Source organism: Pseudomonas sp. LBUM1646, from assembly GCF_059716165.1.
The window spans coordinates 1,545,681-1,658,180 of the sequence record NZ_CP166810.1; the positions used below are offsets into that span (position 1 = coordinate 1,545,681).

110 protein-coding genes, 2 tRNA genes, 2 pseudogenes and 1 riboswitch (2 of these 115 running past the window's edge) are annotated in these 112,500 nt (G+C 59.2%); of the genes and pseudogenes, 58 read left to right on the plus strand and 56 right to left on the minus strand.

Features of this window, described 5'->3' with window-relative positions; translation table 11 throughout:
- The 3 genes from ACA071_RS06825 to ACA071_RS06835 form a co-directional block, all read left to right on the plus strand.
- Positions 1-805, plus strand: the 3' portion of a protein-coding gene (locus ACA071_RS06825) for a sensor domain-containing protein (protein WP_497643680.1). 545 nt of this gene lie to the left of the window's left edge; only the last 805 of its 1,350 coding nucleotides appear in the window; its start codon lies off the left edge, out of view; its stop codon occupies positions 803-805.
- A 117-nt stretch (positions 806-922) separates the two neighbouring features.
- Positions 923-1,081, plus strand: coding sequence for a KGG domain-containing protein (locus ACA071_RS06830; protein ID WP_149417815.1), 159 nt, complete (start codon positions 923-925; stop codon positions 1,079-1,081).
- A gap of 75 nt (positions 1,082-1,156) precedes the next feature.
- Complete coding sequence (locus ACA071_RS06835; RefSeq protein WP_497643681.1) at positions 1,157-1,660, plus strand: DUF4142 domain-containing protein; 504 nt, start codon at positions 1,157-1,159, stop codon at positions 1,658-1,660.
- 44 nt (positions 1,661-1,704) lie between these two features.
- Here ACA071_RS06835 and ACA071_RS06840 read toward each other — a convergent pair whose 3' ends face one another.
- The 3 genes from ACA071_RS06840 to ACA071_RS06850 form a co-directional block, all read right to left on the minus strand.
- Entirely contained in the window at positions 1,705-2,115 is a 411-nt protein-coding gene (locus ACA071_RS06840) for a low affinity iron permease family protein (protein ID WP_497643682.1), read from the minus strand.
- A 245-nt stretch (positions 2,116-2,360) separates the two neighbouring features.
- A complete protein-coding gene (locus ACA071_RS06845; RefSeq protein WP_497643683.1) occupies positions 2,361-2,900 on the minus strand; it encodes an AidA/PixA family protein in 540 nt (179 codons plus the stop codon).
- 124 nt (positions 2,901-3,024) lie between these two features.
- A complete protein-coding gene (locus ACA071_RS06850) occupies positions 3,025-3,528 on the minus strand; it encodes an inclusion body family protein (protein ID WP_497643684.1) in 504 nt (167 codons plus the stop codon).
- A 394-nt stretch (positions 3,529-3,922) separates the two neighbouring features.
- Here ACA071_RS06850 and tam point away from each other — a divergent pair, with 394 nt between their 5' ends.
- Positions 3,923-4,693, plus strand: coding sequence for a trans-aconitate 2-methyltransferase (tam, locus tag ACA071_RS06855; protein WP_497643685.1), 771 nt, complete (start codon positions 3,923-3,925; stop codon positions 4,691-4,693).
- Positions 4,694-4,837: 144 nt separating this feature from the next.
- Here the strand turns inward: tam and ACA071_RS06860 are convergent, their stop codons facing one another.
- The 16 genes from ACA071_RS06860 to ACA071_RS06935 form a co-directional block, all read right to left on the minus strand.
- Positions 4,838-5,566, minus strand: a complete 729-nt coding sequence (locus tag ACA071_RS06860; protein WP_497643686.1) for a class I SAM-dependent methyltransferase — start codon at positions 5,564-5,566, stop codon at positions 4,838-4,840.
- Positions 5,567-5,946: 380 nt separating this feature from the next.
- Positions 5,947-6,210, minus strand: a complete 264-nt coding sequence (locus ACA071_RS06865; RefSeq protein ID WP_054615884.1) for a hypothetical protein — start codon at positions 6,208-6,210, stop codon at positions 5,947-5,949.
- A 526-nt stretch (positions 6,211-6,736) separates the two neighbouring features.
- Positions 6,737-6,904: a hypothetical protein gene (locus ACA071_RS06870; protein ID WP_178128987.1), complete on the minus strand. Its 168-nt coding sequence runs from the start codon at positions 6,902-6,904 to the stop codon at positions 6,737-6,739.
- On the minus strand, positions 6,892-7,626 hold the full coding sequence (locus tag ACA071_RS06875) for a zeta toxin family protein (RefSeq protein WP_497645277.1): 735 nt from the start codon (positions 7,624-7,626) through the stop codon (positions 6,892-6,894). The genes ACA071_RS06870 and ACA071_RS06875 overlap by 13 nt, the downstream gene beginning before the upstream one ends.
- Before the next feature lie 611 nt (positions 7,627-8,237).
- A tRNA-Gly gene (locus tag ACA071_RS06880) sits at positions 8,238-8,311 on the minus strand.
- A gap of 182 nt (positions 8,312-8,493) precedes the next feature.
- Complete coding sequence (locus ACA071_RS06885; protein ID WP_497643687.1) at positions 8,494-9,378, minus strand: alpha/beta fold hydrolase; 885 nt, start codon at positions 9,376-9,378, stop codon at positions 8,494-8,496.
- A gap of 312 nt (positions 9,379-9,690) precedes the next feature.
- Positions 9,691-10,383 carry a pseudouridine synthase gene (locus ACA071_RS06890; RefSeq protein WP_497643688.1) on the minus strand — a complete coding sequence of 231 codons (693 nt, stop codon included), beginning with the start codon at positions 10,381-10,383 and terminating at the stop codon, positions 9,691-9,693.
- Between the two features lie 34 nt (positions 10,384-10,417).
- Positions 10,418-10,636, minus strand: coding sequence for a cysteine-rich CWC family protein (locus tag ACA071_RS06895; protein WP_497645278.1), 219 nt, complete (start codon positions 10,634-10,636; stop codon positions 10,418-10,420).
- 5 nt (positions 10,637-10,641) lie between these two features.
- Complete coding sequence (locus ACA071_RS06900) at positions 10,642-12,129, minus strand: sensor domain-containing diguanylate cyclase (protein ID WP_497643689.1); 1,488 nt, start codon at positions 12,127-12,129, stop codon at positions 10,642-10,644.
- A gap of 193 nt (positions 12,130-12,322) precedes the next feature.
- Positions 12,323-14,095, minus strand: coding sequence for an allophanate hydrolase (atzF, locus tag ACA071_RS06905; RefSeq protein ID WP_497643690.1), 1,773 nt, complete (start codon positions 14,093-14,095; stop codon positions 12,323-12,325).
- Between the two features lie 24 nt (positions 14,096-14,119).
- Positions 14,120-17,758 (minus strand): urea carboxylase, encoded by a 3,639-nt coding sequence (gene uca / locus ACA071_RS06910; RefSeq protein ID WP_497643691.1) that lies wholly within the window; start codon positions 17,756-17,758, stop codon positions 14,120-14,122.
- 329 nt (positions 17,759-18,087) lie between these two features.
- Entirely contained in the window at positions 18,088-18,729 is a 642-nt protein-coding gene (locus ACA071_RS06915; RefSeq protein WP_497643692.1) for an urea amidolyase associated protein UAAP2, read from the minus strand.
- An 11-nt stretch (positions 18,730-18,740) separates the two neighbouring features.
- On the minus strand, positions 18,741-19,466 hold the full coding sequence (locus ACA071_RS06920) for an urea amidolyase associated protein UAAP1 (RefSeq protein WP_497643693.1): 726 nt from the start codon (positions 19,464-19,466) through the stop codon (positions 18,741-18,743).
- Positions 19,467-19,479: 13 nt separating this feature from the next.
- Complete coding sequence (locus tag ACA071_RS06925; protein ID WP_497643694.1) at positions 19,480-20,268, minus strand: ABC transporter ATP-binding protein; 789 nt, start codon at positions 20,266-20,268, stop codon at positions 19,480-19,482.
- Positions 20,265-21,080, minus strand: coding sequence for an ABC transporter permease (locus ACA071_RS06930; RefSeq protein WP_497643695.1), 816 nt, complete (start codon positions 21,078-21,080; stop codon positions 20,265-20,267). The genes ACA071_RS06925 and ACA071_RS06930 overlap by 4 nt, the downstream gene beginning before the upstream one ends.
- Before the next feature lie 17 nt (positions 21,081-21,097).
- Entirely contained in the window at positions 21,098-22,165 is a 1,068-nt protein-coding gene (locus ACA071_RS06935; RefSeq protein ID WP_497643696.1) for a putative urea ABC transporter substrate-binding protein, read from the minus strand.
- 63 nt (positions 22,166-22,228) lie between these two features.
- A riboswitch (guanidine-I (ykkC/yxkD leader) is annotated at positions 22,229-22,329 on the minus strand.
- A 285-nt stretch (positions 22,330-22,614) separates the two neighbouring features.
- On the opposite strand from ACA071_RS06935, the gene ACA071_RS06940 reads away from it, so the two are divergent.
- Together ACA071_RS06940 and ACA071_RS06945 are read left to right on the plus strand one after the other, a co-directional pair.
- Positions 22,615-22,869 carry a hypothetical protein gene (locus ACA071_RS06940; protein ID WP_497643697.1) on the plus strand — a complete coding sequence of 85 codons (255 nt, stop codon included), beginning with the start codon at positions 22,615-22,617 and terminating at the stop codon, positions 22,867-22,869.
- Positions 22,870-23,066: 197 nt separating this feature from the next.
- Positions 23,067-23,477, plus strand: a complete 411-nt coding sequence (locus ACA071_RS06945; RefSeq protein ID WP_497643698.1) for a hypothetical protein — start codon at positions 23,067-23,069, stop codon at positions 23,475-23,477.
- Between the two features lie 65 nt (positions 23,478-23,542).
- On the opposite strand, the gene dspII is transcribed toward ACA071_RS06945, so the two are convergent.
- Positions 23,543-24,655, minus strand: coding sequence for an enoyl-CoA hydratase/isomerase DspII (dspII, locus tag ACA071_RS06950; protein WP_497643699.1), 1,113 nt, complete (start codon positions 24,653-24,655; stop codon positions 23,543-23,545).
- A 132-nt stretch (positions 24,656-24,787) separates the two neighbouring features.
- Here dspII and ung point away from each other — a divergent pair, with 132 nt between their 5' ends.
- The gene (ung, locus tag ACA071_RS06955) at positions 24,788-25,483 is read left to right on the plus strand and encodes a uracil-DNA glycosylase (RefSeq protein WP_497643700.1); all 696 of its coding nucleotides are present in this window, start codon (positions 24,788-24,790) and stop codon (positions 25,481-25,483) included.
- A 130-nt stretch (positions 25,484-25,613) separates the two neighbouring features.
- Here ung and ACA071_RS06960 read toward each other — a convergent pair whose 3' ends face one another.
- The 5 genes from ACA071_RS06960 to ACA071_RS06980 form a co-directional block, all read right to left on the minus strand.
- Positions 25,614-26,657, minus strand: coding sequence for an AbrB family transcriptional regulator (locus ACA071_RS06960; RefSeq protein WP_497643701.1), 1,044 nt, complete (start codon positions 26,655-26,657; stop codon positions 25,614-25,616).
- Positions 26,650-28,164 (minus strand): tripartite tricarboxylate transporter permease, encoded by a 1,515-nt coding sequence (locus tag ACA071_RS06965; RefSeq protein ID WP_497643702.1) that lies wholly within the window; start codon positions 28,162-28,164, stop codon positions 26,650-26,652. Before ACA071_RS06965 ends, ACA071_RS06960 begins: the two co-directional genes overlap by 8 nt.
- A gap of 1 nt (position 28,165) precedes the next feature.
- A complete protein-coding gene (locus ACA071_RS06970; protein ID WP_497643703.1) occupies positions 28,166-28,624 on the minus strand; it encodes a tripartite tricarboxylate transporter TctB family protein in 459 nt (152 codons plus the stop codon).
- A 59-nt stretch (positions 28,625-28,683) separates the two neighbouring features.
- The gene (locus tag ACA071_RS06975) at positions 28,684-29,661 is read right to left on the minus strand and encodes a Bug family tripartite tricarboxylate transporter substrate binding protein (protein ID WP_497643704.1); all 978 of its coding nucleotides are present in this window, start codon (positions 29,659-29,661) and stop codon (positions 28,684-28,686) included.
- Positions 29,662-29,746: 85 nt separating this feature from the next.
- Positions 29,747-31,039 (minus strand): OprD family porin, encoded by a 1,293-nt coding sequence (locus ACA071_RS06980; RefSeq protein WP_497643705.1) that lies wholly within the window; start codon positions 31,037-31,039, stop codon positions 29,747-29,749.
- Positions 31,040-31,273: 234 nt separating this feature from the next.
- Between ACA071_RS06980 and ACA071_RS06985 the strand changes: the two genes are divergently transcribed.
- A complete protein-coding gene (locus ACA071_RS06985) occupies positions 31,274-31,945 on the plus strand; it encodes a response regulator (RefSeq protein ID WP_497643706.1) in 672 nt (223 codons plus the stop codon).
- A complete protein-coding gene (locus tag ACA071_RS06990; RefSeq protein WP_497643707.1) occupies positions 31,938-33,326 on the plus strand; it encodes a sensor histidine kinase in 1,389 nt (462 codons plus the stop codon). The genes ACA071_RS06985 and ACA071_RS06990 overlap by 8 nt, the downstream gene beginning before the upstream one ends.
- A gap of 75 nt (positions 33,327-33,401) precedes the next feature.
- Here ACA071_RS06990 and ACA071_RS06995 read toward each other — a convergent pair whose 3' ends face one another.
- Complete coding sequence (locus ACA071_RS06995; protein ID WP_497643708.1) at positions 33,402-34,223, minus strand: HDOD domain-containing protein; 822 nt, start codon at positions 34,221-34,223, stop codon at positions 33,402-33,404.
- A 36-nt stretch (positions 34,224-34,259) separates the two neighbouring features.
- On the minus strand, positions 34,260-35,201 hold the full coding sequence (gene ygfZ, locus ACA071_RS07000; RefSeq protein WP_497643709.1) for a CAF17-like 4Fe-4S cluster assembly/insertion protein YgfZ: 942 nt from the start codon (positions 35,199-35,201) through the stop codon (positions 34,260-34,262).
- A gap of 148 nt (positions 35,202-35,349) precedes the next feature.
- Between ygfZ and ACA071_RS07005 the strand changes: the two genes are divergently transcribed.
- Together ACA071_RS07005 and ACA071_RS07010 are read left to right on the plus strand one after the other, a co-directional pair.
- Positions 35,350-35,604, plus strand: a complete 255-nt coding sequence (locus ACA071_RS07005; protein ID WP_007944081.1) for an FAD assembly factor SdhE — start codon at positions 35,350-35,352, stop codon at positions 35,602-35,604.
- Positions 35,588-36,040 (plus strand): protein YgfX, encoded by a 453-nt coding sequence (locus ACA071_RS07010; protein WP_497643710.1) that lies wholly within the window; start codon positions 35,588-35,590, stop codon positions 36,038-36,040. Before ACA071_RS07005 ends, ACA071_RS07010 begins: the two co-directional genes overlap by 17 nt.
- On the opposite strand, the gene nadB is transcribed toward ACA071_RS07010, so the two are convergent.
- A complete protein-coding gene (gene nadB, locus ACA071_RS07015) occupies positions 36,009-37,625 on the minus strand; it encodes an L-aspartate oxidase (protein ID WP_497643711.1) in 1,617 nt (538 codons plus the stop codon). The two genes, ACA071_RS07010 and nadB, sit on opposite strands and share 32 nt — an antisense overlap.
- 557 nt (positions 37,626-38,182) lie before the next feature.
- Here nadB and rpoE point away from each other — a divergent pair.
- The 4 genes from rpoE to ACA071_RS07035 all read left to right on the plus strand — a co-directional run bounded on the left by rpoE (position 38,183) and on the right by ACA071_RS07035 (position 42,021).
- Positions 38,183-38,764: an RNA polymerase sigma factor RpoE/AlgU gene (gene rpoE, locus ACA071_RS07020; RefSeq protein ID WP_007944079.1), complete on the plus strand. Its 582-nt coding sequence runs from the start codon at positions 38,183-38,185 to the stop codon at positions 38,762-38,764.
- Positions 38,765-38,794: 30 nt separating this feature from the next.
- The gene (locus tag ACA071_RS07025) at positions 38,795-39,382 is read left to right on the plus strand and encodes a sigma-E factor negative regulatory protein (RefSeq protein ID WP_169371186.1); all 588 of its coding nucleotides are present in this window, start codon (positions 38,795-38,797) and stop codon (positions 39,380-39,382) included.
- Between the two features lie 8 nt (positions 39,383-39,390).
- Positions 39,391-40,350: a MucB/RseB C-terminal domain-containing protein gene (locus tag ACA071_RS07030; protein ID WP_497643712.1), complete on the plus strand. Its 960-nt coding sequence runs from the start codon at positions 39,391-39,393 to the stop codon at positions 40,348-40,350.
- A gap of 246 nt (positions 40,351-40,596) precedes the next feature.
- On the plus strand, positions 40,597-42,021 hold the full coding sequence (locus ACA071_RS07035; RefSeq protein ID WP_497643713.1) for a DegQ family serine endoprotease: 1,425 nt from the start codon (positions 40,597-40,599) through the stop codon (positions 42,019-42,021).
- Positions 42,022-42,083: 62 nt separating this feature from the next.
- Here the strand turns inward: ACA071_RS07035 and ACA071_RS07040 are convergent, their stop codons facing one another.
- The gene (locus tag ACA071_RS07040) at positions 42,084-43,517 is read right to left on the minus strand and encodes a M48 family metalloprotease (protein ID WP_497643714.1); all 1,434 of its coding nucleotides are present in this window, start codon (positions 43,515-43,517) and stop codon (positions 42,084-42,086) included.
- Between the two features lie 98 nt (positions 43,518-43,615).
- Here ACA071_RS07040 and ACA071_RS07045 point away from each other — a divergent pair, with 98 nt between their 5' ends.
- Positions 43,616-43,855 (plus strand): sulfurtransferase TusA family protein, encoded by a 240-nt coding sequence (locus ACA071_RS07045; protein WP_497643715.1) that lies wholly within the window; start codon positions 43,616-43,618, stop codon positions 43,853-43,855.
- Between the two features lie 31 nt (positions 43,856-43,886).
- Positions 43,887-44,957 (plus strand): AI-2E family transporter, encoded by a 1,071-nt coding sequence (locus ACA071_RS07050; protein WP_169371181.1) that lies wholly within the window; start codon positions 43,887-43,889, stop codon positions 44,955-44,957.
- A 123-nt stretch (positions 44,958-45,080) separates the two neighbouring features.
- Here ACA071_RS07050 and ACA071_RS07055 read toward each other — a convergent pair whose 3' ends face one another.
- Positions 45,081-45,554, minus strand: coding sequence for a peroxiredoxin (locus tag ACA071_RS07055; RefSeq protein ID WP_497643716.1), 474 nt, complete (start codon positions 45,552-45,554; stop codon positions 45,081-45,083).
- A 10-nt stretch (positions 45,555-45,564) separates the two neighbouring features.
- A complete protein-coding gene (locus ACA071_RS07060) occupies positions 45,565-46,125 on the minus strand; it encodes a glycine cleavage system transcriptional repressor (protein WP_054046705.1) in 561 nt (186 codons plus the stop codon).
- Positions 46,126-46,453: 328 nt separating this feature from the next.
- Between ACA071_RS07060 and dapA the strand changes: the two genes are divergently transcribed.
- The 5 genes from dapA to ACA071_RS07085 all read left to right on the plus strand — a co-directional run bounded on the left by dapA (position 46,454) and on the right by ACA071_RS07085 (position 50,144).
- Positions 46,454-47,332, plus strand: coding sequence for a 4-hydroxy-tetrahydrodipicolinate synthase (dapA, locus tag ACA071_RS07065; RefSeq protein ID WP_169371180.1), 879 nt, complete (start codon positions 46,454-46,456; stop codon positions 47,330-47,332).
- Positions 47,333-47,349: 17 nt separating this feature from the next.
- Complete coding sequence (gene bamC, locus ACA071_RS07070) at positions 47,350-48,465, plus strand: NlpB/DapX family lipoprotein (RefSeq protein WP_497643717.1); 1,116 nt, start codon at positions 47,350-47,352, stop codon at positions 48,463-48,465.
- A gap of 4 nt (positions 48,466-48,469) precedes the next feature.
- On the plus strand, positions 48,470-49,228 hold the full coding sequence (locus tag ACA071_RS07075; protein ID WP_201195251.1) for an MBL fold metallo-hydrolase: 759 nt from the start codon (positions 48,470-48,472) through the stop codon (positions 49,226-49,228).
- Between the two features lie 28 nt (positions 49,229-49,256).
- Positions 49,257-49,970 (plus strand): phosphoribosylaminoimidazolesuccinocarboxamide synthase, encoded by a 714-nt coding sequence (purC, locus tag ACA071_RS07080; protein ID WP_123507616.1) that lies wholly within the window; start codon positions 49,257-49,259, stop codon positions 49,968-49,970.
- Positions 49,971-50,054: 84 nt separating this feature from the next.
- Positions 50,055-50,144, plus strand: a tRNA-Ser gene (locus ACA071_RS07085).
- 135 nt (positions 50,145-50,279) lie between these two features.
- Here ACA071_RS07085 and ACA071_RS07090 read toward each other — a convergent pair.
- Positions 50,280-50,411, minus strand: coding sequence for an SEC-C metal-binding domain-containing protein (locus tag ACA071_RS07090; RefSeq protein ID WP_497643718.1), 132 nt, complete (start codon positions 50,409-50,411; stop codon positions 50,280-50,282).
- Between the two features lie 399 nt (positions 50,412-50,810).
- A complete protein-coding gene (locus ACA071_RS07095; RefSeq protein ID WP_497643719.1) occupies positions 50,811-51,731 on the minus strand; it encodes a LysR family transcriptional regulator in 921 nt (306 codons plus the stop codon).
- Between the two features lie 197 nt (positions 51,732-51,928).
- Between ACA071_RS07095 and ACA071_RS07100 the strand changes: the two genes are divergently transcribed.
- The 5 genes from ACA071_RS07100 (at position 51,929) to ACA071_RS07120 (ending at position 57,922) form a co-directional block, all read left to right on the plus strand.
- Positions 51,929-52,678, plus strand: a complete 750-nt coding sequence (locus ACA071_RS07100) for a 3-oxoacyl-ACP reductase family protein (RefSeq protein WP_497643720.1) — start codon at positions 51,929-51,931, stop codon at positions 52,676-52,678.
- A gap of 93 nt (positions 52,679-52,771) precedes the next feature.
- Complete coding sequence (locus tag ACA071_RS07105) at positions 52,772-53,728, plus strand: alpha/beta fold hydrolase (protein WP_497643721.1); 957 nt, start codon at positions 52,772-52,774, stop codon at positions 53,726-53,728.
- A gap of 239 nt (positions 53,729-53,967) precedes the next feature.
- A complete protein-coding gene (gene dsbD, locus ACA071_RS07110; protein ID WP_497643722.1) occupies positions 53,968-55,704 on the plus strand; it encodes a protein-disulfide reductase DsbD in 1,737 nt (578 codons plus the stop codon).
- Entirely contained in the window at positions 55,704-56,510 is an 807-nt protein-coding gene (locus ACA071_RS07115) for a prolipoprotein diacylglyceryl transferase family protein (protein ID WP_497643723.1), read from the plus strand. Before dsbD ends, ACA071_RS07115 begins: the two co-directional genes overlap by 1 nt.
- 89 nt (positions 56,511-56,599) lie before the next feature.
- The gene (locus ACA071_RS07120) at positions 56,600-57,922 is read left to right on the plus strand and encodes a TerC family protein (RefSeq protein WP_497643724.1); all 1,323 of its coding nucleotides are present in this window, start codon (positions 56,600-56,602) and stop codon (positions 57,920-57,922) included.
- A gap of 331 nt (positions 57,923-58,253) precedes the next feature.
- On the opposite strand, the pseudogene ACA071_RS07125 reads toward ACA071_RS07120, so the two are convergent.
- A pseudogene (locus tag ACA071_RS07125) lies at positions 58,254-58,328 on the minus strand (lipid-binding SYLF domain-containing protein); the annotation flags it as partial.
- A gap of 60 nt (positions 58,329-58,388) precedes the next feature.
- Here ACA071_RS07125 and ACA071_RS07130 point away from each other — a divergent pair.
- Positions 58,389-59,551, plus strand: a protein-coding gene (locus tag ACA071_RS07130) for an IS3 family transposase (RefSeq protein ID WP_497303756.1) whose coding sequence is annotated in 2 segments (ribosomal slippage) — positions 58,389-58,644 and positions 58,644-59,551 — 1,164 coding nt in all. Because the reading frame shifts where the segments join, the coding sequence is not laid out codon by codon here.
- A gap of 9 nt (positions 59,552-59,560) precedes the next feature.
- Here ACA071_RS07130 and ACA071_RS07135 read toward each other — a convergent pair.
- Together ACA071_RS07135 and mtlD are read right to left on the minus strand one after the other, a co-directional pair.
- Positions 59,561-60,052 (minus strand): annotated as a pseudogene (locus tag ACA071_RS07135) (lipid-binding SYLF domain-containing protein); the annotation flags it as partial.
- Between the two features lie 380 nt (positions 60,053-60,432).
- On the minus strand, positions 60,433-62,571 hold the full coding sequence (gene mtlD / locus ACA071_RS07140) for a bifunctional mannitol-1-phosphate dehydrogenase/phosphatase (RefSeq protein ID WP_497643725.1): 2,139 nt from the start codon (positions 62,569-62,571) through the stop codon (positions 60,433-60,435).
- Here mtlD and ACA071_RS07145 point away from each other — a divergent pair.
- Entirely contained in the window at positions 62,525-62,935 is a 411-nt protein-coding gene (locus ACA071_RS07145) for a hypothetical protein (RefSeq protein WP_497645419.1), read from the plus strand. The two genes, mtlD and ACA071_RS07145, sit on opposite strands and share 47 nt — an antisense overlap.
- Before the next feature lie 348 nt (positions 62,936-63,283).
- Here ACA071_RS07145 and ACA071_RS07150 read toward each other — a convergent pair whose 3' ends face one another.
- Both ACA071_RS07150 and ACA071_RS07155 read right to left on the minus strand, forming a co-directional pair.
- A complete protein-coding gene (locus tag ACA071_RS07150; RefSeq protein ID WP_497643726.1) occupies positions 63,284-63,979 on the minus strand; it encodes a DUF1963 domain-containing protein in 696 nt (231 codons plus the stop codon).
- 108 nt (positions 63,980-64,087) lie between these two features.
- A complete protein-coding gene (locus ACA071_RS07155) occupies positions 64,088-64,279 on the minus strand; it encodes a YegP family protein (protein WP_007958030.1) in 192 nt (63 codons plus the stop codon).
- A 278-nt stretch (positions 64,280-64,557) separates the two neighbouring features.
- Between ACA071_RS07155 and ACA071_RS07160 the strand changes: the two genes are divergently transcribed.
- From ACA071_RS07160 to ACA071_RS07190, 7 genes are all read left to right on the plus strand, one after another.
- A complete protein-coding gene (locus ACA071_RS07160) occupies positions 64,558-65,526 on the plus strand; it encodes a glycosyltransferase family 2 protein (RefSeq protein WP_497643727.1) in 969 nt (322 codons plus the stop codon).
- 3 nt (positions 65,527-65,529) lie between these two features.
- Positions 65,530-66,240, plus strand: coding sequence for a class I SAM-dependent methyltransferase (locus tag ACA071_RS07165; RefSeq protein WP_497643728.1), 711 nt, complete (start codon positions 65,530-65,532; stop codon positions 66,238-66,240).
- Positions 66,237-66,623, plus strand: a complete 387-nt coding sequence (locus tag ACA071_RS07170) for a GtrA family protein (RefSeq protein ID WP_497643729.1) — start codon at positions 66,237-66,239, stop codon at positions 66,621-66,623. The genes ACA071_RS07165 and ACA071_RS07170 overlap by 4 nt, the downstream gene beginning before the upstream one ends.
- Positions 66,620-68,728 carry a DUF6311 domain-containing protein gene (locus ACA071_RS07175; protein ID WP_497643730.1) on the plus strand — a complete coding sequence of 703 codons (2,109 nt, stop codon included), beginning with the start codon at positions 66,620-66,622 and terminating at the stop codon, positions 68,726-68,728. The genes ACA071_RS07170 and ACA071_RS07175 overlap by 4 nt, the downstream gene beginning before the upstream one ends.
- A gap of 73 nt (positions 68,729-68,801) precedes the next feature.
- A complete protein-coding gene (locus ACA071_RS07180; protein WP_497643731.1) occupies positions 68,802-69,740 on the plus strand; it encodes a LysR substrate-binding domain-containing protein in 939 nt (312 codons plus the stop codon).
- A 16-nt stretch (positions 69,741-69,756) separates the two neighbouring features.
- Positions 69,757-70,947, plus strand: a complete 1,191-nt coding sequence (locus tag ACA071_RS07185; protein ID WP_497643732.1) for a low temperature requirement protein A — start codon at positions 69,757-69,759, stop codon at positions 70,945-70,947.
- A gap of 70 nt (positions 70,948-71,017) precedes the next feature.
- On the plus strand, positions 71,018-71,383 hold the full coding sequence (locus ACA071_RS07190; protein ID WP_497643733.1) for a 5-carboxymethyl-2-hydroxymuconate Delta-isomerase: 366 nt from the start codon (positions 71,018-71,020) through the stop codon (positions 71,381-71,383).
- 4 nt (positions 71,384-71,387) lie between these two features.
- On the opposite strand, the gene ACA071_RS07195 is transcribed toward ACA071_RS07190, so the two are convergent.
- Positions 71,388-72,323: a LysR family transcriptional regulator gene (locus tag ACA071_RS07195; protein WP_497643734.1), complete on the minus strand. Its 936-nt coding sequence runs from the start codon at positions 72,321-72,323 to the stop codon at positions 71,388-71,390.
- Positions 72,324-72,538: 215 nt separating this feature from the next.
- On the minus strand, positions 72,539-73,723 hold the full coding sequence (locus ACA071_RS07200) for a cyanate transporter (RefSeq protein WP_497643735.1): 1,185 nt from the start codon (positions 73,721-73,723) through the stop codon (positions 72,539-72,541).
- Positions 73,724-74,287: 564 nt separating this feature from the next.
- Here ACA071_RS07200 and ACA071_RS07205 point away from each other — a divergent pair.
- From ACA071_RS07205 to ACA071_RS07230, 6 genes are all read left to right on the plus strand, one after another.
- Positions 74,288-75,670, plus strand: a complete 1,383-nt coding sequence (locus ACA071_RS07205) for a glutamine synthetase family protein (protein ID WP_497643736.1) — start codon at positions 74,288-74,290, stop codon at positions 75,668-75,670.
- A 168-nt stretch (positions 75,671-75,838) separates the two neighbouring features.
- Positions 75,839-77,488, plus strand: coding sequence for a phosphoethanolamine transferase (locus tag ACA071_RS07210; protein WP_497643737.1), 1,650 nt, complete (start codon positions 75,839-75,841; stop codon positions 77,486-77,488).
- A 73-nt stretch (positions 77,489-77,561) separates the two neighbouring features.
- A complete protein-coding gene (locus ACA071_RS07215; protein ID WP_497643738.1) occupies positions 77,562-78,224 on the plus strand; it encodes a class I SAM-dependent methyltransferase in 663 nt (220 codons plus the stop codon).
- Positions 78,225-78,347: 123 nt separating this feature from the next.
- Positions 78,348-79,481, plus strand: a complete 1,134-nt coding sequence (gene rnd, locus ACA071_RS07220) for a ribonuclease D (protein WP_497643739.1) — start codon at positions 78,348-78,350, stop codon at positions 79,479-79,481.
- A complete protein-coding gene (locus tag ACA071_RS07225) occupies positions 79,478-79,771 on the plus strand; it encodes a YcgL domain-containing protein (protein WP_007898694.1) in 294 nt (97 codons plus the stop codon). Before rnd ends, ACA071_RS07225 begins: the two co-directional genes overlap by 4 nt.
- A gap of 109 nt (positions 79,772-79,880) precedes the next feature.
- Positions 79,881-80,813 (plus strand): D-2-hydroxyacid dehydrogenase, encoded by a 933-nt coding sequence (locus ACA071_RS07230; protein WP_497643740.1) that lies wholly within the window; start codon positions 79,881-79,883, stop codon positions 80,811-80,813.
- Positions 80,814-80,948: 135 nt separating this feature from the next.
- On the opposite strand, the gene ACA071_RS07235 is transcribed toward ACA071_RS07230, so the two are convergent.
- Positions 80,949-81,542: a nitroreductase family protein gene (locus ACA071_RS07235; RefSeq protein WP_497643741.1), complete on the minus strand. Its 594-nt coding sequence runs from the start codon at positions 81,540-81,542 to the stop codon at positions 80,949-80,951.
- Positions 81,543-81,823: 281 nt separating this feature from the next.
- On the opposite strand from ACA071_RS07235, the gene ACA071_RS07240 reads away from it, so the two are divergent.
- Together ACA071_RS07240 and ACA071_RS07245 are read left to right on the plus strand one after the other, a co-directional pair.
- Positions 81,824-82,273, plus strand: coding sequence for a YcgN family cysteine cluster protein (locus ACA071_RS07240; protein WP_475271639.1), 450 nt, complete (start codon positions 81,824-81,826; stop codon positions 82,271-82,273).
- 36 nt (positions 82,274-82,309) lie between these two features.
- A complete protein-coding gene (locus ACA071_RS07245) occupies positions 82,310-83,539 on the plus strand; it encodes a hypothetical protein (RefSeq protein WP_497643742.1) in 1,230 nt (409 codons plus the stop codon).
- A gap of 122 nt (positions 83,540-83,661) precedes the next feature.
- Here ACA071_RS07245 and ACA071_RS07250 read toward each other — a convergent pair whose 3' ends face one another.
- The 5 genes from ACA071_RS07250 to ACA071_RS07270 form a co-directional block, all read right to left on the minus strand.
- Positions 83,662-84,039 carry a YgaP family membrane protein gene (locus ACA071_RS07250; protein WP_497643743.1) on the minus strand — a complete coding sequence of 126 codons (378 nt, stop codon included), beginning with the start codon at positions 84,037-84,039 and terminating at the stop codon, positions 83,662-83,664.
- Positions 84,040-84,116: 77 nt separating this feature from the next.
- Positions 84,117-84,587, minus strand: coding sequence for an RNA methyltransferase (locus ACA071_RS07255; RefSeq protein ID WP_169371158.1), 471 nt, complete (start codon positions 84,585-84,587; stop codon positions 84,117-84,119).
- 237 nt (positions 84,588-84,824) lie between these two features.
- On the minus strand, positions 84,825-86,243 hold the full coding sequence (locus ACA071_RS07260) for an efflux transporter outer membrane subunit (RefSeq protein WP_497645279.1): 1,419 nt from the start codon (positions 86,241-86,243) through the stop codon (positions 84,825-84,827).
- Entirely contained in the window at positions 86,227-87,393 is a 1,167-nt protein-coding gene (locus tag ACA071_RS07265; protein ID WP_497643744.1) for an efflux RND transporter periplasmic adaptor subunit, read from the minus strand. The genes ACA071_RS07260 and ACA071_RS07265 overlap by 17 nt, the downstream gene beginning before the upstream one ends.
- The gene (locus ACA071_RS07270) at positions 87,383-90,604 is read right to left on the minus strand and encodes an efflux RND transporter permease subunit (RefSeq protein WP_497643745.1); all 3,222 of its coding nucleotides are present in this window, start codon (positions 90,602-90,604) and stop codon (positions 87,383-87,385) included. The genes ACA071_RS07265 and ACA071_RS07270 overlap by 11 nt, the downstream gene beginning before the upstream one ends.
- 227 nt (positions 90,605-90,831) lie before the next feature.
- On the opposite strand from ACA071_RS07270, the gene ACA071_RS07275 reads away from it, so the two are divergent.
- Both ACA071_RS07275 and ACA071_RS07280 read left to right on the plus strand, forming a co-directional pair.
- The gene (locus ACA071_RS07275) at positions 90,832-91,236 is read left to right on the plus strand and encodes a PA0061/PA0062 family lipoprotein (protein ID WP_497643746.1); all 405 of its coding nucleotides are present in this window, start codon (positions 90,832-90,834) and stop codon (positions 91,234-91,236) included.
- A 122-nt stretch (positions 91,237-91,358) separates the two neighbouring features.
- Positions 91,359-91,769, plus strand: coding sequence for a PA0061/PA0062 family lipoprotein (locus tag ACA071_RS07280; protein ID WP_497643747.1), 411 nt, complete (start codon positions 91,359-91,361; stop codon positions 91,767-91,769).
- 233 nt (positions 91,770-92,002) lie between these two features.
- Here ACA071_RS07280 and ACA071_RS07285 read toward each other — a convergent pair whose 3' ends face one another.
- The 4 genes from ACA071_RS07285 to ACA071_RS07300 all read right to left on the minus strand — a co-directional run bounded on the left by ACA071_RS07285 (position 92,003) and on the right by ACA071_RS07300 (position 95,117).
- Complete coding sequence (locus tag ACA071_RS07285; RefSeq protein ID WP_497643748.1) at positions 92,003-92,686, minus strand: response regulator transcription factor; 684 nt, start codon at positions 92,684-92,686, stop codon at positions 92,003-92,005.
- 204 nt (positions 92,687-92,890) lie between these two features.
- Positions 92,891-93,751 carry a hypothetical protein gene (locus ACA071_RS07290; protein WP_497643749.1) on the minus strand — a complete coding sequence of 287 codons (861 nt, stop codon included), beginning with the start codon at positions 93,749-93,751 and terminating at the stop codon, positions 92,891-92,893.
- Between the two features lie 256 nt (positions 93,752-94,007).
- Positions 94,008-94,382 carry a YajD family HNH nuclease gene (locus ACA071_RS07295; RefSeq protein ID WP_201255743.1) on the minus strand — a complete coding sequence of 125 codons (375 nt, stop codon included), beginning with the start codon at positions 94,380-94,382 and terminating at the stop codon, positions 94,008-94,010.
- A gap of 48 nt (positions 94,383-94,430) precedes the next feature.
- Positions 94,431-95,117, minus strand: coding sequence for a spermidine synthase (locus tag ACA071_RS07300; protein ID WP_123410584.1), 687 nt, complete (start codon positions 95,115-95,117; stop codon positions 94,431-94,433).
- Positions 95,118-95,205: 88 nt separating this feature from the next.
- On the opposite strand from ACA071_RS07300, the gene ACA071_RS07305 reads away from it, so the two are divergent.
- Positions 95,206-95,496, plus strand: coding sequence for a hypothetical protein (locus ACA071_RS07305; protein ID WP_497643750.1), 291 nt, complete (start codon positions 95,206-95,208; stop codon positions 95,494-95,496).
- Here the strand turns inward: ACA071_RS07305 and ACA071_RS07310 are convergent.
- Together ACA071_RS07310 and ACA071_RS07315 are read right to left on the minus strand one after the other, a co-directional pair.
- Positions 95,493-95,966 (minus strand): cyclic nucleotide-binding domain-containing protein, encoded by a 474-nt coding sequence (locus tag ACA071_RS07310; protein ID WP_497643751.1) that lies wholly within the window; start codon positions 95,964-95,966, stop codon positions 95,493-95,495. The two genes, ACA071_RS07305 and ACA071_RS07310, sit on opposite strands and share 4 nt — an antisense overlap.
- Before the next feature lie 337 nt (positions 95,967-96,303).
- Positions 96,304-98,358 (minus strand): S9 family peptidase, encoded by a 2,055-nt coding sequence (locus ACA071_RS07315; protein ID WP_497643752.1) that lies wholly within the window; start codon positions 98,356-98,358, stop codon positions 96,304-96,306.
- A gap of 100 nt (positions 98,359-98,458) precedes the next feature.
- On the opposite strand from ACA071_RS07315, the gene ACA071_RS07320 reads away from it, so the two are divergent.
- From ACA071_RS07320 to ACA071_RS07330, 3 genes are read left to right on the plus strand one after another with little or no spacing between them, the layout of a single operon-like run.
- A complete protein-coding gene (locus tag ACA071_RS07320; protein ID WP_497643753.1) occupies positions 98,459-98,956 on the plus strand; it encodes an MFS transporter in 498 nt (165 codons plus the stop codon).
- A 32-nt stretch (positions 98,957-98,988) separates the two neighbouring features.
- On the plus strand, positions 98,989-99,765 hold the full coding sequence (locus ACA071_RS07325; protein WP_054049027.1) for a class II glutamine amidotransferase: 777 nt from the start codon (positions 98,989-98,991) through the stop codon (positions 99,763-99,765).
- 11 nt (positions 99,766-99,776) lie between these two features.
- On the plus strand, positions 99,777-100,319 hold the full coding sequence (locus tag ACA071_RS07330) for a DUF2937 family protein (RefSeq protein ID WP_497643754.1): 543 nt from the start codon (positions 99,777-99,779) through the stop codon (positions 100,317-100,319).
- Positions 100,320-100,453: 134 nt separating this feature from the next.
- On the opposite strand, the gene ACA071_RS07335 is transcribed toward ACA071_RS07330, so the two are convergent.
- Entirely contained in the window at positions 100,454-101,365 is a 912-nt protein-coding gene (locus ACA071_RS07335; protein WP_497643755.1) for a LysR family transcriptional regulator, read from the minus strand.
- Between the two features lie 158 nt (positions 101,366-101,523).
- Between ACA071_RS07335 and ACA071_RS07340 the strand changes: the two genes are divergently transcribed.
- From ACA071_RS07340 to ACA071_RS07355, 4 genes are all read left to right on the plus strand, one after another.
- Positions 101,524-102,810 (plus strand): MFS transporter, encoded by a 1,287-nt coding sequence (locus ACA071_RS07340; RefSeq protein ID WP_497643756.1) that lies wholly within the window; start codon positions 101,524-101,526, stop codon positions 102,808-102,810.
- 76 nt (positions 102,811-102,886) lie between these two features.
- Entirely contained in the window at positions 102,887-103,639 is a 753-nt protein-coding gene (locus tag ACA071_RS07345) for a 5-oxoprolinase subunit PxpA (protein ID WP_497643757.1), read from the plus strand.
- The gene (locus ACA071_RS07350; protein WP_497643758.1) at positions 103,636-104,340 is read left to right on the plus strand and encodes a 5-oxoprolinase subunit B family protein; all 705 of its coding nucleotides are present in this window, start codon (positions 103,636-103,638) and stop codon (positions 104,338-104,340) included. The genes ACA071_RS07345 and ACA071_RS07350 overlap by 4 nt, the downstream gene beginning before the upstream one ends.
- Entirely contained in the window at positions 104,337-105,263 is a 927-nt protein-coding gene (locus tag ACA071_RS07355) for a 5-oxoprolinase subunit C family protein (RefSeq protein ID WP_497643759.1), read from the plus strand. The genes ACA071_RS07350 and ACA071_RS07355 overlap by 4 nt, the downstream gene beginning before the upstream one ends.
- Positions 105,264-105,371: 108 nt before the next feature.
- Here the strand turns inward: ACA071_RS07355 and ACA071_RS07360 are convergent, their stop codons facing one another.
- Both ACA071_RS07360 and ACA071_RS07365 read right to left on the minus strand, forming a co-directional pair.
- Positions 105,372-106,550: a vWA domain-containing protein gene (locus ACA071_RS07360; protein ID WP_429513949.1), complete on the minus strand. Its 1,179-nt coding sequence runs from the start codon at positions 106,548-106,550 to the stop codon at positions 105,372-105,374.
- 11 nt (positions 106,551-106,561) lie between these two features.
- Positions 106,562-107,407, minus strand: coding sequence for an AAA family ATPase (locus tag ACA071_RS07365; protein ID WP_429513950.1), 846 nt, complete (start codon positions 107,405-107,407; stop codon positions 106,562-106,564).
- Positions 107,408-107,637: 230 nt separating this feature from the next.
- Here ACA071_RS07365 and ACA071_RS07370 point away from each other — a divergent pair, with 230 nt between their 5' ends.
- Complete coding sequence (locus tag ACA071_RS07370; protein WP_497643760.1) at positions 107,638-108,138, plus strand: DUF2442 domain-containing protein; 501 nt, start codon at positions 107,638-107,640, stop codon at positions 108,136-108,138.
- On the opposite strand, the gene ACA071_RS07375 is transcribed toward ACA071_RS07370, so the two are convergent.
- Entirely contained in the window at positions 108,135-109,211 is a 1,077-nt protein-coding gene (locus ACA071_RS07375; protein WP_497643761.1) for a DUF748 domain-containing protein, read from the minus strand. The two genes, ACA071_RS07370 and ACA071_RS07375, sit on opposite strands and share 4 nt — an antisense overlap.
- Positions 109,212-109,338: 127 nt before the next feature.
- Here ACA071_RS07375 and cysK point away from each other — a divergent pair, with 127 nt between their 5' ends.
- The 3 genes from cysK to ACA071_RS07390 form a co-directional block, all read left to right on the plus strand.
- Positions 109,339-110,313, plus strand: coding sequence for a cysteine synthase A (gene cysK, locus ACA071_RS07380; RefSeq protein ID WP_497643762.1), 975 nt, complete (start codon positions 109,339-109,341; stop codon positions 110,311-110,313).
- A gap of 266 nt (positions 110,314-110,579) precedes the next feature.
- Positions 110,580-111,518 (plus strand): aspartyl/asparaginyl beta-hydroxylase domain-containing protein, encoded by a 939-nt coding sequence (locus ACA071_RS07385; protein ID WP_497643763.1) that lies wholly within the window; start codon positions 110,580-110,582, stop codon positions 111,516-111,518.
- Between the two features lie 220 nt (positions 111,519-111,738).
- A protein-coding gene (locus ACA071_RS07390; protein ID WP_497643764.1) for a TerD family protein crosses the window boundary here: on the plus strand, positions 111,739-112,500 show its 5' portion. Its footprint extends 486 nt past the window's final position; only the first 762 of its 1,248 coding nucleotides appear in the window; the start codon lies at positions 111,739-111,741; its stop codon lies off the right edge, out of view.

Consider the following 112,500-nt stretch of genomic DNA (forward strand, 5'->3'; position numbering starts at 1 on the left):
GCATCAGCCCGAACTGCCCGGCACCGTGACTGGGCGACTGTGCGCCGAGGTCATTCGCAGCGGCCAGCCGATCCTGCTGACTCCGGAACAGGGTGAACTCCCCGAAGACTTCAAGGCGCTGGTGGCGGGGCTGGATTCACCATGCTGGCTCGGCGTACCGCTGAACTCGCAAAACGGCACCATCGGCGCACTGATCGTCAAAAGCGTGGCCGGCGGCGAGCGCTACACCGAGCAGGACAAAGAATTGCTGCAATACGTCTGCGCCCAAGTCGCGACGGCCATCGAGCGCAAGCAATTGCACGCGCGGCTGCAGCATATGGCGCAATACGATCAACTGACCCAACTGCCCAACCGCGAATTACTGCGTGATCGGCTCAAGGCCTCGCTGGCGCTGGCTCGTTCCGAGGGCGGACGAATGGCGTTGCTGTATGTCGATCTGGACCGTTTCAAACAGGTCAACGACACCCACGGGCATGCGGTCGGCGACATGCTGCTGCAAGCGGTGGCCAATCGGCTCAAGGGCTGCGTGCGGGAAAGCGACACAGTGGCGCGCATCGGCGGGGATGAGTTCGTGGTGCTGCTGCACAGCATCCATGCCGCCGAAGACGCCGACAGCGTCGCCGGAAAAATCCGTCAGGTGCTGGTGCAACCGCTGCGCCTGGATGGCCACAGCCTGAACATCGAACCGAGCATCGGTGCAGCGCTCTATCCTGAGCACGGCACGGAAGAAAAGCAGCTGTTCCGCTACGCCGACGAGGCCATGTACGCCGTTAAACGCCTTCGTCACCGGCCGCTTGAAGCCTGAGTGTTCGCTGCCGTTCGTCGCAATATCCCCAGTTTTTTCTAAACCTTTGGACGGATCGGAATTCTGATCCTATGCGGGCGTGTGCTCGCCGCGATCAACACCAAGAGGAAGAGAATCATGCCTAACTCAAGAAACTCGAACTCGGGAAACTTTGCTAACGATCGAACGAAGGCGTCTGAAGCGGGTCGCAAAGGTGGGAAAACTACCACCACGACTGTCGACAAAGACCCTGTGAAACCCGATATGGGCCGCAAAGGTGGTCAGAAATCCAAGTAGTGGATGAAGGTGGTTTTGATTGAGAGGCGGGAGCGAAAGCTCCCGTTTGAATTTTTTTTCGAGGAGGGCGCGACCATGAGCCGGATGGCCACCCGTATACGCAGTGCCAGTTTTGCCACGCTTTTGGGCCTGTTTGCCAGCAGTGCCTTTGCCGAATCGCCTGCCGATTTCATCAACGATGCGTCCGCCAAAGGCATGGCCGACATCGAAGCCAGTCGCCTGGCGCACCAGAAAAGCGAATCCAAAGAGGTCAAGGACTACACCATCGTGGTCATCAATGACCGAACGACCGCCAACCAGCATCTGGCAAAAATCGCCAAGAAGCTCGACTTGCCGGTCGCACCCCGCGAAGAAGTGGTCGACAAGGCCAACGCCCTGATCCCGGAAGTAAAGGACGACGCAACCTTCGACCAGGCCTATGTCGCCCATCAGGTCGAAGCCACCCAGGAGGCCATTGCACAGATTCAGCAGGAAGCGCAAACCACCGACGTCCCGGAAATCAAAGCGTTCGCTGAAGAAACCTTGCCAAAACTGCAAAACCATCTGCAGATGGCCAAGGCCTTGCAAGCCAGCCGCTAGCCCTTATGTCGCGCGGGTGACCGAAGTCACCCGCGAATGGCGGATCAGCATTGATCCAGATTTGACTTCGGTTTGCCGTCGGTGGCGGTCACGTCCATGGCAATCGTTTCGCCTTCACCGATCTTGCGATACTGCTTTCTCAACGCTTCCAGCTGCTTCAGATCCAGCGATTCCAGCCCCAGCATCGCGTTCTGCGCCTCTTTCGTCACCCGCAGCAGCTCATCGATCTTCAAATGCAAAATATCCGTATCGCGGTTCTGGGTGTTCTGGATCAGGAACACCATCAGGAACGTAATGATGGTGGTCGAGGTGTTGATGATCAGTTGCCAAGTATCGTTGAAGTGAAAGATCGGCCCGGTTAACCCCCACACAACAATCAGAATGATCGCGATCAAAAACGTCGTGGGACTACCGGCCCATAGCGCGAGCTTCTGCGAGATTTTTGCGAATTTCATTGCCGTATTCCTTATAGGGATGCGCCTGACATTCAGACAGCGACGGCATGTTGAAAATTCTAATTACCTATCTACAAATTCGGGGCAACGCAAACCCTGTAGCAGCTGGCGAAGCCTGCGTTCGGCTGCGAAGCAGTCGTAAATCCTGAGTGCACGGTTTTCCTGAAGCACCAGATTGTCTGATTTCACGACTGCTTCGCAGCCGAACGCAGGCTTCGCCAGCTGCTACATCATGGCCAAGTGGCTTAGGCAGAAAGCGTCACCTCAACCGCCCAACTGAAATACCCCACCGCTTCACATTGCTGGTTAACCAGCATGAAGCTCAATTCGCAGGCGGCCACACCTGTGGTCAGTTGCGAGCACTCCCAATAGTGATCATCGGCCAGGTGGCTGCCGGGTTTGGTCGGGTTGGCCGGATCGGGGGCCGGCACAGTGAGGCCGGTATGAACCAGTAGATTGGCCGGGGAGAGCACAGGGGTATCGCCCACGGACATGTCGTAGAACACCACGCTGTGCTCAGCGATCAGGCTCACGGTTCTGCCGCGAATATGAAAGGTTTTTCCGTTGTTGGCGGTTAATGTCAATTTACTGTCATTTTTGACGTTTTGTCTGATGCCATTTCCACTGACAACGAAGATGAATCCATTGCTGATCGTCGTCGGTGTTCCAGCCTCAAGACTGGGTGTCGGATACTTTGCCAGCAGCGATTCTGCATCGACGATCAGCAACACATTGTTGGCCGTCGCGACACTGGAAGAAGGTGATTTGATCGGTTCGGAAGTCATCATGGATTCCTTTCATGATGTTGGCACAACACGGGCAGCCGCTTCGGTTCATGCAAGACATCCTGTTCCTGCCGAAACGGCAATGAACGGGGTTGGCCCCTCGTCGCCAAGGGGCCAGCCTTCGTCAGTTACGGATGGTGATGAACGGATCCCACGAGCAGCAGCCGACGATTTTGCAGTCGCGATCGACGATCAGAAAATGGAAGTGATAGGTCACGCTACCGCACGACAGTGTTTCCGACGACCAGTAATGGTTATCGACTTTCTGGCAGCTTGGCACCGATGGGTTGCTGGTGTTAGGGACGGCGACGCAGGCCGTAGCCTTGCGTGGCGTAGGCGTGGAGATCAACTCGCTGCCGACGTTACCAATGAACTTGTAGAAAATGACCGCGGTCTCGAAGCTCTGCGACAGGCTGGTTTCACGCCAGCGAATCAAGTCGCCCACCTGAGCTTTCAAGTTGAGTTCGCCACCGGCCTGGCCACTCACTACGTTGTTCTGGTTGGTCACCATGTACACATGATTAACGTCGATCATCGTTGGCGAAGCAGGGTTTTTGCTGATGTTCGGGTAGTTTTTCAGAATGGTTTCGGTGTCGATAGAGACCAGCACATCCGTGACTCGAGACATAGTAAAGCTCCTTGTTCATAGTGAGTGCCTGGCAATTTTCCAGGCACGACAACGCTTGCTTGCCTTGCGGCCGTTGCTGAAACACTACGGGCGGAACCCACCATGCACGAGGCACGAGTTGGCCTTGCTCCTTGCGTGCAAATTAATAGGTCGGGTTCCTTCCGACTGGCCGCGATTAGGACTATAGATGCGAAATACAGGCTGTCAAAATTGATAGGCTGTTCGCTAGACGAACGGTCGATTTGGTTATGGTTCGCTATGATTTGGCGATAAGAAAATCCCGCTTCAGATCCACCGTGTTACATATGTCGAATAGGGCTGGTGCGTGGGTCGGGGTATCGTAGCGAACCGGTTGTGGGCCCAGGCCAGGACAACCCTTCGACAGGAGAACGCAATGAGTTGGTCCGCCAAGCAATACGTCGCTTTTGAAGATGAACGCACCCGCCCAGCCCGGGATCTGCTCGCGGCGATCCCGCCCGTGGACGCGCGCTCGGTCATCGACATCGGTTGCGGCCCCGGCAATTCAACTGAGTTGCTGGTGGAGCGCTTCGACAATGCCATGGTGCAGGGTGTGGACAGTTCGACCGACATGATTGAAGCCGCCCGCAAGCGCTTGCCGCAAGTGCAGTTCGACACCGTTGACATCGGAACCTGGAACGATAGCGGCCCGTTCGACGTTATCTTCGCCAACGCGGTGTTGCAGTGGTTGCCCGATCACGCGACGTTATTGCCCTCACTGGCCGGCAGATTGACCAAGGGTGGCAGCCTGGCGATCCAAATGCCCGATAACCTCAACGAACCGTCCCATCGGCTGATGCGCGAAGTCGCCGCCAATGGCCCGTGGGCCAGCAAGTTGGCGGACGCTGCCGGGCAGCGGACGGAAATGGCCAGCGCCAGCGCTTACTACTCGATGCTGCGGCCACACTGTAAGCGCGTCGATGTGTGGCGCACGACCTATCATCATCCGCTGGCGGGTGGGGCTTCGGGCGTGGTGGAGTGGTTCAAGGGCAGTGGCTTGCGGCCGTTTCTCGATCCGCTGGATGAGGGCGAGCGGGCGGAGTATTTGAAGCAGTATCTGGCGGCGATTGAGCAGGCTTATCCGGCGTTGGAGGATGGGACGGTGTTGTTGCCGTTTCCACGGTTGTTCATTGTCGCGACGCGGTAAAAGCGGATGTCACACTGAACTTGTGGCGAGGGAGCTTGCTCCCGCTGGACTGCGCAGCAGTCCCCTTCTTTTGGGGCCGCTTCGCAGCCCAACGGGAGCAAGCTCCTTCGCCACAGAGTCATCAGTGTTCGTTCTATTTAAGTATCAACGTCCCACCGCCACCAACATCATCATCGGCCGCTCACGCTCCTCCGCCAGAGCAGGCTGCGCTGCCACCTCGGCATCACTCGGGCCCCATTCATTGACGTGCTGAATCGTGAATCCCGCCGCTATCAAAGTATTCAGCAAAGTCCCCACCGTCCGGTGCTGTTTGATCACACCCTCAGCCAACCAATTAGTCACCCGCTCACCTTCCAGCTGATAACTGTCCAGGGGCCAACGCTTGCGACCTTCGCCATCAATCAGCCAACCGGGATTACTCGGCGCCATGAAAATCGGGTGTTCGATGGAGAACACAAAGCGTGAACCGGGTTTCAGGGCTGCGTGGATATTGGCGAACAGGCCTGGCAGATCCTTGATGTAATGCAGCGCCAAAGAGCTGTAGGCAAGGTCGAAACTGCCGGTAGGCAAGTCGAGATGTTCAAGGTCGGCGCGGGCGTATTGGATGTTGATAGCGGAAGTCGTATTGCGCGCCTGTTCCAGCATCTTTTCCGATACATCGAGACCGAGCACGCTGTGGGCACCTTGCTCACTGGCCCAACGGCTGAACCAGCCATACCCGCAGCCGAGGTCCACCACCTTCAGGCCTTTCATCGGCGGCAGCATGGATTGAAGTGCCGGCCATTCCGGCGCCGCATCCAGACCGCCGATCGAACGGCCCATCTGGCTGTAGCCCTGGAAAAATTCAGGATCGTCGTAAATGTTTTGCGTCATGTTCGCGTTGCTCTATTGAGTTCGTCACGGGCGGCACCGGTGGTGCGGCCGATTGGTTTCCCTCGAAGAGTGATGGCGCGTATTCGTCGATGGCCGCGCAGGGGGAGGGTGGTTGTAGATGAGGGAGATGCTAGCGGGTTGGGCGAAGCGGGGAAATGGGATGTGCGTTATGGATGTGTAAGCGAGGAGGAACACACTCTTTGTAGCAGCTGGCGAAGCCTGCGTTCGGCTGCGCAGCAGTCGTGAAACCTGAATTCGCGGTCTTTCTGATACACCGAATCGCCTGATTTAACGACTGCTTCGCAGCCGAACGCAGGCTTCGCCAGCTGCTACAGGCACGAAAAGGGCGCCCCAAAAGGCGCCCAATCTAACCGTCAGAACTATTCCGCATCCAAGCGTCGTGCGATCACGTCCAGCACATCGCAACCGTCGCGCAAGGGCACGCAGCACAACAATGCGAAGTCGCTGAGGACCACCGAATCAGACGTGATGTCACCTCGCATCGCGAGGTTTTCGAGGAGCTGCGTCACGGCCCGAATTCTGTAACTGGCAGTGCTGAGCAGGGAGTGCAGCGGTTGGGTGGTGTTGACGAACAGGGAAGGTAGATCGTCGGCGTTGCTGGTTAGAGCCATGTATTCGTTCATAAAAATCACCATGTAGTTGAAAGACCGCTACTACTCAAGATGTCGCCAAACAAATTGGGTGGCAGCTGTACGCGGGTTGGCGAACCGGACATGGTAAAACCGGCAGATCATAGGATCTCCCACGCACAGCTACCAAAAACAGGTAGCTAAGTGCGTCCAGAAGCGCTCCGAAATTGCCCGGAAGCTTCTGCACCATGTCGCCGAGTCGCCAAACCCGACACGCCATTTTGGCGTTGGGTGACTATAGGCTTCATGGTGAAAACGCAGCAATCCGCAAGTCTACGGACAATTCCTAGAGTAGTGTAGGACGTTGCTTTTTCGAAAAAGCGCCCCTTTGGGGTTCGAAAAAAAAAGGGCTGACTGTGCTTGGTTCGACGGGCGCTGACTGGCTGTTCACGGGATCAGCGGTCTTAAGGGGTTTGCAAGGAGCAGAATTAGCGTACGTGGCGAAGCGTGAAACAACGTAAACGTCAGAAATGAAAAAGCCCGGCGTTTGGCCGGGCTTTTTCGAAATTCAGTAACGCGATCAGGCTTGCTTGGCCTGTGCTGCCAACATGATTTCATTCTGTTTCTTGGTAGCTTCCGTCAAAACCTCACTGTATACGCGTTTCTTTTCTTCAGATTTTGCGTTACGAATGAAGTCTGCGAATGGACTCGAGGATTCTTTTGTAGATCCGAATTTCATCGTAAACATGGGTTTGCTCCGTCTGGTATCCCAAGCATGGCCATCAGTTCGTGTCTCGTGTGCTTCTCGGGTATATGGTAGTCGATCTTGTCAACGCCAGCCTTGTAGAGCCTGGCAGAGTTATCAATGTGCTTCAAAAGTAGATCGACGTGAACATCTTTACCGAACTCTAGCTTAAGCGTGTTCACTACGTCACGCGCTGCGAAATACTGTTCGACGAAATGCTCGGGTCGAATCCGTCGTCCCTCGGCTTCCTCTCGGGCCTTCACGAAGGACCATGCAAGCCTAGGGTCTTGATAGACGTAAAGAATTTGCACGAATCTCCCTTTGCCCAGGCACCGCTCGACATTACTCCTGGCAATCTCGATATTTGAAAGCGTCCCGTCCAGCAGGAAAGATTGCTTTCGATCTAATGCGAGATCAATCAGCTTTCCAACAAGAATTGATACCGCTCCTTGGAAAAGCCAGGCATTGCCACCCTGGTATCCTTCAAATTCGTTTCTGAGCTCGTCCGGATCAATTCGTAGGATGGCGGTATCGCAGAAAAAGTTCAGGAGGGCTACGGATGCTTCCGTTTTGCCCGCGCCGGGCGACCCTGCCATGAAAACCGATACAGGCTCTGTTTCGGGCGGATATCTGTCCCTATCTGTGAGTCTCTTGCCGATCGTCTTCTTGTTTGATCGGGCAAACCTAATCGCCTCATCCCATAGGCCTTGCTCTTCTGCCGTCATACCAAGCTTTTTGTCTTCTAGCACTGATAGAGAACCTTTTTCAAGTAACTGGTCGCTTACCGTTTTTGCTCCTTGTTTACCGTACCGCATGCCATACACGTGAGGCGATCTCGGATATCCGCCACTCTCCTGTGAATCTCCTCACAATTCTATCCAGCTTTACATCTCATGTAAGCGGTCAGATTGGCTAATGGAGCACGGCATGGAATCTCTCCGCAAGACTACTGGAAAATTTGTCTCAAGCGCGAAGGGCCGTGGTCAGGTAAAAGCGTACTCAGAGAAAAGATGACAGATTTGTTTCTTGCGCATCCATGTACTCGAACGTGGACTCAATTCACGTTGAAAGTCGCTGTGAGGATTGCCGCTTGGCTACTAACCGAGCTTGCGACGAAAAACTGCCCTACCATTGCGGTTTTTTTGTCCACACATTTTGTCGCACATGGCGGATGACCTGTTCGATCAGCTTCAACGAATACATGAATTTGGTGAAAGCCCTGACGCGCTCACACAACTCAAATTCAAGACATAAAAAAACCGGCCACATCGGACCGGTTTTTTTCTATCTCTAAATCCCCCGTCAAAAACCCTTCAACGTGAGACCAAAATTCGATTGGAGCGGGTGAAGGGAATCGAACCCTCGTTATCAGCTTGGGAAGCTGGAGTAATGCCATTATACGACACCCGCTCAGAGCGGCTGACTTTGTACCAGATGTGCGCGCGGATTTGAAGTTTTTCTTTATGTGCGCTGCATTTAGCACGAGGTGACACGAAGGCATGGGCCGTGTGACGGCCATTCGCGGGCAAGCCTCGCTCCTACAGGAATGCGTTTAGCTCTGTAGAGCGGGGCTTGCTCGTGATGACGTTGTTTCAGATTGCCAATGCATGTTGGTCCTGGACGTAGTGGTAACGCGGTCGGCTGGCGTATTGCGCCGGTTTCAGGAAGCCCAGCAGTGCGTTTTGGCTGTCTCGGCAGGCGGCTTTGTGTTCCATGTCGAGAAAGTGCCCGGTAGCTTGCAAGGTGCTGAAGGTGGCGTGTTGCACGTGGTTGGCGAATAGCCGGGCGCCGTCGGCGGCGGTGTATTCGTCCCATTCGCCGTTCATGAACAGCACTGGCACGTTGATTTTTTCCGAGGCTTTGAGAAAGCACTCGCGATCGCTGTGCAGCAGGTCGCTGATGTGGAAGTGCATCTGCCCGTATTCGTGCTCGGCCAGGGTGCTGACGTGGCGATAGTTGAAGCGTTTGAACAGCGATGGCAGGTGTTTGCCGATGGTGCTATTCACCAGGTTGCCGACCCGGTCGCCGTCACGGCTGCCGAGGTAGTCGACACCGCGTTCCAGATAGTCGCGCATGTGCTCGTTGATCTCTGGGGAGAACGAGCTGATCACGGCTTTTTCGATGCGCCGTGGCCGTTGGGCGAGGGCGACCAGGGTGGCGGCGCCGCCCCAGGAAAACGACAGCACGTGTTCAGCGGCGAAGTGGTCGATCAGCTCCAGCAGGATCTGGCCTTCGACTTCCTTTGTCAGCAATTTCTCGTGCAGGTTGTGGGCTTTTGACTTGCCCGCGTAGGGCTGGTCGTAGCACACCACATTGAACTGCGGATGAAGGTTTTTCACGGTCTGAGCAAACGACGCAGTCGTGGCCATCGAGCCGTTGACCAGAATAATGGTCTTCTCTGCGGCGTCTGCGCGATAGAACTCCGTGTAAACCCGATACTGACCCTGTATATCCAGCACAGCGATTTCTGGCCTCATGTCATAAGACTCCTGGGCAAGCGGGTATGCGCGCAAATGAGATTGCACGAGCTTTGTGACAGGTAGGCATTCGCCTGGAATTTGGAGCCCATGTCGATCCATTGAAGGCCGGTCGACGGGTTTTATTATTGGCGGGCAGTCTGCCGGTGGAAGACGGAACCTGAGGGTTCTCTGCCGGCAAAAAGTTTCTTAGAAGTATGTTGTGACTCGTCGGTCACAATCTGGCCGACGTCCTGATTCAAGCAGGGGCAACGGCATCGCGCAAGTGTCATTCGTAAATTGTTCGACAACTTCTGCTGAGCGGTCGCCTGCTTAGATCAATTGAATCTCTTCGGTGCGCAACGCGCGGTACTCGCCCGGTTTTAGCGCGTTATCGAGCACCAGCGGGCCCATGCTTTCGCGGTGCAGGCGCAGCACCTTGTTGTCGAAATGGCCAAACATGCGCTTCACCTGGTGATAACGACCTTCGACAATGCTCAGCCGCGCGGACTTCGCCCCGAGCAGCACCAGCTCGGCAGGTTGCGTGGTGAGATCCTCAAAGGCGAAGTACAACCCCTCGTTGAAGGTGACTGCATACTCCGGGCCGATCTCCTGTTCAGTCTCGACGTAATAGACCTTCGGCAGTTTGGTCTGCGGTTGGGTCAGGCGTCGCGACCAGCTGCCATCGTTGGTGATGATCATCAGGCCAGTGGTGTTGAAGTCCAGGCGCCCGGCGATGTGCAGGTCGTCCTTGTCGGGCTCGTGGATCAGGTCCAGAACGGTCGGGTGTTGCGGATCGCGGGTGGCGCTGACGCAGCCGGGCGGCTTGTTGAGCATGAAGTAGCGCGCAGGTTTGCCGACTTGCAGCACATCTTCATCGACTTCGACGCGGCTGAATTCCAGCACTTCGCTGTGCGGATCGCTGACGACTTTTCCGTCGATGCGCACGCGTTTTTCCACCAGCAACAGACGCACCTGCTTACGGTTGAAGCGCGGCAGGTTACTGAGGAAACGGTCTACACGCATCGGTTAAAAATCGGATGGAGAAGGGCCGCGCATCTTACGTGATCGGCCAGGCGGCTGCTTGCAACTGCGCCTCGACCTGCGCGCAGCGTGGGCACAGGCAGGAGAGGTCGCGCAGCTCGGCCGGCAGCGCTTCGAGGACCGCCGGGTCGATGCTGACGCCGTAGCACCAGCAGGCGCGGTCGGCGGTTCGTGGGTCGGCCAGGCTGCAGTCGTTGGGGGCGCCGCAGGCCGGGCAGAGGTCAGGCTTTTTCATCAAGGTTATTCATAAACGGAGTGAGGCATTTCCACGCAGGTGCGGTTGCGGCCGGCTTGTTTGGCCCGGTACATCGCATGATCGGCCCGGGACAGCAGCGTATGCAAGGTTTCATCCGCTTGCAGGGTGGTCAGGCCGATGCTTACGGTCAGCTGCAGGTCCTTGCCGTTGTAGGCATATCGCTGTTTTTCTACATGCTGGCGAATTTTCTCGGCGATTTTCTGACCGGTCTCACCGTCGGTATCCTTGAGCAGCACGATAAATTCCTCACCGCCCCAGCGGCAGACGATGTCGGAATGGCGCAGGCAGCTTTCCAGGTCCCGGGCGAAACCGATCAGCACTTGATCGCCGGCGAGGTGACCGTAGGTGTCGTTTAATACCTTGAAATGGTCCAGATCGAGCAGTAAAGCGGTGAGCGGTTTCGGTTCGCGCTGGGCTTCGTGCATCGCTTGCGCCGCCAACAGGTCGAAGCCACGGCGGTTGGGCAACTCGGTCAGGCTGTCGAGGGTGGCCTGGGCCTGGATCTTGCTCTGATAGCGTTTGATCACGCGGTTGAGCAGGGCCAGCACAATCAGCGTGACGAGCAGGCAGATCAGCAGGTTGAGGTACAGCGACTGGCGGATCTCACTGAGGGCGCCGTCTTCGCGTTTATCGACGAACAGGTACCAGTTCAGCTCCGGAATGAAGCGCACGTTGAGGAAATGTCCCTGGCCGTGGACGGAATATTCGTAGCTGCCGCTGTGGGGCTTGGGCAACTGGCTGACCAGGCCTTTCATGCTGTCGAGCTCGCCCAGGCGCTGGCCGGCCCGTGCGCCTTGTGGGCCGCCCTCGGCGCCAGTGAGCACCAAGCGGCCGAAGGTGTCGACGAAGTACACGCTGCGTTGATAGCGCTGTTGGTATTTGTCGATCAGTTTGATCACCGCATCCACCGTCAGACCGACGCCGGCCGCGCCGATGAAGCGTTTGTTGTAGTCATAGACCTTGTAGTTGATGAAGACCGTCAGGTTGTCCTTGTTGGCCAGGTCCGGGTCGACGTTGATTTCGTAGGGCTCTTTCATGTCGCGAACGCGGAAGTACCAGGCGTCCCGCGGCTCGTCGACTTTGATTTGCTTGAGCACGCCTTTGGCGTGGTAGTAGGTCAGGCTGCTGTTGGAGATGAAGAATGCGGTATAGGCGCCGTAGTGGGTCATGACCTCATTGAGGTAGCGGGTCATCTGATCGGGATCGTGCTCGCCGTTGACCACCCAGTCGCGCATGAACGTGTCGCGGGACATCATCGAGGAAATCAGGATCGGTCTGACGAGGTCTTTCTGGATTTCCGAATAGACCGTGTCGGACGTCAGGGGCAACTCGGTGTTGACGATGCTGTCGCGGATCGACGCTCGCGAGGCGTAGTAGCTGAGAAAGGAGGTGGCGAGGAAACCGGCGCCCAACAACGCGATCAGCGTGAGGACCAACGAACGTTGGGAATACAGCGGCGAGCGAAGCGGCATGGTAGTTCCGTTGGCAGTAACCCGATGGCATGCATTCTAGTGGGAGTGCGCGCAAATAACTGCCCCGAATCCCACGCTCCTGCTTGATCGTTCCCACGCTCCGCGTGGGAATGCATCCGGTGACGCTCTGCGTCACGCTTGCGAAGGAACGCGGAGCGTCCCGGGCGGCATTCCCACGCGCGCGTGGGAACGATCACTTGGCGAGGTAAGCACGCCACCCACCGAGATGGCTGATTTCCACCGCGCCCTCAAGCCCATAAGCCTCACAGATAAACCCACTCTCCCAGCGCCCATCCGCCAGTTGCACCTTGCCCAACCCCAGCGGCGCCGGAATTCCGGTCAAAAATGACCCCAGCTCACTGCTCGGCAGTTCCCAAACCTCCACCGCAATCGCCACGCCCCCGTCCTTCACTCGCACCATCCCCGGACGAAACGGCGGACCACCGGCCAACGCATACAGTTGATAGTCCGGCGAACTCAACGTTGTCTCCACCAGCCGAGCCCCACGCTGCTTCAGTTGCCAGTTCAGCGCCAGTCCATCCAGGTGCGCGCCACACACCACCAGCCGTGCGCGATCATTGCGGGCAACCGCCGCTGGTGCAGGCGACGCCAAACCTTGCAGACGCTGCAAACCATCCGCCACGCTCAACAAATACTGATCGGTAAACGCCCGGCCAAACAGCGTCACGCCCCACGGCAAACCATTGCCCATAAAACCGCTGGGCACGGCGACGGCGGCGTAGTCGAGCAGGTTCATGAAGTTGGTGTAATAGCCCAATTCGGAATTGCGCAGCACCGGTTCGGCGGCCAGTTCCGCCAACGTGACGGGGCGGCCGATGGTCGGCGTGAGCACGCAATCGAGACCGTCCAGGGATTTGTCGCACAGGGCTTTCAAAGTTTGCAGTCGATACTGCGCACGGAAGGTCTGCACGCCGGTCACAGCCGGGGCCTTGGCCAGTACTGCGCGGATCACCGGCAACACCGCTTCGGGGTTTTGCTCCATCAACTCGCCGGCCACGCTGTAGCGCTCGGCGACCCACGGTCCTTCATACAGTAACTGCGCTGCTTCGAGGAACGGTGACAGGTCCAGCTCCACCGCTTCACCGCCCATGGCCTTGAGCTGGTCGATGGCATCGCCGAACAACAACGGGCCTTCCGGGCAGCCGAAAAACTCCAGGTCCTGCGCACGAGGCACGCCGAAACGGAAGGGGCGCGGCGCACCGAATGCCGAGCCGTCATTCCACAGCGGATTGCTGCGGCTATAGGTGTCCCGTGGATCGAGATGCGCCGTCAGCGCCAGCAACTGGCTGGCCTCCCGCGCGGTGGCGGTAAAGGTGGTCACACAATCGAGCGTGCGACAGGCTGGCACCACGCCGCCCGTGGAAATCAGTCCTTTGGTGGCTTTCAACCCCACCAGATTATTCAGCGCCGCTGGCACCCGGCCGGAACCTGCCGTGTCCGTCCCAAGGGAAAAACTCGCCACACCCAACGCCACCGCCAACGAAGATCCAGCACTGGACCCGCCCGACGGATACTCCGGCAACACGCTGTTCGGGCACGCGCCATAAGGCGAGCGACTGCCATTCAATCCCGTGGCGAACTGATCGAGATTGGTCTTGCCCAGCGGAATCGCCCCCAGTGCCAGCAACTGCTCGACGATGGTCGCCGAACGCTGCGGCACATAGGCAAATGCCGGGCATGCCGCCGTGGTGGGAATGCCCGCCAGGTCAATGTTGTCCTTGATCGCGAACGGCACGCCGTACAGTGGCAGGCTGTCGAGATCGCGACCGTCGAGCGCGGCGAGGTACGGTTCCAGTTCTTCGACACTGAGCAAGTGGATGAACAGGTGATAATCCGGGTTCAGCGCCGCCGCTTTGTCCCGCAGGCCGAGCAGCAGTTGCCGAGGGGTGGTCTGGCCATCGCGATAAGCGCTGCGCAGGGCGTCGAGTTGCAGATTGAAGTTCATGATTCGATCCTTTTCAAAATGAGTTCAGTCGAGGTCCAGCACCACGACCCGCTGCCCGGCGCGCACCGCCGAACCCGGTTGCACGAGAATCTTGCGCACCACCCCGGCCATCGGCGCCAGCAGCGGGATTTCCATCTTCATCGACTCCAGAATCACCAGCACATCCCCGGCCTCAACCCGTGTGCCGATTTCAACCTGAACCTGCCAGAGGTTGCCGGCAATGTGGCTGTCGACGCTCAGTTGACCACTGGCCAGCGGTGGGTCTTCGGTCGCTTCCGGGATCAATTCCTCACTGTCGAAATGCGCCTGGCCGCTGGCGATCCAGCGCTCGCGTTCGGCGTTGAATGCGCCCTTCTGCTGATCGCGAAACGCCGCGATACTCTCGGCTTCTTTCGCCAGAAACTCTTGGTAATCCGCCAGGTTCAACTGGCTGTGCTCGATGTTCAGCTCGAAGCGCCCGAGGGGGAAATCCCGGCGAATGCGCAGCAACTCATCGGCGCTCACCGGGTAGAAGCGAATCTGATCAAAGAACCTTAGCAGCCACGGTTTGCCGTCGAACGCCGCGACTTCGCGGTAGCGATTCCACATCTGCAAAGTGCGCCCGACAAACTGATAACCGCCGGGGCCTTCCATGCCGTAGACGCACATGTAGGCGCCGCCGATGCCCACCGAGTTCTCGGCGGTCCAGGTGCGAGCCGGGTTGTACTTGGTGGTCACCAGCCGATGGCGCGGGTCGAGCGGGGTGGCGACCGGGGCGCCGAGGTAGACGTCGCCGAGGCCCATCACCAGATAGCTGGCGTCGAACACCGTGCGCTGCACTTCGTCGAGGTTCGGCAGGTCGTTGATGCGACGGATGAACTCCAGATTGCTCGGGCACCACGGCGCGTCCTTGCGCACGGTGGTCATGTATTTCTCGATCGCCAATTGGCACGCCGGGTCGTCCCAGGACAGCGGCAGATGGACGATGCGCGACGGCACTTGCAGGTCCTTGGCGGCGCACACGGCGTCCCATTCACCGGCGACGATGCCGAGCAGGTCGGCGAGGGGGAGTTGCTCGGGTTGGTAGTGCACTTGCAGGGAACGGATGCCTGGGGTCAGGTCGATGACGCCGTGCAGGTCTTTGCTTTCCAGGGCTTGCATCAAGGCGTGGGCGCGGAAGCGCAGGACGAGGTCCAGTTCCGGGGCGCCGATTTCCAGCAGAAGGTGAGTATCCCCTGACAACCTGGCAACCAACCGCGTATCACCCAGACCGATATCCAACACAACAGGCGACACTACTTCCTGTGGGAGCGAGCTTGCTCGCGATAGCGGTGTGTCAGTCACAACATTGTTGGAGGTGCCGCCGCCATCACGAGCAAGCTCGCTCCCACAGGGATTCCATTCCAAGGCGAGGCTGCGGGCGGTCTTTAGATCGATCGGGAGGAACTGCACTTTGTCCCCAGCCTTCAACTGCCCTAACTGCCAAAGGTCCGCCTCGATCACCGTTACCGGGCACACAAACCCACCCAGGCTCGGCCCGTCCGGCCCAAGAATCACCGGCATATCCCCAGTGAAATCCACCGCCCCAATCGCATACGGATTGTCATGAATATTCGACGGATGCAGCCCGGCCTCGCCGCCGTCGGCCCGCACCCATTCCGGCTTCGGCCCGATCAACCGCACGCCGGTACGGCTGGAGTTGAAATGCACTTCCCACTGCGTTGCGAAGAAGGTGCCGATGTAGTTTTCGGTGAAGTATTCCGGCGCCCCGTGAGGGCCGTAAATCACTCGAATTTTGCGCAGTTCGGGCAACTCGGCGACAGGCTCCAGGCATTGCCCGGCGCTATGGTCACTTAAAACCGGCACATGCAACACATCCCCGGCCCGCAACGCTCGGCCGCCATGCCCACCAAACTGGCCGAGGGTGAAGGTGCTTTTGCTGCCCAGATAGTCCGGCACTTGCAGCCCGCCGCGCAGGCACAAATAGCTGCGTGCGCCGGCACCGGCGATGGTGCCGAGACTCAACGTAGCCCCTGCCGGAATCAACAATACGGTGTTCATCGGCACCACTTCACCGTTCAACGTCAGCGGAATCACCGCCCCCGTAACCGCCACCACCGCGTCGCAATTGAAACGCAGCAAAGGCCCGCTCATGGTGATTTCCAGTGCCGCAAAACCCTCGTCATTCCCCAGCAATCGGTTGCCCAAGCGCAACGCCCGACTGTCCATCGGCCCCGACGGCGGCACGCCCACCGCCCAGTAGCCGAGGCGACCGGGATAGTCCTGCACGCTGGTTTGCGTCCCGGCGCTCAACACTTCAAAGGTGTTCGCCTGATACACCAGACTTTCCAGGCACCGCGTCCACGGCTGACTACTGGCGAAGGGCGCGTCGAGCAAAATCTGCCGCAAATAATCGCGATTGGTTTCCACCCCGTACAGCAGGCTGTCGCCCAAGGCCTGATGCAGATCGGCAGCGGCTTGATCACGGGTTGGCGCCCAACTGATGACCTTGGCGATCATCGGGTCGAAGTACGGCGGGATCTCGCAACCGGCCTCGACCCAGGTGTCGATGCGCAGGTGCTTGCCGTCAGCAGCGGGGAAGTTCACTGCCGTAAGCAGCCCAGGACTTGGCTGGAAATCCCGACCCGGATCTTCGGCGTACAGCCGTGCCTGAATCGCATGGCCGTGCGCTTTCAAACCTTTACTTAACTCACGAAGCGGCGGCAAATCACCCGCCGCCAGTTCCACCATCCAACGCACCAGGTCCACGCCCCACACCTGTTCGGTGACGCCGTGCTCCACCTGCAACCTGGTATTCACTTCCAGAAAATAGAAGCGCTGGTCTTCACTGTCGAAGACAAATTCCACAGTCCCGGCGCTGCGGTAGTTAACCGCTTTCGCCAGTTTGATTGCCGCCGCACACAGCTCCTCAGCCATGCCCTCGGGCAGGTTCGGTGCCGGGGTTTCTTCGAGGACTTTCTGGTTGCGTCGCTGCACCGAGCAGTCGCGCACACCGAGGGCAATCACTTCGCCGCGACCGTCGCCAAATACCTGCACTTCCAGATGCCGGGCACGCTGGATGTACTTCTCGATGAACACCCCGGCGTCGCTGAAATTGTTCTGGCCGAGGCGTTTGACCGCTTCAAAGGATTCGCTCAACTCGGCCGCGCTGCGGCACACGCGCATGCCAATGCCGCCACCGCCGGCGGTGCTTTTGAGCATCACTGGATAGCCGACCTGTTCGCCGGCAATCAACGCCGTTTCGAGGCTGTCGAGCAACTCGGTGCCGACCAGCATCGGCACGCCGTGTTGCTTGGCCAAGGCGCGGGCGGTGTGCTTGAGGCCGAACACTCGCAGCTGCTCCGGCGTCGGCCCAATAAAGGCAATGCCGACCGCTTCACAAGCTTCGGCGAACCCGGCGTTTTCCGAGAGAAAACCATAGCCGGGATGGATCGCCGTGGCGCCAGTGGATTGGGCAATGGCGAGGATTTTATCCACCGCCAGATAGGTGCCGGCGGCTGCGCCTTCACCGAGGCTGTGGGCTTCATCGGCCTGCAGAATGTGCAGGCTCGCGGCATCGGCTTCGGAGTACACGGCGACGCCTTTGACCTGCAATTCACCCAAGGTGCGCAGGATGCGGCAGGCGATGGCGCCACGGTTGGCAATCAGGACTTTTTCGAACATGGCAAAACCCCCGGAGGCGATAACGCATCAGCCTCGACCTGGGATGCGGGCCGTCCCGCAGTTTTTCGAAAGGCACCCGGGCCGTCCCGGGCTGCTGAAGTTGATGCGCATTTTTGTAGCAGCTGCCGCCAGGCTGCGTTCGGCCGCGAAGCGGTCGCCCATTCAGACAGCTCGATCGTGCTGACAGAATGAGGTACCCGGATTTGCGAGCGCTTCGCCCTCGAACGCAGGCTTCGCCAGCTGCTATAAGGGACCTCGTTGCCTGGCCAGGCACTGGCCTGAGCGGGCCTGGCACAAGGCAAACAACCATTTACGCAACCGCGTCAATTTCAGTTCCATACCAGTAACTCCGCAGGTGTCGGGTTGTACGCATTGCACGGGTTGTTCAACTGCGGGCAGTTGGAGATCAACACGATCACGTCCATCTCCGCCCGCAGATCAACGTACTTGCCCGGCGCCGAAATCCCGTCCTCAAACGTCAACCCACCGTCCGCCGTGACCGGCACATTCATGAAGAAATTGATGTTCGGTCCGATGTCGCCCTTACCGAGTCGCCCGTCGTGCACGCAGGCCCGCAGGTAGTTGTCGCGACAGCTGTGCATGTAGCGTTTCTCCAACGCATAACGCACGGTGTTGCTCTCCTGGGCGCAGGCGCCGCCGAGGGTGTCGTGACGCCCGCAGGTGTCGGCGACGATGGTCAGCATCGGTTGGCCGAGGTTGGAATAGAGCACGCTGCCGGTGCTCAAATAGACGCTGTTCTGTCGGCGCAGGGTGCGTTGCACGTCGTAGCGTTCCTTCGGATTGGCGACGCTGTAGAACAAAGTATCGACCGCTTGATTGCCTTCCAGGTCGAGGATGCGCAAGGTCTGGCCGGCCTTGACCTCCATCAGCCAGGGTTCGCCAGCGGGGATGGTGGCGCGGTAGACCGCGGTTTCTGGCTGCATTTGAGTTGTGGCAATAGCGAGTGACATGGCAGCGATCCTCAGGCGAACAAACGGTCGGTGTTGATAAAGCCGCGCTCGTTTTCCGGGCGCGAGGTGCGGCAGTGTTCGGCGACGCTGGGGTCGGCGTTCATCCAGCTCAGCTTCAAGGGTTTTGGTGCATATTCGGGCGACGGATCCATCGGATGTTGCAGCGCGGTGAGCACCACCAGCGTGTCCATCGGCGCGTACAACTCGATGTAGTCGCCGGCCTTGGAATTGCCCTCGACGAAGTGGAAGCGCCCAGCCTCATCGACGTTCACCCGGCTGAACAAATTGAGGGTCATGAGCAAATCCGACAGGCCCAACCCCCACTTGCCCAGTTCCACCAACAGGTTGTCGGTGCCGTTGCGGAAGAAGCCGTTGCGCAGTTCCTGATAGCGGCCGGCGCCGTATTTTTCTGCGACTTCTTCAGCGCAGAGCACGCCACCGAGGCTATCGCTCCAGCCGCAAGTGTCGGCGGTGATTGCCGCCAGTACTCGGCCCATGTCCGAGTACAGGCAATGGCCCGCGGTGAGCTTGGCGGTGTGTTGGCATTTGAGGCTGTCGGGCAGGTTCAGGCGTTCGGTTTTTTCGTTGGCGTTGAGCAGTGTCAGGCTGACGTTGGCGCCGCCACCCAGGTCGGTCAGGCGCAGCAATTGGCCGCGTTTCAACACGAAGGAACGATGGCCGCCGCCGGGAAGCATTTCTTCGGCGAAGGGCGGGAACAGTTGGGTCGAATCAGTCATGGGCAAAATCCTCTTAAGCGGTACGAAGCGTGCCCGCCAGATGAGCCGGCAAGGCATCGACGGCGGCGCGTGTGGCGCGGCGGTCGCTGTTCAAAGGGATGTCGTAGGTGATGCGTGCGCCATAGGCGCCGGGGGCGTGCGGGTCGACGCGGACTTTGTCGAACACCAGCAGGCGGGTGCCGAGGCTGAAACCTTCGGACAGGTCATGGGTGACCATGAACACCGTCAGTTGCGTCTCGCGCCACAGCTCCAGCAGCAAGCCGTGCATGTCTTTGCGGATACCCGGATCGAGGGCGCCGAAGGGTTCGTCGAGCAGCAATACACGTGGTTTCATGATCAGCGCCTGGGCGATGGCCAACCGTTGCTGCATGCCGCCGGAGAGTTGCGCCGGGTACTTGTCGAGCGAGTGGCCGAGGCCGACCTTATTCAGCAGCACCGAGGCTTGTTCGCGGGCGTCTTTTTTCGCGCTGCCGAACAGGCGTCCGAGTAGCGGTGAGCGGGGCAGTTCGAGGCCGAGGGCGACGTTGTCCAGCACGGTTAAATGCGGGAACACCGAGTAGCGCTGGAACACCACGCCACGGCTCGAATCCGGTTCGCCGGCCAGGGCGTGGCCATCGAGCAGGATCTCGCCGCGACTGGCTTTTTCCTGGCCCAGCAGCAGGCGCAGGAAGGTCGATTTGCCGCAACCCGAAGCGCCGACCAACGTGCAGAATTCACCTTCGTTGACGGTCAGGTTCAGCCCTTCAAGAACAACCTGATCGGCGTATTGCTGCCAGACATTTTTCACCGTGATGAAGCTCATGCGCGGGCTCCTTCATACCAAGGAAACGCACGCTGAGTCAGGCGCTTGAGACCCCAATCCATCAGCCAGGCGAGCAGGGTGATCCAGACCACGTACGGCAGGATCACGTCCATCGCCAAATAGCGGCGCACCAGGAAAATCCGGTAGCCGAGTCCATCGGTAGAAGCGATGGCTTCGGCGGCGATCAGGAACAACCACGCCGAACCGAGCATCAGCCGCAGCGAGATCAGCAGGCGTGGCAGCAATTGCGGCAGCACCACTCGCAGCATCAAGGTCCAGGTCGAAGCGCCGAGGGTCTGGGCCTTGATCAGCAACTCGACGGGAATCTCCCGGGCGCGCTGTTCCAGATCGCGGGCCAGTGCCGGGGTGATGCCGATCACGATCAGCATCACTTTCGACAACTCGCCCAGGCCGAAGACGATGAACAGAATCGGTAGGATCGCCAGCGGCGGCACCATCGACAGCACCGTCAGCAACGGCGACAGCGGCGCGCCAAACAACGGCAACGTGCCGGCCGCCATGCCCAGGCACAACCCGGCCAACGCGCTGATGCCGAGGCCGATGGCCAGGCGTCGCAGGCTGGACGCGCTGTCTTGCCAGAGCAGGTAGTCACCGGTGCGGGTGTCGGCGGTGAAGGCCAGGCGTTTTACCGCATCGGTCATTTGCACGGCGCTCGGCAGCAGCTTGTCGTTGGGATTGTCCGTCAGCCGCTCGGCCGAGCCCATGAAGTAGGCGAACAGCACCAGGGCGAACGGCAGGATCACCAACAGCAAGCGACTCGGGCGATCCGGGTGGCGATTGATCAGGCGCATGGCCAGGTCCTCCAGTCTTACAACTTGGCGTCGGCAGCCATCTGCACGTAGCTCGGGTCGAAGCGCAGCTTGAGGTTGCCTTTGTCGCCGCTGGTCACGCCATTGGCGAACGCCATGCCGACGGCGCTGGTGTCCTTGGCGCCTTCACCCAGCAAGCCGTGCTGGAACGAGAACTCGGCGACCTTGCGCATGGTTTCCGGCAATTGCTTGCTGGTGGAAAACGCCAGGGCTTCCTTGGGGGTGGCGAACAATTTGGTGGTGTCGAGTTGCGACTGGAAACCCGCCAGGTCGGTGCCCGAGGCTTTGGCCATGTGTTCGAGGGCGGCTTTGCTGGCGGCGTTTTTCGCGTTCATCAACTCGACCACTTCGAACCAGGCGCCGGTGAGGGCTTTGCCCAGGGCCGGGTTGTCTTTGAGGGTGGCGCTGTTGACGACCATCATGTCCATGATTTCGCCGGGGATCTGGCTGGAGTTGAAGACTTCGGTCACACCGGGCTTGGCCTTGATGTCCGAGAGCATCGGGTTCCAGGTGGTGACGGCGTTGACCTGATCGGTGTTGAAGGCCGCCGAGATGTCAGCGTCGGAGGTGTTGACCACTTTCAGGTCTTTCTCGGTGAGGTCCACCGAATCCAGGGCGCGGGCCAGCAGGTAGTGGGAAACCGAGAGTTCGACCAGATTGACGTCCATGCCCTTGAGGTCGGTGATTTTCTTGCCTTCGCCCTTGAGCACGACGCCGTCGTTACCGTTTGAGAAGTCGCTGACGATCAGCGCGGTGCTGTCGACGCCACCGGCTGCGGGAATGGTCAGCGCGTCCATGTTGGTCATGGTGCAGCCATCGAATTGGCCGGCGGTGTATTGATTGATCGATTCGACGTAATCGTTGAGCTGCACCACATCAATCTTGATACCGTATTTCTTCGCCCATTTGTCGACGATGCCTTGGCTGCCGGCGTATTCCCAGGGCATCCAGCCGGCGTAGATGGTCCAGCAAACGCTGAAGTGGTCTTTCTGTGCGGCTTGGGACGAAACGCTCACGAGGGCTGCAAAAGCAGCGGCGAGCAGGGCGGGTAAACGAAGTCGGGTCATGGGATGGGTCTCCAGTTGATCTAAGGGCGGACAGGAAGGCAGCGGCACCGTAAACGGTGGCTTGTCTCCCGGGCTTTTGTCCCGCCGTGTAACCTCAACTGGAGGTCGCCAACTCTCGGACCAGCCACTCGCCTAAGCGAGCCGGAACCCTAGTCAGCCATTGCAAATTGTGGTGCCGCGAACCTGTGATGACTCCTGCACGCTTTTACTAAAGCGAGAGCCGTGCCAAGTCGGCCTGGAGGCGTCTGGCGTGGGCGCTTGGGGATTTTGGTGTACAGCAGGGAAAGGGTGGACTGCCTTGAGATGGTGCGTGAACGCACCGCAATGGGCCGTATCGGCCGCTGATCCGAAGGTTCTTGCCTGTGCGCACTCGGTGCCGGTTTTACAGTCAAAGCTGGTGTGAGTCGGGCCTGTGCCGACTGCTGTCGCGGGTCTTTCAGGAGGCCGCCATGGTTTATCAAAAACTGCTTCGTCGACTACTGCTGGGCGGGGTGTTGGGTTTGGGGCTGTCCGGTTGCTATTACTACGCCGGTGCGGGCACCGCCGATATTTATGCGGCCCCGTATTACTATCCCGGTTACTACTACTCGCCCTATTACTACGGCTATTCCTACCCTCGGTATTACGGTCGCTATCGCTACTATTACTACGGCAACCACGGACCGGGTTATTACCACGGTGGCGGCCGCTACGGTCGCCATTGATCAGCACGGCGCCTCCTTTGACGGAGGCGCCGTTTTTTATGGGAAAGATGAAGAACCTTTCATCGGCGACTTGTTTCAATGTGTTTCAAATGCGCACCAGATTCCGAAATCGATGTCTGATCTTCCGACAGTCGCCAACAATTGACTGTCGCCTGCCAGCGTCGCTGGTGTGGCTACTCGCGGTCCAGGAGGCCGCCATGTATCGCCGAATTCTTCTGCTGGTCGTGTTGAGTTTTTCCCTTGGTGCATGCGTTCCCTATTCCTACGGAGATGGAGGCAGCTACTACAGTTCTGAGGTCTACTCGTCCCCCGCGCCGGCTTACTACTCGGGCGGTGGCAGCTACTACTCGGCTCCACGCTATTACCAGCCTGCACCGCGTTACTACCAGCCGGCCCCGCGTTATTACTCGGCGCCGCGTTATTACCAGGCGCAGCCGCGCTACTACCAGTCCCACAACCGTGGCTGGCAAGGACATGACCGAGGCGGTTGGGATGGCCGCAATCGGGGCAACTGGAACAATGACCGAGGTGGTCGTGGTGGTCGAGGCGACCACCGAGGCGGGCGTGGCGATCACGACGGTCGCGATGGCCGAGGCAACCACCGCTGATTTTTCACAACAGGCAGCTACAAAAAAGCGGCGCATCAAGCGCCGCTTTTTTTTGTGCGCGGATTTCAGTAATCCGACAAATCCGCCAGCGGATGCCGACCTTCCCAGACCTTATGAAAATGCGCTTCCACCACCGCATCCGGCACATTATTGATGTCCGGCCAGTGCCAGTGCGGCTTCTGGTCCTTATCAATCAATCGCGCCCGCACCCCTTCGCTGAATTCGGGATGACGGCAGCAGTTGAGGCTTAGGGTGTATTCCATCTGAAAGACTTCAGCCAACGACAGATGCCGGGACCGGACGATTTGCTCCCAGACCAGATGAGCGGTCACCGGTGAACCCTCGGACATGGTCTTCGCGGCGCGGCTGAGCTGCGGGTCAGTGGAATTGCGCAGATGGCTGATGGCTTTCCAGGCGCAGCGCACATCGCTGACATCCAGCAGTTCGTCGATCTGCTGACGGCGCGGTAGCCATTGCGCTTCGGGCATCTGCGCGACGGCTTCTTGCTGCAACGCCTTGAGCAGGCTGTTGAGCTGCATCGACGTCTGTTCCTGCCAGTTCAATTGCAGCAAGCCTTCGACCAGTTCTTCTAGCTGTTCCTCCAGCAGGAAGCGATCCGCGAGATCCAGATCGATCGCATCCCGCGCGTTCATATGCGCGCCGGTCAGGCCGAGGAACAACCCGAGCTTGCCGGGCAGGCGCGACAGGAACCAACTGGCGCCGACGTCCGGGTACAAGCCGATGCTGATTTCCGGCATCGCCAGGCGACTGCTCGGCGTGACAATCCGGATACTCGCGCCTTGCAGCAAACCCATGCCGCCGCCGAGTACGTAGCCGTGGCCCCAGCAGATCAGCGGTTTGGGGTAAGTGTGGAGCTTGAAGTCCAGACGATATTCCGCGGCGAAGAATTGCGCGGCCAGGGGCGGCACTTCGCCGGGATGGTTGCGACAGGCTTCGACCAGGCTGCGCACTTCGCCGCCGGCGCAGAAAGCCTTGGCGCCGTTGCCGCGCAACAATACGCAGACGATTTGCGGATCCTTGGCCCAGGCGTCCATTTGGTCGCGCAGGGCGTTGATCATCGGCAAGGAGAGGGCATTCAGCGACTTTTCGGCATCCAGGCTGGCGATGCCGATGCGGGCGCCGTCGGTGCCGGTGAGTTCTTCGAAGTGCAAATTCATCGTGACCTCGATCAGGAATTTGAGCGTTCAGTATGATCGCAAAGTAGGAAAGTGCCGGATCTGCGTCAGATCAATTGACAAGCATGCCCAGCTTTCCTAGGGTTCGCCCCATTGTTTTTGCCGGGTATGACCATGACTGCTGACGACCGTATCAAACTCGAACCGAGCTGGAAGGAGGCACTGCGTGCTGAGTTCGACCAGCCCTACATGGCAGAGTTGCGCGCATTCCTGCAACAGGAGCGCGCGGCGGGCAAGGAAATCTATCCGCCAGGCCCGATGATCTTCAACGCCCTCAACTCTACGCCGCTGGACAAGGTCAAAGTCGTGATCCTCGGCCAGGACCCGTATCACGGCCCCGGTCAGGCCCATGGCCTGTGCTTCTCGGTGCAACCAGGCGTGCCGGCGCCGCCGTCACTGGTGAACATCTATAAAGAGTTGAAACGCGATCTGAACATCGACATCCCGAGCCACGGCTGCCTGCAAAGCTGGGCCGACCAGGGCGTGCTGATGATCAACACCACCATGACCGTCGAGCGCGCCAACGCCAATGCGCACAAGGACAAGGGCTGGCAGTTTTTCACCGATCGGATCATTGAAGTGGTCAGTGAACAGCAACCGCATCTGGTGTTCATGCTGTGGGGCGCCCATGCCCAGAGTAAGCAGAAACTGATCGATGCCACCAAGCACCTAGTGCTGACCTCGGTGCATCCGTCGCCACTGTCCGCTTATCGCGGATTTCTCGGTTGCGGGCACTTCAGCCGGACCAACAAGTTTCTGGAACAGAATGGCGAAACGCCAATTGAGTGGCGGTTGCCGCCGGTCGCGTAACGATCGTTCCCACGCTCTGTGTTGATGATCGTTCCCACGCTCCGCGTGGGAATGCAGCCCGGGACGCTCCGCGTCCCAAAGCGGACGCGGAGCGTCCATTGAGGCATTCCCACGCAGAGCGTGGGAATGATCAGGGTAGGGGGGACTCCGGCACCCGATTCCAATATTTGAACAACGGCTCCGCCAGAAACAACACAAACAACAATCGCATCACCTGCATCGCCGTCACCAGCGGCACCGACAATTGCAGCGTCTCCGCCGTCAGGCTCATCTCCGCAATCCCGCCGGGCATCATGCCCAACGTTAGTGAACGCAAATCCAGATGGGTCAATGCACTGAGCCCCAAGGCTGCCGCCGTGGCGATCAGCATGGTCAACGCCGTGCCCATCAACGTGCGCCCCATAAAGGACGGCGCCCGCCGGAAGAATTGCCGATTGAAGTGACACCCCAAGCCGCTGCCAATCAGCCATTGGCCGATCTGGCTGCCACCGTTGGGCAAACTGATATGCAGATCCCAACCAATGCTCACCGCCGCACTCACCAGCAACGGCCCGAACAGCCACGGATTGGGTTGGCGCAAACGCTGCCAGCCCCAGGCGAGCAGGGCGCCCGCCGGAAACAAGATCGCCAGCCAACGCCAATCAACGACTGAGGCATGACCGATCGGCGTACCGTCCCCCAGCAAATACTTGAACGCCGCCGGTACACACAGCACCACCACCAGCACCCGCAAACTCTGCCCCGCCGCGACCCGGCTGAGCACCGCCCCATTACGGGCACCGAGGTTGACCATCTCGCCGGAACCGCCCGGCATGCTGGAAAAAAACGCAGTCGCACGATCCTCCCCGGTACGCCGCATCAACCAGACCCCGACCACACTGGACAGGCTGGTGACCAGCGCACCGAAAAAGATCAAACCGAAGTGGCTCAGTACCTGTTCCATCACCACCGGGGTGAAGTGCAGGCCGATGCCGATGCCGACGATCCACTGGCCGCATTTACGCCCGCCAGGGATTTCCGCCAATTGCCACGGGGTGAGGCAGCGCACCAGGATGATCGCCAGCAACGAGCCGACCATCCACGGCAGCGGCCAGCCGATCTGGCTGGCGAGGTAACCGCCCAGCAGACCGACCAGCGGTGTTCCCCACCAGGTTTTGAAGGGGCGATCAGACATCGGCAATGGCGCGCCGGGAGGCCGAACGTTTGCGCCAGATCCGGATGATTGGCATCAGCAGCATGATTGCGGTCAGCACCCAGACACCAAACGTGATCGGGCTCGACCAGAGAATCTCCAGCGCACCGTTGGAAATCGACAGCGCACGCCGCAGGTTCTGCTCCATCAAGCCGCCGAGGATGAACCCCAGCAGGACCGGCGACAACGGGAAGTCCAGCTTGCGCAGGAGGTAGCCGAAGATACCGATACCGATCATCAGGAACAGGTCGAATGTGGTGGCGTGCACCGCGTAGACGCCGATCCCGGTAATGATCGCGATCACCGGCACCAGTGCCCAGTTCGGCACGGCAAGGATACGGGTGAAGATGCGGATCATTGGGATGTTGAGGATCACCAGCATGATGTTGGCGACGAACAACGAGGCGATCAGGCCCCAGACGATGTCCGGTTGTTGCTGGAACAGCAGCGGCCCTGGGGTGATGTTGTACAGCGACAGAGCGCCGATCATCACCGCCGTGGTGCCCGACCCTGGAACGCCGAGGGTCAGCATGGGTACCAGTGCACCGCACGCTGCGCCGCCGATGGCGGTTTCCGGCGCGGCGAGACCACGCATGTCGCCCTGGCCGAAGGTGCCTTTGGCACCGGCGATGCGTTTTTCAGTCATGTAGGCCACGGCGCTGGCCAGCGTCGCGCCGGCACCCGGCAACACGCCCATGATGAAGCCCAACACGCCGCAACGAATGTTCACTACGAACACCGCCGAGGCTTCCTTGAAGTTGAACATCATGCGGCCGGTGGCTTTGACCGCTTCCTGGCCGTGGTGGGTTTTCTCCAGCAGCAGGAGGATTTCACTGATGGAGAACAGGCCCAGCACCAACACGACGAACTGGATGCCGTCCGTCAGGTGGATATTGTCCCCGGTGAAGCGGTACACGCCGCTGTTGGCGTCGATGCCGACGGTCGACAGAAACAGACCGATCAGCGCCGCAATAAACGTTTTCAGCGGACGATCACCCGCCATACCACCCAGGCAGACAATCGCAAACACCATCAGTACGAAATATTCCGCCGGGCCGAAGGCAATCGCCCATTTCGCCAGCAGCGGGGCGAACAGCACCATGCCGCAAGTAGCGATGAACGCGCCAATGAACGAACTCCACGCCGACAACGACAGTGCTACACCGGCCAGGCCTTTGCGGGCCATCGGGTAACCGTCGAGGGTGGTCATGACGGTGGAGGCTTCGCCCGGAATGTTCAGCAGGATCGAGCTGATCCGGCCGCCGTATTCGCAACCCAGGTACACCGCCGCCAGCAGAATCAGTGCTGATTCCGGTGGCAGGCCAAGAGCGAATGCGATCGGGATTAGCAGTGCGACGCCGTTGATCGGGCCCAGGCCTGGCAGCAGGCCGACCACGGTGCCGATCAGGGTGCCGCACAGTGCAGTCACCAGGTTGTACGGGGTCAGTGCGACGCCAAATCCCTGCCCCAAATAGCCAAGAGTATCCATATCAGTTCTCCAGAACGTCGAGCACGCCCAACGGCAGCGGCACGTCCATCACCTTGTCGAACAGCAAATAAAGACCGATCGCCATCAGGCTGATGATCACCACGCTGGGCAGCCAGCGGCCGCCGTACAGGCGCGCCATCGGAATCCCGATCAGGATGCTCGCGACAATAAAGCCAAGGGGTTCGAAGGTGCCCGCGAACACCAGCAACAGCACCACGCAGATGCCGATTTTGGTCAGGGTTTCGCGGTCCATCGGTGGTTCGTCAGGGTTGTGTTTGATCGGTGCGGGACGAAATACCATGTACAACAGCGCCGCGCCCATCAGGCCGAGCATCAACAGCGGAAAGGCTCGCGGTCCCACCGGTTCGTAGGAAAAAGCCGCTTGATATGGCCACGCCATCAGCGCCAGGCCAACACAGGCCAGCAACAGCACCGAAGCAAAAATGCGTTGTAAGAGCATGAGAAACTCCTGCGCCACGGCCCCGCGCAAACGAGGCCGCAGCCGCTAGACAGAGACGATCACTGGATCAGGCCGAACTCTTTGGCCAGCACTTTGTAGTCCGCGACTTGCTTCTTCACGTAGGTGTCCAGCTCCGGGCCGGTCATGGCGAACGGGAACAGTTCACGCTGATCGCGCAGCTTGGCGAAGTCTTCGGAAGCCAGCAGTTTGTCGAAAGCGTCTTTCCACCAGGCGTAGTCTTCGTCACTGACCTTCGGCCCGAGGTAGAAACCGCGAACCACCGGCCAGACGATGTCGTAGCCTTGCTCTTTGGCGGTCGGGATGTCCTTCATTTCCGGCTCGTCCAGACGCTTCTCGGAGAACACCGCCAGCAGGCGCATGTCGCCGCTCTGGATGTGTGGCATGGAGTCGGAGATGTCGGTACTGCCGACCTGGATATGGCCGCCCAGCAGGGCGGTGGCGATTTCACCGCCGCCTTCGAGGGCGACGTAACGCAAGTCACGCGGGTTGATCCCGGCGGCTTTGGCGATCAGTGCGGTTTGCATCCAGTCCTGGCTGCCGACGGTGCCGCCGGAGCCGATGACCACTTTGCTCGGATCTTTCTTCAGCGCTTGAACGAGATCGTCGAGGGTCTTGTAAGGCGAATCGCTTTTCACTGCGATGGCGCCGTAGCTGGTACCGACCGCGGCCAGCCAACGGACGTTGGTTTCATCGAAACGCCCGAACTTGCCCTGGGCCAGGTTCAGCAGCGAACCGCTGGACCATGCCACCAGCGTGCCGGCGTCGGCCGGGCGCTGGGCGACCACCGCGTTGTACGCCACCGCGCCGACACCGCCGGGCATGTAGGTCACGCGCATCGGTTTGGTCAGCAGCTTTTCGTTCACCAGCGCGCTTTGCGCCAGTTTGCAGGTCAGGTCGAAACCGCCGCCGGGGGAGGCTGGGGCGATGCACTCCGGGCGCTTGGGCTCGGCCATCAGTTGGCCGGCGAACAGCAAGGCGCTGGCGGTGAGAGCAAACTTACGCAGTGACAATTTCATTGGGTTCTCCACAGATTTATTGTTGTATGGATGTGTAGGAGCTGCCGAAGGCTGCGATCTTTTGGGCCTTCGGCATTTCAATCAATTACCAAAGTGCAACGCTATAGCTCACCAGCAGACGCACTTCATCGGCATCGCGAGCGGAGTAGTTGGAGCGGTAGGTGGCGTTACGCAGGCGTACGGCGACGTCCTTGAGCGCGCCGCTTTGTACTACATACTTGATCTCTGTATTGCGTTCCCACTCCTTGCCTTCGTCACCGTTCTTGAGCTTGATGTTGTCACCGCTCAGGTAACGGCTCATGAAACTCAGGCCGGGGATGCCGAGTTTGGCGAAGTCGTAGTCGTAGCGCGCCTGCCATGAGTGTTCTTCGGCACCGGCGAAGTCGTTGATCTGCACGAAGTTGACCAGGTACGGGTCGGCGCCATCGACATACGGGAACGCACTGTCGCCGGACATGTGCTGATAACCGGCGCTGAATTTATGCCCGCTCAAGGCATAGCTCACCAGACCGTTGAGGGATTTGTTGTCAATCTTGCCGCCACGGGCCGCGCCCTGGTCATCACTGATCGCCAGTCGCAAGTCGGTGCCGAAGGTGCCCGGGCCGAACGGCTGAGAGGCGACCACGCCGAGGAAGTGCTGGTTATAGACTTCATCGAGTTGCGCAAAGTGGTAGCTGCCGGTGATTTTGTCGGTGAACTTGTAGTCCACTCCGCCAAAGTCAAAGTGCTTGCCGGCGGCCGTGCCGGCAAAGCGGCTGTTCTTGTTGTTGAGGGCGATGTCCTCGAAATCGGTGCTGTCGCGGTCCTTGGCTTTCTCCAGTCGGCCACCGATAAAGGTCAGGTTCTTGATCTCTTTGGAGGTCAGCAAGCCGCCTTCAAAGGTCTGCGGCAGGATGCGCCCGTCGTTGGGCTTGAGGATCGGCAGTTCCGGAATCAGGCTGCCGATTTTCAGTTCGGTGGCGGAGATTTTCACTTTGCCGGTCAGGCCCAGCTTGGAGTACTCGTCAGCGGCGCGACCATCATCGTGGGTCGGCAACAGACCGGTGCCGGTGCGGTCGGGACTCGAATCGAGCTTGACCCCCAGCATACCCAGCGCATCGACACCGAACCCCACGGTGCCGTCGGTGTAACCCGATTGCAGATTGAGCATGAAGCCCTGGGCCCATTCGTCACGCTTGGATTGCTGGGCGCTGGTGCCGTCGCGAAAGTCGCGGTTGAAATACATGTTGCGGGTTTCGAGGGTTGCCGTACTGTCTTCGAAGAAGGCAGCCTGGCTCAACGGCGAAAAGCCGGCGAAGGCGGCGGCACTGGCAAGGGCGGTCTGGCTGAGGCGGGAAAAACGAACAGGCGGGCGAGCCTGAAGCTGCATGGACAGCATCGTGAAGTACTCCGTTATTGTTCTTATTGGCGAAAACGCTTCGTGGCGTTTTTCGTATTCGCTATGTGCAGTAGCGACGGCAGTTAAAACTGTCCGTGGCCGGACTCTAACCGGCCAACCTTTCGCTAACCTTTCAGCAGACTTTCACGGTTTTCGGGCTTCACAGCGGCGGATGCGGCTGTAAACTCCGCGGCAAAGAATGGCGTCGACCATCCCTGAATGAGGTAAAAAGCCATGCGTGTCCTGCTCGTCGAAGACCACCTGCAGCTCGCCGAAAGTGTCGCCCAGGCGCTCAAGAGCACGGGTCTGACCGTGGATGTATTGCACGACGGCGTGGCGGCCGACCTGGCCTTGAGCAGCGAGGAATACGCGGTGGCGATCCTCGATGTCGGCCTGCCACGGATGGATGGTTTCGAAGTGCTGGCGCGTCTGCGGGCCCGAGGCAAGAACCTGCCGGTGTTGATGTTGACTGCCCGCAGCGACGTCAAGGACCGGGTCCACGGCCTGAACCTCGGCGCCGACGATTACCTGGCCAAGCCGTTCGAGCTGACCGAACTCGAAGCCCGGGTCAAAGCCTTGCTGCGGCGCAGCGTGCTCGGCGGTGAGCGTCAGCAGCGCTGTGGCGTGCTGTCCTATGACCTCGACACCCGGCGCTTCACCCTCGGTGAGGAATTGTTGACCCTGACCTCGCGCGAGCAGGCCGTTCTAGAAGCGCTGATCGCGCGTCCCGGCCGGGTGATGAGCAAGGAGCAACTGGCTTCCCAAGTCTTCGGCCTGGACGAAGAGGCCAGCCCCGACGCCATCGAAATCTACGTCCACCGTTTGCGCAAGAAACTCGATGGCCAACCGGTGGCGATCGTGACCTTCCGCGGCCTCGGCTACTTGCTGGAAAGCCGCGATGCATAAGCCGAGCAGCCTGCGCTGGCGGTTGCTATGGAACCTCGCGTTGTTGCTGGTGGTGTTGATGTTGGCCAGTGGTTTGAGTGCTTACTGGAATGGTCGCGAAGCGGCTGACACGGCTTATGACCGGACCTTGCTGGCCTCGGCTCGGACCATTGCCGCCGGTGTTTCCCAGCGTGATGGCACGCTCAGTGCCGACGTACCTTATGTGGCGCTCGACACGTTTGCCTACGACAGCGCCGGGCGAATCTTTTATCTGGTCAACGACATCCATCAGAACCTGATCTCCGGCTACGAAAACTTGCCGCCACCGCCGCCGGGTACGCCGCGCACCGATGACTATCCGGCGCTGGCGCGTTTCTACAACGCCGTCTATCGCGGGCAGAACGTACGCGTGGTGAGTCTGCTCAAGCCGGTGAGCGAGCCGAACATGAACGGCATGGCGGAAATCCGCGTGGCAGAAACCGACGAGGCACGAGTCAGCATGGCGCGCAGTCTGGCGGCGGATACGCTGCTGCGGCTGGGGATGTTGGCGATTGGCGCGTTGTTGCTGGTCTGGTTTGCGGTCAGTGCGGCATTGCGGCCACTGGAGCGTTTGCGCACGGCGGTGGAAGAGCGCCAGTCCGACGACCTGCGTCCCTTGCCGTTGGTGGAAGTGCAACGTGAATTGTGGCCGTTGGTGCGCGCCCTCAACCACTTTACTGAGCGTCTGCGGGGGCAGTTCGAGCGTCAGGCGCAGTTCATCGCCGATGCGGCCCATGAACTACGCACACCCTTGGCGGCGCTCAAGGCGCGACTGGAACTGGGCTTGCGCGCCAGCGAACCGCAAACCTGGCGCAGCACCCTGGAAACCGCCGCCCAGGGCACGGATCGCCTGACGCACCTGGCTAACCAATTGCTATCCCTGGCGCGGGTTGAAAACGGCGCGCGGGCAATTGCCGAGGGCGGCGCGCAGTTACTGGACCTGAGCCAGTTGGCCCGGGAACTGGGCATGGCCATGGCGCCGTTGGCCCACGCACGCGGTGTGGCGCTGGCGCTGGAGGCGGACGAACCGGTATGGCTGCGCGGTGAACCGACATTGTTGAACGAATTGCTGAGCAATCTGGTGGATAACGCCCTGGCCCACACTCCGCCGGGGGGGAATGTGATCCTGCGAGTGACGGCGCCAGCGGTGCTGGAGGTTGAGGACGATGGGCCAGGGATTCCCCTTGAAGAGCGCGATCGGGTGTTCGAGCGCTTTTACCGGCGTAATCAGCAAGTCGCGGGGTCAGGGTTGGGGTTGGCGATTGTGGGGGAGATTTGTCGTGCGCATTTGGCGCAGATCAGCCTTCACGATGGAGAAAAGGCGGGGTTGAAGGTTCGGGTGAGTTTTATTGCAGGGGAGTAAGAGGCATCGGTATTGGCAGGTGATTAACCCGTAGGAACAGCCTTCGGCAGCTCCTACGGGTGAATGTATTCGCAATCAATAAAACATCGACCGCGACTCTTCCAGCTCCCGGCACATCGCCTCGTTCTCGGGGTCGATCCCCAGCTTCTTGAAGGCCGGCACACTGAACGCATCGATGCGCGCCAGCGGGTGGTCGGTGTCCTTGTGGCAATACAGGCTGGCGACTTGCACCAGATCGACATAATCGACCTTTTCGGACTCACGTTTGAAGTCCAGATACTGCCCCGGCAATTTCACCAGCATTTCCGGAAACTCCCAGACGCTGAGCAGTTTGTCGCCCAGCAGCGGATGAATGCGGTCGATCACATGGTTGAGGCTGACCGGGTCGGAGAGCAGTTCATAGTGATCTTCGGCGTAAGTCAGGATCGGCAGTACACCAATCTGATGCACCAACCCGCCCAATGCAGCCTGGTCGGGTTTGAGTTGGGTGTAGCTGCGGCAAAGCGCATAACTGACCCCGGCGATTTCCAGGCTTTTGCGCCAGACATCGCGCATTTTCTGCTCTACCACCTCGGAGCGGGCATGGAAAATCTGTTCCATCACCAGACCGATGGCCAGGTTGCTGCTGTAATTCACCCCCAGCCGGGTGATGGCGGTGTGCAGGTCGGTGACTTCCTGGGTCGCCCGCAGCAACGGGCTGTTGACCACTTTGATCAGTCGCGCCGACAACGCGGTATCGCGACCGATCACTTTACTCAGGGTGCTAACGCTGATTTCCGGATCTTCAGCAGCCTTGCGAATCTGCAGGGCCACTTCCGGTAATGTTGGCAGAACCAGGTCATCGTTATCGATGGCCTCAACCAAATCCTGTTGGACCTTATCCGCCAGCTCACTCATTTCTGTTCTCTAGGGTCTTGCAAAAAAATACTGCTGTCAGCGCTGGATTTCTTTATCGCGATCCAGCGCATAAGGCAGGTCGAGCAGGTGCAGGGCAGGGCCTTCCAGCGCCGCCAGATGAATGTCACCAGACTCTGCAGCTTCGGCTTGCAGCACAGCCAGGAGTTCAATGTTTTGTTCGCCGCGCGCGGCTATCACCACTTCGCCGATGGAGCTACCGTGGCTCGGGGCAAACAGCTGGGTGCCGGGCTCAGGCAATTCACTGGCCTCCAGTTGCAGGCGATACAAGCGACGCTTGAGTTTGCCCAGGTATTGCATCCGCGCGACGATTTCCTGGCCGGTGTAGCAGCCTTTCTTGAAACTCACGCCGCCGACGGCTTGCAGGTTGAGCATCTGCGGAATGAACAGCTCGCGAGTGCTCGGCATGACCTGGCCGATCCCTGCGCGGATCTGGCCCAGCAGCCATTGATTCAGCTCGCCTTCGGCCAGCAGGGCGGAGAGCTTGCCCTTGATGACGTCGGCTTGATCAGCGGCGACCCACAGCTCGGCACGCTCAGGCGATACACGAATGGCGATCAGACCGTCGTTGCGCACAACGCTGTCGGTGTCGGCCGGCAGCTCCAGACCCAGATTGCTCAGGGCCGCATCGCTATGATCGAGGCCAAAACGAACCCAGGCAGCGCTTTCGTCGGTCAATTTGGACTTGGAGAACACCGCGTATTTTTTCAGGTCCGCCAGTTGCGGTTCCAGCAACTCGGTGGCCATCGCCAGCAGAACGCCGTCGCCTTCCAGCAGAATGCGGAAACTCGACTGCATCCGGCCTTTCTGGGTGCAGCGGGCGCCGAGGCTGGCCTGGGTGTCGCTCAGGTAATTGAGGTTGCAGGTCAATTGGCCCTGCAGGAATTTGCCGGCATCCGCGCCGCGAACCGCGAGAACGCCTTCATGTGACAGGGTGCTGAAAAAAGCAGAATCGGCCATGGGTCATCGCAGGGTAAAGAGTCTGGGGGACATCATAAGGGGGCGCCTTCGAAATGGGTAGTTCACAAAAGCTCGAGAGGGCCGACCAAAGCCGACTGTTCGACCAGTCTTTGGGCTGTATACTTGCCGCCTATTTGAGGAGCGCTCCATGGTCGAAGATGTTGAACTGAATCGCCTCTACTGGCACAGCCGCCGCGGTATGCTTGAGCTTGACGTGTTGCTGGTGCCGTTCGTGAAAGAGGTCTATCCGCACCTCAATGATGTCGACCGCGATTGCTACCGCAAGCTGCTCGAATGCGAAGATCAGGACATGTTCGGCTGGTTCATGGAGCGCGCCGAATCGGAAGATCCGGAGCTTCAGCGCATGGTTCGCATGATCCTGGATCGTGTCCAGCCCAAGTAATGCGTTCGAATGCCGCTGGCATGCCTCACGGCAGTTGCTGGCGGCGTATCTTATGGCCCAGCTGTTCGCGCTGGGTTCGTTGTTTCTGCTTTCTATACCTGTCTGGGCGAATTTGCTCGGCATCTTGCTGTGCGTGGCCCACGGTTTTTGGGCATTACCGCGACAGATTCTCCTGACCCATCCGCTGGCATTTCGCGGCTTGCGTCGCGATGCCGATGGCTGGCAGTTGTGGAGTCCGGCGCGGGGATGGCAACCAGTGCAGCTACGGCCGGACAGCCTGGCGCTACCGTTGGTCGTGGTGCTGCGGTTTCGACTGCGGGGCGAACGGCGGGTCAGCACGATCTGCGTGCCCCGGGATGCGCAGGCGACGGATTTACACCGACGCCTGCGGGTCCGGCTGAAGTTTAGTCGGCGTAGGTGGGCGGCACCAGAATAGTGTCCAGCGCCACCGGCAGCAGGTTCGGGTAGTCGAGGGTGTAATGCAGACCGCGACTTTCCTTGCGTTCCATGGCTGACTGAATCATCAACTCGGCCACCTGGGCCAGGTTGCGCAACTCGATCAAATCCCGGCTGACTTTATAGTTGCTGTAGAACTCGTCGATTTCGTCGAGCAACAGCCGCACCCGGTGCTGGGCCCGTTGCAAGCGCTTGTTGGTGCGCACGATGCCGACGTAGTCCCACATGAACCGGCGCAGTTCGTCCCAGTTGTGCGCAATGATCACGTCTTCGTCGGAGTCGGTCACCTGGCTCGCGTCCCAGACGGGCAGGGCGATGGGAATCGAAACCTGCGGCAACTGCTCCAGAATGTCCGCCGCCGCCGAACGCGCATAGACAAAGCATTCCAGCAGCGAGTTGCTGGCCATGCGGTTGGCGCCGTGCAGGCCGGTGAAGCTGGTTTCGCCAATGGCGTACAGGCCCGGCACATCGGTGCGACCTTGCTGATCGACCATCACGCCGCCGCAGGTGTAGTGCGCCGCCGGCACCACCGGGATCGGTTGCTTGGTGATGTCGATGGAAAACTCGAGGCAGCGCTCATAAACAGTCGGGAAGTGCGTCTTGATGAACGCTTCGGGCTTGTGGCTGATGTCCAGGTAGACGCAGTCGACGCCCAGGCGCTTCATTTCGTGGTCGATGGCCCGGGCGACGATGTCCCGCGGCGCGAGTTCGGCCCGAGGGTCAAAGCGCTGCATGAAACGTTCGCCGTTCGGCAGCTTCAGGTGCGCACCTTCGCCGCGCAAGGCTTCGGTGATCAGGAAGCTCTTGGCCTGCGGGTGATACAGGCAGGTGGGGTGAAACTGGTTGAACTCCAGGTTCGCCACCCGGCAGCCCGAACGCCAGGCCATGGCAATGCCATCACCACAGGCGCCGTCGGGGTTGCTGGTGTAGAGGTAGACCTTGGCGGCGCCGCCGGACGCGAGAATCACGAAGCGGGCGCCGTAGGTGTCGACTTCGCCGCTGGCGCGATTGAGCACATAGGCGCCGAGGCAGCGGTCGCCATCCAGGCCCAGGCGCTTTTCGGTGATCAGGTCGACGGCGACCCGCTGTTCGAGCAGTTCGATGTTCGGGCGCTTTTTCGCCTGATCGAGCAAGGTTCTGAAGATCGCCGCGCCGGTGGCATCGGCGGCGTGGATGATGCGCCGATGACTGTGGCCGCCTTCGCGGGTCAGGTGAAACTCGAAACCGCCGTCTTCGGTGCCGGACTGTTCATCGCGCGTAAAGGGAACGCCTTGGTCGATCAGCCACTGGATGGCTTCTTTACTGTGCTCGACGGTAAACCGCACGGCGTCTTCATGGCACAGGCCACCGCCGGCATTGAGCGTGTCATCGACGTGGGATTCAACGGTGTCGGTGTCATCCAGGACGGCGGCGACACCGCCCTGGGCCCAGAAAGTCGAGCCATTGGCGAGGTCGCCTTTGCTCAGTACGGCGATGCGCAGGTGACCGGGCAAAGTCAGCGCAAGGCTCAAACCGGCAGCGCCGCTGCCAATGACCAGAACATCGTGTTGAAACTGTTGGCTCATTTCAGGATTCCGCTCAAAGCGACCCGGGTCGGGGTTGGCGCAAGACACCTGGATCGGCGAGTCAGGCAGCCACACAGCCCACTAGTATATAGAGGGGGGGATCGGCACAATAGCCGGGCCACCATGGCATTGTGAAACTACAGTGACGGAAAACCTGGACGCTTCGTCGGATGTTTTTTTCGCCGGTTCGGCGACAAGACGACTGTATCAACGATTTAACAGTCTTTTTCGCCCCACGGTTGCACAATGTCGGTTGCACCCGGCTATAAAAATTTGGAACTTTTGCCAAAGGCCCAAGATCAATAGCTGGTTGCCTGAATCAAGGGACAGTGTCGGCTTCAGAGCGGGACCTGCGGTTTGGTCCTCGCCGGCGAATCCGATGACAAGATTATTCGCGCAGCCGGGTCATTCCGAGCTGCGCTTTTCGTGCGTGCCAAATCAGAGCCCGCAGGAAACTTGCTTGAAGGGGGAGAACTTTTGCGAAAAGCCCGAGTCTATGTTTGCAAGTCTGGTCGTTTAGTTATGCAAGTCTCCTTCGAGCTTATCGAGGAGTGTTCATGCTAACCCAGGAAGAGGATCAGCAGCTGGTCGAGCGCGTTCAACGCGGCGACAAGCGAGCTTTCGATCTGCTAGTGCTGAAATACCAGCACAAAATTCTCGGGTTGATCGTGCGTTTCGTGCACGACACCCATGAAGCCCAGGATGTTGCACAGGAAGCCTTTATCAAGGCATACCGTGCACTTGGTAATTTCCGCGGAGACAGCGCGTTTTACACGTGGCTTTACCGCATCGCCATCAACACGGCGAAAAACTATCTGGTTTCACGCGGCCGTCGGCCGCCGGATAGTGATGTCAGTTCCGAAGACGCAGAGTTCTACGACGGCGATCATGGCCTCAAGGATCTCGAGTCGCCAGAACGCGCATTGCTGCGGGATGAGATCGAAGGCACCGTCCATCGAACCATTCAGCAACTTCCAGAAGATTTGCGTACGGCCTTAACTTTACGTGAATTCGATGGTCTGAGTTACGAGGACATTGCGGCAGTCATGCAATGCCCGGTGGGTACCGTGCGCTCCCGGATTTTCCGGGCTCGGGAAGCCATAGATAAAGCCCTGCAGCCGTTGTTGCAGGAAAACTGAGACAGCGGCGACAGCCAAGAGAGGAACGCCATGAGTCGTGAAGCCCTGCAGGAATCGCTGTCCGCAGTGATGGATAACGAAGCGGACGAGCTGGAATTGCGTCGGGTGCTTAATGCCTTTGACGATGTTGAAACCCGCGAAACCTGGGCTCGTTACCAGATCGCTCGGGCAGTCATGCATAAGGATCTGCTGCTTCCACGTCTGGATATCGCTGCGGCAGTCTCTGCTGCGCTGGAAGACGAAGCCGTCCCGGCCAAAGCATCTCGCGGTCCATGGCGCAGCCTGGGGCGTCTGGCCGTCGCTGCTTCGGTGACCGTTGCTGTGTTGGCGGGTGTTCGTCTGTATAACCAGGACGAAATTGCTGGCGTCGAACTGGCTCAGCAATCCACTCAGTCCACTCTGGCCACTCCACAGGTCAAGGGTCCGGCTGTATTGGCAGGCTATAGTGAGAGTTCGGAAGCCACTGGCCCTATGGCCAACGGCGTATTGCAAGGTCAGCCGGGCTGGCACGATCAGCGTCTGCCAAGCTACTTGCGCCAACATGCTCAACAGGCTGCACTGAAAGGAACTGAGAGCGCGCTGCCTTACGCTCGTGCAGCAAGCCTGGAAAACCGCTAAGGAGGATCATGCGCGCCATACCTCTACTTACGCTTCTGCTCGGTGGCTGGTTTGTTGTTCCAGCCCACGCCGATGAAGCCCAGGACTGGTTGACCCGTCTTGGCCAGGCCGAGCAAACGCAAAGCTTTCACGGTACTTTTGTTTACGAGCGTAACGGTAGTTTTTCTACCCATAACATCTGGCACCGCGTCCAGGATGGCAAGGTCCGCGAGCGTTTACTCCAGCTCGACGGCTCGGCACAGGAAGTCGTGCGCATTGATGGGCATACTCAATGCGTCAGCGGCACCCTGATCGCAGGGCTGGGGGACTCTCCCAACTCTGCTGCTCGTGCACTCGATCCACAAAAGCTCAAGAATTGGTACGACCTTGCCGTCATCGGCAAGTCGCGTGTGGCTGGGCGTGCGGCGGTGATTGTTTCACTGACGCCACGCGATCAGCATCGTTACGGTTTCGAGTTACACCTGGACAAGGAAACCGGCCTACCCCTCAAGTCATTGCTACTCAATGACAAAGGGCAGTTGCTGGAGCGTTTCCAGTTCACGCAACTGGATACCGCCAACGTCCCGTCGGACAGCGATTTGCAGGCAGGTTCTGATTGCAAGGCGCTTACCCTCGACACTGACAAGGCTACGGCGCTCAAAACCGCTGAGGTCTGGCATTCGGACTGGTTACCGCCGGGTTTCGAACTCAGTAGCAGCTCCTCGCGTAAAGACCCCGAAACCAAAACCCAAGTCAGCAGCCTGATGTATGACGACGGCCTGGCTCGCTTCTCGGTGTTCCTTGAGCCATTGAATGGTGCAACTGTCACCGATACCCGTACTCAGCTGGGGCCAACCGTCGCGGTTTCCCGCCGCTTGACCACTCCCCAGGGCGAGATGATGGTGACTGTGGTCGGTGAAATCCCGATCGGCACTGCCGAACGGATTGCGCTGTCCATGCGCTCCAATGCTACAACGGCCAAACAGTGAGCTGAACTGAGATGCTCATGGATCGACGATTTGATAGTGCGAGAGGTCAGCAATGCCCATCCCACCATTGAGATGTCGAAATGTTTGGTGAGCATTTCAAGTTGCAAATATCCCTGAATTTTTCTATAGGTCAGAGCCTCTCGGCTCTGGCCTTGTTTGTTGTTCCCGGAACAAAAATACCGGCGTATCGTTCCCGGTGTTCCTTGCTCCATATCGCTTAACCATGCTCGTCGTAACGGGAGCCGTATGTCGATACCACGCTTGAAGTCTTATCTTTCCATTTTTGCCACCGTGCTAGTGCTCGGTCAGGCGGTCTCTGCCCAAGCGGCCGAATTGCCTGACTTTACGCAACTGGTCGAACAAGCCTCGCCCGCGGTGGTGAACATCAGTACCACGCAAAAATTGCCGGATCGCAAAGTATCGGGCCAGATGCCGGATCTTGAAGGCTTGCCGCCAGCGCTGCGCGAGTTTTTCGAACGCGGCATGCCGCAACCGCGTTCGCCTGGTGGCAATCGTCAACGCGAAGCCCAGTCCTTGGGTTCGGGTTTTATCATCTCGCCTGATGGTTACATCCTGACCAACAACCACGTGATCGCGGACGCCGACGAAATTCTCGTCCGCCTGGCCGACCGCAGTGAGTTGAAAGCCAAGCTGATCGGCACCGACCCGCGTTCCGACGTGGCGCTGCTGAAAATCGAAGGCAAGGACCTGCCAGTGCTGAAGCTCGGCAAATCCCAGGACCTGAAGGCCGGCCAATGGGTCGTCGCCATCGGTTCGCCGTTCGGCTTTGACCACACCGTGACACAAGGCATCGTCAGTGCCATCGGTCGTAGCCTGCCGAACGAAAACTACGTGCCGTTCATCCAGACTGACGTGCCGATCAACCCGGGCAACTCCGGTGGTCCGCTGTTTAACCTGAACGGTGAGGTGGTCGGGATCAACTCGCAGATCTACACCCGCTCCGGCGGCTTCATGGGCGTGTCGTTCGCCATCCCGATCGACGTGGCCATGGACGTGTCCAATCAGCTGAAAAGTGGCGGCAAAGTCAGCCGTGGCTGGTTGGGTGTAGTGATCCAGGAAGTGAACAAGGATCTGGCCGAGTCGTTCGGCCTTGAGAAACCGGCCGGTGCGCTGGTGGCTCAGATCCAGGATGACGGTCCGGCTGCCAAGGGTGGTCTGCAAGTGGGCGACGTGATCCTGAGCATGAACGGTCAACCGATCATCATGTCCGCTGACCTGCCGCATCTGGTCGGCGCGCTCAAGGCGGGTGCCAAGGCCAATCTTGAAGTTGTCCGCGAGGGCAAGCGCAAGAACGTCGAGCTGACAGTCGGCACGATCCCGGACGAAGGCAAAGAGCTGGATGGCCAGCCGAAATCCGGTGTCGAGAGCAGCAGCAACCGCTTGGGTGTTTCTGTGACCGAGCTGACCGATGAGCAGAAGAAAACCTACGACCTCAAGGGCGGAGTGGTGATCAAGGATGTCGAGGACGGTCCGGCTTCGTTGATCGGCTTGCAGCCGGGCGATGTGATTACTCACCTGAACAACCAGGCGATCGGTTCCACCAAGGAGTTCACCGAGATCGCCAAAGCGCTGCCGAAGAACCGTTCGGTGTCGATGCGGGTTCTGCGTCAAGGTCGTGCCAGCTTCATCACCTTCAAACTGGCTGAATAAACCGGTTGTCGGCTGAATAAAAAACCGCCTCGAAAGAGGCGGTTTTTTTATGCCTGAAGCTTTTAGCCCATCATGTCCTTGATCATCCGCTCCTGCTCCATCAGCTCCCGTTGCCGGGCATCGATGCGCGAAGACAGCGGGAAGTTGCCGCCCGCCTTGCGCTTGGCGAAGTCCAGTTGCTGAATGGCCTGGCGGTAGTCGCCAACCAGCGCGAAGTATTCGGCGCGAGCCTGATGCAGCCCGATGATATTGCCTGACAGGCCGCGAGTCTCCGCCACCATGTACCAGACATCCGGATCGTCCGGGCGAGACTTGAGCAGATTTTCCAGTGATTTTTCCGCATCGACGGTACGGTTCTGTTTGAGCAACAGGTCGACTCGCACCTGATTCAGCGGGTAGTTGCCCGGGAACTGGGTGAGCAATCGGTCAACCCGCGACTGAGCGTCCGGCAGGCGATTGTTGGTGATGTCCAGATCAACCTGAGCCAGGTTGTAGATGATCTCGTTCGGCGCGGTGGCCAGCAGTTGCTTGAGATTCTCCCGGGCTTCATTCAGCTGGCCACCCTTGATCTGGGCGATGGCCAGGCCATAACGAGCAACATCGTTTTTCGGGTTTTCATCAAGTTGGGCACGGAAGCGTTTGGCGCCCAAACCGGGGGTTTCTTCATAGATCAGTTGCACTCTTGCCCGAATCAACTGATAACGCATGCTGTCTTCGATGCCGCCCGCTTTGGCCTGTTCGGCGCGGTTGCGGGTGTCGGCGATCCGCGATTCGGTCACCGGGTGAGTCAGCAGGAACTCCGGTGGCTTGGCGTCAAAGCGATACTGACGCATCAAGCGCTCGAACATGTTCGGCATCGAGCGTGGATCGTAACCGGCCTTTTCCAGGTTGAGGATGCCGATCCGGTCGGCTTCCTGCTCGTTCTGGCGCGAGAAACGGCGTTGTTCCTGAATGGCTGCCGCCTGCGTACCGGCAATGGTCGCGATCCCGGCATCACCGGCGCCGGCGGCAGCAATCACGATACCGGCCAGCAGGGCGGCCATCATCGGCACTTGCATGCGTTGCGAGGCTTCAACGCCACGGGCAAAGTGACGTTGCGACAAGTGAGCCAATTCGTGAGCCAGTACCGACGCGTATTCGCCCTCGGTCTGGGCATTGAGGAACAAACCGCCGTTGACCCCGATGATCCCGCCCGGTGCGGCAAAGGCATTGAGCTGCGGGCTGTTGATCAGGATGAACTCCAGACGCCGGTCAGTGACCTGGCTGGTCTCCACCAGCTTATAGACGCTGGATTCGACGTAATCCTTGAGCTGCGGGTCATTGAGCTGTGAGACCTGGCTGCGCAACATCGCCAGCCACGCACGGCCCAACTGGTATTCCTGTTGCGGCGAGACAATGGCAGAACTGGCATCACCGAGTGACGGCAGGTCGTCGGCGAAGCCTGGTGAGGCGAGCAGGCAAGCGAGCGTCAGCAGGGTAGGGCGCAAAAAAGTCATGCACAAAGCCTTAGTCGACAAAGACCTTACTGTAGCCGGACACCGGGCTTCGGACCAGATATTCTAGGCCGCTCAACCACCTGACCCGGAGTGATGCAATGATTGACGCGGTAGCCCATGACGTTGAACTGGACGCCAGTGGCCTGAATTGTCCGTTGCCATTGCTCAAGGCCAAGCTGGAACTCAATCGGATGGCCAGCGGCGCAGTACTCAAGGTGATCGCCACGGACGCGGGTTCTCAGCGCGACTTCCGCACCTTTGCCCGATTGGCCGGTCATACGCTGCTGCGTGAAGAAGACGAAGCGGGTATTTGCCGCTATTGGTTGAAAAAAGCCTGAAGCCGGCTGCGTTCGTTACTAAGGATTATTGATGTTCAAAGTGTTACGCGACTGGATTCAGCGCTACTTCTCCGATGAAGAAGCCGTGGTGCTGGCGGTGCTGCTGATCCTGGGCTTTACCGCCGTGCTCACGTTGGGTGGCATGCTTGCGCCGGTGCTGGCCGGGATGGTGCTGGCGTATCTGATGCAAGGGCTGGTTGTCACCCTTGAGCGTCTGCGCGTGCCCGGTGGCGCGGCGGTGGGGCTGGTTTTCGCGTTGTTTATGGGGCTGTTGTTGGTGTTCATAGTGGTCGTTGTGCCGTTGCTTTGGCATCAGCTGATCACGTTGTTCAACGAACTGCCCGGCATGCTCGCCAAGTGGCAGTCGCTGCTGTTGCTGCTGCCTGAACGCTACCCGCACCTGGTGTCCGACGAACAGGTGCTGCAGGCCATTGAAGTGGCCCGGGGCGAGATCGGCAAGTTTGGTCAGTGGGCGCTGACATTCTCGTTGTCGAGCCTGCCGCTGCTGGTCAATATCATGATCTACCTGGTGCTGGTGCCTATCCTGGTGTTCTTCTTCCTGAAGGATCGGGAAATGATCGGGCAATGGGTTCGCGGTTACCTGCCGCGTGAACGCGCCTTGATCACCCGTGTCGCCCATGAGATGAATCGGCAGATCGCCAATTACATTCGCGGCAAGGTCATCGAGATTTTCATCTGCGGTGGCGTGACCTACATCGGTTTCGTCGTTCTGGGGCTCAACTATGCGGCGCTGTTGGCGTTGCTGGTGGGCGTGTCGGTGGTGGTGCCTTACGTCGGCGCAGTAGTGGTCACCGTGCCGGTCATGCTGATCGCCTTGTTCCAATGGGGCTGGAGTGATCAGTTCATCTACCTGATGGCGGTCTACGGGATCATTCAGACCCTGGACGGCAACGTGCTGGTGCCGCTGCTGTTCTCGGAGGCGGTCAACCTGCACCCGGTGGCGATCATTTGCGCGGTGCTTTTGTTTGGCGGGCTGTGGGGCTTCTGGGGGGTGTTCTTTGCGATTCCCCTGGCGACGCTGTTCAAGGCTGTGCTGGATGCGTGGCCGCGCAAGGAGCCGGTGGTAGCGCCGTTGCTTTAGAGTGGTGGTGATGCAAAAAGATCGCAGTCTGCGGCAGCGCCTACAGGCACGGTGATTGCCGAAATTGTTGCGGATAAATATCGATCCTGTAGGAGCTGCCGAAGGCTGCGATCTTTTTCGATATCAGGCCTTGTTCAGGGCCTGAGCGGCAGCCAAAACCGCATCCACATGCCCCGGCACCTTCACACCGCGCCATTCCTGACGCAGCACACCATCCTTGTCGATCAGGAACGTGCTGCGATCAACACCCATGTATTCCTTGCCGTAGAGCTTTTTCAGCTTGATCACGTCAAACAGCTGGCAAAGCGCTTCTTCCTTGTCGCTGATCAGCTCGAAGGTAAACGCCTGCTTGGCCTTGAAGTTCTCGTGGGATTTCAGGCTGTCGCGGGACACGCCGAAGACTTCGGTGTTGGCGGCTTTAAAGGCATCCAACTGATCGCGAAAGCCCTGGCCCTGGGTCGTGCAGCCCGGGGTGCTGTCCTTCGGGTAGAAGTAGATCACCACTTGCTTGCCTTTGAGGCTGGCGAGACTGACGGTCTGCCCGCTGGTGGCGGGTGCTTCGAAGTCGGTAACCGGTTGGTCGATAGCAACGGCCATGAAAGCTTCCTTACATTGGGTTTTGTGGGCGCCACGGTTCGATCAGGGCGTCCAGGTTCAGCGCGTCGGCGAAATCCAGGAACTGATCGCGCAGCCAGCTGATTTGCACGCCGGCCGGCAGCGTCACGGTAAACGTGGCGTTAAGCATGGTGCCGCCGGTTTGCGGCGCCTGATACGTGTCGCAGGTCAGGTTTTCCAACTCGACGTTGTGGTCCATGAAGAACTGGCACAACTCGTTGATGATGTCCGAGCGGTAGGCCGAGCTGACATAGGCAACGTAAGGCAGGGCCTGTGGACGGTTCTCCAGGGCCGCGCTACGCACCACGTTGACCGTGAAGGCGTGCTTCTTGGCGAGGATCGGCAGGCTGCCTTCCAGGCGGGCCAGGGCGTCCCAGCTGCCGGAGATCTCGAGGATCAGGGCACTGCACTCGCCATGACGGGTCAGGCGAGAAGTGACCACGGCGCAGCGGTTTTCATGGCTGGCGCGGCACAGGACGTTAGTCAGCTCCATGGGGTTGGCGCCGAGGGCACTGATGACAAGGAATTGTTCGCGAACTGTGGGGGTGGACATGCAGCATTCCTAAAGCGATGAGCGGTCGATACTTCTACGGGCTTTTTTTACCGGGGGCGACCCTGCGCAGACGAATTCAGAAAACCCGAGCCGAAGGTTGCAACGTGCTCCAGAGTGGCGGGAGCGAGGGGTGGCAACGCTGGATCGGGGCTTGTGATGCCGAAAATGGAGGCTGGAACCCGGCGTACGAGCTTATCAGTACCGATCAAAGTCTGAAGGGTAGCGAAAAGCAGCGCCAAGGGGAATGGCAGCAGCGCAGTACTTCGCTTGTACAAGCATCTTGGCGCCAGTACCATTACGGCTCTCTTTTTCCGGCAGGAGCGGTTGCATGATTGCGGGCAGTATGGTGGCACTGGTCACACCCATGGATGCACAAGGTCGTCTCGACTGGGACAGCCTGAGCAAACTGGTGGACTTTCACCTGCAAAACGGCACCCACGCGATCGTGGCGGTCGGCACTACAGGTGAATCGGCCACGCTAGACGTGAACGAACACATCGAAGTGATTCGTTACGTGGTCAAGCAGGTTGCAGGGCGCATCCCGGTCATCGCCGGTACTGGTGCGAACTCGACGCGCGAAGCCATCGAGCTGACCACCAACGCCAAGAGCGCCGGCGCCGACGCCTGCCTGCTGGTTACGCCGTATTACAACAAGCCGACCCAGGAAGGCCTGTACCAGCACTTCAAGGCGATCGCCGAAGCCGTCGATATCCCGCAGATCCTTTATAACGTGCCTGGCCGCACCGCGTGCGACATGCAGGCCGAGACCGTGATCCGCCTGTCGACCGTGAAAAACATCATCGGTATCAAGGAAGCCACCGGCGACCTGGGCCGTGCCAAAGCGATCATCGACGGTGTCAGCAAAGACTTCCTGGTGATCTCCGGTGACGACGCCACGGCTGTCGAGCTGATCCTGCTGGGTGGCAAAGGCAACATCTCGGTGACCGCCAACGTCGCCCCGCGTGACATGGCCGACCTGTGCAACGCCGCGCTCAAGGGCGACGCCGTAACCGCTCGGGCCATCCACGAAAAGCTGATGCCGCTCAACAAGACCCTGTTTATCGAATCCAACCCTATCCCCGTGAAATGGGCACTGCATGAAATGGGCTTGATGCCGGACGGTATCCGTCTGCCGCTCACCTGGCTCAGCGCTGCCTGTCACGAACCGCTGCGGCAGGCCATGCGCCAGTCCGGCGTCCTGGTTTAATTGAGGAAGTACAACGCATGAAGCGAATGGCCGGACTTTCCGCACTTGCCTTGATTATCTCCAGCACCAGTGGCTGTGGATGGATCTGGGGCCCGGAAGGTTACTTCCGTGACCGTGGTAGCGATTACCTGGAAGCGCAACAGACTGCACCGATGCAACTGCCACCGGATGTCCAAACCGCCAAACGTCTGGATCCGCTGTTGCCGATCCCGCGTAACGTGGCCGATGACACTGCCAAGGGCGAATACATCGTGCCGCGTCCGCAGCCGCTGTCGGCAGTTGCTGACGCCAGCGACTACACCCTGCAAAAAAGCGGTGACTCGAGCTGGGTCATGGGCCAACACCCACCAGCCGAAGCCTGGCCTGTGGCCGTGCAATTCTTCCAGGACAACGGTTTCCGCCTGGATGAACAACGCCCGCAAACCGGCGAATTCACCACCACCTGGCAGCATTCCGACGAACTGTCCGCCGCCATGGCCAAGCGCCTGAGCGCGGCCGGCGTCAGTGCCGACAGCGAAACCCGCGTGCGGGTCCGCATTGAGCCAGGCGTGCAGCGCAACACCAGTGAAATCTACGTGGTCAGCGCCCAGCGCCCGGCCGGCAGCACCGCCGACGTCGACTTCACCAACCGTTCGGTCAACACTGGTCTGGACGCGGCACTGGTCGACGACATGCTTGCGAGCATGAGCCGCACGTCCGAGAAGGGCGGTTCGGTCTCGATGCTGGCTTCCCGTGATTTCGAGACGCCGAATCGTGTCAGCTTGAGCGAAGACGGTAGCGGCAACCCGATCCTGAACGTCGGTCCGGACCTGGATCGTGCCTGGTCGAGCGTCGGTCGTGCGCTGGAGCAAGGCGAGTGGCGCGTTGAAGACATCAACCGCAGCCTGGGCTTGTACTACATCAACCTGTCCGAAAAAGCCGAGAAGAAAGACGAGAAGCCTGGCTTCTTCAGCAGCCTGTTCGGCAGTGCGCCGACCAAGGAAGAAGTTGAAGCCCGTGCCGAGCGTTATCAGGTTCGCCTGAGCAAGGTCGGCGAGAACGTCCAAGTCACCGTCGAGAAAAACATCAACACCGTGGCGCCGGCAGAAGTGGCTCGCAAAGTGTTGAGCGTGATTCAGGACAACCTGGGCTGATCACATGCGTTTTGCCGTTCTCGGCAGCGGTAGCCAAGGGAACGGCACGCTGATAGCCAGCGCTGACACGTATGTGCTGGTGGATTGTGGTTTCTCCCTGCGGGAAACCGAAAAACGCCTGCTGCGCCTGGGTGTGAACCCGGCGCAGTTGAGCGCGATACTTGTGACCCACGAACATGCCGACCACGTGCATGGCGTGGGTTTGCTGTCTCGGCGCTACAATCTGCCTGTCTACCTCAGTCGCGGTACCCTGCGCGGGATGCGCAAACCGATCGAACCCGCGGGCTTCCTGGCCGGCGGCGAGCAATTGCAAATTGGCGCCCTGAACATCGAAGTCATTGCCGTGGCCCACGATGCGCAAGAGCCGACGCAGTACGTGTTCAATGACGGTGAGCGGCGCTTCGGCCTGTTGACCGACCTGGGTTCGTATTGCAGCAAGGTGCTGGACGGCTATCGGGACCTCGATGCGTTGATGATTGAGTCCAACCATTGCCGTGACATGCTGGCTCGCGGTCACTACCCCTACTTCCTGAAGCAGCGGGTGGGCGGTGAACTGGGACATTTGAACAACCACCAGGCGGCATTCCTGGTGTCCGAGTTGGGCTGGCAAGGCCTGCAACACCTGGTCCTGGCCCATCTGAGCAGCAAGAACAACCTGCCGCAGCTGGCCCGGCAATGTTTTGTCGACACCCTCGGGTGCGACCCGGACTGGCTGCAACTGGCCGATCAAGATTCAGGGCTCGACTGGCGACACATCGCCTAGCCCACCTACTTAGCAAGCGGAGCCCATCATGGAAAAACGTGAAGAACTCTACCGCGGCAAAGCCAAATCGGTTTTCAAGACCGACGACGCTGACCGCTTGATCCTGCTGTTTCGCAACGACACCTCGGCGTTCGACGGCAAGCGCATCGAGCAGCTCGACCGCAAAGGCATGGTGAACAACAAGTTCAACGCCTTCATCATGCAGAAACTCGAAGCGGCCGGCGTACCGACCCAATTCGACAAACTGCTGGGCGACAACGAGTGCCTGGTGAAAAAACTCGACATGATCCCGGTCGAGTGCGTCGTGCGTAACTACGCCGCCGGCAGCCTGGTCAAGCGTCTGGGCGTCGAAGAAGGCCTGAAGCTCAACCCTTACACCTTCGAACTGTTCCTGAAGGACGACGCCAAGGGCGACCCGTTCATCAACGAATCCCACGTTGTGGCTTTCGGTTGGGGCACCGCCGAGCAACTGGTTCGCATGAAAGAACTGTCGCTCAAGGTCAACGAAGTCCTGAGCAAACTGTTCGACGACGCCGGCCTGTTGCTGGTCGACTTCAAACTCGAATTCGGCGTGTTCTCGGACGGCTCCATCGTCTTGGGCGACGAATTCAGCCCGGACGGCTGCCGCCTGTGGGACAAGGCCACCGGCAAGAAAATGGACAAGGACCGCTTCCGTCAGGGCCTCGGTGACGTCATCGAAGCCTACGAAGAAGTCGCCAATCGTCTGGGTGTACCGCTTTAATCGACGCAAGCATCTGATAGCACGGAAAAATTTTGCTTAAGGGGCTTCGCTTCCTGCGAAAGTGTTGTTATGATGCGCGCCGTTGGAGAGATGCCAGAGTGGCCGAATGGGACGGATTCGAAATCCGTTGTACCTTCACCGGTACCTAGGGTTCGAATCCCTATCTCTCCGCCATTATTGAATAAGACGAAGCCCCTGAAATTGTTAAAGATTTCAGGGGCTTTTTCGTTTCTGTAGTTTTGTTTAGGGCAGTTTTAGGGCAAAAAAAGCCTCTAAAAGACCGTCACAGGCCGCTCTAGCCCAACCCATTTAACGACCGTGGCACTTCTTGAATTTTGTGCCGCGGCCGCACCAGCATGGCTCATTGCGTTCAGGTGTGTGTGATGGGTGTTTGGCGACCGTCGACGGTGAACCGGTCGGATCAATAAACCGACGACTCAACGCTGCCGCATCGGCTCTAATGGCCTCCGAAGAAATCGGTGCGCGCCGAACCCAATATGGAGTCGCATGGGTCTACTGACCCTGCTTACTCATTCCGATAACCATCATCAGTACCCGCGGGACATCGAGAGATTCTGCTACTGCTTGAGCCTTGAACTGAGCAGCTGCGATGTCAGGGGTATCGCCATTGCGATGCCGCCAAAACAGCAGTCCTACGTCGACGCGTACTGCAAAGTAGCGATGTGCATGACGGCCACGGGCGAGTTTGCGCCGTATGCCCCGGTCGCTAAAGCCGCCTGGCCCCAGCCCGGAGTTCGCGCACACGGCCAGAGGCCTTATCGGCGCAGCACACCTAAGTATCAATGCGCAGATTGTCAATTTATCGGCTAAATTTTTGAGCTAACCTGCGCGAAATCTACTGCCTGATGTCTGCGCCAAAAGGAGTAACTCTTCAATGATCACGCGCATCTTTGGCTGGATGTAGGGGGTCTTGATCCAAATAGCGTGAATAGGCATATCGTCTCCTGCTTGATCGTCGAGCACAGACACGAGCGTGCCTGATCGTAGGTGCTCTTCCACCAACCATGTAGGTACCTGGGCCAAACCGCAGCCCGCCAGAGTTGCAGCTAAAATTGCTTCGCAATCTCCTATCTCATGGCGTACGGGGATTTCATAAGCTTGCGTCACGCCTTCCCCGTTTTTGAGTAACCAGCTAGGCCGTTGGCCTAAAGGCCATCCGATGACACAGTCGTGTTGCGAAAGGTCCTTAGCTATCTGTGGCACACCGCGACGCGCGAGATAAGAGGGGGAACCGCAGATAACTCGGCGCTGCTCGCCCAATCTACGCGCGACCAAATCGACATTATTATCGAGCGGTCCCACACGCACCGCTAAGTCAATCCCGTCGCCCATTAAATCAACGGTTCGATCGCTGAAGGTTACCGCCAGCTCTAGCTGTTCGTACCGTGTCGACAGTTCTATCAGGGTGGGCAAGATATACCTGCGTCCAAATGCTGTGGGCAATTCAATGCGTACACGACCGGCAGGTAACTGCTGCTCACTGCCCAATCGGTTTTCGGCCTCATCTAGGATGGCCATGGCGCTCTGGCAGTCGGAGAGGTAGGAGTCACCATCATTGGTCAAGCTCACTCGCCTGGTGGTCCTGTGCAACAGCTTGGTTCCCAAGCGTGTCTCCAGTCGCATGATGCTTTTGCTCAAAGCCGAACCGGTCATTCCCAAAGCCTGGGCAGCCGAGGTGAAGCTGCCTGTCTGGGCCACCGTGACGAAATTCCGGATCTCAACAAATTGGTTCTTAATCATGCCAATTGATTCCGTGCAGGACCTAGATTAGTGAATTTTAGGGACTTAATCGTATCCTGTGAATAGCATAGACTGATTCAACTGTATGGAAATGTACTTTAAATATCGTTGAGTTGCTCTGAACTTTTGCATGCTTAATTATTAAAAGCTGCTAAGCGTGAGTTTGTCTTGTAAAACCCTACTGAGATTTAATAAAAATGAATATCACGAGAAATTTCCAAGGAAAAGTTGCCTTTGTACAAGGGGGTTCCCGAGGAATCGGGGCTGCCATTGTTAAACGTCTGGCACGTGAGGGCGCAGGCGTTGCATTCACTTATCGTTCCTCGCCAGACGAAGCTAAAATACTCGTAAACGAGATCACTATCGCCGGGGGCAATGTTGTTGCTATTCGTGCTGACAGTGCTGATCCTGAAGCATTGCAGAAAGCTGTACGCCAAGCAGTAGAGCATTTTGGCAGCCTGGATATCCTGATAAATAATGCAGGCGTTCTCCCATGGGGCGCACTGGAAGATCTGACATTGGCGGAAATTGACCTTGCATTGGCTGTCAACGTAAGGGGTGTGATTATTGCCAGTCAAGAAGCCGTACGTCATATGAGTTTGGGTGGCCGCATTATTAATATTGGCAGCATTAATGCTGACCGAGTTCCAGTTGCCGGCGGTGCCGTGTATGCAATGACTAAAGCGTCGCTCGTTGGTTTTACCAAAGGCTTGGCGCGAGACTTGGGGCCACGCCGCATTACTGTCAACAATGTTCAACCCGGACCGGTCGATACCGATATGAATCCAGCCGACGGTGAGACCGCTAGCCAACTGAAACAGTTAATGGCGCTAGGCCGATACGGAAAAGATGAAGAAATTGCCAGCTTCGTTGCATACCTTGCTGGGCCGGAAGCCGGATTTATTACTGGCGCTAGCCTGAGCATTGATGGTGGATTTGCAGCTTGACCGTCTAAAAGACTGAAGCCGCCAGGTTTTATATAAACAGAGACGCGGAGAGAAAAAAGTCCGTCTCTTTTGTGTTTCGTAAAAGTGGGACTTATGAATAAACTCATAAAGAATGTTGTGTTTGCAGTCTGTGGTGTGATGTGTTCTTTCTCCGTGTTGGCGACTGAGGAGTTTCCCGTCCCTGCGGGATTCGAAAGAGGCTTTGAAGAAGTCAATGGCCTGAAAATGCACTATGTTGCGGGTGGAAGCGGGCCTTTAATACTGATGGTGCATGGCTTCGGTCAGTCATGGTATGAGTGGCATCAACTCATGCCTGAATTGGCGAAAAAGCACAGAGTCATCGCCGTGGATCTTCCCGGTCTAGGGTTGTCAGAGCCGCTCAAGACCTCGTATACAGGCCAAGAGGTGTCTCCATATATATACGCTTTTGCTAAACGCTTTAGTCCAGATGCACCGTTTAATTTAGTGGCTCATGATATTGGTGTTTGGGCAACTTATCCGATGCTGGTAAAGCATCAAAAAGATATTGCCAGGGTCGCCTATCTTGAGTCGGTCATTCCGGACGAACTGATGTACACCTTTCCGGCGTTTACCCCGCAAGGTGAGTCAACAGCTTGGCACTTTAGCTTTTTTTCAGCGGATGGAGCATTGCCAGAAACTTTGATTTCGGGAAAGGAAAAGGTCTTTTTCTCTCACTTCATCAAGAAGCATGCTGAGAAGCAGGAGGTGTTTACTGAAGAGTTGATTGGACTTTACGCTAAATCGTATTCGAAGCCTCACACCCTGCACGCTGCATTCGAATACTATCGTGCGCTTCCACAATCTGTGCTGCAGAACAAAGCACTGTTGGCTCAAAGCAAACTGACTATGCCGCTACTGGCAGTAGCGGGCGACGGACGGGGCAGTCTTGGTCAGACTCAAATTGATCAGATGAATAAGTATGCCGCGAACGTACAAGGTCACGTGCTGCCTGGCTGTGGTCATTGGTTGATGGAGGAGTGCCCTACATTGGTCAAACCACTACTCGTTGATTTCTTCGACGGTAAATGATCAGGGATTTTCCTTATTGCGCGCTGAGTAAATTTATTGACTTGTCTGGAGCGCTCAAGAATTAGACTGTGTAGTCAAATCCCTACTTGTTAGTCATACCTGGCATGGATTGCATTGCTCTGCATTAATAAGGTTTTGAGTAATGCCGCAGTGTGCAGGTTACTTCCGTTTCTATTGTTAAATTTATTTTAATTAGTGTGTGCTATCTTCTCGCGGTTTTCAGCACTTAGGGCCATCTTATGCGCCGTTTTTTCACCTTGCTATTGATGTTATTTTCAGGCTTTACCTATGCGGGAGGCAGTCTATTTGATGTTAAACCTGAGTTTCTTCCCGCAGAAAATGCATTTGCGTTCAGTTCTCAGCGTCTTCCCTCTGGAGAAACACAGCTCTACTGGCAAGTCGCCGAAGGGTATTACCTGTATCAGCAACGTTTAACATTTGAGGGTTTGGCCCAAGAGCATGTTCCACCGTTTCCTGACGGTGAAGTTCACAGCGATGAGTTTTTCGGTACTCAGCAAGTCTATCGGCAGGGGCTGGAACTGAAGCTTCCAGCAGCGGCTGTCGGCAAAATCAAGGTAGGTTGGCAGGGCTGCGCCGATGCGGGTTTGTGCTATCCACCACAGTCTTTGGTCGTTGACCTGGGCGGCAACCCGTCGGTAACCAACCCTGGCGAAGCGCCTGATCAGGCGCTTGCCAGCGGCCTTCAGCAGCGATCACTTGGCTGGAGCTTGCTGATCTTCTTCGGCTTGGGCTTGTTGTTGGCGTTTGCCCCTTGTTCTCTTCCCATGTTGCCGATTCTTGCAGGGTTGGTCGTCGGCAGTGGCGCTAGCCCACGGCGCGGTTTTGCCCTGGCTGGCAGCTATGTGTTTTGCATGGCGTTGGTATACGCCGCCATGGGTGTGCTTGCTGCCATGCTGGGTGCCAATTTACAGGCATTGCTGCAGCAGCCGTGGATACTGGGAAGTTTCGCCGCGGTCTTTATTTTGCTGTCATTGCCGATGTTTGGCTTTTTCGAGTTGCAGTTGCCTGCCTTTCTGCGCGATCGCCTGGAGAATGCCAGTCGTCAGCGTAACGGTGGCAGCCTGGTCGGGGCCGGAGTCCTGGGAGCATTGTCGGGACTATTGGTAGGCCCCTGCATGACAGCCCCCCTCGCTGGTGCGTTGCTGTACATCGCGCAAAGCGGCAACGGGCTGCACGGCGGTCTTGTCCTGTTTGCCATGGGCTTGGGCATTGGTCTTCCCTTGTTGTTGCTCGTCACTGTCGGCAATCGCTTCCTGCCTAAACCAGGGACATGGATGAACTTGCTCAAAGGTGCCTTCGGTTTCCTGTTTCTGGGAACAGCAATCTACATGCTCAGACCCGTACTGGATGAGTCCGTTTGGATCGGCCTGTGGGGCGCGTTGTCGCTGATGCTGGCATATGCCGTGTGGCATCAACGCCAGCCAGCGGGCCGCACGACTCATGTATTCGGCATTGCTTCTGTGGTGTTCGGTGTCTGGGGGAGTCTGCTTGTGGTCGGCGCTGCTGGGGGCTCGGATGATCTGTGGCGACCTTTGAAAGTCTATAGTGCGTCCGCGACCAATGCGCCATCGCAGCCGTCGGGGCATGATGCGTTCTCGACCATCAAGACGCCGACGGAACTGCAAAACGCGCTGGATTCGGCGAAGGAAAGTAGTCAATGGGTGCTATTGGATTATTACGCCGATTGGTGCGTGTCCTGTCGAGTGATGGAAAAGGAAGTGTTCGGCAAGCCCCACGTCATGGACGCGTTGAAAGAAGTGCGCCTGCTGCGTCTGGACGTGACAACTGACAACGCTGATAGCCGTGAATTGTTGAGCCGCTACAAGGTCCCGGGGCCTCCGAGCTTTTTATGGATTGGGCCGGACACAGAAGAGCGTCGTAGTCAGCGTATAACCGGGCAAGTTGATGCCGAGGCGTTTCTTCGACGCTGGAACATAACCAAGGAAGGTCGTTGATGCTTACTTTCAATATTGGCAGCTTTGTCATTTCACTGAGTCATCTGCTGCTGATTGGCGCGTTAGTGGTCGCCACCGTGATTGGACGTCGTGTGGCCAAAGAGGGTAAGGGACGCCTGGACTCAGTGCTTTTCTGGCTATTGATGCTGGGGCTTTTGGTTGCGCGAGCGAGCTTCGTACTGGTTTACAGGGAACACTACGGGACTGACCTGTGGCGCATGATCGATGTGCGTGATGGCGGCTTTCTCACTTTGCCGGGCATCATTGCGGTGGTATTCGGGGCGCTAATTTTAGGCTGGAAAAGCGCCACATTGCGCCGATCACTGGCGGCGTCGGTGGTCAGTGGCATGCTCCTCTGGGGCCTTGGAACATTTTCGTTGAGCGTCTACGAGCAGGGGACGCGCCTGCCGGATATTCCTGTGCGCACGAGCACAGGAGAGACTGTGCAACTGACGCACTATCAAGGGCGTCCGCTGGTGATCAACCTGTGGGCCACCTGGTGCCCACCCTGCCGTCGTGAAATGCCCGTATTACAGAAAGCTCAGGCCGCACACCCGGGCGTGAACTTCCTCTTCGTGAACCAGGGCGAAGGATCGGATATCGTCAACAAGTTCCTTTCCAGTCAAAACCTTAGCCTGAACAACATTTTGTATGACGGCGGTGGGCGACTTGGCCAGATTGTGGGTTCGATGGCGCTGCCAACGACCCTTTTCTATAGCTCAGACGGCAGATTAATCAGTAGTCATCTAGGTGAGCTGTCAGATGCTAGTCTGGCTCGAGCGCTTGAACGATTCGAAGAGCGCTGAATTTGCTCTCCCCGCGCAAACTTCCTCTCTGTGTTGCATCGTTAATAACGCACAAAAATCTGAACAACCTTGAGGTTAAGTAATTAATTATGGAATGGATTGCGGACCCTACCGCGTGGCTTGGATTGCTGACACTGATTGTGTTGGAACTGGTCCTCGGAATAGACAATCTGGTTTTTATTGCAATTCTTGCCGACAAATTGCCACCTGAGCAACGCGACCGGGCACGCGTCATAGGGCTCTCGCTTGCACTCATCATGCGACTGGGCCTGCTCGCGGGTATTTCGTGGATGGTGACGCTGACCCAACCGCTGATCACTGTTTTTGAGCATGCATTCTCCGGCCGAGACCTGATTTTGCTGTTTGGCGGTGTGTTCCTGCTGTTCAAAGCGACGATGGAACTGCATGAGCGTCTCGAAGGGCATGTGGCACAACGCTCGGGCAACGTCAGCTACGCGCTTTTCTGGCCGATTGTTCTGCAGATTGTGGTGCTGGATGCCGTCTTCTCGCTGGATGCCGTTATCACGGCGGTAGGGATGGTTGATGAACTCTCGATCATGATGATCGCCGTTATTTTCTCTATCGGTATCATGATTGTCGCCAGCAAGCCGCTAACCCAGTTCGTCAACTCACACCCCACTGTGATCATGCTGTGTCTGGGGTTCTTGATGATGATTGGCTTCAGCCTTACGGCGGAGGGCCTTGGCTTCCACATTCCAAAGGGCTACCTCTACGCAGCCATTGGCTTCTCAATCCTCATCGAATTGTTCAACCAGATTGCCCGTGCACGGCGCAAGAAGTCCTTGCAGGGCCAGCACTCGATGCGAGTCAGAACAGCACACGCCGTTTTGCGTTTGTTGGGTGGCAAACAACTGGAACAGGACGAAGTGGGGGAGGAAATTGTTGACCTGGTCGGGAGCGATGGCCTGGGGCCTGTTTTTGATCGGCGCGAGCGCGTCATGATCAGCGGAGTCTTGAAGCTGGCAGAACGTACTATTCGCACCATCATGACGCCAAGCGATGAAATTGATCGCTTCGACTTGTGCCAGTCTCAGACGGAATTGGAGAGCGCCTTGATGAACTCTCCTCATTCCCGGCTACCGGTGATCCGCAATGGCCGGTTGAGCGAGGCGGATGGTTTCGTTCATAAAAAGGATGTGCTCAAAGCACTGTTAGCCGGACAGCCCCCGCAGTTCGAAGAGTTTATCCGCCCTGCAGTCCGGTTGGCTGGTAGCCTGACGATCCTCAATGCGCTTGAGCAGATGCGCAGGGAGTCCACGCACATTGCGTTCGTGATCAATGAGCGTGGCGGGGTTATCGGGCTATTGACCGTGACCGACATTCTCGAGTCCATCGCGGGTGATCTGCCTGATACCAGTGACCTTGAGCGCGTTTCCGTGGCGTACCAATAAAAATGCTTCTCCACTCTGATCATTGACGCCACAAAGGTCGCGCCTTAAGAGCAGTATCTGCAAGCGTTGCTAAGGGAGATTCTCGTTCGGCTCAAACGAAGAGGGGGGAAGGCTGCTCCCCTTCAGGGCAAAATCAGGGCAGATGCGGGGCCGCTATAGACCGTGAGGAAAGGGCGAAAGCACCGTATTTTCTGGCCTTAAGCGGTATGCAGGAACGCATGAAGGGGGGCGAGATCCCTATCTCTCCGCCATTATTGAACAAGACGAAGCCCCCGTAATCATCGCTGATTACGGGGGCTTTTTCGTTTTCGACGTTTTGTTCACGGCAAATTTAGCGCTTGATCAGCGAGATCTTTGTTCCTTCGATGCTGACCCCAGCCATTAACCCTTGTTGATCGAAGATGTAGTGGTCTAATGAAACCGGACACCCATTTAGGTGAGAATGCTCGCCAGATCGAGGTGTCAAATGACCAAACAACGCCGTTCCTTTTCTGCTGAATTCAAACGCGAGGCTGCCGACCTCGTGCTCAAACAAAACTACAGCTACATCGAAGCCAGCCGTTCACTCGGCGTCGGCGAGTCGGCCCTGCGCCGCTGGGTTGATCAGGTTCAGCAGGAGCGCCAAGGCGTCACTCCGCAGAGCAAAGCGCTGACCCCGGAACAGCAGAAAATCCAGGAGCTGGAAGCCCGGATCGCCCGCCTTGAACGGGAAAAATCGATATTAAAAAAGGCTACCGCGCTCTTGATGTCGGAAGATCACGAGCGTACGCGCTGATCAATCAGCTGAGCGTCCATGAGCCGATTGATTGGCTGTGCAAGGTGTTTGAAGTCACCCGTTCGTGCTACTACGCCCAGCACCTTAGGCGCCGAACGCCTGATGTCGAACGGCTTCGGTTGCGCAGCCGGGTGAGCGAGCTGTTCTCGCAAAGTCGCAGTGCTGCGGGCAGCCGCAGCATCCTGTCGCTGATGCGTGACGACGGTGAGCAGCTCGGTCGATTCAAAGTGCGCAGCCTGATGCGTGAGCTTGACCTCGTCAGTAAACAGCCCGGATCACATGCCTATAAACGAGCGACGGTTGAACGGTTGGATATCCCGAACATCTTGAATCGGGAGTTCGATGTTCCGGCACCCAACCAGGTGTGGTGCGGCGACATCACCTACATCTGGGCCCAGGGGAAATGGCATTACCTGGCTGTCGTGCTGGATCTTTGCACGCGCCGGGTGGTGGGCTGGGCGTTGTCGGAAAAGCCGGACGCCGATCTGGTTATCAAGGCGCTGGATATGGCTTACGAGCAGCGCGGAAGACCTCAGGGCCTGCTGTTTCACTCGGATCAAGGGTCGCAGTATGCGAGTCGTTTATTTCGCCAGCGGCTGTGGCGTTATCGCATGCGCCAGAGCATGAGTCGCCGGGGGAATTGCTGGGACAACGCGCCAATGGAGCGCGTGTTCCGCAGCTTGAAAACGGAATGGATACCGACCACGGGTTACCGAACGGCTCAAGAAGCCCAGCGCGATATCAGCCATTTCTTGATGCATCGGTACAACTGGGTTCGACCCCATCAATTCAATGGTGGGCTGGCGCCAGCTCGGGCCGAAGAAAAACTTAACGTCGTGTCCGGGATTAGTTGACCACTACAAGATAAACGCGTACGCGTCGTCCTTCAGCGTCGAGCTGGACAAGTTCTTCGCAACGCCTTCATCAACCACAACAACGGTTGGCCCTACACCGATTTCCCAGCCCTTGGTCTCACGGACGTAATTCACCGCTTTGTCGGTCATCAGGAAAACCGCGTAGCCGTAAGACTGGGCCCCGGCTTGCAGCCCCCATGAGCCGGTGACGGAGTTGTAATAACCCTCTACTTGCTTGCCCTTCAGTAATACGCCTTCGCCATAGCTACCGCCGAACACCAGGCCCGCCTTGATGATTTTCGGGAAGATCAGAATAGCTTTGGCATTGTGCGCGATGGTTTCGGCGAAAGGAGTGGCTTTGTAGAGTGTTTGCAGCGCTTGTCGAGAGTCGGTATTCAAATCCTCGGCAGTGGCCGCACCTGCATTGTTCAGGATGCTTGCCGATGCCAATGATGCTGTGGCGAGGACGATTGATAGGAAGAACCGCATTGACCGAGTCATATCCGTACTCCGATAAGGGAGCATTGGATGGGGGCAGCAGTCCGCGCCTGCATCGAACAGGGGCTGAGCCTACTGAGCGTTATCCGGCGCACCCTGAAATGTGTGAATCGCAAGCTTCGCTCCCGAATGAAACAGGCCCAAGGCCTTTGTTCAGTCGCGATGCCGTCACTAGTTATGACCCCTGTGTAACGGCAGGGTTCGTAGTGGAGATGTTTAGGGCTAATTCAGGTCGAAAGCACCGACTGTAATGGTCTGGAGCGCTCCTGATGGGCGCGCGAAGGAGGACGAACCCTACCTTTGCGCCAAGGCATGAAAAAGCCCCGTAGCTGAATAAGCTGCGGGGCTTTGGGTTTCTGTTGTTACGACGAATCCTCTTCCAGTTAATCCTGCACCGGCCACCCCCAATGCTCGGAATCCGGCTTCACCAGCCGCTCGAAATGCCCACCAATCCCCTCAACCAACCCTGCATCCTTGACCGGATCCAGCCCCGGATACGGCTTGCCGTTATAGCTCCCCGTATACGTCAGCATCGCCTCGACACTCCCGCTTTCGTCATAAAGCGTACGCATCAACTGGCTCTCCTGATCCTTGCTATCCGTAGAGCGCAAGGCGTAGTGCAGGGCCAGCGCGGTGCCGAACTCCAGGCCGGAGGCGTCGATGCCGTGTTTTCGGGCCAGGTCAATGCTGCGCAGGATGCGTTCGTTGCGTTGCAGTTTGCGCAGCGGGTCGCGGCCGACGCGGGCGCAGGGGTCTTTGAAGGAGGTGTTGCAGCGTTCGAGGAAAGTTTTAGCGAAGCCCGCGACGGCTTCGTACATGTGTGGGTTTTCGGCGATCAGCGCCGGGCCGACTTCTTTGCGGATCAAGCGTTCGGCCAATGCGCTGACGCGCGGGTCGCCCATGCCCTGGCCCAGCCACGAATAGCCCAACAGGCTGGCGTACCAGGCAATGATCGCGTGGGGGCCATTCCACAGGAGGTTTTTGATGACCTGGGTCTGGGTGATGTCTTCCACGGTTTTCACTTGTCGCAGCCGCTCGAGCAGGTTGCTGCCGCGCTCGACGTAGAGGGGCATGTCCGGTTCGCTGTTGAACAGGATCAAGTGCATCTGGCTGAGGGCGTTGCTCGACTGGGCGAAGGGCCGGAAGCGACCGATCAGCCGTTCGTATTCGGGCGCCTTTGCGGTCGTCGGCGCTTGGGGGGCGCTTGGTTCGTCGCTCAGGCTGTTCTGAAAGATCTTCGATTTGATTCGCAGCTGCCTGAGCAGGGCCTCGTTGGAAATCTTCGAGACAATGCGGCTGACGACCGTTTCGGCAAAGTGCGTTTTGTCCAGGATCTGCTCGCAGGTCTCAGGGGACACCAGAAGCAGCAACTGCGCTTCGACGTGGCGGCGCACGAAAGCAGCGCCACCGACCTTGTTCAGCACGATCAGGATAGTCAGCTCGCGCCGTCGGCGTTCGAAACGGCGGATCAGGCCCTTGGCAATCACATCGGCCTGTTTGCGGATGGCGGGCTCCGGCAGGCTCAGGCCGACGATTTCCGCGACGTCGTACATATCGATCACCGCTTCGGCGTCGTCCATGTCGATCATCCGCAGGTTTTCGATGGTCTGGTCGAAGGACGTGGCGCTGTAGCGCACGCTGAACCGGCCGAAGGCCTCGACCGTTTCACGAAGCATGCGCGAGCGGGTGGCGCCGATGATTTCACAGGGCCGGGTGTAGCCGTCCCAGTGGGAGAAAATCTGCGTCAGGTAGCCGCCGCCCATGGCGCCGAAGCCGTGGATGCCCACGCGAAACTGGTTGAGTGCCTGAGGAAACGTCTCGGTCAGCTCGGGTGTCCCAAGGTCGGGCATGCATTCGGTCAGGTCACCGAGAAACTCCTGCATGTTGCCGTAAGCCTTGAGCGCACCGGCCTTGACCTCGGGCGCGGGTGGCTTGATGTCCTCGATCAGGATCGGCTGCCCCTCGGCACGGATCGCCGAGAGCAGGCCATTTTCCGAATCCTCGACCATGAAGCAATGGCCCGGCTCGCAATTGAGCGCGCTGGCCGCCCGCAGGAAGATCTCTGGATGAGGCTTGCCCTGGCTGACTTCGTCGCCACACACGGTGATGTCGAAATACTTGAGCACATTGGCATTGATCAAGTATTCCTCGGCAATCGCCCGACGGCTTGAGGTCGCGACCGCCATGGTCAGGCCGTACTTGCGCAAGCGCTCCAGCACTTCCAGCAACCCCGGCTTGATCGGCACACCCTCATTGCGCACAAACGCCAGCTCAAGCTCGTCGGCGCGCTGGCGGATCTCGGCGTAAGGGAAGTCTTCACCATTGTGGGCTTTCGCCAGGGCCTCGGCCTTCTTGGCGCTCAGGCCCAGCGAGCCAATCAGGGTTTCCTCGCTCAATGGCTTGCCGAAAATCTCATTGGAGGCTTGTTTGAGGGTTTTGAAACGCAGGCGTTCGGTGTCAAACATGGTGCCATCCATGTCAAAGATGGCGCTGAATATTCTTTTTCCCTGGAAAAAAATCATTGATTGTTACTCCTTGTACCGTGGTGGGCTTGACGCAAAGCCGCCTCATGAGGGGTTCTGGGCCAATAAAAACTGGGGTCTGGAGCTGACGGGCACGGTTCGAGGCGCGAAGGCCGACCGGGCGATGTCTCGCTCAGAAAGTGATGAGTTCAGATGGAAAAGCCAGACGAGCACGAACTCCGCGAAAAAACGGGAGAGGGGTGCGCCGGTTCAGAGGCTAACGATCAGAAGCAAGCAGGCGGAGGGACGGAGCAATGGCGCCGATGGGCGCACCAGTCCGACAAACGAGGTCGCAGGTGGTTTACAGCGAGGAGTGCAAAGAGGCGAGGAACAAGCCCTGTGGCTGCTTCAGCGCAGCGTTTGACGTGAGGCCCACAGTGCGCAATCAGGGATGCGGAAAGTGGGCCGGCAAGGCGATCGATACGTGTGATTCCATGCATAAGACGGTGTTTTTTCCTGCGGTGTGGCTTAGGGTCTTTTTAGGTATACAGCATGGGAAGCGTCTAGATCAAGGCTGGGGGTGGGCGCGTTTGGCGCTGCGATGGGGCAGGGATCGTTGGAAGTCTAGCGGGTGAGCGGTGTCACGGCCGTGTGCACAAGCACATCACGCGCTCAAGAAAAAACCTCATGGCGCAATGTTGCGAGGCTTTTTTTAGGCAGGAGTTTGTGCCCGTGCTCGTTCACTAATGGACGAAGGCGCTGCATCTTTTTACTAGTAGAAATCGTAGTAGATGGCCCATGTTCCGGTGATTTTGTTTTTCCAGAACATCAGGCTTCCGCTGTCCACGACATTCAAATTGATTTTTGAGTCGGACGAAATCTGGAACACGAATTCAAAATCATCGCCGGGGTCGATGCCGGACTGACAGAACGAGGGATAGCCGCCGATTTTGTGTTCGTAGGTGTGAGTGATCAGGTCGTAATAGGATTCAATTTGTCCTGATCGCTCAAGGTTGAGTATTTCAATCTCAAGATCTCTGGGAATACCGCCACCGTCCCAGAGTGGAAAGTCCTCTTCCACCAATTCGGCCTTCAGCGCAAAGGGCTTGATGAAGGTGTTTGCTACCGGCAGTTCTTTGCGTACCAGCACATCATCAAATGTGTATTCCCGAATGAGCCAGTTGTTGCCCATTGGTTCAAAGGGTTCGGGAAACGGATCAGAGACAAAGACTGTCAGTACACGAATCCCCTTCAGGGCGAGGCTGGAAAACGGCAGGCAGGGAAGAAAGAACTGAGCATAGGGTTGCAGCTCCTCGCCCGCATCGTTTTTGGGCACCGTTTCATCCGGGCGGAAAAGGAATACTTTGCCAAGCCAGCTTTCCTCATCCTTAAGCGTAGGTCGGAACCCGCCGGCGACGAACTTGATGGCAGGTGTCGCGAGGCGCCGCCTGATTTCCTGTATCTCCATTGAAACCAAACTCCTAATCAGGGTGGTGCAGTCAATAACGTCTCGCCAGCATTGTCGAGCTCGGGATCCAGGAGCTGCCCATCAAGCATGAGCAGCCGGCTCAATCCTTTAGATTTCCTTGACCGGGGTCTCCCCCTGCACCCCCTTGATCAACTCGATCACATGCAAACAATCCGCCTTGTTCACATACGACTCCCCACTGGCAACCGTCTCATGGTTCCCCGCCCGTAACCGCCAGCGCCACTGTCCTTTACCGGTGCTCGGGGTGCCTTTTGATTGCCTGTAAATCTCAAAATACATTCAGCTCGCTCCATGCGATGGTCAATTGCGACAACCTGTGTGCCGCATGTCAGCAAGCCTAGCGGAGCTGGTTTTTTTGGCCATCGGGCATTTGTTTCCAATGATTTGAGGGCTTTTCCTACAAATGAGCGGGCTCTGAAAGAATGGCCAAAACCGCCGCAGTTACGCCCTTGCATCACCCTTCATGCTCCTGCTTAATACGACTCGGTTCATGGCGCTGGAAAACACCCCGGCGACCGAAGATTGTTGAAAAATCACTATAAAAAAGAGCAATCCCATTGACTCATCAGCACGGAACGCAACTCACCGGGCATGTGGCGCTTTCGCTCGTCATCCCGGTTTTCAATGAAGCTGCGACCATTGATTTGTTCATCGCGCGGATTACTGATGTCTTCAAGGATGAGGCGCTGGTCGGTCTGGAAATGGTGTTCGTCAATGACGGCAGCACCGACGCGACGCTGGACATTCTTCTGGAACGCCAGAAGTCTGACCCGCGTGTGCGGATCGTCGATCTGAGCCGTAATTTCGGCAAGGAGGCGGCGTTGACCGCGGGCTTGCAGACAGCCACCGGCCAGGTGGTGGTGCCGATCGATGTCGATTTGCAGGACCCGCCGGAGGTGATCCTGCAGATGATTGCCCTTTGGCGACAAGGCTATGAAGTGGTGCTGGGCCATCGTGTGAGTCGCAAGACCGATTCCTGGGCCAAGAAAACCTCAGCCAATTGGTTCTACCGCCTGCACAACAAAATCTCTGATCAGCCGTTGCCCAAGGATGTCGGCGATTTTCGGTTGATGGACCGCTGTGTGGTCGATGCCTTGCAGACCTTGCCCGAGTCCCGGCGTTTTATGAAAGGCCTGTTCGCCTGGGTCGGGTTTCGTACCACGCATGTCGATTACGAGCGCCCGGAGCGGGTGGCAGGCGAAACCAAGTTCAATGGTTGGCGCCTGTGGAATTTCGCGCTGGAAGGCATCACCAGTTTCAGTACCGACCCGCTCAAGGTCTGGACCTATCTGGGGCTGTTCGTGTCCGTGGTGTCTTTCTCATTTGCCATTTTTATCATCTTGCGCACGTTGATTTCCGGCATCGATTTGCCGGGCTACGCGTCGCTGATGGTGGCCGTAACCTTTCTCGGCGGGCTGCAACTGATCGGCATCGGGGTGCTCGGCGAGTACCTGGGCCGCACCTACATCGAATCAAAACGCCGGCCGGTTTATCTGGTGCGTCGTGTCTATAACGCCAAGGACTGAACCATGGATCTCAAGGAAACCGACATCCTCGGTTCAAGCATTGACCAGCACTGGTATTACGCGTCCAAAGCGGCGGCCACCAAGCGGCTGCTGGGCGACACTCCGATCAGAAAGATTCTCGATGTCGGCGCTGGTTCCGGTTTTTTTACCCACCACCTGCTGACCCACACTGCCGCGAACGAAGCCTGGTGCGTCGACATCAGCTACGACGCCGACTCCGACGCCAACACCGCTGGAAAACCGGTGCATTACCGTCGCGGCATCGATTCGGTGGACGCCGATCTGGTGCTGCTGATGGACGTGCTGGAGCATGTCGATGACGACGTCGGGTTGCTCAAGGCTTACGTCGATAAAGTCCCGTCCGGCAGCCGTTTTTTGATGACGGTGCCGGCGTTCCAGTTTCTCTGGAGCGGGCACGATGACTTTCTGGAACACAAGCGTCGCTACACCTTGGATCAATTTGAAACAGTTGCCAGGGATGCGGGTTTGACGGTGAAGCAGGGGGCTTATTATTTCGGTGCGGTGTTCCCGATTGCGGCGACCCTGCGGCTGTTGCCCAAAGGCACACAACCGTCGCCGCCGCGTTCGCAGCTCAAGCAGCATCACCCCGTGGTGAATTCGATTCTGAAGACGTTGTGCAGCATCGAGTTACCGTTCATGGGGGCGAATCGCCTGGCGGGTCTGACGGTGTTTGTTCTGGCGCAGAAGCCGTGACCTCAGCCGAAAAATCTGTGTTGATCAAAAGAGCGTTGAGGTTTGCCGTGACCGGGTTGTTTGTCACGGCACTTCACGCGGTCGTTGCTGTGCTGTTCATCAATTTCGTGATGCCGATGCCGCCCCTGGCCAATGGCGTGGCATTTGCCGTGGCGACGGTAGCGTCTTACTTGATCAACACGACCTGGAGCTTCTCCGCCCGACTGCATGGACGCACGCTGCTGCGTTTCATGATGGTCTCGGCGGCGGGTTTCTTGCTGGCGATGTTCGTGGCCTGGGTGGCGCAATTCGCCGGGCTCAATTATTTGCTGGGGATTGGCGCGGTGGCGTTGACCCTTCCGGCCTTCACCTTTGTATTGCATAACTTCTGGACGTATCGATGAAGGATTCAGGTAAGCGCCTGGCTGTCACGCTGTTGCCACTCTTGATTGGGGTTCTGGCTTTTTTCATCGTCATTGGGCCGCGTGCACTCAATCCACAGAATATTGCCTGGTTGGGAGTAGGCGACCCGGCGACTCATTATCTGGGATGGTTGTTCTTCAAACAGTCGCCGTGGAGCTTTCCGATAGGGCTGAACCCTGCCTATGGATTGGAATTGGGCAATGGCATCATTTTCTCTGACTCCAATCCGTTGTTCGCTTTTCTGTTCAAGCCGTTTGCTTCGCTATTACCCGAGCCTTTCCAGTATTTCGGGATCTGGTTCCTGACCTGTTTTGTCTTGCAGGCGTGGTTCGCCTGGAAACTGGTAGGGCTGATTACACCCAGTGTCGCCATGCGTGCCGCCAGTACTGTGTTGTTTGTGTTTGTGCCGCCGATGATCATGCGCATGCCGGTGCATTTGTCGCTGGGCGGGCACTTTCTGATTCTTGCCTCGTTGTACCTGAGCCTGCATCCGCAGCTGAACAGGCGATGTTTGGCCTGGGGCTCCTTGCTCGCCGCGGCGGCGTTGATCCATGCGTATTTTCTGGCGATGGTCGCGCTGATCTGGATCGCCGATCTCGTCGCCAAGTACTTCAAGCAAAAGCTGACCCTGCGTGCGGTGCTCATCGAGTTTGCGCTGCTGTTTTCGCTGGTCAGTTTCTGTTGCTGGCAAGCGGCCTATTTCACCGTCGGCGGTGACGGGGCGATTTCCGATGGCTTTGGTTTGTATCGCGCCAACCTGTTGTCGTTGATCACCCCCGTCACCTGGTCCTATCTATTGAAGGATCTTCCGGGAGCTCCAGGTGATGGCGAAGGGTACGGTTTCCTAGGGCTGGGCCTGCTGTTTCTGGCCATCTGTGCTCTGGTCGGCTGGCTGCAAGGGCAGGCCGGGTTTGGCGCTGCCTTGCGCAAACGGCCATTTCTGCTACTCGCGCTGACAGGCCTGGGGATTTTTTCGCTTTCACACCACATCGCTGTCGGATCGCTGGAATTTGCCTATCCACTGCCTTCGGCGGTCGTTTCCATTGCGAACATTTTTCGTGCTTCAGGGCGGATGTTCTGGCCGGTGTACTACGCCGTTATCCTGGCGATCATTTTCCTGGTGATCCGTGCCAATCGGCCACGAACTGCGACGTGCCTGTTAACACTGGCGCTATTGCTGCAGGTGGCGGACACCCATAGCGGCTGGTCGGTTATTCGCAAAAGGCTGATGGCGGAACCGGCCTCTGAGTGGGCAACTCCCTTTGTCGATCCGTTCTGGAAAAACGCGGCCTCCCATTACCGGAAAGTGCGCTGGATCGTGCCGCAAAACCTGTCTCCACAGTGGCTCAACGTCGCTGCTTTTGCGGGCAAATATGGCTTGCCTACCGATGCTGTCTACTTGGGACGCATGGATCTCAACCAGTGGCGGCAGGCTGACCAGAAGGCGAGCAAGGCGTTCGCTACGGGTCAATATGACGCTGACTCGTTGTACTTGCTCGATGATCGAGCGTTGCTTCAGGCTGTCGCGACCGTCAACACCCAGACCGATCTTTTCGCCAGAATCGATGGCTTTACGGTATTGGCACCTGGCTGGAAGCAGTGTACGGATTGTCCGCAAACGATCGCGCAGGTTCCGCCGGCAGATTTACTGCCTACCATCGAGCCTGGACATAAAAATTTGTTCAATGTGGGTAGCAAAGGCAAGGTGTTGCTCGCCAATGGCTGGTCCGAGTCTGAACTCTGGGGGACCTGGTCTGAAGGAGGGAGTGCCGAAATAATGTTTCGAGTCCCTACACCCGCGCATACGCTGCGAGTAGAAGCCATGGCGTTTCTGCCTCCGGGCCATGCTGGGCAGAGTGCCGTCATCAGCATTAACGGCCTGTCAGCAATGACCACCGTACTGGATAAGAGCGATGGCAATGTGATCGACGTGAACCTCACCGAGGCAATGCAACAACGCGTATCGAGCCAGGGGATGCTGCGTTTGCAGTTCCGGTTTGCTGATGCGGTCAGCCCATCAGAGTCCGGTGTCGGTCGAGACGCGCGTAAACTGGCGTTGGGCTTGAAAGCCTTGACGGTCAATTGATCGCTTGTGCACGTAGACGCACCTGCTGCGCCTTTCTACACTGCCCAGAGTCTTGGGGACCGGGGTGCAGTAGATGAATCGCAATGAACTACGCAAGGCCGACATCAACCTGATGGTGGTGTTCGAGACGTTGATGCTGGAACGCAACGTCACGCGGGTGGCGGAAAAGCTATTTCTTGGCCAGCCGACCATCAGCGCCGCGCTCAACCGCTTGCGCACGATGTTCAACGATCCACTGTTCATTCGCGTCGGCCATCGCATGGAGCCGACGGCCCGGGCCGAAGAAATCATTCAGCACCTGTCGCCGGCACTGGATTCATTGTCGGTAGCCCTGAGCCTGACCCATGATTTCGACCCGGCCAGCAGCACCATGACCTTTCGTATCGGCCTGTCGGACGATGTCGAGTTCGGCCTGTTGCCGCCGCTGCTGCGGGCCTTGCGCCAGGAAGCACCGAAGGTGGTGTTCGTGGTTCAACATGTCGATTACTGGCGCATTCCCGATCTGCTGGCGTCCGGCGATATCACCGTCGGTATCAGCCAGACCCGCGGCTTGCCGGCCAACGCCAAGCGCAAATTGCTGCGACATATCCTTCCCAGTATTTTGCGCGCCGATGCGTCCGACACGCCGCTGACCCTGGATGAATATTGCTCACGCCCGCACGTACTGGTTTCCCACACTGCCAACGTCAGTGGCTACGCTGATGAGTGGCTGGCGGAGATCGGGCGTAAGCGCCACGTCGTCCTGTCCGTGCCGCAATACAGCTCGTTGCCGGCCCTGCTGGCGGGGACGGACCTGATTGCCAGCTTGCCGGACTACACCGCCACGGCCATGGCGGCGTCCGGTCAATTGTTCCAGGAACCGTTTCCGTTCAAGACACCGACCCTGGACCTGTCCATGGTCTGGCTCAGTCATGTCGACACCGACCCGGCCGAACGCTGGTTGCGTTCGCGCCTGGAAGCGTTCATGAGTGAGCGCGGCCTCGCTGGAATACACAGCACAGGTTCACTCTGATAACGGAGCCCAATCCATGAGCCAATCCCGTTCGTTGTTGCGTGGTCGCGGTAGCCACGACAGTGGCAAGGTTGGCATGGTCGAGTTGTTTTTCGATCTGGTGTTCGTGTTCGCGGTGACCCAACTCTCCCATTCCCTGCTGGCGCACTTGTCGATCGGCGGCGCGGTGCAGGTCGCGCTGATGATGGTTGCGGTGTGGTGGGTATGGATTTTCACATCATGGATCACCAATTGGCTTGACCCGGAAAAACTGCCGATCCGCCTCGGGCTGTTCGGCCTGATGATCGCCGGTCTGCTGCTCTCGTCATCGATTCCCAAGGCTTTCACCGATCACGGGCTGATGTTTGCCGGGGCGTTCGTGTTCATGCAGGTCGGGCGCACGCTGTTTGCGATCTGGGCGGTGCGCGGCGAAGCGCTGAACATGACCCGCAACTTCCAGCGCATCCTCGCGTGGCTGGTGCTGTCCGGGGTGTTCTGGATCGCTGGCGCGTTTCTGGACGGCGATCAGCGCCTGGTCTGCTGGGCGCTGGCGCTGCTGATTGAACTGGTCTCGCCGTCCTTGTATTTCTGGGTGCCGGGCCTCGGGCGTTCGACGCTGGAGGACTGGAACGTCGAGGGCAACCACATGGCCGAGCGCTGCGGGCTGTTCGTGATCATTGCTTTGGGCGAGTCGCTGCTGGTGACGGGCGCGACTTTTGCCGAACTCGAGTTGAGCCTGCCAGGCGTGACGGCGTTTGTGGTGGCGGTGCTGGGCAGCATCGCCATGTGGTGGGTGTATTTCGACAGCGGCGCCGAGCGTGCGCACCATCGCATTGCCCATTCTGTCGACCCCGGCCGGCAAGCGCGGATTGCCTACACCTACCTGCATGTCCTGATCGTCGCCGGGGTCATCGTCAGCGCGGTGGCTGATGAATTGGTCTTGATGCACCCCGATCACGCCAGCGACGCGGGCATCCTCGCGATCATTGCCGGGCCGTGGTTGTTTCTGCTCGGCAATGCCCTGTTCAAGTGGGTCATGGCGGATCGGCTATTGCCGCCGTTGTCCCATTTGGTCGGTCTGGGGCTGTTGCTCGTGCTGCTGCCATTGGCGTTGAATCATTGGTTTTCGGCGTTGATGCTGGGAGCGTTGACCACGTTAGTGGTGATCCTGGTGGCGGCTTGGGAGACGGTGGCGTTGCGCGAATCTCTCGCCTCAACGGAACACTAAAAGTCCGCCGGAAGTAGGGCGGCTCTGTGATATATGTAGGGCCTTTCTGCCAACCCTCAGGAGCACCGTCATGCCTCACCTGCACATGGAATACACCGCCAACCTGCCCGGACTGAACGCCGATGTCGCGTTGATCCGGCTCAACAATACGTTGGTGGGTTCCGGTCAGTTTGCGGCGGAGTTCGATATCAAGAGCCGTGCCGTGAAGGTCGAGACCTTCAAGGTCGGCACCGGGTTGGGCGAGCGGGCGTTCGTGCATGTGAAGCTGGCGTTGCTCAGTGGTCGCCCGCCGCAGGTCAAGAAGCAGCTGTCCGAAAGCCTGTTGGCCGTGGTCCAGGATTTGTGTGTCTGGCCGACGGGTGTAGAAGTCCAGTTGTGTGTGGAAATCCTCGACATCGACCGCGAGTCCTACACCAAGACGGCCATCGGCCTCTGAGTGTTCAGGCGGCTTGCTGCTCCGCGCAGGCCTGGGCCACTTGCTCGCGTAGCCAGGCGTTGGCGCTGTCCTGATCGACGCTTTGGCTCCACTGCATGTCGAGGGTAAAACCCGGCAAGCCGTTAGGCGCCTCGCGATGTTTGAACACCGCCTCATTGGCCAGCAAGCGCTGGATGCGCCGGGGCAGGGTCAGGATGAAATCGGTGCCGGTAATCATCTTCAGTGCCGCGCTGTAGCTGTTGGACCGCGCCACAATCTGGCGCTTTTGCGCCTGCCGCGCCAACCAGCCGTCGACCATGTTGGTGGTGGAGGTCCAGGGTGTCGGGAACACGTGACGGCGCTCAGTGAAGGCTTGCAGGCTTAAACGCGGCTCCAGCGGCGTGGCGCGTTTGTCGAAGACACAGACCAGATCGTCTTCGAGCAGCATCCGGGATTTAAGGTCAGTGTGGCTGCAATGAAAATTCGGCCCGAAACAGATCACCAGGTCGAGGCTGCCATCGCGCAGTTCGTCGGCCGGGATATCGGTTTCAAACTTGTGCATGTTGACCAGCACCGGCAGGTCCGCGAAATCGAAACGCTTCAACAGGCGCGGCAGGATCAATTGCTCGAAGTATTCCGGTGCGCAGATGTTGAAGGTGACCGGCTGGGCGGTCGGGTCGAACACCTGGGCGCCGGCGTGACACAAGTTGATGCTTTCAAGAATCTTCAGCACGTGGGTATACATGGTGCTGGCTTTGTAGGTGGGGCGCATTCCGGTGCGGGTGTTGATGAACAACTCGTCTTCGAAACTGGTGCGCAGTTTTTTCAGGCAGTAACTCACGGTGGACTGACTGACGAAGAGGGCCTCCGACACACCGGTGACGCTGCTTTGCTCATACACGGCGACAAACACCATGAGGTCCTGCATGTCGAGCTTTCTAAGCAAGTTACTGTTCAGCATCCGTTCTGTCTCGCTGTGCTCCTTGCGCTGACGGTGCGCAAACGTGTGCGAATGATCCTAACGGAACGATGGTGCCAGGAGAATGCCTCGTAGGAAGTTTCACGGTCAGCTGTGGGACAGAAAATGTTGTGAACACGACCTATGATTTTAATCTCGGCAAACATGGCCAGAGGCCTCTAGCCTTTGCGCCATGGCCGGGCCCCCGCGTTGGCGGGTCAGTGAATATGTTTGGCATAGTGCCGTGGATCAAAGCGCAGGACCATCACTATCATCAGCGCCACGACCCCGGTCAGTGACCACCAGGCCCATTCGAAACTGCCCAACTGATCGCGAATCATCCCGGCGATCAGCGGCGAGAGGCCGGCGATCAGATAGCCGATGCCTTGGACGAAAGCGGTCAGGCCGCCGGCGCGCTGAGGGTTGTCCAGATGATCAAGCGACACGATCAGGCTCATCGGAAACAGCCCGCCGATCCCCAGGCCCAGCAGGCACGGCCACAGCAGGCTCAGGTGTTGCGGGCTGAGAATCAGGCCGCAGAAACCGGCCATGATCAGCCCCAGCAACACCACCAGCACCAGGCGCCGGTCGCGGCTGCGGTTGGCGATCGCCGGTGTCAGTAGGCCGGACAACACTTCCATGGCCGTCAGAAAACCCAGCAGCAATCCGGCGTTCTGTTCGCTCCAGCCCTTTTCCACGTAGTACGGCGCCAGCCAGGCGAGCACGCAGGTGTAGGACGCCGTGCCGAGGCCGAAGAAGAGGGCGAGTAACCAGGCGCGGGAATTGGCGAAGAACGATTCGCCGCGCGGTGCCTGCGCCGGTAGCGTCGGGATCGTTTTGCGCTGGGCGGTCCAGAACAGCAACGCCAGCAAGGCCAGTGCCGCCCAGATCGCCAGGCCTGTGCGCCAACTGCCGGTACGGGTCATCACCAGCGGCGCAAACGACGCCGCAATCGCCGCGCCGCCCATGATCGAGGTGACATAAAGCCCCATGCACACGGCGACATTGTCGCTGAAACGGGATTTGATCAGCGCCGGCATCAACGCCTGGATCAGCGCAATGCCGACGCCCGCCGCAATGGCGCTGACGATCAGTTCGGCCGCCGAATCGAGGAACAGCCGCGATGCCGTGGCCAGGCCGATAATCAGCAGCGACAGCACCACGGTGCGCTGCTCGCCCAGGCGCTGGCTGACGCCGATCCCGAAAAACATCGCGAGCCCCATGGCCATCACCGGCAGCATGGTTAGCAGCGACGCGAGGCTGAAACTCAACGGGATGTCCCCACGTATCGCCGACAACAAGGGGCCGACAGCCGCCATGGATGGACGCAGGTTCAAGGCGACCAGAATAATGCTGACCATTAACCAGAGGGCAGGGCGGGCTGTTGTGCGAACGTTTTCCATGAGCGGACCTTAAAAAACAAGGCCCCGATTAGGCGGGAGGGGCGAGGCAGCGGCAAATCAGAAAGTCGGGAGTGGTATTTAATAATTAAATACAGCGGCGCACACCTATAGGAACAAGGCTTGCCCGCGATTGCGATTTCACATTTGGCGATGGTATTAACTGACAGTACGCATCGTGGGCAAGCCTTGCTCCCACAATGTTTAGCCAACCCACAACCAAAGTTCTTCAAATCCCGATTTAACCAACCATTCACCCGTGTGACGCTGCTGCTCATCTGTTTTCTGCGGTTTTTTCTATGGACGGTTGGCCAGTCGCACTCCACCACCCGGCATCCAGCGGCGCTTGTGCGTCCAGTCGCGGTCGTCGGTTCCTGCCTGCCACCGCGCCAAACCTCTCAGCACTCCCTTCCGAACTGGCCTTCTGGGCGCTGTGGCATTGTCGTCATGCGCGCCCACCGGATTCCTATATTTCCCGTTGATTGTTCCTACAGGTCCCGCGCCAAGCGTCGGGATTAAAACGGCGGCGCCTGTGCGTTTGCCTGACGCGCAAAAACGAGAATTCCCATGAGTTGTGCCACGACCACCTTCGCCACGCAGCAAGAAGCCCTGACCTTTCTGGAACAAAACCCGGATATCGAGATGTTCGAGTTGTTCATCCTGGACAACAACGGCGTGCCGCGCGGCAAGCTGCTGCACCGCGATGAACTGTTGGCGGTGTACGAAAGCGGCCGGCCGTTGCCGAGCACCATTCTCGGCCTGACGATCAATGGCGACGACGTGGAAAACTCCGGGCTGGTGTGGGACGTCGGCGATATCGATTGCCGCGCCTATCCGATCAGCGGCAGTTTGCAACGTATGCCGTGGCGCTTGATTCCGACGGCGGCGGTGCAGGTCAGCATGCACCCCAAGGAGGGCATGCCGGCGACGATTGCCGACCCGCGACACTTGCTGGCAAAGGTCATCGAAGGCTTGCAGGCCGACGGCTATTACCCGGTGATGGCGGCGGAGTTGGAGTTCTACTTGCTGGATCAAAAGCGCGACAGCAACGGTCGGCCACAACCGGCGCGGGACGTCGATGGCGGCCGGCCACGGGCGACCCAGGTCTACGGCTTGCGAGAACTGGAGCAGATCGAACCGTTCCTCGCCGACCTCTACAGCGCCTGCAAACTCCAGGGCATCCCGGCACGCACGGCGATTTCCGAATACGCGCCGGGCCAAGTGGAAATCACCCTCGAACACCGCACCGACGCCTTGCAGGCGATGGACGAAGCGGTGCGTTACAAACGGCTGGTCAAAGGCGTGGCCCACAAGCACGGGATGGCAGCCTGCTTTATGGCCAAACCCTTCGATGACCTGGCCGGCACCGGCATGCACATGCACGTCAGCCTGGCCGACAAGGCCGGCAACAACCTGTTCGCCAGCGAAGCGCCCGACGGCACGCCGCTGCTCAAGCACGCGGTGGGTGGCATGCTTAGCACCCTGCTCGACTCGCTGCTGTTGTTCTGCCCGAACGCCAACTCCTACCGTCGCTTCCAAACCAACAGCTACGCGCCACTGGCGGCTACCTGGGGCGTGGATAACCGCACCGTAAGCCTGCGAGTCCCCGGCGGGCCGGCGTTCTCCCGACATATCGAACACCGCATCTGCGGAGCCGACGCCAACCCGTACCTGGCAGCGGCGGCGATCCTGGCCGGCATCCACCGGGGCATACGCGAACAACTCGACCCTGGCGCTCCGGTGGAAGGCAACGGTTACGCCCAGGCCACGGAACTGCTGCCCACCGACTGGCTGACCACCTTGCGCGCACTGGAAGGTTCGAGCTGGGCGCGGGAAGCGTTCGGCGGGGAGTTCCTCGGGGTGTATCTGGCGGTGAAGCGCGCCGAGTATCGGCAGTTCATGGGCGAAGTCGGCGAGCAGGACTGGCGCTGGTACCTGAACCAGACCTGACAGTTTCTCAAATACATTAAAAGTTTCACGCTACTATCGGGAGCCAACTAATCGTTGGCTTCTTTTTCACAAAAAATTGATGGTTGCCTGCTTAAAGTTTGTGCTGTCGCGGAAAATGAAATTTTCACATTTGCCGGCGGCACTTCTTTTCAGGAACAGTCGACCCGCATGTTGAAATTCAAAGCCGTGCGCCCCGAGTGGGTGACACTGATTGCCAGCGCCTTTTTATTGCTCGGCTTTAATCTGGTTCTCTGGCAGCACCTGTTCGACATCACCGCCTCGAACGCCCAGGGCATCGTCATGCGCGTGGCGTTTGGCGTCATGGTGCTCGGCGCCTTCAACATTGTCCTGACCTTGCTGGCGTTCCGGCCTGTGCTGAAGCCGCTGCTGACATTGATCTTCATGGTCAGTGCCGGCGTGGCGTATTTCATGAGCCAATATGGCGTGTTGATCGATGCCGGCATGTTTCGCAACTTTGCCGAAACCAATGTCACGGAAGTGCGCGACTTACTCTCATTAAAGTTGTTCATTTATATTGTCGTACTCGGTGTTTTGCCATCGTGGTTATTGTGGAAAACACCAGTCAGTTATCGCGCCTGGCATCGTGATCTATTAAGTAAGGTGCTGGTAAGTGTCGCGTCTATTGCGGTTATCGGCGGCGTGGCATTGATTAATTATCAGGGGCTGTCGTCGCTGTTTCGCAATCACCATGAGTTGCACCTGATGGTGGTGCCGAGCAACTACATCGGTGCGTCGGTCGGTTATCTGCGTGAGCAAGTGGTGTCCGCACAACAACCCTTCGTCAAGATCGGCGAAGACGCCCGCAAAGACCTGACCTGGCAGACCCATGGCCGCAAATCCCTGACGGTACTGGTGGTCGGCGAAAGTGCCCGGGCCGAGAACTTCGGCATCCTTGGTTATCACCGCGACACCACCCCGAAACTGAGCAAAGAAGCTGGCCTGATCGCCTTTACTGACGTGCATTCCTGCGGCACGGAAACCGCAGTGTCGGTGCCGTGCATGTTCTCCAATATGGGCCGCAAGGATTACAGCGCGAGCAAGGCGAAGAATGAAGAAGGCCTGCTGGATGTGCTCAAGCATGCCGGCCTGGACGTGATCTGGCGCGACAATCAGTCGGGCTGCAAAGGCACGTGCGATCGGGTCACTATTGATGACGTGAGCAACTTGAAGGACCCGGTGCTGTGCTCCAGCAGCGAATGTCGCGATGAAATTCTGCTGCAAGGTTTGCAGCACTTTATCGACACCCTGGACAAAGACACCGTGCTGGTCTTGCACCAGATGGGCAGCCACGGCCCGGAATACTTCAAGCGCTACCCCAAAGAGTACGAACACTTCACCCCGGTGTGTGAGAGCAATGCACTGAACAATTGCAGTCGCGACAGTATCGTCAACGGCTACGACAACACCCTGGTGTATACCGACCACGTGCTCTCGACGCTGATCGATCTGTTGCGCAGCAACCAAGACAAAGTCGATACCGCGATGCTCTACCTGTCCGATCACGGCGAATCCCTGGGCGAGTACAACCTGTTCCTCCACGGCACGCCTTACATGATGGCGCCGGAGCAACAGAAACATGTGGCCATGCTGGCGTGGTTCTCCGACAGCTATCAGCGGTCGTTTTCGGTCGATACCGATTGCCTGCAACTGAGCCGTGAAAAACCGTTGAGCCAGGACAATCTGTTCCATTCGATGATTGGTCTGCTGGAGGTCGACAGCAAGGTCTACAACCCGGACCTGGATATGTTCGCCGGCTGCCGTGCGCCAGTGACCGATGGCGTGCTGGCCAAGAAATGAGTGTTTCGACTTATTTTTCACAGGCTGGTCGCTAACCTGCGGCCGGTAGATCTTCCAACAAGAGCCCCTGTATATGTCCGCGCTGCCCCCATCCGCCATCGAGCTTGAGTTCGCCCGGCGCTACGATCAGGAACACGCCCGCGTCTGCCTGCAGCCGCAACCCCGTGGCCTGGCCGGACGCCTGGCGTTCTGGCGCGCCGAGCAATTGGTGCGCAATGCGCTCAAGGTTGCCGGCGAGCCGGGATTGCTGCTGGACGTGGCCTGTGGCGCCGGGCGTTTCTGGCCGGTGCTGGCCGAGCACGGAAACCGCGTGATCCTGGCATCCGATCCATCCCAGGACATGCTTGATCACGCCCGCACCCATCATCCGCAGCAGTTGCTCAAGCGGATCAAGACGTTTCAGAGCTCGGCGTTCACGCTCGATTTGTCGGCGAACGCAGTGGACTGCATGATTTGCATGCAACTGTTTCAACATATCGCCAGCCCCGACCACCGGTTGGCCATGCTCGGGGAGTTCCACCGCGTCAGTCGGGACACGGTGATTGTCGCGGTTCGCCTGCAAAGCCGCTTCAGGCGCAAGCCATCCGCTGGCGAGGGCTCCGCGTCCCAGCCGCTGCCGGGCAAGCTGTTGCTGGAAGCCGAGTTCAGACAAGCGGGTTTCAGCCTGCTCAGTCATCAGGACTTCTTTCCCGGTTGCGCGCGGATGCGGGTCTACGTACTGCGTAAGGCCAGTTAACTTCCCTTCGTCAGACATTTCTTGCCTTTAAGCAGGTCTTTTCGCTAAAGCTCTTGTTCAGTGGATGCGCGGAAATCGCCGGGGGCGATATATACTGCGCGCCATTCTTCAAGGGAGAGCCGTGTGGCCATCGATATTCACTGGATTCGCGACAACGATAGCCTCGGTCAGTTTTGCGCCGAGTGGCAGCACCTGCCATTCGTTGCCCTCGACACCGAATTCATGCGGGTCGACACCTTTTATCCGATTGCCGGCCTGTTGCAGATCGGCGATGGCGTACGCGCTTACCTGATTGATCCGCTGACCATCGACAACTGGCAACCCCTGGCCGCGCTGCTGGAAAACCCGGCCGTGGTCAAAGTTGTTCACGCGTGCAGCGAAGACCTCGAAGTCCTGTTGCGCCTGACCGGCAGCCTGCCAGCGCCGCTGTTTGACACCCAACTGGCCGCTGCCTACCTGAACCTCGGTTTCTCCATGGGCTACTCGCGGCTGGTACAGGAAGTGCTCGGCATCGACCTGCCCAAGGGCGAGACCCGTTCCGACTGGCTGCAACGCCCGCTGTCCGACACCCAGATCAGCTACGCCGCCGAAGATGCCCTGCACCTGGCGGAAGTGTTCGTACGTCTGCAACCGAAGTTGTCTGAAGACAAATACAGCTGGGTTTTGGAGGATGGCGCCGAACTGGTGGCCAACCTGCGCCGCGAGGTCGATCCGTACGAGGTCTACCGCGAAGCCAAACTCGCCTGGAAACTGTCCCGCGCGCAACTCGCGGTGTTGCGTGAACTCTGCGCCTGGCGTGAGCACGAGGCCCGCGCCCGTGATCTGCCGCGCAACCGCATCGTCCGTGAGCATTCCCTGTGGCCATTGGCACGGACTCAGCCGGACAACCTCGGCGCGTTGGCGAAAATCGAAGACATGCACCCGCGTACCGTGCGTCAGGACGGCGAATTCCTGCTTGATCTGATCAAGCGTTCTGCCAGTGTGTCGCCCGATCAATGGCCGCTGGCGGTGCCGGAGCCATTGCCGGTGGACGCCGCCACGCTGATCAAGCAGTTGCGCGCCATTGGCCAGGCCGAAGCCGAACGCCTGAACATCGCGCCAGAACTGATGCTGCGCAAGAAAACCCTGGAAGCGCTGCTCAAGAGCGGCTACCCCAATGGGCCTTACCAATTGCCTGATTCGCTGCGTGGCTGGCGCCGCGAATTGATGGGCCAGGCGCTGCTCGACAGCCTGGCCACCGCCGGAGAACAGCCTTGAAACGTATTTGCTCCATCTATCGAAGCCTGAAGAAAAACGAGATGTACCTTTATGTGCTCAAAAGCGATGCACTGGAGCGCGTCCCGGAATCGCTGATGGCGGCGTTCGGCAAGCCGCATCACGCCTTCGACCTGGTGCTGACCCCCGAGCGCAAACTGTCGCGCGAAGACATCACCGTGGTCCTGGAAAACCTTGAAAAGCAGGGTTACCACTTGCAAATGCCGCCGGCTGAGGACGAGTACATCGAACACTTGCCCGAAGAGTTGCTGCGCCGCAACGACCCGATGTGATCGGCAGACAGGTTCTGTTCAGAGCCTGTATGAAAGACTGGAATGATTTTGGCGATGGCCGCCGCGACAGAGTGGCGGCCGTCTGCACTGTTTTTGAAAGGTTTGAACCATGCGCGTTCTGATTGCTGAACACGACCACCCTGTGTACGCCCAACTGTTGCGCCAGGCGGCGCCTGAGCTGGAAGTGCTGACCAGCGGTGACTCCGCCGAACTGGCCCGTCAGGCGGCGGATTGCCCGATCTGGCTGGGCCAGCCGGACTTGCTGGCGAACCTGCTGCGTCAGGGCCACCAGCCACAATGGCTGCAATCGACCTGGGCCGGCATCACGCCGCTGCTGGCCGACGGCTTGCCACGCCACTATCGCCTGACCCGGGCGGTGGGGATTTTCGGCCAGGTCATGGCTGAATACGTTTTGACTTACATGCTCGGCCACGAGCGCGAAGTGCTGGCGCGGTTGGTCAGCCAGGTCGAGCGCAAGTGGGACAGTCGTCAGGGCCAGAGCCTGGCGGGGCGCAAAGTGTTGATCGTCGGCACCGGCGATATCGGCCAGACCGTGGCGCAGTTCCTCGTGCCGTTTGGCGTGGAGTTGTATGGCATCGCCAGCGAAGCCCGCGAGCAGACGCCGTTTGTTGAAGTGGGCGCGCTGGCTGACTTGCCGCGTATGGTCGGTGAAGTGGATTACGTGATCAATCTGCTGCCCAACACCCCCAATACCCACGACCTCTACGACGCGGCGCTGTTCAAGCAATTCAAGCCGACTGGCGTGTTCATCAACGTCGGGCGCGGTGTGGCGGTGGTCGATGCCGACCTGGTAGAAGCCCTGAAAGAAGGGCATCTGGCGGGCGCGGTGATTGACGTCTGCCGTCAGGAGCCCTTGCCACAACGGCATCCGTTCTGGACCGCCTGGGGCTTGTTGCTGACCGGCCACAGCTCGGCACCGACTTCGCCATCGATGATGGTGAACCTGTTTGTCGAGAACTTGCGGGCGTATGAGGCGGGTGAAGCGTTGCGCGGCGAAGTGGATTTCAATCGCGGGTATTAAACCCAACCCCATGATCGCTCCCACGCGACCCGTGGGAATGCATCCCGTGACGCTCTGCGTCACTGCCGGAAGCGGAACGCGGAGCGTCCCTGGCGGCATTCCCACGCAGAGCGTGGGAACGATCGGGTTCGGCGCTTAGAGGGTGAAGTCGCCTTCGGCAGCGAGTTCGCTCAACGGCCGACGCGGGCTCGGTTCTTCCCGCGCTTGCAGGTAATCCGCCAGCGTCGCTTTATCCCCCAGTTTGCCAACGGCCACCGCCGCGTGCAGCGCATAACCCTCGGGAATGTTCAGCTCCTTGCGGGTCAGTTCCTGGTCGAAACCGGCCATGCCGTGGGTGTGCCAGCCGCTGATGCTCGCTTGCAGCGCCAGGTGGCCCCAGGCCGAGCCGGTGTCGAAGGTGTGCCACAACGCCGGAGTTTCTTCGGTGGCGCCCGGGGCGGTGAAGGTGGTTTTCGAGATCACGATCACCAGCGCCGAGGCGTGTTGCGCCCAGCCGCGGTTGAATTCATTCAGCAGACCCAGGAAACGCTCCCAGTTCGGCGTGTCGCGACGTGCGTAGAGAAACCGCCAAGGCTGCGAGTTGTAGGCGGACGGTGCCCAGCGCGCGGCTTCGAAGAAGCTCAGCAGGGTTTCTTCCGGGATGGCTTCGCCGGTAAAGGCCCGTGGCGACCAGCGATCGGTGAACTGTGGGTGAATGGCATAATCGGCAACGCGTGGATTGGCACTCATTTAGAGGTTCCTTGCTACGTTTGGGTCAGGGAGTCGAAATAAAAACCAGCGGCCACAGTTGAGCTGAGCGATGAGGTTTTCGTGAGCCGTGGCAGTTCACCGGAATGCAACGCGGTTGCGCGTTAATGGCCTTCGGGTTTGGCTCGTTGCGACTGGCAAAGCTACTTCGTGGCGCCAAAACTGACAAGTGAAGTTCTACCGACAGTCGCCAGCGCTTGGCCCGCAAGGCCTTGGGCACTAGACTGGCGGCCTTTTCACCACCTGATGTTGATGCTTGAGCCATGGCCGCCAAAGTCGAACCGTTCTGGATACGCAAAACCCTCGATCAACTCGATCCGCAGGAATGGGAATCGCTGTGCGACGGCTGTGGCCTGTGCTGCCTGCAAAAGCTCGAAGATGAAGAAGACAACAGCGTCTACTACACGCGCATCGCCTGCAAACTGCTGGACCTGAAAACCTGCCAGTGCACGGATTACCCGAACCGTCGCGACTTCGTTCCGGACTGCATCCAGCTCACGCCGGGCAAGGCTGAAGAATTCCAATGGCTGCCACCAACCTGCGGCTATCGGCTGGTCAGCGAGGGCAAGGACCTGCCACTGTGGCATCACCTGGTGTGCGGCGATCGCGATGCGGTGCACCACGAACGTATTTCCCAGTCCGGGCGCATGCTCGCCGAAGGCAGCGTGCCGGAAGACGACTGGGAAGATCATCTGATTTTCCGGGCAGGTTAAAGGTCCACCGGGCTAACGTGTCACGAAGGAGTGTGTATGGCTGTGGGATTGCGGCTGGCGTTGGCCGTTGGGGTGTTGGCCCTGAGTTCGTCGGTGTGGGCGGCGAAGAAGGTCGATCTGGATTATCACGTGCGCCTGTTGCCGCAAAGCGATCAGGCCGAAGTGCGCCTGACCCTGGCGCAAGGCTCGGCGGTGCGCAGCCTGGACTTTGATCTGGGCGACGGCAGCCACTACAGCGATTTCAAGGCCGACGGCCAATGGCAGCTCACACCGGGCAAAGCCGCTCGTGGCGTCTGGCGCCCGGCCGCCGACAAAGCCAGCCTGACCTACCGCGTGCGCATCAGCCATGGACGCAAGAGCGGCAGCTTCGACACGCGCATGACCCCGAATTGGGCGCTGATGCGCGGCGACGACCTGGTGCCGGCAGCCAAACTCGATCAGCAGGACGGCATCGAGTTGGTGTCACGCCTCGAGTTCGAATTGCCCAACGGCTGGAAAAGCGTCGAAACCGCCTGGCCGCGCATCGGCAAGAACAAATTCCGCATCAACAACGTCTCCCGCCTGTTCGACCGGCCCACCGGCTGGATGCTCGCCGGCCACCTCGGCAGCCGCCGCACGCGGTTGGGCGAAACTGAAGTCACCGTCGCCTCGCCCCTGGGGCAGGGCATGCGCCGCATGGACGTGCTGACGCTGCTGACCTTTGTCTGGCCGCAAGCCCAAGCCGTGTTCCCCCGTCACCCAAGCAAACTGCTGATCGTCGGCGCCAACGACCCGATGTGGCGTGGCAGTCTGGCGGCGCGGGAGTCGATCTACCTCAACAGCCGTTTGCCGCTGGTCAGCGAAAGTGGCACCAGCCCGTTGGTGCGTGAATTGGCGCAAGTGTTCGGGAGAGTCAATGACAGCCAGCACAGTGACTGGATCAGCGAAGGCCTGGCCGAGTACTACGCCATCGAACTGGTGCGCCGTGCCGGTGGCATGAGTGATGAGCGCTATGAAAGTTTGCAGAAGAAATTGGCCAAGGACAGCCAGAAAGTAACGACGTTGCGTGGTTCGCAGATCAGCCCCGCGCAGATTGCCAAGGCAGTGTTGCTGCTACAGGAACTGGATCGGGAGATTCGAATCAAGACCCGCAACAAGCGGTCACTGGATGATGTGCAGCGGGGGGCGATGCATTTGGAGAGTGTTGATACCAAGGAATTCGTTCAGCTCGCTGAGAGCGTGATTGGCGAGTCGTCCAAAGTTCTCGACACCGAACTCTTGAACTGATCGTTCCCACGCTCTGCGTGGGAATGCAGCCCGGGATGCTCTGCGTCCCATTCGAGAGCTGGAACGCGGAGCGTCCCTTGAGGCATTCCCACGCGGAGCGTGGGAACGATCGGGGAACGGGATCAAACCCCGGCTTTCGGCGATTTCAACGAATCATTACCGGTCACGGTAGCGGTATTGGTCGCCGCCTCGGCGTTGGCCTTCAACTGACTCAACTCTTCCCCCGCCCGTTGAATCTTCGCCCGCACGTTATTCATGTCCTGCCGGCTTTTTTCCAGCAGGCTTTTCACCGAGCTGTGCCCGGTGATGCCGCGGGCCAGTGCCACGCCGCCGATCGCTACTTGAATCAAGCCAAACACACCGCCGCGACGCAGGCCCTTGCCGACCATCACCACGCCACCGGCCAGGGAACCGATGCGCTCCCAGCCCTCGACGTTCTGTTCGTGATGAGTCTGGAACGGGGTGGATTCGATGCGCTCTACGCGTTTGAGTTCGCTCATGATCTGTCTCCAGGCAGGGAAGGATAATTAAGCTGACTGCCGAGGCGCGCCGCTTGTTCCATCGGATGTACGGTGAATCAGCGGAATTTCGACCCTGAACGAGTATTCAGTCCCTTGGCCATGCGGTCGTACAGCACGACGTTGACGGTGGCCGCCAGGTTCATGCAACCGGTGGTCGGGATGTAGACCACGTCTTCGCACCAGTCGCGAATCTCTTTATCCAGCGAGCCGTCTTCCGGGCCGAAGATGTAGAGCGCGCGGTCCGGGTGGGTGTATTCCGGCAGCGAACGCGCGCCTTCCACCAATTCCACGGCGACCGGCACACAACCCAGCGGCAAAATCTTTTTCAGGTCGTCGATGCCGATCAGCGGGATGTCGTAGTGCACACGCTTGGTGTCGGTGACGAAATCGGCGGCGCGCTCATAGCGCTTGCCGGTGTAGAACACCGACGCCACGCCATAACAGCCAGCGGCGCGCATCACCGAACCGACGTTCTCCGGTGACTTGGGGTTATACAAACCAATGCAGCTGTACCGTTTGTCTGCCACGAGCGGGGTGCCTTCGGGAAAAAGAGGGCGATTATACGGGGATTGCCGCAGGGTGGTCAGTTTGTAGATTGATGGTGCCTGGGCGACCTACTCCTGTAGCAGCTGCCGAGCAGCGCGAGGCTGCGTTCGGCTGCGAAGCAGTCGCATACCCGGATAACGCGGTTTAACTGGAACACCGCGCCGTCTGATTTTGCGACTGCTTCGCAGCCGAACGCAGCCTCGCAGGCTCGGCAGCTGCTACAAGGAGTGTGTCGTCGTTATCCAGCCGCCACCCAACGCCACCACCAACCCGACACTCGCCTGCAACTGCCGTGTCTGCAACGTCTGCAACCGCCGTTGCGCCTGCAACGCCGAGGTCTGCGCCGTCACCACATCCAGATAATTCACCGCCCCCGCTTCATAGCTGTTCATCGCCAGCGTCTGCGTGTGCTGCGCAGCCTCGACAGCGGCCTGCTCATCCTCCGCCTCCCGTTGCAGATCGCGCAGTTGCGCCAGGTTATCTTCAACTTCGCGCACCGCCCGCAGCACCTGACTACGGTAATGCGCGACCGCTTCTTCAAATTCGGCCTTGGCCTGGCGCTCGTTGGCGTCGAGGCGACCGCCGTCAAAAATCGGCAGATTGACCAATGGCCCCAGCGCCCAATAGCGATTGCCAGCAGCCAACAGATTGCCGCTGCCCGCAGTTTGCCCGCCGAGCAGGCCGGTCAGGCTGAAGTCCGGGTACCACGCGGCGCGGGCGACGCCGATATTGGCGTTGGCGGCAAACACTCGGCGTTCGGCGGCCGAGATGTCCGGGCGGCGTTGCAGCAGGGTGCTGGGGAGTTCACTGGGGACCGAGGGCACATTCAATAGCTGATCGCTCGCACTCAACTGGAAAACACTGGCCGGCTGACCCACTAATTCACCAATGGCATGCTCAGCCAAATCCCGCTGCGCCCGCACATCGTCCAGCTGCGCCCGGGCCTCGGCCAGTTGGCTTTGCGCGCGGGTCAGGTCCAGTTCCGAAGCGATGGCGCCTTCGTAGCGGTCGCGGGTCAGTTGCAGCGCTTGGGTGTAATCATCAAGGGAACTGGCGAGGATTTTGCGCTGGGCATCGAGGCCATTGAGCTGGATGTACAGCGTGGCCAGTTGCTGTTGCAGGCTCAACCGGGCGGCGGCCAGATCGTCCGCCGAAGCCTGGGCCTGGGCGTCGCCAGCGGCCACTTGATTGCGAATCCGCCCCCACAAATCGAGGTCGAAATTCAGCGCAAACCCGGCAGTGTTGCTGTTGTACACCGACGGCTGGTTACTGCCGCGCAACGGTTTACCGTCCGACTGACGCTGGCGCAACGGCTGCGCGCTGGCAGTGATCTGCGGGAACAACCCGGCATGCAATTGGCCGGCATAAGCCTGCGCCGCATCAAAGTGCGCGAGGGCCGCCGCCAGGTCCGGGTTGGCCTTGAGCAGTTGCTGTTGCAGATCGTTCAGGCGTGGGTCCCGATAGAGCTGCCACCAGTTCGACGTCAATGGCGGGGCCTCGGCCAAGTGCCAAGGACCATCACTGGTCTGCTCGCGATATTGCGCGGGCAAGTCGATGGCCGGCACCTTGTAGGTCGGCGCCATCGAACATCCCTGCAGCAGCAACGCCATCACCAGCAGCTCAAGCCTTGGGCGCATGAACACCTCCGGCATCGGCCAGTTGCACGGCATCGCCTTCGCGTAGGGCATCCGGCGGGTTATCCACTACGCGATCCGCAGGCTTCAAACCCTGATCAATGACCAGCCGCTCACCCAGATCCAGACCGATATGAATATCACGCAAGTGCACATGATTATCCGGATCCAGCACCGCCACCTGCGTGCCCTGAGCCCGGAAGATCAACGAACTGGCAGGAATGCTCACGCCATGAGTGTCCGCCGGAATCTGCAACGTTGCCTCGGCGTAGTCGCCGGGCAACAACGCGCCGTCCGGGTTATCCGCGACAAACTGCGCAAGCAAGGTCCCGGAGCGCCGGTCAACAGCGGTGGAATCCCCGATCAACCGAGCGGTGAAATGCTCGCCGGGGTGTTCCGGCACGATCAGTTCGGCCTGCATGCCGGGGCGGATCACGCTGGCGTAGTTCTGTGGCACCGGCACGTACAGGCGCAGTTGATGGGTGTCGGCGATGTCGAACAGCTGCGGGTCGCTGTCGTTGTCGGCCTTGATCAACTGACCGATATCGGTGTTGCGCGCGGTGATGGTCCCGGCGAACGGTGCACGAATCGTCTTGTAGTCCTCCAGCGCCGACAGGCGCGCGTAATCGGCGGCGGCCGCATCGGCGTTGGCCTTGGCGGCCGCGGCGTTGGAGCGTTTTTCATCGGCCTCCTGACGCGACACCGAATGGCTCGCCAGCAGGTTTTGCCAACGGGTCGCGGTGGTCTCGGCCAGGCGCGCGCTGGCCTGTTCCTGGATCAGTCGGGCGTGGGTTTGCGCCACTTGTTGATCGAGGTCCGGGCTGTCGATCTCGGCCAGAATTTGCCCGGCCTTCACTTGTGTGCCGATGTCGGTTTTCCAGTCCTTGAGGTAGCCGCTGACCCGCGCATGGATTGGCGCTTTGCTCCACGCCTCCAGATGCGCTGGCAAGCGCAGGCTGTCGCCATGCACGTTCTGTTGCGGCTGGAACACGCTGACCAACGGCATGGCTGCAGTTTCGGTCCAGGCGGCCACGGCTTTTTCGTGGCGCGTGCGGGCGGCCAGACCGTTGGCCACCAGCAACGCGGCCAGGGTCAGGCCGCCGACCCCCACCAGCATCAGGCGTTTGCGCGACGGTTTTTGATTAGGCGACATGGGTGCTTTCTCCAACAACAGCGCGAGATGATTGACGTCCGTGGACCAGGCTGAAAACCACAGGAACGAACAGCAGAGTGGCGGTGGTGGCGAGGATCAGCCCACCGATCACAGCGCGGCCCAACGGCGCGTTCTGTTCCTCGGACAGGGCCAGCGGCAACATGCCGATGATCATCGCCAGGGCGGTCATGCACACCGGGCGAAACCGGGTGTAACCACCTTCGAGCGCCGCTTTCAGGGCATCACCGTGTTCGGCCAGGCGTTCGCGACAGAAACTCACCACCAGAATCGAGTTGGCCGTGGCCACGCCCATGCACAGAATCGCCCCGGTCAGCGCTGGCACCGACAGCGAGGTGCCACTGAGAAACAGCATCCACACAATGCCGGCAAGGGCTGCGGGCAGGGCGGTGATGATCACGAACGGATCGACCCAGGACTGGAAATTGACCACGATCAGCAGGTAGATCAGCACCACCGCACCGAGCAGGCCGAAGCTCAAACCGCTGAACGCTTCGTGCAGCGCATCGATCTGCCCGTGCAGGCTGATCACCGCGCCTTTGGGACGCATCGAAGCCGTGTCATCCAGCACTTTCTGAATGTCCGTGGCCACGCCGCCGAGGTCACGGCCTTGCACATTCGCGTACAGGTCGAGGGTCGGCATGATGTTGTAGTGGCTGACCACCGCCGGGCTCTGCACCCGGGAAATACTCGCCAGGCCACCGAGGATTTGCGATTGCCCGTCACTGCCGGTCACCGGCAAGGCTTCCAGCGACGGCAGGCTGTCGAGGCGATATTGCGGCGTAGCCGCAACCACCCCATAAGACACGCCATTGGCCGGGTTGAGCCAGAAGGTCGGCGCGGTCTGCGAGCTGCCGGCCAGGGACGCGACCATGCTGTTGGTCACGTCACGCTCGGTGATGCCCAGGCCATTGGCGCGCAGCCGATCGACGTTGACCTGCAACGACGGATAACCGGTGGACTGCTGGATGCGCAAGTCGGCTACTCCAGCCACATGTTGCAGGCGTCGTTCCAGTTCCACGGCATAGGCGCGGTTCGCCGCATCGTTAGGGCCGGAAATTTTCACGTCCAGCGGAGCGGGTGCGCCGAAGTTGAGGATCTGGCTGCTGATGTCTGCCGGGAGAAACGCAAAGTGGCTGCCGGGAAAGCTTTCCGGCAACGCTTCGCGCAGGCGTTTCACGTAATCGGCGGTGGGGCTGTGATCGGTTTTGAGGCTGACCTGAATGTCGCCGTCCTGCGGGCCGATGGTGCCGCTGTTGCTGTAGGCCATGTCGATGCCGCTCAGCGGGATGCCAATGTTGTCGACGATGGTGTCCAGTTGTTCGGCCGGAATGATCTCGCGAATCCGCGCTTCGATGCGGTCGAACGCCGCTGCGCTTTCCTCGATCCGCGTGCCCAGCGGCAAGCGCACATGCAGCGACAGCGCGCCGGCGTCGGTGGCCGGGAAGAAGTCCTCGCCCAGGCTCGGCAATAGCGCAAACGACGCCAGCACACAGGCGAGGAATCCCAGCAGGAAGCGCTTGCGGTATTCCAGCGCCAGCTCCAGCAAACCGAAATAGGTGTCCCGCAAATTGGAGAAATGCCGCTCGAAACCCTGCTGGAAATTCAGCACCCGTTGCAGCAACGGATGATGGGTTTTGCGGTGCTGTTCGCCTTCGTGATGGTTGATGAATTCATCTTCCGGGTGATGCCCAGGACCTTGTTCCGGCACATGCGGTTTGAGCAGAAACATCGCCAGGGTCGGCACCAAAGTCCGCGACAAAATGAAGGAGCTGGCCATCGCGAAGATCACCGCCAACGCCATCGGCCGGAACAGGTAACCGGCGATGCCTTGCAGCAGGAACATCGGCACAAACACGATGCAGATGCACAGCAACGACACGAAGGCCGGGCCGACGATCTGTTTCGCGCCGTCGAGGATCGCGGTCTTCACCGCTTTGCCTTGCTCCAGGTGCCAGTTGATGTTCTCGATGGTCACCGTGGCATCGTCCACCAGAATCCCCACCGCCAACGCCAGCCCGCCGAGGGTCATCACGTTGAGGGTCTGGCCGCTGGCGGCGAGCAGGGCGATGGCCGACAACACCGCCAGCGGAATCGACGCGGCGATGATCAGGGTCGAGCGCCAACTGCCGAGAAACAGCAGGATCATTGCGCTGGTCAGCAACGCCGCGATGATGCCTTCCTTGGCCACGCTGCCCACCGACTGTTTGACGAACACCGAAGCGTCGCCCAACAGCGAAGTCTTCAGCGATGGCGGCAGGGTTTCGTTGATGCGCGGCAGCATCTGGCGAATGCCGTCGATGATCGACAGCGTGGAAATATTGCCGTTCTTCAGCGCCGGCATCAGCACCGCGCGGCGCCCGTCGACCCGCACGATATTGGTCTGTGGCGGCGAGCCGTCGCGCACGTGGGCCACCTGACCGATGGTGATCAGCGCGCCGTCGACGGTCTTGATCGGCAGGTCATTGAGTTCGTCGATGGCTTTCGGGCTGTTGTTCAGCAGCACCGTGTATTCGTTGGGGCCAAGCTTGGCGGTGCCGACCGGGATGATCTGGTTCTGTGCGGCCAAGGCGTTGCCGACGTCTTGGGCCGAGAGGCCTTTGGCGGCCAGTGCCTGCGGGTCGAGGTCGAGCGTGATCTGCCGTTGTTTGCCGCCCATTGGCGTCGGAATCGCCAGGCCCGGCACCGAGGTCAGGGGCAGGCGAATGTTGTTCTGCACCAGGTCGCGAATCTTCGCTTCCGACAGCGTCGGGCTGGAGAACGCCATCTGCAAAATCGGCACGGTCGAGGCGCTGTAATTGAGGATCAGCGGCGGGGTGATGCCCGGTGGCATCTGCTTGAGCACGGTCTGTGACACCGCCGTAACCTGGGCATTGGCGGTGCGGATATCGACGCCCGGCTGGAAGAAAATCTTGACGATGCCCATGCCCGGCAGTGATTGCGACTCGATGTGTTCGATGTCGTTGACCGTGGTGCTCAGGGAGCGCTCGTAGGTGTAGATCACCCGCCCGGCCATGTCCTGCGGCGCCAGGCCGTTGTACTGCCAGACCACCGCGATCACCGGAATACCGATGTCCGGAAACACATCAGTGGGCGTTCGCAGGGCCGCCATGGGCCCGATGATGCAGATGAAAATTGCCAGCACGATAAACGTGTAGGGCTTGAGCAGTGCAGTCTTTACCAGCCCGAGCATGCCGTAAACCTCCGAGGTCTTGAAGTGCAATTGCCCGGCAGTCTTGCGTGTGCAACTTAAAGATTTGCCTTCACGGGGATGAAGAAATCTTTAAGCATTTCCTGAAAATCCTTTCATGCGTATTCATTTGTCCCGACCGCTCTAGCTCGCCACTCTGCGCCTCAAGCCGATGGCCCGCCGTCACACCTGACGGCGGTATCGGCGCTCAACTTTCGAGGTGTTTTTTAATGACGCTTAAACCCCTGTTACTGGTCCCGGGCCTGAGCCTGGTCTGTCTGTTGTCGGCGTGTGCCGGGCCGGAGCCCAAGGCTGATTCGAGCGAGGCCTGGATTGATCTGCAACAACCGGGGAACACCAATGTGCTGGCGGAAAAGCTCGATGGCCAGCGCGTTGAGGACGGACGCTATTTCGAGGTCAAGCCTGGGGTTCATCGTCTGGAAGTGACGCTGATCCGCGGCACCGATGGCAACTCGGCGGAACCCATTTGCATGGGCCGGTTGGACTACAGCCACTTCCAGGCGGGTGAGCGTTACCAGATGAATGCATCCAGCGCAGGCCTTTCGGCCAGCGCCAGCCTGGTGGATTCCCACGGCAAACAGGTGGCGCAGAGCGACAGTTTCCAGTGCTCGTAATACGGTGGGAGCGAGCTTGCTCGCACTGAGGCCATTGCATCCAACATCAATATTGACTGATCCGCCGCTATCGCGAGCAAGCTCGCTCCCACAGGGGGCGGCGGTGAAGGAAGGACATTCCAATGACATTTAAACCACTGCTGTTGATTCCGGGCCTGAGCCTGGTTTGCCTGTTGTCCGCCTGCGCCGGGCCGATGCCCAAACCCGATCCGGGCATGGCCTGGATCGGGCTGCAGGAAGAGGCGCCCAATGACATGCTGGCCGAACGGGTGGATGGCAAACGCATCGACGACGGCCGCTTCTTCGAAGTGGCCCCCGGCGCCCATGACTTGGCGGTGACGCTGTTCGAGATGCCGAGTGGCGATTCGAATCAGGAGGATTGCGAGGGCAAGGTCAGTTACCAGCAGTTCAAGGCTGGCGAACATTATCAATTGGTGGAGTCGAGCCTGGGCGAGGAGGTCAGTGCGCGGCTTGAGGACTCCCACGGTAAGCAGCTGGCGCAGACCGGCGATTTCCAGTGCATGCCCGGATAGCATTATTGGCGACGAACCCTTGTAGCAGCTGGCGAAGCCTGCGTTCGGCTGCGCAGCAGTCGTAAAACCTGAGCGCGCGGTCTTCCTGAAGAAACGCGCCGGCTGATTTCACGACTGCTTCGCAGCCGAACGCAGCCTCGTACCTCGGCAGCTGCTACACGCCGAACGCAGCCTCGTACCTCGGCAGCTGCTACACGCCGAACGCAGGCTGCTACAAGGGGGGTGTGACATGCCTAGAGCGGTTCGGCAATCACATACCCCGATCCACGCATGGTCCGAATCAACGGCGGCACACCGGGTGGGTCGATTTTCTTGCGCAGCCGGCCAATGTGCACGTCGATCAGGTTGGTACCGGGGTCGAAGTGATAACCCCAGACCTCTTCGAAAATCATCATCCGCGACAGAATCTGCCCCGGATTGCGCATCATGAATTCCAGCAGTTTGTACTCGGTGGGCAGCAGGCTCAGCGGCTGGTTGGCGCGGTTGGCCTCGTGGCTGATCAGGTCGAGTTCCAGGTCGGCGATGCGCAGGGTGGTTTCGAAGGTTTTGACCGGGCTTTTGCGCCGCAGCAGGACTTCGACCCGCGCCGCCATCTCGTCGGTGGCGAACGGCTTGGCCAGGTAATCATCACCGCCGGCACGCAGGCCGCGCACGCGTTCATCGACGTCGGAGAGGGCGCTGATCATCAGGATCGGCGTGGCCACGCCAATGGCGCGCAGCGTGGTGACAATCGCCAGGCCATCCAGCTCGGGGAGCATGCGGTCGAGGGTGATCAGGTCGTAATTGCCACTGACTGCGCTCACCAGACCTTCGCGGCCATTGCTCACCCAATCCACTTCAAAGCCGTGGCTTTGCAACTCGGTGACGATTTCCGTGGCGGTCACGGCATCGTCTTCGATGGTCAAAATGCGGGACATGTCGGTTACCTGTTGAGAGTTCCGGATGTCGCGATTTTGCCAATAAACGTTTGCCGACTTTCTGATGAAAGTTTCATGTGCGATACAAAGGAAATGCGCTAGGCCTGATGCCGTTTTATTTTGTAGGAGCAAGGCTTGCCCGCGATGGCGTACTGCAGATCGCTATCGCGGGCAAGCCTTGCTCCTACAGATGAAGTGCGGGGGTCATGACGTCTTGGGCAACATCGCTTTAAGCTTGGCCATCATGGAGGCAGGCGCATTGGTGATCTTGTTGCCCTCCGGGTTTTTACTCGCCGAGCCACTGGTGTCTACCCCCGCGAGGATTTCCGCCAGATTGTTGAAGTGCCCGTCTTTTTTCTTGCCCCCGGCGGCGGTATCGCCCTTGTCGTACTGGGTCAACGCGTCCTGCAAGGTCTGGTGCTGGGACAACCATTCGGGCTTGGTCTTTTCTTCGGGGCTCATGTTATCGAGGAAATTCAGCGCAGCCTTGGCGCGACCGATTGGGTCATTGGCGAACGGGTCTTTCCAGTTTTTCTTCTGGTCCTCGGGGCCGCTGTAGTGACCCGACGCCAAGCGCGCCTGCTGTTGCATCAGGGCCTTGGCCGCTTCCTGTTCGTCGCTGGAAAACTTGCCGCCCTCGTTGGTGGCCACGGCGTTCAGCGAACGGCGATCCAGGTCGCCCATCAATGCATTCTTGTCTTCAACGCTGCCGCTGTAAGGCTTTTCGCCGGCCTTCATCTGCGCGTACTTGTCGTCCATGCGCTTGCGCGCATCCACGGCCACGTCCGGGAAGGTCTTGTCCTTGGAGCTGGACACCGCGCCGGGTTGGGTGACGCCCAGTACCAGGGCGTCAGCGTTCATGCCCGCACGCACCGGAAAGAACGGCGTGTTGTTGCCGATCGAACCGCTGTAGTCGGTGGATTTTTTCGAGAGACTGACCGAGTCACCGGTCTTGGGATCTTTGGCTGCCTGCTCGGCGTCACGGGCAATGGCTTTCGCCTTGGCCTCGGCAGCCGCGCCGTAAGCCACCATCGCGGGGCTGTTGAAGGTTGAGGTGACGTTCATCGGCTATGCCTGCCCTGAGGGATCATCATCTTTCTCTGCCTTGAGTGTATTGATGCTGATACATGGCAAGAAGAGTGCCATTAGGGCTAGTGGCAGGAGAAGGGCAGGCTTGTATCGGTTTTGACATGTTTGTAGCGCGGCAAAGAGTGGATTGCCTTGCCGGTTGCGGCAGGCTCTCGCCGCCCTGATGAAGAGGTTTGCCGCAATGCGCAAAAAACTGGGGGAGCGAGTTTGCTCGCTCCCCCAGGGATTGGCGTCAGTCTTCTTCTTTTTTCATCAACCCGGCCAGCGCCGCAAACGGGTTGTGCGTGGCCTTGGCGACTTTCGGCGTGCTGAGGGAGCCTTCGCTGAAGTACTGCTGATCGGTGTAGCGCGAGTGTTCGTTGTCGTGGCAATACAGGCACAACAATTCCCAGTTCGAGCCGTCCTGCGGGTTGTTGTCGTGGTTGTGGTCGCGGTGGTGCACGGTCAGTTCGCTCAAGCGCTTGCCGGCGAATTCACGGGCGCAGCGGCCGCACACGTGCGGATACATCTTCAGGGCCTTGTCGCGGTAACCCATTTCCTTGTCGCGCTGGTTGTCGGCGAGGATGCGATCCAGCTTCGAGGTATTGGTCGGCGTTGACGAACTCATGGGTTCACCTTTGTAAAAGACTAATGACGGTTATGACGTGAGTTTAGCTCAGCCCTTGAGCTTCTCGGCAATCCAGATGGTGTGGCGCGTGCCTTTGTTGCCGTGGGCAAAGACCTGGACTTCTTCGGCCTTGAAACCGGCCTTCTTCAATTTGTCGGAAAACTGCTTGTCGGCGCTGGCCGACCACACAGCCAGCACGCCTTTCGGTCGCAGGGCCTTGGCGCAGGCGCTGAGACCGCCAGAGGAATAGAGCCAGCTGTTGGCGCGCTGGGTCAGGCCTTCGGGGCCGTTGTCGACGTCGAGCATGATCGCGTCGAAACCCTGCGGCTCGGCTTGCAGTACTTTGGCCACGTCTTCCATGCGGATCACGGTGCGTGGGTCGAGCAGCGGGTTGCCGGCCTTTTCGCCCAGCGGTCCTCGGTTCCACTCGACCACGCCGGGCACCAGTTCGGCGACCACCACTTCAGCGGTCTTGCCCAGATGCTTGAGCGCCGAGGCGAGGGTGAAGCCCATGCCCAGGCCACCGATCAAGACGCGGGAGTTCGGCCGGCCGGCGACTTTGCGGCAGGGGATCTCGGCCAGGGCGTCTTCGGAGCCGTGCATGCGGGTGTTCATCAATTGCCCGCCGTCGCCACCCTGGATCTTGATGACGAAATCCTCGCCGTATTCGAACAGGCACAGGGCACCGCCGTTTTCAGGGATGGGGGCGGTGTCGAGCAGAACGAAACGTTTCATGGCAGGCTCTTGGAAAAAATTGGCATAAGGCAAACGGACGCGGTTGGGAGTAGCCTGCGAACAGACAACAAGGCCAACGGAGCCATTGATGAAGCGCACCATTCTAACGGTCATTGCCTTGGCCGCGCTCTCGATAACTGCAGTGCAGGCCCAGGAGCAGCAAATCATCCCCACCAGCCCCGCGCCGATGCCCGGTTCGCCTGGCACCGCGACACCCACGCCGTACCCGCAGATCACCCCGACCAGCGTACCCCGGACCGGGCCCAGCAGTGGCGGCCCGCCACTTGTGCCAATAGAAATGCCCAGCCCGCCATCCAAGGACCAGCCGTTGCCGGGCCTTGAGCAGAACACTACGAAAATCAAGTCGCCGGGGGGTTAAACCTGCTGCGAGAGTAGTTGCCCGTCAGCCATGCGCAGGCGCTTGGATAGGGAGACGGCGAGGGCGCGGATGATTTTGGCGGCGATTTTTGGCGCGTCGTTGAGCATCTTTTCCAGCGAATCCTTGCCCAGGTTGAGTAACTGGCAATTGCTCGCGGCGACGCAACTGGCCGAACGCCGCTCGCCGTCGAGCACGGCCATCTCGCCGAACGCCCGACCGCTGCGCAGGGTGGCCATGATCACCGTTTGCCCGTCGCTGTTGGTCTTTTGCACCGACACCTGGCCGGTGTGGATGATGCACATGAAACTGCCGGCATCGCCCTCGTGGAAGATCTCTTCGCCCTGGGCGATGGTGCTGATGCTGAAGTAACCGGAAGCGGCGGCGAAGTCCGCCAGCAGCAGTTGATCGAACAGGCCGCAGTCCATCAGCCAGTCGCGAATTTCGTTGTTCAGTAAGGTCGGTTCTGACATGTCTTCACTGTCTTTTTCTTGTGGTTTGCTGCAGGTTCGGGCCTGGCTAATATTGCCGCCTATTCACGATCCCTTGTAGCAGCTGGCGAAGCCTGCGTTCGGCTGCGAAGCAGTCGCAAAACCTGAGCGCGCGGTCTTCCTGAAGAAACGCGTCGGCGTGATTTCACGACTGCTTCGCAGCCGAACGCAGCCTCGTACCTCGGCAGCTGCTACAAGTCGAACGCAGGCTTCGGCAGCTGCTACAAGCCGAACGCAGGCTTCGGCAACTGCTACAGGGGTAGCGGGAAGGCAGAGGTCGGCGTACTGGTGTTAAGACCGGGACGCCGGGCCAAGTTCCTCAGGCAATGCCCAAAACCTTGAAAACAAATGCGTATTCGAGGGCTACGTCACGTAATCCCTGATAACGCCCGCTCATCCCGCCGTGCCCGGCGCCCAGTTCGGTCTTGAGCAGCAGGGGATTGCTGTCGGTTTTGGTCGCGCGTAATTTCGCCACCCACTTGGCCGCTTCCCAGTACTGCACGCGGCTGTCGTTGTAGCCGGCGATCACCAAGGTCGCTGGATACGCCTGCGCAGTGACGTTTTCGTACGGGGCGTAGGCCTTGATCCGATCATAGACGTCCGGCTCTTCAGGATTGCCCCATTCGTCGTATTCAGTGACGGTCAGCGGCAGGTCCGGGTCGAGCATGGTGTTGAGTACGTCGACGAACGGCACTTCGGCAATTGCCGCCGCGAACAGTTCCGGCCGCTGATTGAGCACCGCGCCGATCAGCAAGCCACCGGCGCTGCCGCCGCTGATCGCCAATTGCTGCGCGGTGGTGAAACCATTGGCGATCAAATGCTCGGCGCAGGCGATGAAGTCGCTGAACGTGTTGTGCTTGTGTTCCTGCTTGCCGGCGCGGTACCAGGCTTCCCCCAGTTCACCGCCGCCGCGCACATGAGCGATGGCAAATGCGACGCCGCGATCCAGCAGGCTCAAACGGGCGTGGGAGAACCACGGGTCGAGGCTTTCACCGTAGGCGCCGTAGCCGTACAGATAAAGCGGTGTCGGCTTACCGAGCGCTTCGCGTTTGACCACCAGGCTGATCGGCACCTGCGTACCGTCCGGCGCGGTCGCCCACAGGCGCTGGCTGACGTAGGCATCGGCGTCGAACGGGCCGAGCACCGGGGTTTCTTTCAGTACTTTCTGCTCGCCCGTGGCCAGGTCCAGTTGACGAACCTGCGCCGGACGGTTCAACGCCTCATAACGCAGGCGGATTTTGTCGCTGACGAATTCCAGGCTGTTTTGCACATGCAGGCTGTAGGCCGCGTCCGGCAATTGCACGCGATAAGGCGCTAGGCCTTGTGGGCGTACCTCGATAATCGGCAAGCCACCTTCACGCAGGCTCAGGGTCACGGCTTCGACGTTCAGGCTCAGACCTTCGATCATCACTGTGTCGCTGTGGGGGATCAGGTTCTGCCAATCGGCCTCGGTCGGTGCCACGCCGGTATCAGCGGCGGTGTACAGGGCGAAGTTGATGCCGTCGCGGTTGCTGCGAATGAACCAGGTCCATTGGCCGTCGAGCGCGCCGTGGTCGACGTCGTACTCGTGGTCTTCGACCCGTGGCGCCAGGCAGGTAAACGCCTGGTGAGGCTGGAAGGCATCGAGCACCCAGACTTCGCTGGTGGTCTTGCTGCCCAGGGACAGCAACAGTTGCTGTTCGGAGCTGGAGCGGTAGCAATGCAGGAAGAATCGCCCGTCCGGCTCATGGAACACTTCTTCGGCCGCCGTGCCGTCCAGCCGATAGCGCATCAGCTTGTGCGGGCGGTGGGTGTCGTCCAGTTCGCCGAAAAACAGCGTCAGGCTGTCGTTGGCCCAGGTCATGCTGCCGTCGCAGTCCTCGAAGGCCAGTTCGCTGACACGGCCGCTGGACAATTCCTTCACGAACAGCGTGTAAATCTCATCGCCCGTGGTGTCGAGGCTGTAGGCCAGGCGCTGGTGGTCCGGGCTGATGCTGAAGGCGCCGAGGGAGAAAAAGCCGCCATTGGCCAACGCGTTCGGGTCCAGCAGCAGGTGTTCCTGACCTTCGTCGATGTGCAGACTGTCATCGGCCGGGCGCGGGCAGCGATAGTGGCGAGCGTATTCGTCACCGGCCGTGGTGCGGGTGTAATACAGATACGGTCCCCACGGCGAGGGCAGGGACAGGTCGGTTTCGAGAATCCGTCCCTTGATCTCTTCGAACAGGGTTTCGCGCAATCCGGCCTGATCGGCGGTTTGCGCCTCTTGATAATTGTTTTCAGCCTTCAGGTAGTCGAGCACCGCGTCGGTGTCGCGCTCCTGGAGCCAGGCATACGGGTCAACACCTTCGGCCTTGCGGGCAATCGGGGCGCTGGTGACGTTGGCGGATAGGGGCATGAATGGGTCTCGGACGATGACAAATGATGGCCCGGCAGACGGCGAGGCAGCCTGACGTGCGAAAAGTCGTTACTATAAGCGCCTCTTTGCCTGCCTTGCCATGGACACCATGACCGAGAACGACTATCTGATCGCTTGGGGCCTCTACGCCTTTGCCGCTTTAGGCTGCCTATTGGTGTGGATGCGCCTGACCCGCTGGATGTGGCGCTACCTGCGTGAGCCACTGCGGCTGCTCGTGGCGGTGTTGCTGTTCAGCCCGACCATCATCGACCCGGTGAAGGAAAAGGTCGCCCCGGCCATCGCCATCACCGCCCTGGACCTGGCGTTCAAGGTGGGCAACAACGCCTGGCGGGCGATTTCCGACCTGTTCATGTACGGCATGATCGCCTTTGGCCTGTACCTGATTCTGGTGTTGATCCGCTGGCCCATCGAGCGTGCCGCCAACGCCCGCAAGGAACAGGCGGCTGCCACCAAGGCTGCGATCAAGCCTGACGACTATGAAGACGATCAACCGTTCGGCGTCGCCGGCGATGATCGCTATGGCCGTCCACCGATCCCGAACAACCCCCAGCGTTCGCGTATCGAACCGCGTTTGTAACCTTGCCCCAGCGCTGAAGCGAGAGTCCGAGCATGTGTGAGTTATTGGGCATGAGCGCCAATGTCCCGACCGATATCGTGTTCAGCTTCACCGGGCTGATGCAGCGCGGCGGGCGTACCGGGCCGCACCGTGACGGTTGGGGCATCGCCTTCTATGAAGGTCGTGGCCTGCGCCTGTTCCAGGACCCGGCGGCGAGTTGCGAGTCGGAAGTGGCGAATCTGGTGCAACGCTACCCGATCAAGAGCGAAGTGGTGATCGGGCACATCCGCCAAGCCAACGTCGGCAAGGTCTGCCTGTCCAACACCCATCCGTTCGTGCGCGAGTTGTGGGGGCGCAACTGGTGTTTCGCCCACAACGGCCAGCTTGCGGACTTTGAACCGATCAAGAGTTTCTACCGCCCGGTCGGCGATACCGACAGCGAAGCGGCGTTCTGCGACTTGCTCAACCGCGTGCGTGCGGCGTTCCCGGAGCCGGTAGAGATCGAAGAACTGCTGCCAGACCTGGTGGCCGCCTGCGCCGAGTACCGCAGCAAAGGCGTGTTCAACTGCCTGCTCAGCGACGGCGATTGGTTGTTCTGCTATTGCTCGACCAAACTGGCGCAGATCACCCGCCGCGCACCGTTCGGCCCGGCACGCTTGAAGGACGTCGATGTGATCGTCGACTTCCAGGCCGAAACCACGCCCAACGACGTGGTCACAGTGATCGCCACTGAACCCTTGACTGAAAACGAAACCTGGACCCGCTACGAACCGGGCCAATGGAGCCTCTGGCGACGCGGCGAATGCGTCAGCCAGGGCAAGACCGAATAAGGATCCCCCTCATGTTGCTCAGTTATCTACGGCTGGTGTTGTTTGCGGCGGGCCTGTTGATCGGTGTCCAGGTGCCGGGGTTTATCAGCGATTACGCGAAACGGGTCGAAGCGCACCTGATTGAGGCGCAGGCCGGGTTGAGCGGTTTCCAAGGCACGGCCAATGAATTTTTCAAGGGCGACATGCAGGCGTTGGTCGCGCATTACCGCGCCAGCGAAGACCCGATCTTTCGCAGCGATGCCGACAGCCTGAGCAACCTGCTCACCCGTCAGTTGGCCCTGGATAAACAGCACCAGGCGATGCAAGGCCCGTGGTACATCCGCTTCCTGCAAGTGGCGCTGGCGGCGGATCCGGACATTCGCAAGGAAACCTGGAACGGCTACAGCTACCAGATTTTGCTGACCCCGGAAGCGATGATCTGGGGCATGAGCGGTGCGTTGCTGCTGTCGTTCGGCATTGAATGCCTGTTCCGGCTGATCGACTGGGTGGTGCTGGGCGGCAAACGCCTGCGCCAGAGCCGACCGATTGAAGACCGGGATGTGCGCGGTCTCTGATTGATCGTTCCCACGCTCTGCGTGGGAATGCCTCAACGGACGCTCTGCGTTCGGCTTTGAATGGGACGCGGAGCGTCCCGGGCTGCATTCCCACGCGGAGCGTGGGAACGATCGGGCGCAGGGGCTGCGGTGTCTCAGGCCAGAACGATGTAACCCTCACCCACCTTGCGCGCATATCCCTCAAGCACCTGCTGACTCAACGTCACAATCTCCTCGACCCATTCCACCCCGACCCGCCACGACACCACCACCTGCAAGTTCGGTGGCCGTTGATCAATGGCCAGCAAGGTCAATTCCCCCCGCGCCAGTTCCTCGGCCACCAGCACTGGCGGCAACGCGCCGATACCAAAACCATCGCGCAGCAACCGGGTAATCGCCGACACCGAGTTCACACAATTGAGCCGTGGCGTCATCACGCCATTGGCCTGCATCAGCGCCAGAATGTCCTGATGCGGATGGGAGTTTTTCGAATAGGTAATGATCCGCTCACGGGCCAGGTCGGCCACACCTGAATATTCGCGGTTATAGATGGAATTGCTGGCGACGATCCAGCCCATCGGGTGACTGGCCAGTTCCAGGCTGCGCACGCTTTCCTGGCGCAGCAGGTCGGTTTGCAGGATCAGGTCGAGAAAGCCTTTTTGCAGCTGATCGCAGAGGTTCAGCGAGGTATCGGCCACCAGCTCGATTTCTACCAACGGATAGTGATCCATCATCTGCGCCACCAACGGGCTGAGCCAGGTGTGAATCACCGTGTCCATCACGCCGATGCGCACCCGTCCGACTTTGCTCGAACGCGTCTCGATCGACTGCTTGAGCGCCTGCATGGTGTCCATCATCTGCTCGGCGTATTCGAGCACTTTCAAGCCTTCCGGCGTCAGGCTCACGCCCCGGGAATCGCGCAGGAACAGCTTCACCCCCAACTCGCTTTCGAGCACGGCGATGCGGCTGGAAATCGACGCCTGGGTGGTGAAGAGCTTGTCTGCGGTCAGGCGAAAACTCTTGAGTCGGGCGACCCAGACAAAGGTCTCGAGGAACTTCAAATTCATACGATCTGCTCGGGGATAAAGAATTCTTATGTCTAGGGCGGGTTTTTATTAGTTGGACGCCGCAGGCCCGGGCGCCCAAAAATCAGGCCATCCGGTTCCCACGATAGGCGTCGTCGGGGCTCAGAACAATACCAATAAAATATGTACGGAGACTTGCCATGAGTGCGCCCGACACCACCGCCATCCCCAAAGCCACGGCTCGCCCCGGACCTTTCGACTGGTATCGCAACATCAACAAACAGGAACGCCGCACGTTCTGGAGTTGCAAGATCGGCTATGGCCTGGACGGCATGGACACCCAGATGCTCAGCTTCGTGGTGCCGACCCTGATTGCCATGTGGGGCATTACCACCGGCGAAGCGGGACTGATCCACACCAGCACCCTGATCGCCTCGGCCATCGGTGGCTGGGTGGCGGGGATTCTTTCCGACCGCATCGGCCGCGTGCGCACCTTGCAACTGACGGTGCTGTGGTTCGCCTTCTTCACCTTCCTCTGCGGTTTCGCCCAGAACTACGAACAACTGCTGATCAGCCGCACCTTGATGGGCTTCGGTTTCGGCGGCGAATGGACGGCCGGTGCAGTGCTGATGGGCGAAGTGATTCGCGCCAAGGACCGTGGCAAAGCGGTGGGCATGGTGCAATCGGGCTGGGCGCTGGGTTGGGGGATGACGGCGATTCTGTATGCGCTGCTGTTCTCGGTGTTGCCGCCGGAAGACGCTTGGCGTGCACTGTTTATCCTTGGCATCGTTCCGGCGATTTTCGTGATCTTCGTCCGCCGCCTGGTCAAGGACCCGGAAATCTATCGCGAAGCCAAAGCCAAGCAAACCCCGGACAACCCGGCGAAGTTCTACGAGATCTTCGCTCCCGGCATCCTCTTCACTACCATTCGCGCTTCGGTGCTGACCACGGGCGCACTGGGCGGTTACTACGCGATTACGTCCTGGTTGCCGACATTTCTGAAGAACGAGCGGGGCTTGAGCGTACTCGGTACGGGCGGTTATCTGGCGATGGTGATCGTCGGTTCCTACATCGGCTATGTCATCAGCGCCTATTTGACCGACATCCTCGGTCGCAAGAAGAACTTCATTCTGTTCGCCGTAGGCTCGTTCACCATCGTGTTGCTCTACACCCAGTTACCGGTCAGTAACGGCGTGATGCTGTGGCTGGGCTTCCCGTTGGGCTTCTTTGCCTCGGGGATTTTCAGCGGCATGGGCGCATTTTTGACTGAGTTGTTCCCAACGCGGATTCGCGGTTCGGGCCAGGGTTTTTGCTACAACATCGGCCGGGCGCTGGCCGCATTGTTTCCACTGTTTATCGGTTTGCTCAGCCAGAAAGTGCCGCTGAGCGTAGGCATCGGGGCGTTTGCGGCAGTGTCCTACGGCGTGGTGATTCTGGCGGCGTTGAGCCTGCCGGAAACCCGTGGCAAACAACTTGAAGCCGAGTAACTGATAATCTGCCGGGCATGCTTTTACAAGAATGTCCCGGCAGCAAAAAAAGAATATGCCTACAGGAGTGTTCACCGTGAGCCGCCTGCTATTGAACTGCGACATCGGCGAAAGCTTCGGCAACTGGACCATGGGTCTGGACGCCGAGGTGATGCCCTTCATTGATTGCGCCAACATCGCCTGCGGCTTCCATGCCGGCGACCCGAGCATCATGCGCAAGACCGTCAGCCTGGCCCTGAGCCATGGCGTACAGATCGGCGCGCACCCGGCCTATCAGGACCTGGTCGGCTTCGGTCGGCGTTCCATGGCGTATACCGCCCAGGAACTGCAAGACATCCTGCATTACCAGATCGGCGCCCTCGACGGCATCTGCCGGGCCCAGGGCGGCAAGGTCAGCTACGTCAAACCCCACGGCGCAATGTACAACGACATGATGGCCAACCCGGCGCAATTGCGCGCGGTGATCCAGGCCGTGGCGGCCTATGACCGCACGTTACCGCTGATGCTGATGGCCACCCGCGACAACAGCGCCGCGCAGCAATTGGGCGATGAACACGGCGTGACGCTGTGGTTCGAAGCCTTCGCTGACCGTGCCTACGACAGCGCCGGCATGCTGGTCTCGCGGCAACTGCCGGGCGCGGTGCACCACGATCCGGAAAAAATCATCGAACAGGCGCTGATCATCGCCCGTGGCGACCACCTCACGGCCAATGACGGCAGCGCTTTGCACTTGCAGGCCAACACCCTGTGCGTCCACGGCGACAACGCCAGTTCGGTGGCCGCCGTGCGGCGTATCCGCGAGGCCTTGAACCAGCAGAGCGCGTCATGAAGCCACGGGTGGAAGTGGTAGCGCTGGACTGCCTGATGGTGCGTCTGTTTGAGGAGATTGCCGAAGCGAACATGCCGTGGATGCTGGCGGCCAGCGAAAGTCTGCGCGTCGCGTTCGGCGTGCATTTGATCGACCTGGTGCCGTCTTATACGACGTTGATGGTGCATTACGATCTGACCGCGCTGAGCCCGGCTCAGGCGCGGGAGTTGATCGCTGAAGCGTTGATCGATCTGTCGCCCAACGCCAGTACCGGCGGCAAATGCCATGTGTTGCCGGTCTGGTATGACTTGAGCGTCGGTCCTGAGCTGAGCCTGTTGTCGCAACGCAGTGGATTGTCGATGGACGAGGTGATCCGCCGTCATAGCGAGCGCGAGTATCAGGTGTTCGCATTGGGCTTCGCGCCGGGGTTTGCCTTCATGGGGCTGGTGGAAGAAGTCCTCGCCGCGCCGCGTCTGAACACGCCGCGCAAGAAAGTCGCGGCGGGCAGCGTCGGCATTGCCGAACGGCAAACTGCCGCCTATCCGGTGGTGTCCCCCGGCGGCTGGAACCTGATCGGCCGCACCCCGGCCAAACTGTTCGACCGCGAACGAGACGGCTACAGCCTGATGCAACCGGGCGACACGGTGCGCTTCGAATCCGTCAGCCATGCCGAGTTCATCAACCTGGGCGGTGACGACACGCCACTGGAGGCCCAGGCATGAGCCGTCTAAGAATTGAAGCGAGTACGCCGCTGTGCCTGTTGCAGGATGCGGGACGTTTCGGCGTGCGGCACTTGGGCGTAACCCAGGGCGGCGGGCTGGACTGGCGGTCGATGTCGTGGGCCAATTGGCTGCTCGGCAACGGGTTGGATGCGCCGGTGATCGAAATCACCCTCGGCGGGTTCACCGTGGTTGCCGAAGAGGATTGCGTGCTGGCGCTGACCGGGGCCGATCTGGGGGCGCAAGTGGATGGCGAGGCGTTGGCGCCGTGGCGCAGTTTCAGGCTGCATAAAGGTCAGCGATTGCAGTTCACTCAGCCGTTGCTTGGCGCTCGAGCCTATCTGGCCGCACCCGGTGGGTTTGATGCTCCGAAGGTGTTGGGCAGCAGCGCGACAGTGGTCCGCGAGGAACTCGGCGGGCTCGATGGCATGGGCCGGCCGTTGGCCAAGGATGCGCAGCTGAGCTATTCCGGCAGCGCGTTGATCCTGCTGCGGGAACTGCCCCAGGATCACATTCCGGATTTCAAAGTCGATGCACCGTTGGACCTGGTGCTCGGTGCGCAGATCGGCGAGTTCAGTGGGCAAAGCCTGTTCGATGCATTCAACAGCGCTTGGGTTTTGGACAGTAGGGCAGACCGAATGGGCATTCGCCTGCTGGGTACCGCGTTGGAATACCAGGGCAAACCAATGATTTCCGAAGGCATCCCACTGGGCGCCGTGCAGATACCGCCGGATGGGCAGCCGATTGTATTGCTCAATGATCGGCAGACCATTGGCGGTTATCCGCGATTGGGGGCGTTGACGCCGTTGGCACTGGCGCGGCTGGCGCAGTGCCTGCCGGGGGCGAAGGTGCGGTTGCGGCCGGTGGTGCAGGACGTGGCGCATCGGGAGCAGGTTGAATATTTGCGACGGTTTGCTTCACGGTGATCGTTCCCACGCTCTGCGTAGGAATGCCGCCCGGGACGCTCCGCGTCCCTGTGACGCGGAGCGTCACTTGATGCGTTCCCGCGCGGGAGCGTGGGAACGATCGGCGTTTTACTTGGACAAAAACCGCATCCCTTCCTCCAACCCCCGCAACGTCAGCGGATACATCTGGTCTTCAATCAAATCCCGCACGATGTTGGTCGATGAGGTATAGCCCCAGGTGTCTTTCGGGTACGGGTTGATCCAGATGAGCTTCTTGTATTTCTCCATGAAGCGCTGCATCCACAGGTAGCCCGGCTCTTCGTTCCAGTGCTCGACGCTGCCGCCGGCCTGGGTGATTTCGTAGGGCGCCATGGCGGCGTCGCCGATGAAGATCACTTTGTAGTCGGCGCCGTACTTGTGCAGCAAATCCTGCGTTGAAAAACGCTCGGAAGTGCGGCGCATGTTGTTCTTCCACACCGACTCATACACGAAGTTGTGGAAGTAGAAATACTCCAGGTGCTTGAACTCGGTCTTGCAGGCAGAGAACAATTCTTCGCAAATCTTCACGTGAGCGTCCATCGAGCCGCCAATGTCGAACAGCAGCAACAACTTGACGGTGTTGCGCCGCTCCGGGCGCATCTGGATGTTCAGCAACCCGGCATCGCGGGCGGTGTGGTCGATGGTGCCATCGATGTCCAGCTCTTCGGCCGCACCCTGACGGGCGAATTTACGCAGTCGGCGCAGGGCAACCTTGATGTTGCGGGTGCCCAGTTCCACTGAATCGTCGAGGTTCTTGTACTCGCGCTGATCCCAGACCTTGACCGCTTTGCCCTGACGCTTGCCGGCATCGCCAACCCGGATGCCTTCCGGGTTGAAGCCGCCGGAGCCGAACGGGCTGGTGCCGCCGGTGCCGATCCACTTGTTGCCGCCGGCATGGCGTTCTTTCTGTTCTTCGAGGCGTTTCTTGAACTCTTCGATCAGCTTGTCCAGACCACCGAGGGACTGGATCTGCGCCCGTTCTTCATCGCTCAGGGAGCGCTCGAATTCCTTGCGCAACCAGTCTTCGGGAATCAATGCCTGAAGATGATCGTCGAGTTTTTCCAGACCATTGAAATAGGCACCAAAGGCGCGGTCGAACTTGTCGAAATGCTTTTCGTCCTTCACCAGGATCGCCCGGGACAAGTAATAAAACTCGTCCATGTCGGCGAAGACCACGCGCTGTTTCAGCGCGTTGATCAGGTCCAGCAGCTCACGCACCGAGACCGGCACCTTGGCGGCGCGCATTTCATTGAACAGATTGAGCAGCATGGCGATGGCCCTTATCGAGAGCCGCGACGGCTCATGAACGCCAGGCGCTCAAGCAATTGCACGTCCTGTTCGTTCTTCACCAGCGCACCGGCCAGTGGCGGAATGGCCTTGGTCGGATCGCGTTCGCGCAGCACCGCTTCGCCGATATTGTCGGCCATCAGCAGCTTCAGCCAGTCCACCAGTTCCGAGGTCGAAGGCTTCTTCTTCAGGCCCGGCACTTTGCGCACGTCGAAGAACACGTCCAGTGCTTCACTGACCAGGTCTTTCTTGATGTTCGGGTAATGCACATCGACGATCCGCTGCATCGTGGTGCGATCCGGGAAGGCGATGTAGTGGAAGAAGCAGCGGCGCAGGAAGGCGTCCGGCAGCTCTTTCTCGTTGTTGGAGGTAATGATGATGATCGGGCGAACCTTGGCCTTGATGGTCTCGTCGATCTCGTAAACGTAGAACTCCATCTTGTCGAGTTCTTGCAGCAGGTCGTTCGGGAACTCGATGTCGGCTTTGTCGATCTCGTCGATCAGCAGAATCACCCGCTCCTCGGATTCAAAAGCTTCCCACAGCTTGCCCTTTTTCAGGTAGTTGCGAACGTCATGGACCTTTTCCGTGCCCAGTTGCGAGTCGCGCAGACGGCTGACCGCGTCGTACTCGTACAGGCCCTGATGCGCCTTGGTCGTGGACTTGATGTGCCAGGTGATCAACTTGGCGCCAAGGGACTCGGCCAATTGCTCGGCGAGCATGGTCTTGCCCGTGCCCGGCTCGCCCTTGACCAGCAGCGGACGCTCCAGGGTGATGGCGGCGTTGACCGCCAGCTTCAGGTCATCGGTGGCGACGTAGGCCTGGGTGCCTTCGAACTTCATCTGCTAATCCTCGAACGGTAACGCCGACCTGAACGGGGCAGGGCGGGACGCGATATGTATGATGCCCCGACTATAACGCGCTGCCCGGTCGACTGTGAACGCAGACGGGTTATTCAGTCTCTGAATGGGGCGTCACATCTTGACTCAGACTCGGCGCAAGGCCAGCATTCAGGTATCGCCGATTTGGCGATAGCTTTTGCGGCATGTTTGACGCTCAAGGACTGGAAACGATGTTACCCATGAAACGACCGCGCTTGACGGCGGTAAAGGCGCTGCCGGGTTACTGCTTGGCGCTGACCTTTATAGACGGGCAGCAAATGACGCTTAATTTGAGCCGCGATTTGTACGCCTACCCAGGATTACAACCGTTACTTGAGGATCACGTCTTTGAAGGTGCCGCCCTCGGCGATGATGGCTGGACGGTGGAATGGACCGAGCCGGATATTCAAATTGGCGCGGACACTTTGTATTTGGATGCGCTCTCGCAAAACGCTATGGACGAAAACACCCGCATCTTCATCAATTGGCGCGCTCGCTCCGGGTTACCCTTGAATAAGGCCGCCGAAGCGCTGGGGGTCAGTGCCCGCAGTATCAGCCGCTACAGCAGCGGACGCGAAGCGGTGCCACGGTCGTTGGCCCTGGCCTGTCTGGGCTGGGACTCTTTGCAGCAACGTTCACCATTGGCGGCGGCCGAGGAAACCGGTCGCTACACCGTCACCCGCAAACCTTAACCCTTATCCGGCTTCGGCTGTTCATACCGCGCATTGAACGCCTGGACGAAACCATTACGCAAAATCTGCAAAAACGCCTGGAACGCGCTGATATCTTGCTGGTGTACGTTGCCACTGAGTTCGACCCGGGTGGCGAACTGGTTCTTGCGCTGGTTCTTCAACACCGTTTCCGAGCCACCGACGATGGCTTCCCAGACGGAGCGCAAAATCCCTTTGTTCTTGTTCTCGACATCCTGCTGCCAATTGAACACTTCGACGTCCCGCAGCAGTGGCTTGATGTAACCCTTGAGCTGACCTTTGTTGGCTTCGGCTTCGATCACCACGTCGCCGTGGCCGGCGTTGAAGTCGAATTTTCCGTAGGCCGAAGCGAAGTCGTTCAGGCGTTTGAGTTCGATGTTCTTGGCCCGCAGGCGGAATTCGAAGTCTTCGAAATTGCTCAAGGGATCGAAGGTGGCAGTGGTTTCCAGCGGCGCGTGGCCCAACAGCAGTGCCTTGCCTTCGAAACGGGCGTCGCGCTTGCCTTCGGTGTCGACCACGTTGGTCAGGTTATAAAGGCTGGCGTTCACCTGGGTGGCGTTCATGTTCACCGGCGGGTTGGAGTTGAAGTTGCGAAAGCTGACTTTGCCGTCGTTGATCCGCACTTCGTTCAGTGTGATTGGCAGCAATTTGCTCAGTTGCGCACGCCAGTCAGTGCCGCGACCGGTCTGGGAGTTCTGCTTATTGGCGCCGCCATCGACGAAGTTCACTTCGGGGTGAATGAACTGCACCTCGGCCACCACGGCATGGTCGTACCAGAGCGAATGCCAACTGACCGAAAGGTCGATCAACGGCGCATTGACGAAGGGCACCGGGACTTTGCCATCGACCTTGACGATCTTCAGCCCGTTGATCTTGTAGGCGCCGCGCCACAGTGCCAGGTCCACATCGGTGATCTGGCCACGGTAATCGCCCATATCGGCCAGCTTGTCGTTGAGGTAATTGCGCACCAGGTAGGGCAGGGCGATGTGCAGGGCAACCAGCAGCACAACGAGGCCGGCGAGAGTCCCCAGAGGCCAACTGTATCGACGCTTCATGATGGCAATTCCTTGACGATATAAAGCCATTGACTGCTGCCGTCAGCGGACGTTCGACCTGACTGGACGACCACTGGCAACAGGCATACCTTGAACAGCTAATTCAACGCTGCATAAGGACCCAGCCATGAGCCGTATTTTCGCTGACAACGCCCATTCCATCGGTAATACGCCGCTGGTGCAGATCAATCGCATCGCGCCTCGCGGGGTGACCATCCTGGCCAAGATCGAGGGGCGCAACCCCGGTTATTCGGTCAAGTGCCGGATCGGCGCGAACATGATCTGGGACGCCGAAGGCACCGGCAAACTCAAGCCTGGCATGACCATCGTGGAGCCGACTTCGGGCAATACCGGCATCGGCCTGGCCTTTGTGGCCGCCGCCCGTGGTTACAAGCTGATGCTGACCATGCCGGCGTCCATGAGTATCGAGCGGCGCAAGGTGCTGAAGGCGCTGGGGGCCGAACTGGTGCTGACCGAGCCAGCCAAGGGCATGAAAGGCGCGATCGAAAAGGCCGCCGAAATTCTCGCCAGCGACCCGGCCAAGTACTTCATGCCGGCGCAGTTCGAAAACCCGGCCAACCCGGCCATTCACGAAAAGACCACCGGCCCGGAAATCTGGAACGACACCGACGGCGCAGTCGATGTGCTGGTGGCCGGCGTCGGAACCGGTGGAACCATTACCGGCGTTTCGCGGTATATCAAGAATACCCAGGGCAAACCGATTATCTCGGTGGCCGTGGAACCGGTGTCGTCGCCGGTGATTACCCAGAAGCTGGCTGGTGAAGAGATCAAGCCGAGCCCGCACAAGATCCAAGGCATTGGCGCCGGGTTTGTGCCGAAGAACCTCGATTTATCCATTGTCGACCGGGTCGAACTGGTGACCGACGACGAATCCAAGGCCATGGCCCTGCGCCTGATGCAGGAAGAAGGGATTTTGTGCGGGATCTCTTGCGGCGCGGCGATGGCGGTGGCGGTGCGCCTGGCCGAAACCCCGGAAATGCAGGGCAAGACCATCGTCGTGATCCTGCCGGACTCCGGCGAGCGATACCTGTCGAGCATGTTGTTCAGCGATCTGTTTACCGAGGCGGAGAACCAACAATAAAAATCAAAAGATCGGCGCCCACAGGTACATAGGAGCTGCCGAAGGCTGCGATCTGTTGATCTGGTTTTTGATCTTGCAAAAAGAAGGCTGATTCAGGTCAGCCTTCGTTCAGGAACCTTATGTTAATAAGTGCTTTGTTGCGCAATCCTTAACGCTGTTTGTTCAGATATGTGGGTTTTTCCCCGGTCCGGTAGTGGGTATCATGGCCGGCTGCCACGTCGGGTAAATGGCGCGGTGCAAAGTTGCTTATTCTCAAGGAGTCGTTGATGACCTTTTCCCTGGCCGCGAAAGCGTCGGTGTTGTTGTTATTCCTCGGCAGCACTCTCTATGTGCATTTGCGTGGCAAGGCGCGTTTGCCGGTCCTGCGGCAATTCGTCAACCATTCGGCGCTGTTCGCACCCTACAACGCCCTGATGTACCTGTTTTCCGGCGTTCCGTCCAAACCCTACCTTGATCGCAGCAAGTTCCCGGAACTGGATGTGCTGCGGGACAACTGGGAAGTCATCCGCGACGAAGCCATGCACCTGTTCGACGAGGGCTACATCCGCGCCGCCGAAAAGAACAACGACGCCGGATTCGGCTCGTTCTTCAAGAAGGGCTGGAAGCGTTTCTACCTCAAGTGGTACGACAAGCCTTTGCCATCGGCCGAAGCCCTGTGCCCGAAAACCGTAGCGCTGGTCAGCAGCATCCCGAATGTCAGAGGCGCGATGTTTGCCCTGTTGCCGGGCGGCAGCCATCTCAACCCGCACCGCGACCCGTTCGCCGGCTCCCTGCGTTATCACCTGGGGCTGTCGACGCCGAACTCCGACGATTGCCGCATCTTCGTTGACGGTCAGGTCTACGCCTGGCGCGATGGCGAAGACGTGATGTTCGACGAGACCTACGTGCATTGGGTCAAGAATGAAACCGAGAAGACTCGGGTCATCCTGTTCTGCGATATTGAACGGCCGCTGAGCAACCGCATTATGACCCGCATCAACCGCTGGGTCAGTGGCCTGCTGGGCCGCGCCACCGCACCGCAGAATCTGGACGATGAACGCGTCGGCGGGATCAACCAGGTTTACGCCTGGAGCAAGAACTCCAGTGACAAGTTCAGCGGTGTGATCAAACAGTGGAAACGCCGTCATCCCAAGGCTTACCGCGTATTACGACCGGTACTGGCGGTGGTGGTGCTGACGTTGTTGGGGTATTGGTTGTTTGGTTAAACCCGCCACTGAACAAAAAACCGCTCTGTATGAGCGGTTTTTTTATGAGAGTCAGTCAGTGCACAAAGCGCCACAGACCGACACAAGCCGTTAAACTCCCTCCCGGCGGTACGGCCCTGAACCACAGGCTTTTCCCTTGGCTGGCTCGCGCACTCCCTCAATGAAGGCGCAGCACACCTGCAGTGTGCTGCCATACACCCCATGGAATAGGCGACTCCCCTTGAATCAATCCCTCAAGCCCGGCGAAAACACCACCCTCAGCCTGCCCAAAGGGCACGTCGTGGTCACCCATGCGGCCGGTGACAATCTGGACGTTAACCTCACGGCTTTCCTGGTCACCGAAACCGGCAAAGTGACGGATGACAGCGACATGGTGTTCTTCAACGCACCGGAACACGCGTCCGGTGCCGCCATGTTCATTGCCCCGGTTACGCAAAGCGGCACCGTCAGCCACCGCATCGGTTTTGATCTGTCGCGTCTGCCGGCCAGTATCACCAAGATCGCCATCACCCTGACGCAAGATGGCAGTGCCAGTGGTTTTGCGGCGGTCAAGGACCTGCGCGCCCAAGTGATTGTCGGCGATCAGGTGCTGGAACTCGCACCTGGGGCGTTTTCCCAGGAGACCGGCATTATCGTGCTCGAGTTGTACGTTCGAAACGGCCAGATGAAGGCGCGCTCGGTATGGCAGGGGTTCGCTTCGGGCCTTTCCGGGCTCTGCGGTCTCTACGGGATTGAAGTCGACGATGCACCTGCCCCGGTAGCCGCACCGACACCCGCCGCCAAACCGGTCAATATCGTCAAGTCGGTCATCACCCTGGACAAGCCAGGCACCAGCCACAAGGTGTCCCTGGAAAAAGGCCCGACCGCACCGAAGGTCATCCGGGTCAGTGCGACCTGGGTGGATAACGGCGATGGCGAGGACAATGACGATCTCGACCTGCGGATCGGCATCCTGCGGCCGGATGGCCGGATGTCCATCATC

Excerpts from the sequence above, each read along its gene's own strand:
- ACA071_RS06830 (WP_149417815.1), top strand. The coding sequence starts at position 923 with ATGCCTAACTCAAGAAACTCGAACTCGGGAAACTTTGCTAACGATCGA.
- ACA071_RS06835 (WP_497643681.1), top strand. The coding sequence starts at position 1,157 with ATGAGCCGGATGGCCACCCGTATACGCAGTGCCAGTTTTGCCACGCTT.
- ACA071_RS06840 (WP_497643682.1), bottom strand. The coding sequence starts at position 2,115 with ATGAAATTCGCAAAAATCTCGCAGAAGCTCGCGCTATGGGCCGGTAGT.
- ACA071_RS06845 (WP_497643683.1), bottom strand. The coding sequence starts at position 2,900 with ATGACTTCCGAACCGATCAAATCACCTTCTTCCAGTGTCGCGACGGCC.
- ACA071_RS06850 (WP_497643684.1), bottom strand. The coding sequence starts at position 3,528 with ATGTCTCGAGTCACGGATGTGCTGGTCTCTATCGACACCGAAACCATT.
- tam (WP_497643685.1), top strand. The coding sequence starts at position 3,923 with ATGAGTTGGTCCGCCAAGCAATACGTCGCTTTTGAAGATGAACGCACC.
- ACA071_RS06860 (WP_497643686.1), bottom strand. The coding sequence starts at position 5,566 with ATGACGCAAAACATTTACGACGATCCTGAATTTTTCCAGGGCTACAGC.
- ACA071_RS06865 (WP_054615884.1), bottom strand. The coding sequence starts at position 6,210 with ATGAACGAATACATGGCTCTAACCAGCAACGCCGACGATCTACCTTCC.
- ACA071_RS06870 (WP_178128987.1), bottom strand. The coding sequence starts at position 6,904 with ATGTTTACGATGAAATTCGGATCTACAAAAGAATCCTCGAGTCCATTC.
- ACA071_RS06875 (WP_497645277.1), bottom strand. The coding sequence starts at position 7,626 with ATGACGGCAGAAGAGCAAGGCCTATGGGATGAGGCGATTAGGTTTGCC.
- ACA071_RS06885 (WP_497643687.1), bottom strand. The coding sequence starts at position 9,378 with ATGAGGCCAGAAATCGCTGTGCTGGATATACAGGGTCAGTATCGGGTT.
- ACA071_RS06890 (WP_497643688.1), bottom strand. The coding sequence starts at position 10,383 with ATGCGTGTAGACCGTTTCCTCAGTAACCTGCCGCGCTTCAACCGTAAG.
- ACA071_RS06895 (WP_497645278.1), bottom strand. The coding sequence starts at position 10,636 with ATGAAAAAGCCTGACCTCTGCCCGGCCTGCGGCGCCCCCAACGACTGC.
- ACA071_RS06900 (WP_497643689.1), bottom strand. The coding sequence starts at position 12,129 with ATGCCGCTTCGCTCGCCGCTGTATTCCCAACGTTCGTTGGTCCTCACG.
- atzF (WP_497643690.1), bottom strand. The coding sequence starts at position 14,095 with ATGAACTTCAATCTGCAACTCGACGCCCTGCGCAGCGCTTATCGCGAT.
- uca (WP_497643691.1), bottom strand. The coding sequence starts at position 17,758 with ATGTTCGAAAAAGTCCTGATTGCCAACCGTGGCGCCATCGCCTGCCGC.
- ACA071_RS06915 (WP_497643692.1), bottom strand. The coding sequence starts at position 18,729 with ATGTCACTCGCTATTGCCACAACTCAAATGCAGCCAGAAACCGCGGTC.
- ACA071_RS06920 (WP_497643693.1), bottom strand. The coding sequence starts at position 19,466 with ATGACTGATTCGACCCAACTGTTCCCGCCCTTCGCCGAAGAAATGCTT.
- ACA071_RS06925 (WP_497643694.1), bottom strand. The coding sequence starts at position 20,268 with ATGAGCTTCATCACGGTGAAAAATGTCTGGCAGCAATACGCCGATCAG.
- ACA071_RS06930 (WP_497643695.1), bottom strand. The coding sequence starts at position 21,080 with ATGCGCCTGATCAATCGCCACCCGGATCGCCCGAGTCGCTTGCTGTTG.
- ACA071_RS06935 (WP_497643696.1), bottom strand. The coding sequence starts at position 22,165 with ATGACCCGACTTCGTTTACCCGCCCTGCTCGCCGCTGCTTTTGCAGCC.
- ACA071_RS06940 (WP_497643697.1), top strand. The coding sequence starts at position 22,615 with ATGGTTTATCAAAAACTGCTTCGTCGACTACTGCTGGGCGGGGTGTTG.
- ACA071_RS06945 (WP_497643698.1), top strand. The coding sequence starts at position 23,067 with ATGTATCGCCGAATTCTTCTGCTGGTCGTGTTGAGTTTTTCCCTTGGT.
- dspII (WP_497643699.1), bottom strand. The coding sequence starts at position 24,655 with ATGAATTTGCACTTCGAAGAACTCACCGGCACCGACGGCGCCCGCATC.
- ung (WP_497643700.1), top strand. The coding sequence starts at position 24,788 with ATGACTGCTGACGACCGTATCAAACTCGAACCGAGCTGGAAGGAGGCA.
- ACA071_RS06960 (WP_497643701.1), bottom strand. The coding sequence starts at position 26,657 with ATGTCTGATCGCCCCTTCAAAACCTGGTGGGGAACACCGCTGGTCGGT.
- ACA071_RS06965 (WP_497643702.1), bottom strand. The coding sequence starts at position 28,164 with ATGGATACTCTTGGCTATTTGGGGCAGGGATTTGGCGTCGCACTGACC.
- ACA071_RS06970 (WP_497643703.1), bottom strand. The coding sequence starts at position 28,624 with ATGCTCTTACAACGCATTTTTGCTTCGGTGCTGTTGCTGGCCTGTGTT.
- ACA071_RS06975 (WP_497643704.1), bottom strand. The coding sequence starts at position 29,661 with ATGAAATTGTCACTGCGTAAGTTTGCTCTCACCGCCAGCGCCTTGCTG.
- ACA071_RS06980 (WP_497643705.1), bottom strand. The coding sequence starts at position 31,039 with ATGCTGTCCATGCAGCTTCAGGCTCGCCCGCCTGTTCGTTTTTCCCGC.
- ACA071_RS06985 (WP_497643706.1), top strand. The coding sequence starts at position 31,274 with ATGCGTGTCCTGCTCGTCGAAGACCACCTGCAGCTCGCCGAAAGTGTC.
- ACA071_RS06990 (WP_497643707.1), top strand. The coding sequence starts at position 31,938 with ATGCATAAGCCGAGCAGCCTGCGCTGGCGGTTGCTATGGAACCTCGCG.
- ACA071_RS06995 (WP_497643708.1), bottom strand. The coding sequence starts at position 34,223 with ATGAGTGAGCTGGCGGATAAGGTCCAACAGGATTTGGTTGAGGCCATC.
- ygfZ (WP_497643709.1), bottom strand. The coding sequence starts at position 35,201 with ATGGCCGATTCTGCTTTTTTCAGCACCCTGTCACATGAAGGCGTTCTC.
- ACA071_RS07005 (WP_007944081.1), top strand. The coding sequence starts at position 35,350 with ATGGTCGAAGATGTTGAACTGAATCGCCTCTACTGGCACAGCCGCCGC.
- nadB (WP_497643711.1), bottom strand. The coding sequence starts at position 37,625 with ATGAGCCAACAGTTTCAACACGATGTTCTGGTCATTGGCAGCGGCGCT.
- rpoE (WP_007944079.1), top strand. The coding sequence starts at position 38,183 with ATGCTAACCCAGGAAGAGGATCAGCAGCTGGTCGAGCGCGTTCAACGC.
- ACA071_RS07025 (WP_169371186.1), top strand. The coding sequence starts at position 38,795 with ATGAGTCGTGAAGCCCTGCAGGAATCGCTGTCCGCAGTGATGGATAAC.
- ACA071_RS07030 (WP_497643712.1), top strand. The coding sequence starts at position 39,391 with ATGCGCGCCATACCTCTACTTACGCTTCTGCTCGGTGGCTGGTTTGTT.
- ACA071_RS07035 (WP_497643713.1), top strand. The coding sequence starts at position 40,597 with ATGTCGATACCACGCTTGAAGTCTTATCTTTCCATTTTTGCCACCGTG.
- ACA071_RS07040 (WP_497643714.1), bottom strand. The coding sequence starts at position 43,517 with ATGACTTTTTTGCGCCCTACCCTGCTGACGCTCGCTTGCCTGCTCGCC.
- ACA071_RS07045 (WP_497643715.1), top strand. The coding sequence starts at position 43,616 with ATGATTGACGCGGTAGCCCATGACGTTGAACTGGACGCCAGTGGCCTG.
- ACA071_RS07050 (WP_169371181.1), top strand. The coding sequence starts at position 43,887 with ATGTTCAAAGTGTTACGCGACTGGATTCAGCGCTACTTCTCCGATGAA.
- ACA071_RS07055 (WP_497643716.1), bottom strand. The coding sequence starts at position 45,554 with ATGGCCGTTGCTATCGACCAACCGGTTACCGACTTCGAAGCACCCGCC.
- ACA071_RS07060 (WP_054046705.1), bottom strand. The coding sequence starts at position 46,125 with ATGTCCACCCCCACAGTTCGCGAACAATTCCTTGTCATCAGTGCCCTC.
- dapA (WP_169371180.1), top strand. The coding sequence starts at position 46,454 with ATGATTGCGGGCAGTATGGTGGCACTGGTCACACCCATGGATGCACAA.
- bamC (WP_497643717.1), top strand. The coding sequence starts at position 47,350 with ATGAAGCGAATGGCCGGACTTTCCGCACTTGCCTTGATTATCTCCAGC.
- ACA071_RS07075 (WP_201195251.1), top strand. The coding sequence starts at position 48,470 with ATGCGTTTTGCCGTTCTCGGCAGCGGTAGCCAAGGGAACGGCACGCTG.
- purC (WP_123507616.1), top strand. The coding sequence starts at position 49,257 with ATGGAAAAACGTGAAGAACTCTACCGCGGCAAAGCCAAATCGGTTTTC.
- ACA071_RS07095 (WP_497643719.1), bottom strand. The coding sequence starts at position 51,731 with ATGATTAAGAACCAATTTGTTGAGATCCGGAATTTCGTCACGGTGGCC.
- ACA071_RS07100 (WP_497643720.1), top strand. The coding sequence starts at position 51,929 with ATGAATATCACGAGAAATTTCCAAGGAAAAGTTGCCTTTGTACAAGGG.
- ACA071_RS07105 (WP_497643721.1), top strand. The coding sequence starts at position 52,772 with ATGAATAAACTCATAAAGAATGTTGTGTTTGCAGTCTGTGGTGTGATG.
- dsbD (WP_497643722.1), top strand. The coding sequence starts at position 53,968 with ATGCGCCGTTTTTTCACCTTGCTATTGATGTTATTTTCAGGCTTTACC.
- ACA071_RS07115 (WP_497643723.1), top strand. The coding sequence starts at position 55,704 with ATGCTTACTTTCAATATTGGCAGCTTTGTCATTTCACTGAGTCATCTG.
- ACA071_RS07120 (WP_497643724.1), top strand. The coding sequence starts at position 56,600 with ATGGAATGGATTGCGGACCCTACCGCGTGGCTTGGATTGCTGACACTG.
- ACA071_RS07145 (WP_497645419.1), top strand. The coding sequence starts at position 62,525 with ATGTCAAAGATGGCGCTGAATATTCTTTTTCCCTGGAAAAAAATCATT.
- mtlD (WP_497643725.1), bottom strand. The coding sequence starts at position 62,571 with ATGATTTTTTTCCAGGGAAAAAGAATATTCAGCGCCATCTTTGACATG.
- ACA071_RS07150 (WP_497643726.1), bottom strand. The coding sequence starts at position 63,979 with ATGGAGATACAGGAAATCAGGCGGCGCCTCGCGACACCTGCCATCAAG.
- ACA071_RS07155 (WP_007958030.1), bottom strand. The coding sequence starts at position 64,279 with ATGTATTTTGAGATTTACAGGCAATCAAAAGGCACCCCGAGCACCGGT.
- ACA071_RS07165 (WP_497643728.1), top strand. The coding sequence starts at position 65,530 with ATGGATCTCAAGGAAACCGACATCCTCGGTTCAAGCATTGACCAGCAC.
- ACA071_RS07175 (WP_497643730.1), top strand. The coding sequence starts at position 66,620 with ATGAAGGATTCAGGTAAGCGCCTGGCTGTCACGCTGTTGCCACTCTTG.
- ACA071_RS07180 (WP_497643731.1), top strand. The coding sequence starts at position 68,802 with ATGAATCGCAATGAACTACGCAAGGCCGACATCAACCTGATGGTGGTG.
- ACA071_RS07185 (WP_497643732.1), top strand. The coding sequence starts at position 69,757 with ATGAGCCAATCCCGTTCGTTGTTGCGTGGTCGCGGTAGCCACGACAGT.
- ACA071_RS07190 (WP_497643733.1), top strand. The coding sequence starts at position 71,018 with ATGCCTCACCTGCACATGGAATACACCGCCAACCTGCCCGGACTGAAC.
- ACA071_RS07195 (WP_497643734.1), bottom strand. The coding sequence starts at position 72,323 with ATGCTGAACAGTAACTTGCTTAGAAAGCTCGACATGCAGGACCTCATG.
- ACA071_RS07200 (WP_497643735.1), bottom strand. The coding sequence starts at position 73,723 with ATGGAAAACGTTCGCACAACAGCCCGCCCTGCCCTCTGGTTAATGGTC.
- ACA071_RS07205 (WP_497643736.1), top strand. The coding sequence starts at position 74,288 with ATGAGTTGTGCCACGACCACCTTCGCCACGCAGCAAGAAGCCCTGACC.
- ACA071_RS07210 (WP_497643737.1), top strand. The coding sequence starts at position 75,839 with ATGTTGAAATTCAAAGCCGTGCGCCCCGAGTGGGTGACACTGATTGCC.
- ACA071_RS07215 (WP_497643738.1), top strand. The coding sequence starts at position 77,562 with ATGTCCGCGCTGCCCCCATCCGCCATCGAGCTTGAGTTCGCCCGGCGC.
- ACA071_RS07230 (WP_497643740.1), top strand. The coding sequence starts at position 79,881 with ATGCGCGTTCTGATTGCTGAACACGACCACCCTGTGTACGCCCAACTG.
- ACA071_RS07235 (WP_497643741.1), bottom strand. The coding sequence starts at position 81,542 with ATGAGTGCCAATCCACGCGTTGCCGATTATGCCATTCACCCACAGTTC.
- ACA071_RS07240 (WP_475271639.1), top strand. The coding sequence starts at position 81,824 with ATGGCCGCCAAAGTCGAACCGTTCTGGATACGCAAAACCCTCGATCAA.
- ACA071_RS07245 (WP_497643742.1), top strand. The coding sequence starts at position 82,310 with ATGGCTGTGGGATTGCGGCTGGCGTTGGCCGTTGGGGTGTTGGCCCTG.
- ACA071_RS07250 (WP_497643743.1), bottom strand. The coding sequence starts at position 84,039 with ATGAGCGAACTCAAACGCGTAGAGCGCATCGAATCCACCCCGTTCCAG.
- ACA071_RS07260 (WP_497645279.1), bottom strand. The coding sequence starts at position 86,243 with ATGCGCCCAAGGCTTGAGCTGCTGGTGATGGCGTTGCTGCTGCAGGGA.
- ACA071_RS07265 (WP_497643744.1), bottom strand. The coding sequence starts at position 87,393 with ATGTCGCCTAATCAAAAACCGTCGCGCAAACGCCTGATGCTGGTGGGG.
- ACA071_RS07270 (WP_497643745.1), bottom strand. The coding sequence starts at position 90,604 with ATGCTCGGGCTGGTAAAGACTGCACTGCTCAAGCCCTACACGTTTATC.
- ACA071_RS07275 (WP_497643746.1), top strand. The coding sequence starts at position 90,832 with ATGACGCTTAAACCCCTGTTACTGGTCCCGGGCCTGAGCCTGGTCTGT.
- ACA071_RS07280 (WP_497643747.1), top strand. The coding sequence starts at position 91,359 with ATGACATTTAAACCACTGCTGTTGATTCCGGGCCTGAGCCTGGTTTGC.
- ACA071_RS07285 (WP_497643748.1), bottom strand. The coding sequence starts at position 92,686 with ATGTCCCGCATTTTGACCATCGAAGACGATGCCGTGACCGCCACGGAA.
- ACA071_RS07290 (WP_497643749.1), bottom strand. The coding sequence starts at position 93,751 with ATGAACGTCACCTCAACCTTCAACAGCCCCGCGATGGTGGCTTACGGC.
- ACA071_RS07295 (WP_201255743.1), bottom strand. The coding sequence starts at position 94,382 with ATGAGTTCGTCAACGCCGACCAATACCTCGAAGCTGGATCGCATCCTC.
- ACA071_RS07300 (WP_123410584.1), bottom strand. The coding sequence starts at position 95,117 with ATGAAACGTTTCGTTCTGCTCGACACCGCCCCCATCCCTGAAAACGGC.
- ACA071_RS07305 (WP_497643750.1), top strand. The coding sequence starts at position 95,206 with ATGAAGCGCACCATTCTAACGGTCATTGCCTTGGCCGCGCTCTCGATA.
- ACA071_RS07310 (WP_497643751.1), bottom strand. The coding sequence starts at position 95,966 with ATGTCAGAACCGACCTTACTGAACAACGAAATTCGCGACTGGCTGATG.
- ACA071_RS07315 (WP_497643752.1), bottom strand. The coding sequence starts at position 98,358 with ATGCCCCTATCCGCCAACGTCACCAGCGCCCCGATTGCCCGCAAGGCC.
- ACA071_RS07320 (WP_497643753.1), top strand. The coding sequence starts at position 98,459 with ATGGACACCATGACCGAGAACGACTATCTGATCGCTTGGGGCCTCTAC.
- ACA071_RS07325 (WP_054049027.1), top strand. The coding sequence starts at position 98,989 with ATGTGTGAGTTATTGGGCATGAGCGCCAATGTCCCGACCGATATCGTG.
- ACA071_RS07330 (WP_497643754.1), top strand. The coding sequence starts at position 99,777 with ATGTTGCTCAGTTATCTACGGCTGGTGTTGTTTGCGGCGGGCCTGTTG.
- ACA071_RS07335 (WP_497643755.1), bottom strand. The coding sequence starts at position 101,365 with ATGAATTTGAAGTTCCTCGAGACCTTTGTCTGGGTCGCCCGACTCAAG.
- ACA071_RS07340 (WP_497643756.1), top strand. The coding sequence starts at position 101,524 with ATGAGTGCGCCCGACACCACCGCCATCCCCAAAGCCACGGCTCGCCCC.
- ACA071_RS07350 (WP_497643758.1), top strand. The coding sequence starts at position 103,636 with ATGAAGCCACGGGTGGAAGTGGTAGCGCTGGACTGCCTGATGGTGCGT.
- ACA071_RS07355 (WP_497643759.1), top strand. The coding sequence starts at position 104,337 with ATGAGCCGTCTAAGAATTGAAGCGAGTACGCCGCTGTGCCTGTTGCAG.
- ACA071_RS07360 (WP_429513949.1), bottom strand. The coding sequence starts at position 106,550 with ATGCTGCTCAATCTGTTCAATGAAATGCGCGCCGCCAAGGTGCCGGTC.
- ACA071_RS07365 (WP_429513950.1), bottom strand. The coding sequence starts at position 107,407 with ATGAAGTTCGAAGGCACCCAGGCCTACGTCGCCACCGATGACCTGAAG.
- ACA071_RS07370 (WP_497643760.1), top strand. The coding sequence starts at position 107,638 with ATGTTACCCATGAAACGACCGCGCTTGACGGCGGTAAAGGCGCTGCCG.
- ACA071_RS07375 (WP_497643761.1), bottom strand. The coding sequence starts at position 109,211 with ATGAAGCGTCGATACAGTTGGCCTCTGGGGACTCTCGCCGGCCTCGTT.
- cysK (WP_497643762.1), top strand. The coding sequence starts at position 109,339 with ATGAGCCGTATTTTCGCTGACAACGCCCATTCCATCGGTAATACGCCG.
- ACA071_RS07385 (WP_497643763.1), top strand. The coding sequence starts at position 110,580 with ATGACCTTTTCCCTGGCCGCGAAAGCGTCGGTGTTGTTGTTATTCCTC.